Genomic DNA, 112121 nt, shown 5'->3' with positions numbered 1-112121 from the left:
CAGCGCCGCGCTGCTGGCCTGCCTGCTGGTGGCGCACGGCGTCGGCTTCGCCGCGCTGCGCGCGACGGGTGCGCCGTTCCAGCGCGCGCGGCAGCTGGTCGGGCCGCGCGGCGCCTGGCCTTCGGTGGCGTTGACCTCGGTCACGGTGGCGGTGCCACCGCTGCTGGCCGGCTCCCAACTGCCGCTGGCCGGCCGCGCCGCGCCGCTGGGCGTGCTGGCCTGGCTGGTGCCCGCGCTGCTGCTGGGCCTGCTGGTGCTCACCGCGGCCCAACTCCGCCACTGGCGCCACTGATCCGCGCCCCGCGCGTCCGCCGCGCCCCGCGCGTCCGCCGCGCCCCGCGCACGTCCCGCACCGGCGGAACCGCCACCACCACTCCCACCGGCACCACCAGCACCCGTTTCCAGGGCTCGACGCGTGGTCGGGCCGACGACCGCAGGAGAGAAGGTCCCAGGCCATGACGTCCACACCGCAGGGCGGAACGCGACCGCCCCGCCCCGAAGCCCCGGCAGGCCGGGGCAGCGTCTTCGCCCGCGTCGCCGCGTTCTCGTTCCGCCACCGGGCCGCCGCCGTCGGGCTGTGGCTGCTGGTGCTGGTCGGGGTCTGGGTGCTGGCCTCGGCGGTGGGAGACGACTACCGCGAGGACTACTCGCTGCCGGGCACCGACTCGCAGCGGGCGGTGGAGCTGCTGGAGGCGCACGGCTCCGACCAGGGCGGGGACACCGTCGAGATCGTGCTCCACGACGCGGACGGGATCGAGCGGGCCGAGGTCAGGGACCGGGTCGAGCCGATGCTGGCCGAGGTCGGCGCGCTGCCGCAGGTCACCGGCGTCGCCAGCGTCTACGAGCAGCCGGGCGCGGTCGCCGGGGACGGCACCGTCGGCTACGCGACGGTCGGCCTGGCCGAGGCGTCGGAGCAGATCGCGGCCGAGGACGTCGAGGAGATCGTGGAGACCGCGCGGGGCGCGGCCGGCGACGGGCTGCGGGTCGAGGTCGGCGGGGACGCCACCCGCAAGCTGGCCGAGGGGGAGGGCGGCGCCGCCGAGGGCGTCGGCATCCTGGCCGCGCTGGTGATCCTCGTCTTCATGTTCGGTTCGGTCCTCGCGGCCGGGCTGCCGGTGATCACCGCGCTGTTCGCGGTCGGTTCGACGCTGGGCGCGATCGTGCTGGCCTCCCACCTGTTCACGATCGCCGACTACACCGTCTACGTGATGATGCTCGTCGGCCTCGGCGTGGGCATCGACTACGCCCTGTTGATCTTCACGCGGTACCGCGCCGAGCTGGTCGCCGGGTCCTCGCCGGAACGGGCGACGGTCTCCGCGCTGGACGCGGCGGGGCGCACGGTGTTCTTCGCCGGCTGCACGGTGATCGTGGCGCTGCTGGGGCTGGTGGCGCTGGGGCTCGGCTCGCTCCAGGGCATCGCGTTCTCCGTCGCGTTGACGGTGCTGGCCACCATGCTGGCGTCGTTGACGCTGCTGCCGGCGCTGCTGGGGTTGTTCGGGAAGCGCTTCGCACGGCACTTCACGGCGCGCGCCGCGAAGCGCGCCGCGCGCGGCCGGCCCGCGCCCGGCGCCGCCTGGCGGCGGCTGGGCGCCGCGGTGCAGCGGCGGCCGCTGGCGGCGCTGGCGGTGGCGGTGGTCGCGCTGGGCGCGCTGGCCGCGCCGGCGCTCAACCTCAGGATGGGCATGGCCGACGCGGGCAACGACCCGGTGGGTTCGACCAGCCGGGAGGCGTACGACCTGCTGTCGGACGGCTTCGGTCCCGGCTTCAACGGCCCGCTGATCGTGATCACCGACGGCGGTGAGCAGGGCGCCGAGGCGGCGGCCGGCGTGGCCGCCGAGCGGCTGGCCGACGTCGAGGGCGTGGCGGGGGTGACCCCGCCGGCGCCGACGGGGGACGGCGCGGTCGCGACCCTGGTGCTCTTCCCGGAGACGTCGCCGCAGGACGAGGCGACCTCCGACCTCGTCCACGAGCTGCGCGAGGACGTGCTGCCCGGTATCGAGGGCGAGACCGGGGCGGAGTACCTGGTGGGCGGCGCGACCGCCGCCACCCAGGACTACTCGGAGAAGGTCGCCGAGCGGATGCCGCTCTTCGTGGCGATCGTCGTCGGTGTCTCGGTGCTGCTGCTGATGGCGGTCTTCCGTTCGGTGTGGATCCCGCTGAAGGCGGCGCTGCTGAACCTGCTGAGCATCGGCGCCGCGCTGGGCGCGATGACCCTGGTCTTCCAGGAGGGGTGGTTCGGCGTCGAGCCGGGGCCGATCGAGGCGTTCCTGCCGGTGATGATCTTCGCGATCGTCTTCGGGCTCTCCATGGACTACGAGATCTTCCTGGTCGCGCGGATGCACGAGGAGTGGGAACGCCACGGGGACCACCGGCTCGCCGTCCGCGAGGGGTTGGCCCACACGGGAGCGGTGATCAGCGCGGCCGGGGCGATCATGGTGGCCGTCTTCGGCGCGTTCATTCTCAGCCCCGACCGGATGCTCCAGCAGATGGGCTTCGGGATGGCGGTGGCGATCCTGGTGGACGCCGTGGTCATCCGCTGCCTGATCGTTCCCGCGGCGATGCAGTTGCTCGGGCGGCACGCCTGGTGGCTGCCGGCGCCGCTCGCCCGGCTGCTGCCGAGGGTGGAGCTGGAGCGGCACGACGCGCCTTCGCCGGCTCCGGCTTCGCCCGAGGGGGAGCGGGCGGCATCGGGGTACCCGCGCTGAACGCGGCGTAGACGCCCTCGACGACCCCGGGGCTGGGCACTCTGCCCAGCCCCAGGGGTCGTTCCGCCCTGTGCAGCGCCCGCGAGACCATCGTGCCGGCCGTCGCCAGCCGCTCGGCGAGCTGCCCGGCGGGCGCCTCGCGGACGGCGACGGCCTGCCGGATCACGTCGGTGAAGACCGACTGCACCCGTTTGTAGGCGAGATAGCGCGGCAGGTCGCGGGGGAGGCCCTCGGCGGCGCCCGGGAGTCGTTCCTCCACGGCGCCGGCCCAACGCAGCGTCATCGCCTGCTGCTGCCGCTCCGGGTAGTCCATGAGGTGGAGGTGGGTCGCCAGGTCGTACAGGGGGTCGCCGACCATCGCCAACTCCCAGTCGATGGTCCAGAGTTGACCGTCCTGTTCGGCGACGATCAGATTGTCCCTGTGCAGGTCGCCGTGGAGCAGGCAGAACGGTCGGTTGGTCATTCGCGCCGCCTCCCGGGTCAGGGGGCTGGTCACGCTGAGTACGTCGGGATCGACGCCGAGGGTCTGAAACAGGCCGGCCAGCGGCCGCCCGTGACGTGCGTAGACCCGCCGCCGGGTGAACGCCACGAGCCCGCGCAGGAAGTCGCGGCTGGTGCGCGGCCGGCCGGGGACGGGGCAGCGGTGGACGAGGGCCATGGCGACCGGGGGTATCCGGGCCAGTTCGCCGAAGAGGGCGGTCAGTTGGTCGAGTTCGCCGCCGGTGAGCGGCGATCCGGGAGGGCGGAGCGCGGAGAGCGGGACGCCCTCGATGAATCCGTGCACCCTGGTGCCGTCGGGCCCCAGGCGGTACACGGGCGCGATGCGCTCCACGCCCAGTAAGGCGAGTTCGATCAGGACGTCCTCCTCGTCGAGGAAGCAGCGCGGGTCGAACCTGGTGACGCCGGGGCGGCTGCGCCCGGCCTTGATCCGTCCGGATATGTGGTCGCGGCCCTCGGCGGGGAGCACCTGCCAGTCGCGGTGGTGCCCGCGGAGCAGATGCCCGGACAACGGTTGGCTCATGATGGTGGCTTTCCGGCAGTGGGATCGTTACGGGTAGCGATACCGTACGCCGGGAGGAGTCCACTGTTGATGGCTCAAAAGGGTGCATCTGCACGCCCGGGGCCCTGACCGAGGGCGGCCAGTACCCACTGGAGGGAGCGCACCACGTGCCGCGCGCCGGCCGCGCGAAACGCGTCCTCCCCGGCGTCGTCGAGCGCGTACCCGAGAAACGGCACGCCGGCGGCCGTGGCCGCCGCGTGGTCCGCGAGGCTGTCGCCGATCATCAGCGAACGCGCCGGTTCGGCCCCGGTGCCGGCCAACGCGCGCAGCACCGAGTCCGGGTGCGGCTTCAGCAGCGCCAGGTCCCCGGTGCGTCCGTAGACCCGGCCGCCGACATAGCCGGTGAGCCGCAGCCGCTCCAGGTAACGCCCGGCGGCCAGGGGCGAGTTGTTGGTGGCGATGGCGACCTGACGGCCCCGCGAGGCGAGCGCCGCGATCAGCGTGGCGGCGTAGGGCGTGGGGCGGGCGGAGGCGGCGGCGCTGACCTCCTCCTGGGTGAGCGCCGCCTCCAGCCTGCTCAGCACGGCCGCCGAGGGCCCGTTGCCGGCTATGCCCCGCAGCACCCGGTGGGGGTCCCGGGACGTCCGCAGCTCGTCGGTCAGCAGCGCGGAGGCCGCCAACTCGTCGGTGAGCGAACGGAGTCTGACGGCCACCGACTCGGCGGAGCGCACCGCGAAGAGCCGGCAGACGGGACCGTCGAAGTCGAAGAGAACACAGTGTGCGTTACTTACGAGTCCCCTCATCTAACCGAGTGTGAGCGGTTGTGCCAGCGTTGACCAGAGGGACGTGAACCACTGGTGTGACTCTTCAACAAACGCCGTGTCCTCGGCGGAACGGAAGACCTTCGAGTTGAGCCCGAGCACGTCGTAGATCTCCATCTGCTGCTGCTCGTACTCGACCACCCGGGAGACCACCTGGTAGTAGGCGGTCAGCACCTCGGTGCCGTTGAGGAGGTAGACCTTCTGCACGGGGGTGATCGGCACCTCCCTGATCTCGACCGTCACCTGCGGCACCAGCCGCATCTCGGCGAGGGAGGTCAGCTGGTGGCGCAGCGAGGTGGAGAAGGTCCGCGTCAGTTGGCGCAGCCGGGCGCGGGGGCGCTGGTCGGCCGGGTCGGAGACCAGTCTCGGGTAGGCGTGCGGCGCGTCGGGGCTCGGCAGCAGCACCCGCACCGTGATCGAGCGGGGCGTCAACTCGCCCGCCGAGATGGCGATCATGGGCCCGGCGAGCGCGGAGTTGAGCGTCTCTGTGGTGAGGCAGAACGCGTCGATCGAGATGTCCTTGGACTGGAACGCCACCGCGATCCGGTCCGCCACCTCGACGCCGGCCGGCCGGGGGCTGTCCTGCCCCGGCAGCGCCACCACGGCGGGCGCGCCCCGGCCCCGCGCGGCGATGTACCCCTCCCGCTCCAGCGCGGCCAGGGCCTGTCTGACGGTGGTCCGGTTGACCCGGAACTCCTCCACGAGGGCCCGTTGCGTGGGCAGCTTGGCGCGCGGTGGCAGCTCTCCGGACCGTATGCGGTCGCGCAGCACACCGGCGATGTGGTCGGGAGAGAGCGGATCGCCGAACGGATCGGTTAGCTCGCTCTCCGGGACGATCTCCTGACTCACGCCGTCACCATACAACTTTCGGCCAGATGCGGAAGGTTGATATGAGGACGTTTCCAAGACCGAGCCAACTGGGGAAAACATTCATATAGTTGGCGAACAACTTGGCCAACTTCTCGGAGTTCCCGAGAGTTCACTAGAAGTTGACGTGATGTAGGAGGGGTCATGCTCGTTTCCACCATCATCGTGGCTGCCTTCGGCATCGCGACGGAGCAGGCGGTGGAGGTCCAGTACGGACTGCCGGGACTGATCGGACTGTTGATACTGCGCACGGGTCTGCGGAAGCGGAACTTCACCTGTGCGTGTGTGGGAACCACTGTGCTGGTCACGCTGGCGGTCGGCTCCCTGTAGGGGGAACCGACCGACCGGTGCGGGGGGTTCGGCGAACGACGCGGCGTGCGACGTCCGGATGATCCCGGGGCCCGGCTACGCAGGGGCCGGACCCGGGGCGGGATCAGAAGATGTCAGGGCACCAGGGGCGACGGCCCGTGTGGAAGAGCAGGTCCGCACGGGTCGTCGCCCCGTTCTTCTCCTCCGACAGCAGCCCGCCGGCCGCCAGCAGCGCCGCCGACTCCTCCCCCAGATACAGCCGGCTCAACGTCGCGACGTCCAGGCCGATGTCCGCGCTCCTGGTGGTCGGGGCGCAGGTCGCGCCGCCCTCGCCGGCCGTCAGCAGGAAACGCCCCCCGGCCAGGCCCATCGCGTCCTCGACCTCCAGCACCAACTCCCCCTCGACCGGATAGCTCCGCGCGGTCAGCATCGCCGGCACGTCCAACGGCCGCAGCCACAGGAAGTCCGCGACCTCCGCCACCGTCGCGGCCCTGCGGTCCCCCAGCATCATCGGCAGCGTCGAGTCCGGCCGCGCCGCCCCCGTGTCCACCACGCTCACCCAGTCCAACGACAACAGCAGCCGGTACAGCGCCCGTTCCGCCACGTCGTCCTCCGCGTAGAGGAACTGCACGCGCGCGATCCCGTCGGCCAGCCCCTGCTCCCACTTCTTCTCGACGGTGAAGCACACCAGGCCCCTGACCACGCCCGACGCGTCCCGGTACACCGCGTTCAGCCCGGCGGTCCTGGGCGGGGAGGTCTCGACCACGCCGGTGATCCGGTCCCAGTGGAAGTCACCGCGGTCCACCGCGCCCGGCGTCCGCGCGCGGAAGCGGCGGTGCAGCTCGGGCAGCGCCTCCCGCGCCTCCGCGTCCTCCACCATCGTCAGCTCGCCGTCCACGTCCGCCGGCGACCAGCGCGGATCGAGCGCGGCGCGGCGGGTCAGCACCCGCCAGTTGACGAACGAGGTCGCCGGGCCGAAGCCCCAGCGCCCGTAGATCCGGTACTCGGCCGCGATCAGCGATGCCACCGCGTCGCCGCGCTCCCGCGCGTCCCGCAGGTCGCGCTCCATCAGCCGGGACAGCAGGCCCCGGCGCCGATGTGTGCCGGTCACCGTCACGGCGGAGACCGCGTTGGCCGCCAACTCGGCGCCGCCGACCGTGGTCAACCGCTGGTCGAAGCTGTTGAACGTCGCCACACAGCGGTCCTTGTCGAAGAAGCCCCGCGCCCGGCCCATCGGCTGGTTGCCGATCCGGACGTCGATCTCCTCCTGGGACACGTCGGCTCCCCGGTCCAGGAAGCCCGTGAAGACAGCGCGTACCCACGCGCCGGAGGCGTCCCGGTCCCCGGCGACGTCGCGCAACTCAAGCTCGGCCATGTGGCCGACCCTAAGCAGCGCTTTCACGTCGCGGCCAACGGTTTAATCTCGGCCGGATCGACCGCGGGCAACAGACACCACGGAAGGCCGAAGACGACCGGCTCGCCTCAGAACGCGGCCCGCACCTCACCCACCGGCTCCCCGCCACCCAGCACCGGCGTCCCCGGCAGCCCCGACGCGTCGACCCCCAGCACCGCCAGCACCCGGGCGACCAGCGCCGCCCCCGCCCGCGCCGAACCGTCCTCGACCTTGAAGGCGAACGCCCGCCCGTCCGGCAGCGCCACCGCCTGCACCCCCTCGGCGCCGCCCTTGGCCAGCGCCCCGGGAACGGCCCGCATCAGCACCGTGTCCAGCCGCCCCTCGCCGCCCACGTACTCCGGGTGCGCCCGCATCGCGTCCGCCACCCGCCGCAGCGGATCGTCCGCCGGCGCCGAGACCGCCGCGCGGAACGCCCCCGCCAACCCGGTCAGCGACAGCGCCGACAGCGGCGCCCCGCAGCCGTCCACCCCGACCGCCGTCTCCGGCTCGCCCGAGTACGCCACGATCGTCTCGCGCGCCAACCGCTGCATCGGGTGCTCCGGGTCCAGATAGCCCTCGACCGGCCAGCCGTTGACCACGCTCGCCGCCAGCCAGGACGCGTGCTTGCCCGAGCAGTTCATCGCCAGCCGGCCACGCGGCCCCGGCGCGGCGCCGAAGTCGGGCGTCGCCTCGGGGCAGGCCAGCGCCCCCTCGTCGAGCCCGTGGTCGGCCAGGATCCGCGCGGCCAGCCGCCGGTGGATCTCCGCCCCGACATGGCTCGCCGCCGCCAGCGCCAGCCGCTCGCCCTCCCACGGCAGCCCGGCCCGCAGCACCGCGGCTGCCTGCATCGGCTTGTTGCTCGAACGCGGGAAGAACGGCTCGGCGACCTCGCCCAGCGCCCACTCCACCCGGCCCTCGGCGTCCAGCACCACCAGCGCGCCGCGGTGGCGGCTCTCCACCACACCCGACCTGACGACCTCGGCCAACACCGGCGAGCCGGGACCCGGGGGAGCGTGGAAGGTGCCGGGGGCGACGGTCATCGGACGGGTCCTCTCACGCGGGTTCACTCAGCGGTGAGGCGTTCAACACAGCAGGTCGTCGACCTGCGCCTCGCCCTCACGGTACCTGCGGGCCACCTCGGCCCCGCAGCCGTCCGCCGTCCGGTGCAGCTCCTGCCGGCGCCGGGAGACCCGCTCCTCGTACTGCGCCAGCCTGGCCAGCGCCGTCGTCAGCTCCGCGTCGTCCAACGCGCTCAGGTCCGACAGCGCCACCTCGGACAGCACCTCCTCCGCCAGCCGCCGGTAACGCTCGCTCGCCGGGGTGGCCAGCGTGACGTGCCGGGCGGAGGAACGGTGCCGCGACGGCCCGTCGGCCAGGATGAGCGGGAGCTGGTCCAGCAGCCCCGCGTCCTGCCCGCCCCGGCGTCTCGCCTCGGCCTGGAGGATGTCGATCCGCCCCTGCAACAGCCGCCGCACGAAGCTGAGATCGGCCTCCTCGCGCCGGGCCGCGCTCCGCAGCGCGCGGAGCTGCGCGAGGCTCAGCTCCGCGAGCCCCCCGGCGGTCACCTCTCCCGGGAGCACCAGCCCCTCGCCCGGCTCCCGGTGTGGCGCCCTCGCGCTCGGTACGGTGACGGGCTGCGAGCCAGGTCCCGGTGTGATCATGCGCAATTGTCCCCTCGTCCCCATTTCGGTGCCGTGGTGCGGTACGTACCCCCTGCACGCATCGTGTCACTGTGTACCCACCGCGTGCAGCGTGTTGGCACCCATCCGGCGCTGTCCGTTCGATGCCGGAACGTTCCGCCACCACCGAAAACGCTCGCTCGGCGCGGTGTTGCATGATGGCCCCATGCGAGCGGTGGTACAGCGCGTGGACGGCGCCTCGGTGACGGTGGACGGCGAGACGGTCGGCGAGATCGAGGGCGAGGGACTGTGCGTGCTGGTCGGGGTGACCCACGAGGACACCCCGGAGACCGCCGTCCGGCTGGCCCGCAAGCTGTGGTCGCTGCGCGTCCTGGAGGGCGAACGCTCCTGCTCCGAGGCCGGCGCCCCGCTGCTGCTGGTCTCGCAGTTCACCCTCTACGGTGACGCCCGCAAGGGCCGCCGCCCCACCTGGGCCAAGGCCGCCCCGGGCGAGGTGGCGGAACCGCTGGTCGACGCCGTCGCCGACGCGCTGCGCGCGCTCGGCGCGACCGTCGCCACCGGGAGGTTCGGCGCCCGGATGCGGGTCGGGCTGACCAACGACGGCCCGTTCACCGTGCTGCTGGAGATCTGACCGCCGGGCAGCCGGCCGGCCGCCCCCGGCGTCAGGGGGCGACGACCACTTCCTGGGCCGCCGGCGTCGCGTCGGCCAGCAGCGGGGCGTCGCCCGGCACGTTCCGCTTGATCACGGCGAGCGCGATCGGGCCCAGCTCGTGGTGGCGCGCCGAGGTGGTGACCCGCCCCAGCTCCCGGCCCTCCGGCCCGTCCGCCGCCAGCCGCACCGGGGCGCCAGGCTCGGGCAGCGTCACCTCGCTGCCGTCCAGGTGCAGAAAGACGAGCCGACGCGGCGGCCGGCCCAGGTTCTGCACCCGGGCGACGGTCTCCTGGCCCCGGTAGCAGCCCTTCTGCAGATGGACCGCGGTATCCAGCCAGCCAAGCTCGTGCGGGATGGTCCGGTGGTCGGTCTCAAGACCCAGCCGCGGCCGGTGCCCCTCCACGCGCAGCGCCTCGTACGCCAGCACCCCGATCGCGGGGCCGTTCGCCTCGGCGAACGCGGGCAGCTCGCCGCGCGGCAGGAAGACGTCGCGCCCGTGCGGCGTCTCGCGCACCGGCGCCCCGGCGGGCGCCTCCGCGATCGACCCGGCCGGCAGGTGCACGACGGCGAACTCGGCCGTCCGGTCGGCGACTTCCACCCGGTAGAAGAACTTCATGCTCTCCAGATACGCGAGCAGCGCGGCGGCGGCGCCGGGCTCGGTGTGCGCCCAGGTCGTCTCGCCGTCGTCCACGAGATAGAGCACGTGCTCGATGTGGCCCTTGGCGGAGAGGATCAACGCCTCGGTCGCCTGGCCCGGCGCGAGCCGTTCCACGTGCTGGGTGAGCAGCAGATGCAGCCAGCTCAGCCGGTCGGGCCCGGTGACCGAGACCACCTCGCGGTGCGAGAGGTCGACCAGCCCCTCGCCTTTCGCCAGCGCGCGCTGTTCACGGAAGAGATCGCCGTAGTGGGCGGCGACCCCGAGATCCGGCTCCCGCGCGGCGACGGCGCCGGGCAGCTCCAACAGGGGACTGGCGTACGACGACATGCGTCCACAGTACGCTGCCGCTCGGCTTGACCGGGGCGACCACGGAAGCGGCCCCTTCCGCCCGTTGTCGGGTGCGGCCCGGTGTGTGGTTGCTCGCGCAGTTCCCCGCGCCCCTTGATGGGGCTGGCGTGGTCGGTCAGGTGCCGGCAGGTGCCCCGTCAGGGGCGCGGGGAACTGCGCGGTGCATCCGTGGCGGGCCGCAGGCGACTACGGTCCTGGCCGACCAGGTGGGCTGTCGTCCGCGGCGCCAGCGTCAGCGTCGACGCCGGCGCAGCGACCGCAGCGGCCGAAGATGGCGAAGTGGCGGAGGTCCGTCTCGAAGCCGAACCGCTCGCGGAGCGCGTCGGCGAACGGCTCGGCCAGCCCCAGCTCGGCCTCGATGACCCGCTCGCAGTCCCGGCACATCAGATGCAGGTGGTCGTGGCGCTCCGCCAGGTGGTACGTCGGGGCGCCGTGCCCGATGTGCGCGTGGGAGACGAGGCCCAGCTCCTCCAGCAGCTCCAACGTCCGGTAGACCGTCGAGATGTTGACCCCGCCGGCGGTCTTGCGGACCTCGGCCAGGATGTCCTCGGGCGTGGAGTGGTCCAGCCTGTCGACGGCCTCCAGCACCAGCTGACGCTGGGGCGTCAGCCGGTAGCCGCGGCTGCGGAGATCGTCCTGCCAGTCGGTGCTCACCACGTGGCCCAGTGTAGAAGGGGAGAACGGGCGCGCGGCGCCCGCGAGGGGGGCACGGACCCCGTGCGAGGGGAAACGACGGGGTCCGTGCGAGGAGGCATGACCCATCCTGCTCCCACCGACGTCAAACCGCCGTAAGGAACGCCGCCCGGGAAGGGCATAGTGGTGCGCCACGACGAGATGCCCGCGACGACAGGGGATGGTGTGCGATGGATCTGGGACTGAGCGACCGCGTCTACGTGGTGACCGGCGGCACCAGGGGGCTGGGCCGGGCGACGGCCGAGGCGCTGGTCGCCGAGGGCGCCCGCGTGGTCGTGGCCTCGCGCGGCGCGGAGGCCGTGGCCGGCGCGGTGGCCGGGCTGGGGGAGGAGAACGCCGCGGGACTGGCCGCCGACCTCGCCGCCCCCGAGACCCCCGAGCGGCTGCTGGCGCTGGCCGGCGAGCGCTTCGGCCGCTGCGACGGGGCGCTGATCTCCGTCGGCGGTCCGCCGCCGGGGACGGCCGCCGCCGTCACCGACGCGCAGTGGCGGTCCGCGTTCGAGAGCGTCTTTCTCGGGGCGGTGCGCGCGGCGCGCACCTTCGCGGGCGCGCTGGCCGAGGGGGAGGGCGGGGCGTTGGGCCTGGTGCTCTCCAGCTCGGCCCGTTCGCCGATCAACGGTCTCGGCATCTCCAACGGGTTGCGCCCCGGGCTCGCCATGGTCGCCAAGGACATGTCCGACGAGTTCGGGCCGCGCGGGGTGCGGGTGCTGGGTCTGCTGCCGGGGCGGATCGCGACGGACCGCACCCGCGAGCTGGACGCCGCCGCCGACCCGGAGGCGCGGCGGCGCACCAAGGGGGCCATCCCGTTGGGCCGCTACGGGGAGCCGGCGGAGTTCGGTCGGGTCGCCGCGTTCCTGCTGTCGCCGGCCGCCGGCTATGTGACCGGCACCACGGTCCCGGTGGACGGCGGCGCGCTGCGCACGCCCTGAGCCGCGTCGGGCCCCGGAAGGGGCCCGCGCCCGCTCACTCGAAGAACCCGCTCACCCGAAGCTCGAAGAACCCGCTCACTTGAAGAAGGCGATCCCGTCGTCCGGGAGGTCCTTCAGGTCGCCGATCCACTCCCGTGGGTCGACCGCCTTCTTCAACTGGGCCGACATGTAGGGGCGGAGCGGCACCTCGGGGGTGGCCTTCTCGCCGACCCACATCAGGTCGCCGTTGACGTACCCGTAGAGCCGTTTGCCGCCGGCGTAGGGCGGGCTGGCCTGGGTGCGGGCGATGGCGTCCGTGGCCAGGTCGATCTGCGGCTTGCCGTCGGCCAGTTCGCCGTACCAGACCTCGACGACGCCCTGGTCGCGCACCAGCACCGCCTCGATCCTGCGCTCGGCGTCGATCCGCCAGAAACCGTGCTCGGTCTCCAGCGGCGCCTTGCGCTCGCCGGCCTCGTCGAGCCGCCAGGAGCGCGCGGTGTACTCCAGGAAGTCACGGCCGTCGTGGCTGAACGTGACCTGCTGCCCGAAGTTGCTCGCCTCGTCGCCCGGGAAGTCGGCGACGCCGGCGCCCTGCCAGGTGCCGAGGAGGAAGGCGAGCGGGACCAGTGACGGGTTGAGATCGGAGGGGATCTCGATCATGGTCAGCGCTGTCCCTGGTAGAGCTTCACCACGACCAGCCCGGTGAACGCGGTGGTGCCGACGGCCACTAGGACCATCAGGGTGATGAAGAATGCCTCAAGCACGGGGAGCTCCTTGCGCTCGGCGCCGGATGTGAAGAACGTTCCCGGCCGAGTCTAGTGGCCACGCTCCTGGGCAGCTTCGGGAGGTGGGCCGCTTGAGGCGCACGGTGAGGCGCGCGGTGAGACGCACGCGCCCGGGGACGTCTTGACCGTTTTGTGATCACCGCGACTGAACGTGTTTGGCCATTCTCGCGTCTAAGCGCGTGGAAAGGATGTGATCATGAGTTGTCCAAATTGTGGCGGGACCATGTATCAGGGTCCGCAGGGAGACTGGGTCTGCGCTACCTGCGGCACGACTCGCTAGCCCCGGGACCCGCCCGGCTACGGTGGTCCCATGGCTCAGAAGCTGGTGGTGAAGGTGACGGCGGGGGCGGACGCCCCCGAGCGTTGCTCGCAGGCGTTCACGGTGGCCGCGGTGGCCGCGGCCAGCGGGGTGGAGGTCTCGCTGTGGCTGACCGGGGAGTCGGCCTGGTTCGCGCTGCCCGACCGGGCCGCGGAGTTCCAGCTGCCGCACGCGGCTCCGCTGCCTGAGTTGATCGAGACCGTCCAGGCCGGTGGCCGCGTGACCCTGTGCACGCAGTGCGCGGCGCGCAGGGGAATCACGGAGGACGACGTGATGGAGGGGGTACGCATTGCCGGAGCACAGGTCTTCGTGAGCGAGATCATGCCCGAAGGCGTACGGGCCCTGGTCTACTGACCGGCCCGAGCCGCAGGACAAGGAACGCCGGCGACCGAGCACGGGGCAACATCCAACGGGGAGACGAAGAGGCCGCGCCCGACAACGGGGCGCGGCCTCGGTGTGTCCGCGGGACGCCTGTCCGCCGGACGGCGGGTCCGCTCAGACGGCGATGCTGACCTCCGTCAGGCCGCCCTGCCGGGCGACGACGCTGCGGTCGGCGGTGCCGCCGGGCACCAGCGCCCGGACGGTCCAGGTGCCCTCGGCCGCGTAGAACCGGAACTGTCCGGTCGCCGAGGTCGGCACCTCGGCGGTGAACTCCCCGGTGGCGTCCAGCAGTCGGACATACCCGGTGACCGGCTCGCCGTCCCTGGTCACCGAGCCCTGGATGGTGGTCTCACCGGCCTTGACGCCGCTGGCGTCCGGGCCGCCGGCCTTCGCTCCGCACATGGCTGTTCCCCTCTTCCCTCACGTTCCCTGTCGGACGCGGCCGGTCACTTGGCCGGGCCGGTCTCCACCGGGACGCCGACGAGTGAGCCGTACTCGGTCCAGGAGCCGTCGTAGTTCTTCACATTGGGCTGGCCGAGAAGCTCGTGCAGCACGAACCAGGTGTGCGCGGAGCGCTCGCCGATGCGGCAGTAGGCGATGGTGTCCTTGGCCGGGTCCACGCCCTCGCCCTGGTACAGCTCCGTCAGCTCCTCGTCGGAACGGAACGTGCCGTCGTCGTTGGCCGACTTGGACCAGGGAACGTTGCGGGCGCTCGGGATGTGCCCGCCCACCTGGGACTGCTCCTGCGGCAGGTGCGCCGGGGCGAGCAGCTTGCCGCTGAACTCGTCGGGGGAGCGCACGTCGACGAGGTTCTGCACGCCGATGGCGGCGACGACCTCGTCGCGGAACGCGCGGATCGAGGTGTCCTGCGGCTGCGCCCGGTACTCGGTGGCGGCGCGGGTCGGCACCTCGGCGACCAGGTCGCGCGAGTCCAGCTCCCACTTCTTGCGGCCGCCGTCCAGCAGGCGGACGTCCGCGTGGCCGTAGAGCTTGAAGTACCAGTAGGCGTAGGCGGCGAACCAGTTGTTGTTGCCGCCGTAGAGGACCACGGTGTCGTCGTTGGCGACGCCCTTGGCGGAGAGCAGCTTCTCGAAGCCCTCCTGGTCGACGAAGTCGCGGCGGACCGGGTCCTGGAGCTCCTGCTTCCAGTCGATCCGGATCGCGTTCCTGATGTGGTTCTTCTCGTAGGCCGAGGTGTCCTCGTCGACTTCCACGAGCACGACCTTCGGGTCGTCGAGGTGGGCCTGGACCCAGTCGGCGTCCACCAGGACGTCACTGCGGCTCATGCGGTTCTCCTTGGGCGAATGAGGCGGAAAAGGGCTGCCGCAGGGGCGCACGCGCGCGTCGAAGGGCGCGGGGCGCACGGGTGAGCGTGTGCGCGGGCGCGGCGGAGAGGGGGCGTGGGATCAGCCGGGGCGACGACAGAGCATGGCCGAGACGCGGCAGAGATCCACCGCGCGCCGCTTGGTGAGCCCCCCGGCGGGGGTGCCCGTCGCCTGCCGCATCATGCCCGCGATCGTACGGAGCGTCCGGGGGCCGTGTCACCGGCCTTCCGCATGTTGAGACAGCACTGTCTGCCATGCGGACGCCCAGCCCCAGACCCTCCGGGCGGGCTGCCGGCTGTGGCTGGGCGGCGGGCCCCCCGCGTCGGCCTCGGGGGCGCGGGGAACTGCGCGAATGCTGAGTGGCGGGCCGAGGACGACCACCCGCCGCCACCACCCCCCACCGCTGTCGCCAAGCGCCAAGCGGCGCAGCGCCAAGCGCCGCCGCGAGCTACCCGCTCACGCGCACGTTCTCGCCGTCCACCACGACCCGCACGCCCTCCTCCGTGGGCTCCAGGCTGGTCAGGGAGAGCCCCTCCGGCAGGCCGGCGATGGTCCGCTCCTGGTTGATCTGCTCCTGCGCCGCCCGGCGCATGTCCTCGTCGGGGAGGTCGGGCAGCGCGTCCTCGTCGACCGTGAGGGAGACCTTGTCGCCCTCCAGGTTGACCTCGCCGGACACCTCGCCGACGTCCAGCGTCTGGCCGAGCGCGCTCGCCTGGAGCACCAGCAGCAGCCGCCCGTCGCCGGCGTACTCGAACTCCACGCCGAAGCCGTTGCCGCTCAACGCCAGCAACTCGCCGTAGGCGCGGGTCAGTTCGGTGTAGCTGATGATCCCCTCGCCGTGCGCGGTCGCCGCCGTCGCCTCGGTGAAGCCCCCGGTCAGCTCGACGTCGTCCAGTTCGACGTCCAGATTCTGGATGCTCAGCTCCTGGTCGTCGACCGTGGCGATGTACGACTTCACGCCCAGGTCCACGTGGCCCAGCTCGCTGTCGAAGACCTGGGTGAGAAACGGGATGCCCTTGATCGACACGCTCGGCTCGTGCTCCAGGTCGAGCCGGTCCTGGACGCGGGAGGCCACCTCGTTCTGGGTCACGTAGAGCGCGACCCGGTCGGCGATCGTGGCCAGCACGGCCAGGACCACGACCACGATCAGGCTTATTCGCAGTGCGCGCATCGGGTGGCGAACCCCCAGGAGAAGACGTGTCCGAAAAGCAGCGCGAGCCTAACCCGTAGCACCCTTACCAGACAGGGGCGCCCATTCCTTGCAGCACGCCCGTTACACGGTTCGCCAGGGACACGCCAGGGAGGTGACCGCCCGCCGGGGCGGCCCCCGGCGGGCCCGCGACCGGGTCAGAGCAGGGCGACGGCCAGCGGATAGACCGCCGGCGCCGCCGCCGTCAGCGGCAGCGCCACCCCGGCGGTGAAGTGGACGAACCGCGAGGGGAAGTCGTAGGAGGCGACCCGCAGCCCGAGCAGGGCGCACGCCCCGCCGGCCGCGCCCAGCGCGAGCGCCGGCGTGCCGATGTCCTGGCCGCTCGCCCACACCCCGACGCCGAAGCCGGCCGCCAGCGCCAGCGGCGACGTCAACGCCGGCGGCCCCGGCAGCGCCCGCACCACCGTCGCCGCCGCCACCCCGCCGGCCGCCACCGCGACCGCCGCGCCCGACACCTCGACGGCGGCCAGCAGCGCGCCCGCCACCACCGTCAGCAGCGTCGAGGCCGAGGTCGCGGTCAGTGAGTCCAGCCGCTCGTCGGACGAACCGCGGTGCCGCAGCTGGAGCACGATCACCAGCAGGAACCACACGCCCAGCACCCCGAGCAGCGCCCCCGGCACGTCGTCCTCGTCCACCGCCAGCACGGCGGCGTCGGCCGCCAGCCCGCCCGCGAACGCCAGCACGATGCCCTGCCGGGCCGGCCACATCCCGTTGAGCCGGAACCAGCCGGCCGCCGTCACCGCCTGGAGCAGCACCACCGCCGGCAGCGCCGCCCACTGCCCGAAGGACGCGCCCGCCGCCAGCAGGCCGGCCAGCACGGCGGTCAGCAGCGCCGGCTGCCACCCCGGGCTGATGATCGGGGAACGGGCCCGGTGCCGCGCCCTCGTCGGCCCCCGGCCGGCCGGCGCCTCGGCGTCCGCTCCCGGTGCGGTCCTCGCGTTCACACTCGCCCTCCTGGCCTGACCGTCCTCCGCGTGCGGACCGCTCATCTCGCACCCCCGGCGAACGGCGGCAGCACCTCGACGGTGCCCCCCTCCGTCAACGCGACCGAGGCGTGCTCCCGCCGGCCGACCTGCGCGCCGTCCACCAGGAAGGCGCAGCGCGCCAGCACCCGGTCGAACTCGGCGCTGTCGGCGTGCCGCCGCCGCGCCGCCGCGAGCGCCTCGGCCAGATCGGCCGCGTCATAGGGTTCCTCCGCCGTGCCGGCCGCCGCCTTGGCCGCCGCCCAGTACCGGATCGTGCCGCTCGCCATCTTCTCCGCTCTCCACCCGCCGCCCGGGAGTTTGTGGTGCCGCCCCATGATGGCCCCTGCCGCGCCCGGCGCACGCCTCCGGCCCACCGGCGGCCCCTCCCGCGCCCCGGCGTGAACGTCGTAACAACGGTGAAACGCGCGAGAAACCGAAGGAGGCCTTCGGGGAGACCAGTGTGATACATGCCCCTGCGCACCCGTCACCGCTTCGGCTATGCTGCTGGACCAGAGGGACCCGGGCGAAGACGCCGATACGGGTCCTTTCGCGCTTTCAGGGCAGAGCCGCTCGACCGTCCCCGCGCCAGGACTGAGGAAGGAAAGCCTTCGAGATGAGTTCGCTGCTACTCCTGACCAACGCGCTCCAGCCGTCCTCCCAGGTGCTCCCCGCGCTCGAACTCCTGCTCCACAACGTGCGGGTCGCCCCCGCCGAGGGCCCCGCGCTGGTGGACGCGCCCAGCTCCGACGTGATCCTCGTGGACGGCCGCAAGGACCTCCCGCAGGTGCGTTCCCTCTGCCAGCTGCTCCGCTCCACCGGCCCCGGCTGCCCGCTGATGCTGATCGTGACCGAGGGCGGCCTCGCCGCCGTCACGGCCGACTGGGGCGTCGACGATGTGCTCCTCGACACGGCGGGCCCCGCCGAGGTCGAGGCCAGGCTGCGGCTGGCCACCGGCCGCCAGCAGCTGACCGCCGACGACAGCCCGGCGGAGATCCGCAACGGCGACCTCTCCGTCGACGAGGCGACCTACAGCGCCAAGCTGAAGGGCCGGGTGCTCGACCTCACCTTCAAGGAGTTCGAGCTGCTGAAGTACCTGGCGCAGCACCCGGGGCGGGTCTTCACCCGCGCCCAGCTGCTCCAGGAGGTCTGGGGCTACGACTACTTCGGCGGCACCCGCACCGTGGACGTCCACGTGCGGCGGCTGCGCGCCAAGCTCGGCCCCGAACACGAGTCGCTGATCGGCACCGTGCGCAACGTCGGCTACCGCTTCGTCGTCCCCGAGAAGGAGAAGGCGGCCGAGAAGGAGCAGGCCCGCGCGGTCACCCGCGAGGCGGAGCAGGTCGTGAAGGAAGCCGCCGCGCGGCGCAACTGACCCTTCATGCACGGTGTTCGCACCGTACCCCGGAGTAACCGGGGTCGGTCGACGGCGGAACGTGATGATCCGTATCCCAAGGGGCGGTTGCGCGCGTAGACTTCCCCCGTGGCCAAGGTGACGCGGGACGATGTGGCGCGACTGGCGGGTACGTCCACCGCCGTCGTCAGCTATGTCATCAACAACGGCCCGCGCCCGGTGGCCGCGGGCACCAGGGAGCGGGTCCTCGCCGCGATCAAGGAGTTGGGGTACCGCCCCGACCGGGTCGCCCAGGCGATGGCCTCCCAACGCACGGACCTCATCGGGCTGATCGTGCCCGACGCGAGACAGCCGTTCTTCGCCGAGATGGCACACGCCGTGGAGCAGGCCGCCGCCGAGCGCGGGAAGATGGTCCTGGTGGGGAACTCGGACTATCTCGACGAGCGCGAGGTCCACTATCTGCGGGCGTTCCTCGGGATGCGGGTCTCGGGGCTGATCCTGATCAGCCAGGGCCCGAGCGAGCACGCCGCCACCGAGATCGACGCCTGGGACGCCCGCGTGGTGCTGCTGCACCGGCGGCCGGAGGCGATCGACGACGTGGCCGTCGTCCTGGACGACATCGGCGGCGCGGAGCGGCTGGTCCACCACCTGCTGGGGCACGGCCATCCGTATGTCGCCTGCCTCGGCGGCGTCGACTCGACGCCCGAGCTGGGCGACCCGGTCACCGACCATGTCACGGGCTGGCGGCGCGCGATGGAGGTCGCGGGGCTCTCCACGGAGGGGCGGCTCTTCAAGGCCCCGTACAACCGCTACGACGCCTACCGCATCGCCCTCGACCTGCTCGCCGGCCCCGACCGCCCGCCGGCGCTGGTCTGCGCCACGGACGACCAGGCGATCGGCGTGCTGCGCGCGGCGCGTGAGCTGCGGATCGACGTGCCGGGGGAGCTGGCGGTCGCCGGCTTCGACGACGTGAAGGAGGCGGGGCTCACGGACCCGCCGCTGACCACGGTCGGCTCCGACCGGGTGGCGATGGCGCGGGCCGCCGTGGATCTCGCGATAGGCGACCACCAGGGCGGCGCCCCGCCGGAGCGGCTGCGCCAGTTCCCCGTGACGCTGCGCCTGCGCGCGTCCTGCGGCTGCCCCGGCACGGACGCCTAGCACCGGCGGGGCGCGGCCGACGACGGTTCTTGCCGGCCTGGGTGGGTTGTCGTGCTCGGCCCGGTGGGTGGTTGCTCGCGCCGTTCCTCGCGCCCCTTTTCGGCCGGTGGGTGGTTTGGGGGTGCGGGGAACTGCGCGATTGCGGGGTGGCGGGGCGCGGTCGACTATGCACGTGCGTGGTTTGGGTGGGTGGTCGTGCTTGCCCCGGTGGTGGGTTGCTCGCGCCGTTCCCCGCGCCCCTTCGCTGTCGGTGGGCGGTTTGGGGGTGCGGGGAACTGCGCGATTGCGGGGTGGCGGGGCGCGGCCGACGACGGGCCTTGCCGGTCTGGGTGGGTCAGGTGCGGCAGCGCCCCCTCGGGGAGCCGTCTTCCAGGAGCCGGCGGGGGCCGCTGCCCTCGCGGGCACAGACGTCGTAGGGGTTGGCCAACATGCAGCTCTCCAGCGACAGGCACCCGCACCCGATGCACTCCGTGAGGTCGTCCCGCAGCCGCACCAGCTGGCCGATCCTCGCGTCCAGGTCGGCCCGCCAGGAGGCGGAGACCTCCGCCCAGTCCGACCGCGTCGGCGTCCGCCCCTCCGGGAGCCGCCCCAGCGCCTCGCGGATGGCGCCCAACGGCATCCCCACGTTCTGCGAGACCCGGATGAACGCCACCCGGCGCAGCGTCTCGCGGTGGTAGCGGCGCTGGTTGCCCGAGGTGCGGCGGCTGCTGATCAGCCCCTGCGTCTCGTAGAAGCGCAGCGCCGACGTCGCCACCCCGCTGCGTTCGGCGAGCTGGCCGATGGTGAGTTCCTTCGCGATCCGTGGCGGCGCGCTCTCGGTGGCCATGGCCGCCATGGTAATCCGCTCCCCCGGGCGGACCCGGGCGGTCCCCGGACGCCATCGGGTAGCGTGGACAACCGTGCGCTGAGGAGGGGGAGTTGCCGATGGGACGCCTGGTCGCCATCAGCGACCTCCACGTTCGGTACCCGGAGAACCGGGCGATCGTGGAGGAGCTGACGCCCGAGTCCGACGACGACTGGCTGCTGGTCGCCGGCGACATCGGCGAGGTGATGGCGGACATCGAGTGGACGTTGACGGTGCTCGCCGAGCGCTTCGCCCGGGTGATCTGGACGCCGGGGAACCACGAGCTGTGGACCCCCAAGGAGGACCCGGTCCAGCTGACCGGCGAGGCCCGCTACCAGCATCTGGTGGCGCTCTGCCGCCGGCTCGGCGTGCTCACGCCCGAGGACCCCTACCCGGTGTGGGAGGGGGAGGGCGGACCCGCGGTGATCGTGCCGCTGTTCCTGCACTACGACTACTCGTTCCGGCCCGCGGGCACCCGCACCAAGCAGCAGGCCATGGCGGTCGCCGAGGCCGCCGGCGTGATCTGCACGGACGAGTACATGATCACGCCGGACCCGTACCCGAACTCCGAGAGCTGGTGCGCCGCGCGCCTGGCCCACACCGAGCAGCGGCTGGCGAACGAGCTGCCCGAGGGGCTGCCGACCGTTCTCGTCAACCACTATCCGCTGGTCCGCGAGCCGACGCGGGTGCTGCGCTACCCGGAGTTCGCGCTGTGGTGCGGCACCGACCGCACCGAGGAGTGGCCGGTCCGCTACCGCGCGGCCTGCGTCGTCTACGGCCATCTGCACATCCCGCGGCTGATCAGGCACGCGGGCGTTCCGCACCAGGAGGTGTCCCTGGGGTACCCCAGGGAGTGGAAGCCGCGCGCCGCCGAGCCCGGCCGACTGGTACCGATCCTGCCGGGAGTGGGGGCCGCACGGTGATCGAGGAGTTGTTGCCACCGCCGCTCGCCGTCGTCGAGTCGTTCGGCGACCCGGAGCAGCCGCCCCCGCTCTTCCCCGAGGAGGAGCGCGCGATAGCGCGCGCGGTCGACGGCAGGCGCCGGGAGTTCACCACCGTGCGCCACTGCGCCCGGCAGGCGCTGGCCGCGCTCGGCGGTCCCGCCGTGCCGCTGCTGCCCGGCGAACGGGGCGCGCCCGGCTGGCCCGACGGCTTTCTCGGCAGCATGACGCACTGCCGTGGCTACCGGGCGGCGGCGGTCGCCCGCGTCGGCGAGGTCGTCGGCGTCGGCATCGACGCCGAGCCGGACGAGCCGCTGCGCGACCGCGAGGTGCTGCGGCTGATCGCGCTGCCCGAGGAGCGCGAGATGCTGGCCCGGCTGGACGCCACCCACCCCGGGGTCTCCTGGGAGCGGCTGCTGTTCAGCGCCAAGGAGAGCGTCTACAAGGTGTGGTTCCCGCTGACCCGCAAGTGGCTCGATTTCGAGGAGGCCCGGCTGGTCATCGACCCCGAGGGCCGCACCTTCGAGGCCGAGCTGCTGGTGCCGGGACCGGTGGTGGACGGCGCGAAGATCCAGAACTTCTCCGGACGCTGGACGTCCGGGAAGGGGCTTTTGGTCACCTCGATTTCACTGTTTCCTGGTTTGCCCGAGTGATACCGCCGCTAGCCTGCCGCTGACCGGTTCGGCGAGCGGAGGTGCCGCGGTGCGAGCACGAAGACTCGGAGTTCGGTGGTTCGGGGGAGCCGTGGCGGCGGCGTGCTGCGTCTGCCTCGCGGCCTGCCTCCCCGGGGACAAGGGGGGAGGCGGCGACGGCGGCGGCCCCACGGGCGAGCCGGCCCGCCCGGCCGCCGCCGGCGAGCTGGACGGCGTCTGGCTCACCGGTGAGGACGAGGACGACTCGATCCTCACGATCAACGACGACCAGGTCTACTTCACCGAGAACCAGAGCGGTGAGGGCGACACCTGCGAGGGCACCGTCGTCAACGGACTGATCCAGTTGGAGAGCTGCGAGCGCAACGGCGGGCGGGTCTTCACGGAGCGCAGCGCGCACGCGCTGCTCCAGGGGGACGACCTGCGCCTGACCTGGGTCTCGGGCGAGCAGGAGACCTACACCCCGATGCTGGACGTCGCCGGCCGGGAGTGACCCGCGGGCGCCGCCAGCGGTACCGGGCGCCGCGACCGTCCCGGGGCCGATCCGCCGCTGAGACGCCGCCGGGGCGCGGTCGGCGGGCACCGACCACGCCCCGGCGTGCTCAGACGGTGTTCACTCCACGACGGTGATCCGGTCGGCGGCCGGCGGGTCGAGCGGCGCCTCGGCCGAGGAGTGGGCGGTCAGGTACTCCGCGAGGGCGGTCATGTCGTCCTCGCCGACCAGCGGGTCGGTGCCCTCGGCCAGCGTGGGGAGCCCGTCGCCGCCGCCCGCGAGGAACGAGTTGACCGCGACCCGGTAGGTGGCAGAGGGGTCCAGCGGCTCGCCGCCCACCGTCACCGAGTCGGCGACGATCCGGTCCGCGCCCGAGGCGGTGAGGTCCAGCGTGTAGGAGAAGCCCTCGGAGGGCTGGAGGATCTTCGGCGACTCCTCGTTCTCCCCGGAGACCTGCTCGGTCAGCACGGTCAGCAGTTGCTCGCCGGTGAGGTCGAGCAGGTTGACCGTGTTGGCGAACGGCTGGACCGTGAATCCCTCGCCGTAGGTGACGACCCCGTCGCCCTCGTCGCCCGAGGCGGCGTAGGTGAGGTCGGCGCGCACCCCGCCCGGGTTCATCAGGGCCAGGTCGGTCGACTCGTCGAGACTCCGCGCGTGCGCCAGTTGCGCGTCGGCGATCAGGTCGCCGGCGGGGAACTCGGGGGTGCCGGCGCCGCGGCCTGGGATGTCGGCGGAGATCCAGCCGATCGGCTCGTTGGCGATCGGGTCGGCCAGCTCGCGCCAGAAGTCGAGCAGTTCGGTCATCTCGTTGACCGGCTCACGTTCCCGGTCGACCGCCACGTTGCTTCCGGTGACCGAGGTGCGCACGATGTCGCCCGAACGACGGTCGTAGGACATCGACAGCTCGGTGAAGAGCCGCCCGTTGGAGGCGGCGGAGGTCACCAGCCGGTCGTTGCCCTCGGGGTCGGGGACGGCGCAGACGTAGGGCTGGTGGGTGTGGCCGGTGATCAGCGCGTCGACGCCGGCGTGCGTCCGCTCGGCGATCTCCACGATGGGGCCCGAGAGGTCGCCGCCGTCGACGTCGCACTCGGCGTTGTACGCCTCGGCGGCCGGGTAGCCGCCCTCGTGGACCAGCGCGATCACCGCGTGGACGCCCTGGCGCTCCAGCACCTCGGTGTAGTGGTTGATCGTCTCGACCTCGTCGAGGAACTCCAGGCCCTCGATGCCCTCCTGGGTGACGATGTCGGCGGTGCCCTCCAGCGTCACGCCGATGAAGCCGACCTTGACGCCCCTGAGGTTCTCCACCGCGTAGGGGGCCATGACCGGCTCGCCGGTGTCCTCGTCGACGACGTTGGCCGCGAGATAGGGGAAGTCGGAGCCCTCGAACGTACGGTCCTCCGTGTAGCAGCCGTCCTCCGGGTGGCAGCCGCCCTCCTGGAGGCGCGTCAACTCGTCGTAGCCCTCGTCGAACTCGTGGTTGCCGACCCCGGCGTAGTCCAGTCCCAGTCCGTTGAGCGCCTCGATGGTCGGCTCGTCGTGGAAGAGACCGGAGAGCAGCGGGGTCGCGCCGACCATGTCGCCGGCCGCCACGGTGACGGAGCGGCGCTCACCCTCCCGCGCCTCGGCCAGCGCGCCGGCCAGGTACTCGACGCCGCCGGCCTCGATGGTCTCGGTGGTGCCGTCCTCGTGCTGGTGCAGCAGCTCCCCGTCCGAACCGCCGGGCGGCTCCAGGGCGCCGTGCAGGTCGTTGAGGGCGAGCACCTGGAGATCGACGGTGGGTCCGCCCCCGTGGTGCGGTCCGCCGCCGCGCTCCTCGGAGTCGGCGTGCGCGCCGGGCGCGGTGAGCGCCAACGCGCCGGCGGCCGCGACCGCGAGCGCGCTCCCGGCGATTCTGTACCTGTGACGTGACTGCATGGTGGACGAGGTCCCTCTCGACGATGGTGCGACGAAGGTGGGGGTGGGATCCAGCGCACCCTAGCCGTTACGCGCGTAGCGCGTCAGCGCCTCGGGCGTAACGACGAAGTGAAGGGAAATCCGCCTCGCGGGGCATAGAGTCGCTGGCATGACCGAAGTCGTGGTGCGGGACGAGGTGTCGGGGAACGAACTGGCCCTGGTGGAACGGCTGATCGAGGAGGCGGCCCGGCGCGACGGGCAGCCGGCGGTCTCCGAGCAGGGCCGGCTGCTGCTGCGCGGCGGCGCGCGGGAGGGCGTGCGCCATCTGCTGCTGCGCGAGGGCGACGAGCTGCTCGGCTACGCGCAGTTGGACGGGACGGACACGGTGGAGCCGCCCTCCAGCGAGCTGGTCGTCGACCCGGCGCGCCGGGGGCGGCGGCTCGGGATGACGCTGGGGCAGGCGCTGTTGCGGGAGTCGGGGCACCGGCTGCGGCTCTGGGCGCACGGTGCGCACCCGCCCGCGCGCCGGCTCGCGCGCCGGCTCGGGCTCACGGAGTTCCGCGAACTCCGCCAGCTGCGTCGGCCGTTGGCCGACCTCGACCTGCCGGACCCGGTGCTGCCCGAGGGCGTGACGGTCCGCGCGTTCGTCCCCGGCGTGGACGACGGCGCCTGGCTGGCGCTCAACGCGGCGGCGTTCTCCCACCACCCCGAGCAGGGCTCGCTGACCCAACGCGACCTGGACGCGCGGAAGTCCGAGGAGTGGTTCGACCCGGCGGGGTTCTTCCTCGCCGAACGGGACGGGGCGCTGCTCGGCTTCCACTGGACCAAGGTGCACGCCGCCGAACGGCTCGGCGAGGTCTATGTGCTCGGCGTCGCCCCCGAGGCCCAGGGCTCCGGCCTCGGCCGCGCGCTGACCACGGTCGGGCTGCGCCACCTGGCGGCGGACCGGGGGCTGCCGACGGCGATGCTCTACGTCGACGCGGACAACGCGGCGGCGGTCCGCGTGTACGAGTCCCTGGGGTTCCGCACGCACGAGACGGACGTGATGTACCGCACGGAGACCTAACCGGTCGGGCTTTCCGGAGCGACCACCCGTCGTGTCCGTCGGGCCCGGGGTCCTCCGTGGCCCGTTACTCGGCATTCGCGCAGTTCCCCGCCCCCCCGGGGCCACCCATGGGCGTGGTCCTCCGGGGGTGGAGCAACCGTTCTCCGGGGTACTGTCCGAATATGAGTGGTGGTGGCAGGCGGGAGGGTTACCTCTCGGAGGCGGACCGGCGGCGGCTGGCGCGAGCTGTGGTGCTCAAGGGCTGGTCGCTGCGGCGCGCCGCCGCCAAGTACGGGGTCTCGCCCCGCACGGTGAAGCGCTGGGCCGAGCACTACCGCCCCGAGCTGGACGGCGGCGCGGGTTCGACCCCCGCGAGTAACCCGGGCGTCGTGTCCCGTTCGCCCGGATGGCGGGAGAATGGCGACATGACCTCCACCGCGCACAACGGGCGCACCGCCGTGGAAGCCGAGCGCACGCCATCCGGCGCGAGCCCCCGCTCCCCGCTGCCCGACCAGCGGCTTCCCGACACCCCCGTGAGCCCCGGGGAACACGCCGAGCTTCTCGCGCTGGGAGAGCTCGGCGAGCTGGCCGACGGTGAGTCCCCCTCCGTGCTCGACGCGGAGCTGGTCGGCCGCGCCACCACCGCCGCCGCCGAGCCCCACGACGACCCGGACGGCGCGCTGCCCCCGCTCCCGAAGGACCGGTTCCTCGACCGCGAGCGCAGCTGGCTGGCGTTCAACGAGCGGGTCCTGGAGCTGGCCGAGGACCCGAGCACCCCGCTGCTGGAGCGGGCCAACTTCCTGTCGATCTTCGCGAGCAACCTCGACGAGTTCTTCATGGTGCGCGTCGCCGGGCTCAAGCGGCGGATCGCGACCGGCGTCGCCACCCGTTCCCTCACCGGCCGCACCCCCCGCGAGGTGCTGGAGGACATCTGGGGCGTCGCCAGGGAGCAGCTGGCCCGGCAGGCCACCTGCTACCAGCGGGAGGTCAACCCGCTCCTCGCCGAGCAGGGCATCCACCTGCTGCGCTGGCCCGATCTGGCCGAGCACGAGCAGACCGCGCTGTTCTCGCTCTTCCGCAAACGGATCTTCCCCGTGCTGACCCCGCTGGCGGTCGACCCGGCGCACCCGTTCCCCTACATATCCGGGCTCTCCCTCAACCTCGCCGTCGTGGTGCGCAACCCGGCCACCGGTCACCGGCACTTCGCCCGCGTGAAGGTCCCGCCGCTGCTCTCCCGCTTCCTTGAGATCTCCCCGCAGCGCTACGTCCCCGTCGAGGACGTCATCGCCGCCCACCTGGAGGAACTCTTCCCCGGAATGGAGGTCCTCGCCCACCACGTCTTCCGGGTCACCCGCAACGAGGACCTGGAGGTCGAGGAGGACGACGCGGAGAACCTGCTCCAGGCGTTGGAGAAGGAACTGCTGCGCCGCCGCTTCGGGCCGCCCGTGCGCCTGGAGGTGGAGGAGTCCATCGACTCCGAGGTGCTCGACCTGCTGGTGCGGGAGCTGAAGATCCGCCGCGAGGAGGTCATCGCCGTCCCCGGGCCGCTGGACCTGACCGGGCTCGGCTCGATCGCCCGGCTCGACCGGCCGGAGCTGAAGTACCCCAAGTTCGTCGCCGGCACCCACCGCGACCTCGCCGAGGTGGAGTCCGCCTCGGCCCCCGACGTCTTCGCCGCGCTGCGCGAGCGTGACGTGCTGCTGCACCACCCGTACGACTCGTTCTCCACCTCGGTCCAGCGCTTCCTCGAACAGGCGGCGGCCGACCCCGACGTGCTGGCCATCAAGCAGACGCTCTACCGCACCTCGGGGGACTCGCCCATCGTCGACGCGCTGATCGACGCCGCCGAGTCCGGCAAGCAGGTGCTGGTGCTGGTCGAGATCAAGGCCCGCTTCGACGAGCACGCCAACATCAAGTGGGCCCGCAAGCTGGAGGAGGCCGGCTGCCACGTGGTGTGGGGGCTCGTCGGCCTGAAGACGCACTGCAAGCTCTCCCTGGTCGTGCGCCAGGAGGGCGAGGAGCTGCGCCGCTACGCCCACGTCGGCACGGGGAACTACCACCCCAAGACGGCCAGGGTCTACGAGGACCTCGGGCTGCTCACCGCCGACCCGGACGTGGGCGCGGACCTCTCCGACCTGTTCAACCGGCTCTCCGGCTACTCCCGCAGGGACAACTACCGCCGGCTGCTGGTCGCGCCGCGCTCGCTGCGCGAGGGGCTGGTCTCCCGGATCGGCCGCGAGATCGAGAACCACCGCGAGGGCCGCCCGGCCTGGGTGCGCTTCAAGTCCAACTCGATCGTCGACGAGGCCGTGATCGACGCCCTCTACCGCGCTTCCCAGGCCGGCGTCCCGGTCGACATCTGGGTGCGCGGCATCTGCGCGCTGCGCCCCGGTGTCCCCGGCCTCTCGGAGCACATCCGGGTCCGCAGCGTGCTGGGCCGCTTCCTGGAGCACTCGCGGGTCTACTCGTTCGCCAACGGCGGCGACCCCGAGGTGTGGCTGGGCAGCGCCGACCTGATGCACCGCAACCTGGACCGGCGGATCGAGGTGCTGGTGCGGGTCGCGGACCCGGCGCACCGTTCGACGCTGACCCGGCTGCTGGCCACCGGCACGTCCGACCGGACCGAGTCCTGGCACCTGCACTCGGACGGCCACTGGGAGCGGCACGCGACCGACTCGGTCGGGCAGCCGCTGCGCCGGGTGCAGGAGACCCTGATCGACGCGCGGAGGAAGCGGCGTGCCACGGGAAGCTGACGGCGCCCTCGGGGCGCCGGTGATCCTGGCCGCCGGCTGCGTGCTGTGGCGGGCGGCGGCCGACGGCGGGGTCGAGGTCGCGCTGGTGCACCGGCCGCGCTACGACGACTGGTCGCATCCCAAGGGCAAGCTCGACCCGGGCGAGACGGCCGCGGCGGCGGCCCGCCGCGAGGTGCTGGAGGAGACGGGGATGCGCTGCGAGCTGGGGCGCACGTTGAGCACCCAGCGCTATTCCCTGCCCGGGGGGCTTCTGAAGCGGGTCGACTACTGGCTGGCGCGGGTGACGGGTGGCCGCTTCCTGCCCAACGAGGAGGTGGACGCGCTGCGTTGGCTCCCGGCCCCGGAGGCGGGGGACCACCTGACCTATCCCCAGGACCGCGCGCTGCTGGTCGAGGCGGCGGGAGCCCTCCGCGGGGGCGGGGCGTAGCCCCGGCGGGCCGCGGTCGACGACTCACGTGCGTGGCTTGGGCGGGTTGTCGTCGTGTCCTCGGTGGTGGGTTGCTCGCGCAGTTCCTCGCGCCCCTTTTCGTGCCGGTGGGCGGTTTGGGGGTGCGGGGAACTGCGCGAGTGCTGGGTGGCGGGGTGGGGTCGACGACTCACGTGCGTGGCTTGGGCGGGTTGTCGTCGTGTCCTCGGTGGTGGGTTGCTCGCGCAGTTCCTCGCGCCCCTTTTCGTGCCGGTGGGCGGTTTGGGGGCGCGGGGAACTGCGCGAGTGCTGGGTGGCGGGGTGGGGTCGACGACTCACGTGCGTGGCTTGGGCGGGTGGTCGCCCCGGTCAGCCCGCCGCAGGCGCCAGCGCGGGCCACGCGACCGTCACCTCGCCCTGGCGCCAGCGCCGTGGCCCGTCCGTCAGCGGCCAGTCCGCGCGCAGCGCGCCGACGGCGCGCAGCCAGCGCTGGCGCACGCCCAGCGGCGCGTACGCCGCGGCGGAGGCCCACGCCCGGTCGAAGTCGCGCAGGAAGGCGTGCACCGGCTCACCCGGCACGTTCCGGTGGATCAACGCCTTCGGCAACCGTTCCGCCAGGTCGGACGGCGCGCCCAGGGACGCGAGCCGGGCCGCGAAGGTCACCGTGCGGGGCCCCTCGGGGCCCAGCGCCACCCACACGTGGCGGCGGCCGATCTCGTCGCAGGTGCCCTCGACCAGCAGCCCGTCCGGCGCCAGCCGGGAGCACAGCGAGGCCCACGCCCCGGCGACCCGTTCCTCGTCGTACTGGCGCAGCACGTTCGCCGCCCTGACCAGCGTGGGCCGTTCGCCGCCCGGCAGTGCCAGCTCGAAGCCGCCGTGCGCGAACGTGAGCCCCGGCTCTGCCCACGGGCCGGCGGCGGCGACCCGTTCGCGGTCGATCTCCACGCCGACCACCCGCACGTCGCGGCGGACCGCGCGCAGCCGGCGCAGCAGCTCGACCGCGGTCCAGGGCGCGGCGCCGAACCCCAGGTCGACGGCGAGCGGCCGGGCCGCCCCGCGCAGCGCGCCGCCGTGGGTGGCGGCGATCCAGCGGTCCATCCGCCGCAGCCTGTTCGGGTGCGTCGTCCCCCTGGTCACCTGCCCCTCCGCCATGCGAGGGAGCGTAACCCGCGCGCGGGAACAGCCGCGCACGTCGCACGGTTGTACCGGGGAGGTCCGCCGCCACCTTCGTTCGAGGAGCCCCTGTGCCGCACATCCGCCGGGTAGCGATGTTCAGTGTGCACACGTCACCGCTCCACCAGCCGGGCACCGGTGACGCGGGCGGGATGAACGTCTACATCGTCGAGTTGGCCCGCCAGCTTGCCGCGCTCGGTACCGAGGTCGAGGTCTTCACGCGGGCCACCGAGGGCGGCCTCGACCCCTGCGTCGAGCTGGCCCCCGGCGTCCTGGTGCGGCACATCGACGCCGGCCCCTACGAAGGGCTGAGCAAGGAGGAGCTGCCGGCGCAGCTCTGCGCGTTCACCCACGGGGTGACCCAGGTCTGGGCGGCGAGGGCGCCCGGCTACTTCGACCTGGTGCACTCGCACTACTGGCTCTCCGGGCACGTCGGCTGGCTGGCCGCCGAGCGCTGGGGCGTCCCGCTGGTGCACGCCATGCACACCATGGCCAAGGTGAAGAACGCGGCGCTGGCCACCGGCGACACCCCCGAGCCGGCCGCCAGGGAGATCGGCGAGACCCAGGTCGTGCGCGCCGCCGACCGGCTGATCGCCAACACGGCGGAGGAGGCCGGCCAGTTGGTGCGCCACTACGACGCCGACCCGGCGCGCACCAGCGTCGTCCACCCGGGGGTCAACCTGGAGGTGTTCCGTCCCGCCGACGGCCGGGCGGCCGCCCGCCGCCGGCTGGGGCTGCCGGAGGACGCCGTGGTGCTGCTCTTCGCGGGGCGCATCCAGCCGTTGAAGGGGCCCGACATCCTGCTGCACGCCGTGCGCGAACTGGTCGACGCCGATCCGGGGCTGCGCGAACGGCTGGTGGTGCCGATCGTGGGCGGGCCCAGCGGCACGGGCCTGGCCCGCCCGGAACGCCTGCGGAAGCTCGCGGTGCGGCTCGGCATCGCCGACCTGGTGCGGTTCCGGCCGCCGGTCGCCCAGGACCGGCTCGCCGACTGGTACCGGGCGGCCAGCGCGCTGGTGATGCCGTCCTACAGCGAGTCGTTCGGGCTGGTCGCGGCCGAGGCGCAGGCGTGCGGCACGCCGGTGGTGGCGGCGGCCGTCGGCGGGCTGCCGGTGATCGTGGGGGAGGGGGAGACGGGGTTCCTGATCGACGGCCACGACCCGGCGGAGTTCGCCGGCGCGCTGCGCCGCTTCTGCGACCACCCCGGGCTCGCCGACCGGCTCGGCGAGGCGGCGCAGCGGCGCGCGGAGCGGTTCGGCTGGGGCACGGCGGCGCGGGAGACCCTGGAGGTGTACGGGGCCGCGCGTGAGGAGCGGCGCTTCGCCGCGTCCGGCCTACGATCGGCGCATGGCTGACGCAGACCCCGCGACGACCCAGGACGCGACCCAGGACCCGGCCCGCGCGATCGAGGAGGCGCTGCGTGAAGCCGGCGCGGACTGGGAGAGCCCGGACCCCGGCCACTACGTGGTCTCGCTGCCCGGCACCCGCAAGCTCACCACCACCTGCTCCCTGGTGGTCGGGCAACACGCGCTGTCCGTCAACGCGTTCGTGGTGCGTCGCCCCGACGAGAACCACGAGGCGGTCTACCGCTGGCTGCTGGAGCGCAACACCCGTCTCTACGGCGTGGCCTACGCCGTCGACCGGCTCGGCGACGTCTATCTGACGGGGCGGCTGCCGCTGGCGTCGATCACACCGGCGGAGGTCGACCGGCTGCTGGGGGTGGTGCTGGAGAACGCGGACGGCTCGTTCAACACGCTGCTGGAGCTGGGGTTCGCGTCCGCGATCCGCCGCGAGCACGCGTGGCGGGTGGCGCGCGGCGAGTCCACCCGCAACCTGGACGCCTTCCGCCACCTGACCGAGGGCCGGTAGCGGCACCCCACCCGGACGGTGCGGCTCCGAGGCCGTCCTCGCCCCGGTCACCGGGGTGCGGTCGACAACCCACCCTGACCGACCGCCACCGCCGTCGCTTCACCCCGAAGCCGCCGGAGGCACCCGCTGTTCGGCCCAGATGACCTTGCCCTCCCTGCCGTGCCGCGTCCCCCACCGGTGCGCGTAGTGGGAGACCAGGAAGAGCCCCCGCCCGCCCTCGTCCGTCATCGCCGCGTTGCGGACGTGCGGTGAGGTGCCGCTGCGGTCCGACACCTCGCAGATCAGCGACCGGTCGCGCAGCAGCCGCACCCGGATCGGTCCTACGCCGTGCCGCAGCGCGTTCGTCACCAGCTCCGTGACGATCAGCGCCGTACCGAACGCGGCCGAGTCCAGTCCCCAGCCGGCCATCGCCTCCGCGACCCTGACCCGGCTGGCCGGGACCGCCGAGGAGTCCTCCGGGACCTCCCACTCGGCGACACGGTCCGGCGCGAGCCTGCGCGTCCTGGCGATCAGCAGCGCCACGTCGTCCGTGGGATGCGCGGGCAGCATCGCGGCCAGCACCGCCTCGCAGGCCGGTGCCGGTGCCGCGGGGGCGTCGGCCAGGACGCGGCCGAGCCGCGCCAGCCCCTCGTCGATGTCACGGTCCCGCGACTCCACCAGCCCGTCCGTGTAGAGCCCGATCCTGGTGCCCTCCGGCAGTTCGAGCGTGACGGTCTCGAACGGCATCCCCACACCCACGCCCAGCGGCGGGTGGGCCGGCAGGTCGGGGAGTTCCACGGTGCCGTCCGGGTAGGCCAGCACCGGCGGCAGATGCCCGGCGCGGCCCAGCACGCAGCGGCCGTCCACCGGGTCGTAGATCGCGTACAGGCAGGTGGCGCCGGTGATCGGGCCGGTCGGGTCGAGGCCGCCGTTCTCCTCGCTGCGCTCGGCCAGCTCGTCGAGCCGCCCCAGCAGGTCCTCGGCCGTCAGGTCCAGCGCCGCGAAGTTGTGCACCGCCCCGCGCAGCAGTCCCATCGTGACGGCCGCGTGCAGGCCGTGGCCGACGATGTCGCCGACGACGAGCGCGACCCGCGCCCCCGACAGCGGGATCACGTCGAAGAAGTCCCCGCCGACGCCCGCCTGCGCCGGCAGGTACCGGGAGGCGGCGACGACGGCCGACTGCGGCGGCACATCCGTGGGCAGCAGGCTGCGCTGGAGCGCCTCCGTCATGTCGTGTTCCCTGGTGTACCGGCGCGCGTTCTCCACGCAGACGGCGGTCCGCGCGGCCAGCTCCTCGGCCAGCGACAGGTCGTCCATGTCGAACGGTTCCGGCCGGTCGGGGCCGCGCCAGAAGCCGGCGAGGCCGACGACCACGCCCCGCGAGACCAGCGGCGCGGTGATCAACGAGTGCAGCCCGGCGTCCAGCGTCCGCCGCGCGAAGGCGCCGTCGCCGCAGCGCCACCACTCCTCGGCCGCCAGGTCGGCGGTCAGCACGGGCCGGCCGGACAGCAGCTCCGCGACCTGCGGCGCGTCGCCCTCCAGCCGGAAGGGCGTGCCCGCCGGGTGCAGCGGCGCGGCCGAGCCAGGGGGGCCGACGGCGGCTCGCCGGACCCGTTCCTCCGCGCCGACGGCCTCCTCGCCGCGCAGCACCGCCTGGGCGAGGTCCACGCTGACGAGGTCGGCGAAGTCGGGCACCGCCACCTCGGTCAGCTCCTCGGCGGTCCGCCGCACGTCCAGCGTGGTGCCGATGGCGACGCTGGCGCGGTAGAGCAGCGCCAGCCTGCGCTGGGCGGCCTCGGCCTGCCCGCTGAGCACCCGCATCTCGGTGGTGTCCCGCAGCGTGGTGACCGTGCCCGGACGGTCGCCGCCGTCGTGGATCAGCCGGTGGTTGACGGTGATCAGCCGGTCGCCCCAGAGGTGCACCTCGTCGGTCGCCTCCCGGTCGGAGGCCAGCAGCCGCACCGTCCTGCGGTCCAGGCCCAGCTCGTCCACGCGCCTCCCGGTCGCGTCCCGCCCGAGCTGGAGGAGCCGTTCCGCCTCCTCGTTCACCAGCGTCAGCCGCTGCTCGGTGTCGAGGATCAGCACGCCCTCGCGCACCGCGTGCAGCACCGCGTCGTGGTGCTCGTACATGCGGGTGATCTCGGCCGGGCCCAGGCCCCTGGTCTGCCGCAGCAGGCGCCGGCTGACCAGCGCGGTCCCGCCGGTGACCAGCGCGACGGCCACCAGCGCCGAGCCGACGGCCAGCGGCAGCTCGTCGGAGATCAGCAGGTTCACGGTCCGGACGGTGACGCCGGCGCTGACCATCCCGACGGTCTCGCCGTTCTCGTCCTCCACGGGAACGGTCGCCTGGTGCAGCGGGCCGAGCGTGCCCTCCAGCGACTCGGTGACGGTCTCCCCGGCGCGCACGGGGTCGAGGCTGCCGACGAACTTCTTGCCGATCCGGTCGGTCTTCGGGTGGGTGTAGCGGACGCCCTCGTAGTCGAGCACCACGATGAAGTCGACGTCGGAGCCCTTCCTCGCGGCCTCGGCGCGCGGCTGGAGCAGCCGGGTGGGGTCCTCGGACTCCAGCGCCTCGACCAGGCCGGGCCCGTTGGCGAACGCCTCGGCCGCGCTGAGGCTGCGCTGGATCGCGGCGTGCGTCTTGTCGCTGCGGGACTGGAGGATCAGCGCGGTCACGGCGGACGCGGCCAGCAGCAGGACGATGACCAGCTGGATGATGAACATCTGGCCGACCACGCTGCGCCCGCTGAGCACCGACCCGAAGGCCCGCCCGCGCATCCGGCGGAGCCCGTCGAGGACGGAACGGAGGATTGCCCGCATTTTTCCACTCTGCACCAAGCGGCGTCCGGGGGCCGGGTTTCCGCCTCCGGACGCTCGTCTACGCTCGGCACATGGCCGACGCACCGTACAAGCTGATCCTGCTCCGCCATGGCGAGAGCGACTGGAACGCGAAGAACCTCTTCACCGGGTGGGTGGACGTCAACCTCACCGAGAAGGGCGAGAAGGAGGCCGTTCGCGGCGGTGAGCTGCTGAAGGACGCCGGGCTGCTGCCCGACGTGCTGCACACCTCGCTGCTCAAGCGGGCCATCCGCACCGCCAACCTGGCGCTGGACGCCGCCGACCGCGCCTGGCTGCCGGTCCACCGCTCCTGGCGGCTGAACGAGCGCCACTACGGCGCGCTCCAGGGCAAGGACAAGGCGGCCACCCTCGCCGAGTTCGGCGAGGAGCAGTTCATGAAGTGGCGCCGCTCCTACGACACCCCGCCGCCCGAGCTGGCCGACGGCGCCGAGTGGTCGCAGAGCGACGACCCGCGCTACGGCGGCATCCCCAGCGAGCTGCGTCCGCGCACCGAGTGCCTCAAGGACGTCGTCGAGCGGATGCTGCCCTACTGGTACGACACGATCGTCCCCGACCTCGACGCCGGCCGCACCGTCCTCGTCGCCGCCCACGGCAACAGCCTGCGCGCGCTGGTCAAGCACCTCGACGGCGTCTCCGACGAGGCCATCGTCGGGCTGAACATCCCCACCGGCATCCCGCTCCTCTACGAGCTGGACGCCGACTACCGCCCCCTGACCCCCGGCGGTCGCTACCTCGACCCCGAGGCGGCCAAGGACGCCATCGCCGCCGTGGCCAACCAGGGCAAGAAGTAGCCGGGCCCCGACACGGACGAGCCCCTGTCGTCGCCCGCGCGCGGGCGACGACAGGGGCTCGCGCGCGTCAGCCGCAGTTGCCTCCGCACTGGCAGGAGGAGCCCGACTGGCAGCCGCAGCTACAGCCGGAGCCGCAGCCACAGGCGCCCGGTGGGGTCGGAGAGACGGCCATGGGTGAGTCCCCTCTTCGGCGGTGTGTCCCCCTCATTGGATGTCCGCACCACCCGGGAGCGTCAACGGCGCAGCGGCAGCGCGCGGGCGTGCGCCCCCGCGCGAACCCGACGGCGCGCGAGACTCAGGCACCCGCCTCCGGCTCCGGCGTGAACTCGTCCGCGTGCTCCCCCGTGACCAGGAACACCACCCGCCGCGCGATCGACACCGCGTGGTCGGCGAACCGCTCGTAGTAACGCCCCAGCAGCGTCACGTCCACGGCGGTCTCGATGCCGTGGTTCCACCGGTCGTCCAGCAGATGGCTGAAGAGCGTCCGGTGCAACGAGTCCATCTCGTCGTCGTCCTGCTCCAACTGCATCGCCAGCTCGACGTCCTTGGTCAGCAGCACCTCCGTGGCCTTGGCCATCAGCCGCTGCGCCAACTGCCCCATCTCCAGGATGGTCGCCGACAGGTCGCGCGGCACGGCCGAGTCGGGGAAGCGCAGCCGCGCCACCTTCGCCACGTGCTGCGCCAGGTCGCCACAGCGCTCCAGGTCGGCGCTCATCCGCAGGCTGGTCACCACGATCCGCAGATCGGTGGCGACCGGCTGCTGCCGCGCCAGCAGCGCGATCGCCGCGTTCTCCAGGTCGCGGTGCATCTCGTCGACCTTGTCGTCGGCCTCGATCACGTTCTCGGCCAGCCGCAGGTCGGCGTCCAGCATCGCGGTCGTGGCCCGCCCTATCGCGGAGCCGACGAACCGCGCCATCTCGACCAGGCTGTCGCTGATCGCATCCAGTTCCTCGTGGTACGCGTCACGCATGACTGTCCTTCCTCACCCGACACATCCCGAACACATAGCTTGCCGCGTCTCACGCTCTGTCCGGAAAGCAGCCGTTTCCGCCCCGTCAAGTGAACCATCGCTGTCACCAAGGTGAACTCTCCCAGGCGTCCGGACGAGCATCTTCGGTCAGCCCTGTGGCACCGGGCCCGCGCGGCATAACCTGAGGATATGGACGTGAACGCGGCGGTCGCCGCAGTGGCGGCGATCGCCGGTCTGTGCACCGGCGTGGTCGCCATGCTGGCGTTCCGGCTCAGCGAGCGCGAACGGCGCGGACGTCCCCCGCGCGGCGCGCAACCGCCGGAGCCCACGCTCCCGCCCGGCGTCGACACCGTCCTCTCCGTGCTCCGCTCCTCCGCGGTCGTGCTGGACGAGTGCGACGCCGTGCTCAAGGCCAGCTCGGCCGCCTACGCGCTGGGTCTGGTCAGGGGCGGCCGGCTGGCCGTCGAGCCGATGCTCAAGATGGCCAGGGACACCCGCAGGGACGGCGAGATCCGGCAGCTGGAGCTTGACCTCCCGCGCCGCGACCGTCCAGGCCGCGCCGACCTGCTCGCCGTCTCCGCACGCTCCGCCCCGCTCGGCGCCCGCCTGGTGCTGCTGCTGGTCGAGGACCTCACCGAGGCCCGCAGGATCGAGGCGGTCCGCAGGGACTTCGTCGCCAACGTCAGCCACGAGCTGAAGACCCCGGCCGGCGCGCTCTCCCTTCTCTCCGAGGCGGTGCTCGACGCGGCGGACGACCCGGAGGCCGTCACCCGCTTCGCCGGCCGGATGCAGAACGAGGCGACCCGGCTGACCAACCTGATCCAGGAGCTGATCGACCTCTCCCGGGTCCAGGACAACGACATGCTCAGCCAGGCGGAGCTGGTCTCCGTCGAGGAGCTGGTGACCGAGGCGATCGACCGCTGCCGGCAGCAGGCCGACGGCAAGGGGATCACCATCGCCTCCGGAGGCACCGCCGACCTCTCCGTCTGGGGCAACCGCGGCCAGCTCGCCGCCGCCCTGGGCAACCTGGTGGAGAACGCGGTCAACTACAGCCCCCCGCACACCCGGGTCGCCATCGCCGGCTCCCTGGTGGCCTCGGCCGGCGGGGAGCAGGTCGAGATCGCCGTCACCGACCAGGGCATCGGCATCCCCGAGACCGACCGGCAGCGGATCTTCGAACGCTTCTACCGCGTCGACCCCGCGCGCTCCCGCGCCACCGGCGGCACCGGACTCGGCCTGGCCATCGTCAAGCACGTGGCCGCCTCGCACGGCGGGGAGGTCCTCGTCTGGAGCGCCGAGGGCCAGGGCTCCACCTTCACCCTGCGCCTGCCGGAACCCGGCAGCGCCCGAGAACGCCATCTGGCCGTCCGCCGGGACCGGGACGGCCTCGGCGGCACCCTGCACGAACCCGCCGAGTTCCCCGAACAGGCCGAGCTCGCCCCCGAGGCCGACGGCCAGGCGGACACCCAGTCCACCCGCACCAACGAAACCGCCCGGGAGGCCCTCCCGTGACCCGAGTGCTCGTCGTCGAGGACGAGGAGTCGTTCAGCGACGCGCTGTCGTACATGCTCCGCAAGGAGGGCTTCGAGGTCGCCACGGCGGCCACGGGGCCCGAGGGGCTGGACGAGTTCGAGCGCAACGGCGCCGACCTGGTGCTGCTCGACCTCATGTTGCCCGGGCTTCCCGGCACCGAGGTCTGCCGCCAGCTGCGTGGCCGTTCCAACGTCCCGGTCATCATGGTGACCGCGAAGGACAGTGAGATCGACAAGGTCGTCGGCCTGGAGATAGGAGCCGACGACTACGTGACCAAACCCTTCTCGTCCCGCGAACTGGTGGCCCGCATCCGTGCGGTGCTGCGTCGCAGGGGGGAGTCGGAGGAGGAGAGCCCGATCGCCCTGGAGGCCGGGCCCGTCCGGATGGACGTCGACCGCCATGTGGTCACCGTCGCCGGACGGAAGGTCGACCTGCCGCTCAAGGAGTTCGACCTGCTGGCGATGCTGCTGCGCAACGCCGGCCGCGTGCTGACCAGGATGCAGCTGATCGACCGCGTCTGGGGCGCCGACTACGTCGGCGACACCAAGACCCTGGACGTCCATGTGAAGCGGCTGCGCGCCAAGATCGAACCGGACCCCGGCGCCCCCCGCTACCTGGTCACGGTGCGCGGCCTCGGCTACAAGTTCGAGCCCTGACGGCCCCTTCCCCGCGCTCCCCGACGCCCCCGGGCCGACGAGGGGCGCGGGGGCCGACCCCCGCCACGCGATCGCCGGGCCCCGGACGGCTGCCGTCCGTGACCCGGCGATGAAGCGAACCGCGATCCGCGGTCAGCGCGGTCAGTCCTGCGCGTCCACACCGTCGGCGGCGGCGCCGTCACCCTGGGCGTCGGCGTCCGCCTCCTCCTCGGTGCCGGCGCCGGCGTCGTCCCCGGCGCCCTCCGCACCTTCGGTGCCTTCGGTGCCCTCAGCGCCCTCGTCGGCGGCATCGCCTTCGGCGTCCCCGGCACCCTCGGTGCCCTCGGCGCCTTCCTCGTCCTCGGTGCCCTCAGCGCCCTCGGTGCCGTCCTCGGTGCCCGGCTCCTCCTCCACGGGGATCTCCTCGGCCGGCGGCGCCCACGCCTCGTAGTAGGCGAACGCGCCGGAGGCCGGCACCACCCGCGCCGAGAGGTCGATCTCGCCGGTCTCGCTCAGCAGGAAGACGAGCTGCTGCGCGTTGCCCAGCCGCACCTCCGCCGCCTCGGTGTCGGCGACGACGGCCGTCGCGTTGCCCTCGCCGCCCAGCGCGACGGAGCCGCCGGCCGGCACGGTGACGCTGGTCTCACCCTCGGCGGGGGTCAGCTCCAGCCGTTGGCCCGAGTCGCCGAGGCCGATGGCCTCCAGGGTCTGGTCCTCGGTGCCGTTGTTGATGAGCCGGGCGCTCAGCCCGGCGCGGTCCTCGCCCTCCGGCAGGATGACGTTGACGCTCTGCACCTTGATGTCGTCGACATGGGCGGACGCGTTGTCCGGTCGGACGTTGTTGGTCTCCGCGTCGACTCCGGCCCCGCAGGCCGTCGCCGCGAACAGCGGGAACGCGAAGAATGCGGCGGCCACGCCGCGTCGAAGGCTGCTGCTCACGGCGGCGGCATCTCCTCGGACGGTCTGGATGATCTACTTCGGCCGCCTCAGGGTACCGAGTCACTCGGACGGTCCTGCACCCGGGCCGGTCTCCGGCGAAGTGAAATGGCGATCAAGAGGCTTTCCGTTGATCAATTCTTCGGGTTCCGGGACACACCGAGCACGGCCATTCTGTCAACCGTGACAAAACGGACAGCTTTCCATCTTCGGGGGAACTTCTTTCCCTTGTCTCCGGCCGTCCGGCCAGAACTTCCAGGTTTGGCAAACCGGGCCCCCACCTGCGGATACCCGCCGCCGAGGCGCGCCCGAAGCACGTCACTGGCGCCCTTGTCAACCCCCGAGATGCGGCCTGACCTGCGGAAACGTCATTCAAAGGCGCGTTCCGCCGTGTTAGGATGGAGAGCCACGGAAGGGGTACCTGTCACATGACGTTCAAGGTTGGCGACACCGTGGTCTATCCCCATCACGGCGCCGCGCTGATCGAGGCCATTGAAACTCGCCAGATTAAAGGCGTGGACAAGACTTACCTGGTGCTCAAGGTCGCTCAGGGCGACCTTGAAGTGCGTGTGCCGGCGGAAAACGCCGAACTCGTCGGTGTGCGCGACGTGGTTGGTCAGGACGGACTGGACCGGGTCTTCGAGGTGCTGCGCGCCCCGTACGCGGAGGAGCCGACGAACTGGTCGCGCCGTTACAAGGCCAATCTTGAGAAGCTCGCCTCCGGCGATGTCATCAAGGTCGCCGAGGTCGTCCGCGACCTGTGGCGTCGCGAGCGTGAGCGCGGCCTCTCCGCAGGTGAGAAGCGTATGCTCGCCAAGGCCCGGCAGATTCTGGTCAGCGAGCTGGCCCTGGCCGAGTCCACCAACGAGGACAAGGCCGAGTCGCTGCTGGACGAGGTTCTCGCTTCCTGAGAAGTGCCGTACGGCACGCGCCTCTTCGTTTTCCGGCTTTCTCTCGCCGGCGTCATGAACGTATGACGACATCACGTGCCACAGCGCCCGCAGGTATGCCCCATACCGTCACGGGCGCTGTGGCACGTGCGGACCTGGGAGCATTCCCACGTGTCCGAAGAGCGAAGGCCGAAGACCGCCCGGCCCTCACGTGCCGCCGGCTCACGCCCTCGTACGGTCCCATCTCGTCGCCGGCTGTCGCGGTCGACCCTGCTGATCGGTGCCAGAAGTGTGCCGGGCTGGTGAAGCTTCGCTACGACCGGTTGTCACGGAAGGGACCAGTCGTGTGAGCCCGGCACGCTCAGGCCATACCCATTCCCGCCCTGAGAGCAAACCTGCACCGGTCATCAATGTCAGATGTCACCCCGTTCATCGAAGAGTTCACCGCGGAGCCGCCCCCCGAGGGGACGCCGCCCGCGCCCGCCGCGGCCGTGATCCCGGCGGCCGGGCTCGGCCTGCGGCTCGGCCCCGGGGCGCCCAAGGCGCTCCGCCCGCTCGGCGGCACGCCCATGTTGGTCCACGCGGTGCGCGCCATGGCCAGGGGCCGGACGATCGCGCTGGTCGTCGTGGTCGCCCCGGCCGAACAGGTCGCGCTGGTCCGCTCGTTGCTCGACGAGCACCCGCCGCCGCCCGGCGTCGAGCAGGCGGTGGTCGCCGGCGGCGCCACCCGCCAGGAGTCGGTGCGGCTGGGCCTCGCCGCGCTGCCCGAGTCCGTGGGGGTGGTGTTGGTGCATGACGCGGCGCGGCCGCTCGTCCCGGTGGAGACCGTGGACGCGGTCACCGCGGCGGTGCGCGCCGGCGCCCCCGCCGTGGTCCCCGCGCTGCCCGTGACCGACACGGTCAAGGCGATCGCCCACCCCGGCGCCCCCGGCGAGCCGGAGCCCGTGGTCGCCACCCCGGAACGCGCCCTGCTCCGTGCCGTGCAGACGCCCCAGGGCTTCGACCGCGCGACGCTGCTCGCCGCGCACGAGGCCGCCACCTCCGACCTGGCGACCGACGACGCCGGCCTCGTCGAACGGATGGGCGTGGAGGTCGTGCTGGTGCCGGGCCACGAGGAGGCGTTCAAGGTCACCAGGCCGCTGGACCTGCTGCTTGCCGAGGCCGTGCTGGCCCGGCGGAGGATCAACGATGGCTACTGAGCCGCACCTTCACGCGCTGCCCCTGCCCAGGACCGGGATCGGCACCGACGTGCACGCCTTCGAGGCCGGGCGCCCGCTGTGGTGCGCCGGGCTGCACTGGCCGGACGCCCGCTTCGGGCTGGCCGGGCACTCGGACGGGGACGTGGCCGCGCACGCCGCGTGCGACGCGCTGTTCTCCGCAGCGGGGCTCGGCGACCTCGGCGCGCACTTCGGCACGGACCGGCCCGAGTGGGCCGGCGCCTCGGGAACGGCGCTGCTGGGCGAGGCCGCCCGGATCGTCGGCGCCGCCGGTTTCACGATCGGCAACGTGGCGATCCAGGTGATCGGCGTCCGCCCGAAGATCGGCACCCGGCGCGCGGAGGCGCAGCGCGCGCTCTCCGAGGCGGCGGGCGCGCCGGTCTCCGTCTCCGGTACCACGACCGACGGTCTGGGGCTGACCGGCCGTGCCGAGGGGCTGGCCGCCGTGGCGACCGCGCTGGTGCTCCCGCCGCCCGCCGGCTGAGGCCCCTGGCCCCGCGCCCGGGGGGCGCGGGGCGGCCCGGCCGCCTACTACTCTTGAGGCGTGACCATTCGCCTGTATGACACCAGCAGCCGGCAGATCCGTGACTTCAGCCCGCTTCGGCCCGGCTGCGTCTCGATCTACCTCTGTGGCGCCACGGTGCAGGCACCCCCGCACATCGGTCACATCAGGTCGGGACTGAACTTCGACATCATGCGCCGGTGGTTCGCCTACCGGGGGTACGACGTCACCTTCGTCCGCAACGTCACCGACATCGACGACAAGATCATCGCGAAGAGCGCCGAGCAGGGCCGCCCCTGGTGGGCGATCGGCTACGAGAACGAGCGGGCCTTCGGTGCCGCCTACGACGTTCTCGGCTGCCTGCCGCCCGACTACGAGCCGCGGGCGACCGGCCATGTGCCGGAGATGATCGAGATGATGCGCGCGTTGATCGGCAGCGGTCACGCCTATCCGGCGGACGGCAACGTCTACTTCGACGTGCGGAGCTACCCCGGCTATCTCCAGCTCTCCAACCAGGAGTTGGACCAACTGCTCCAGCCGGCCGGCGAGGGCGAGACGGGCAAGCGCGACCCGCGCGACTTCGCGCTGTGGAAGGCGACCAGGCCGGGCGAGCCCAGCTGGGAGACCCCCTGGGGCCCCGGCCGCCCCGGCTGGCACCTGGAGTGCTCGGCCATGGTGCACAAGTACCTCGGCCCGGCGTTCGACATCCACGGCGGCGGGATCGACCTGGTCTTCCCGCACCACGAGAACGAGATCGCCCAGTCCAAGGCGTACGGCGACCCGTTCGCGAGCTACTGGGTGCACAACGCCTGGCTCACCATCGGCGGCGAGAAGATGAGCAAGTCGCTGGGGAACTCGGTGCTGGTCTCCGAGATGGTCAGGCGCTGGCGTCCCATCGTGCTCCGCTACTACCTGGGCACCCCGCACTACCGCTCCGCCATCGACTACAGCGAGGGAGCGCTGGCCGAGGCGGAGACCGCCTTCGCCAGGATCGAGGGCTTCCTCCAGCGCGGCACCGAGCAGGCGGGCGAGGTCCCGCCGGCCGGGGAGGTGCCCGAGGACTTCGCCGCCGCGATGGACGAGGACTTCGGCGTCCCCCAGGCCCTGGCCGCCGTGCACACCACCGTGCGCCAGGGCAACGCCGCCCTGGCCGAGGGCGACAAGGAGTCGCTGACCGCCCTGATCGCCCAGGTCAGGGCGATGCTCGGGGTGCTCGGCCTGGACCCGCTCGACCCGGCCTGGACCGGCGGCGGCACGCGGGGCGCCGAGCTGACCGGGGTGGTGGACACGCTGGTGGCGCTCGTCCTCGACCAGCGGCAGGCCGCGCGCGCCCGCAAGGACTACGGCACCGCCGACGCCATCAGGGACCAGCTGAAGTCGGCCGGACTGGTCATCGAGGACACCCCCAACGGCCCCCGCTGGGAGCTCGGCTGACCGCCGAGCCCCGACGCCCACACAGAACACGAGACTTCCATGCCAGGCAATCCCAACCGTCGCACCAGCAACAAGAAGGGCCCCCAGATCGGGAGCGGCGGACAGCGCCGCCGCGGTCTGCGGGGCAAGGGGCCCACGCCGCCCGCCGAGATGCGCACCGGCCACGCCAAGAAGCGCGCCGCCGAGGTCAAGGCGCGTCAGCAGGCGTCCCGCCAGGGCGCCAGGCGCGGCCAGAAGTCGGCGAACGAGCTGGTCGTTGGGCGCAACCCGGTGCTGGAGGCGCTGCGCGCCGGGGTGCCGGCGAACGCGCTGTACGTCCAGCAGTTCCTGGAGAGCGACGACCGGGTCACCGACGCGGTCAAGCTCGCCGTGGCCAGGCCGGACCTGCACCTCGTCGAGGCGCCCAAGCCCGAGCTGGACCGGCTCACCGCCGGCCTCAACCACCAGGGGCTCGCGCTCCAGGTCCCGCCGTACGACTACGCCCACCCGGACGACCTGCTGGGGGCTGCGGCCGACTCGGGCCGCGACCCGTTGATCATGGTGCTGGACGGGGTCACCGACCCGCGGAACCTGGGCGCCGTGGTCCGTTCGACGGCCGCCTTCGGCGGGCACGGGGTCGTGGTGCCCGAGCGCAGGGCGGCGGGGATGACGGCGTCCGCGTGGAAGACCTCGGCCGGGACGGCGGCGACCACTCCGGTGGCCAGGGCCACCAACCTCACGCGCGCGCTCCAGGCGTACCAGCGGGCGGGGGTCTTCGTGGTGGGCCTCGCGGCCGACGGCGAGGCCGAGTTGACGGACCTCGACGCGTTGGACGGTCCGGTGGCGATCGTCGTGGGCAGCGAGGGCAAGGGGCTCTCCCGACTGGTGGGGGAGACCTGCGACCTGCGTGTCCGCATTCCGATGCCCGGCGGCGCCGAGTCGCTGAACGCCGGTGTCGCGGCCGGCATCGCGCTCTACGCGGCGGCTGCCCGGCGCGCGTGAGCGGAGCCGCGCGCCGGGCGTGAGACGTCGCGCGACACGCCGCGTGAGGGGGCGCGCGTTGGGGAACGGGGACCGCCGAAGCAGCGGGCGGCGCACGTGAGATGACGTGCGCCGGCCCGCCAACCCGCGCGCCCGCGCGGCTTTGACGGGTCGCGGACAGACTTTGTCGTGGCGAGGCAGTGTCTTAACGCGGTGTCACTCGGTTAGATGAGTGTGGACACCAGAACACTCCGCGGCCGACCGATGGACGAGCCGGTGCTGAGCATGGTCAAGGTGCCATGCGACCCGGCGCAGGTCATCGTGAACCACGCCAGTTTCCGGGTGCGGCTGGCCACCCCGCCGCCGGTGAGCATCGTCGTGCCCGAAGCGGTCGGTGGTTCGGGGCCGGTGCCCGCGGGGGTGTCGCCGGCCAGGCGTCGGCCCCTGGTGTGGAGCGGGCAGAGCGCGCCGGGGGACCGCGCCGCCGGCTCGCTGCTCCAGGCGGTGCGCGAGGCGGGCGGACCAGGGGCCCCGGGTGAGGGCCTGGCCACCGAGGTGCTGCCCCGGGTCCCGGCCGGGGCCAGGCCCGTGCGGCGGACCGGCACCGTCGTCGCCCCCCGCGCCCCGCACCTCGGTGAGACCACCACGCCGCTGCCCCCGGTGCCGGACGTGCCGGCCGACGAGGGCGTTCCCGGCGGGCCCGTGGTCCCCGGGGGGCGTGTCCCACCGCGCGGCCGGAGGCCGCTGGAGCCGGACGAGACCGGCGAGTGGGACACCGGCGAGTGGGAGACCGGCGAGTTCGAGACCGTTCCGGAGGGCGAGCCGGCGCCGCGCGTCGCGCGGGGCCGCGGGCGCGGTCGGCGCGCCAGGGCGTTCCACAGCGATCGCCGGATGAGCCTGGGGCTGGTGCTGCTGCCGCTGCGGCTGCTGCTCGGCTTCATGGCGATCTACGCCGGGATGGGCAAGCTCACCGACCCGGTCTACTTCGACGGCGGCGACCGCGGTTCGCTCCGCACCTGGCTCGCCTCGATGGAGCCGTGGGCGGTGGCCGCCCCGCTGCACGACTGGGCGGTGGCGCATCCGGTGGGCGCCGGGCTGACCGTGGCGTTCTGCCAGATCGTGGTCGGCGTGCTCACCCTCTTCGGGCTGTGGCAGCGGGCCGCCGCGCTGCTCGGCGCCGCGCTCTCGCTGGCACTGCTGACGACGGTCAGCTGGCAGCACGGCCCGGCCTACGACACCCCCGAGATCGTTCTCTTCGCCGCCTGGACCCCCCTGGTCATCGCCGGCGCGCCCGTGCACTCCCTGGACGCGCGGCTCGCCGGCGAGGCGTGGCGCAGGCTCGGGCCGCGGGCGCCGCTGAGCGCGCTGCGCCGGCGGGTGCTGCGGCGCGGCGCGCTGCTGGCGTCGCTGCTGCTCGGGGTGGCGCTGCTGGTCGGTTCGCTGCTGGGCAGCGCGGTGCGTTCCGCGCAGTTCGCCACCGTGCCCGAGCCCGGCGAGCCGCCGCGCAACCACCTTCCCGGTGAGTCGCTCATCGACGAGGAGGAGGAGGCCCGCCTGGAGCGCGAGCGCGAGGCGGCGGCCGAGGCGGAGCGGCGCGAGGAGGCCGAGCGGGAGGCGGCCGACGCCGAGCGGGAGGCCGCCGAGGCGGAGGAGCGCGAGGAGAGCGCGCCCGGCGGCACCGCGCCGAGCGAGCCGGCGCCGGACGCGGGCTCCCGGGCGCCGGAGTCCGAGGCGCCGTCCGAGGCGCCGCAGGACTCGGCGCCGGCCGCGCCGCCGGCCAGCCCGGAGGACGGCACCGGCGATCCCGGCACGGGCGGCGGCGCGGAGGAGCCGGCGCCGGACCCCGGCGACGGCCAGGACGACGGGGGTGATCAGGGCAGCCCCGACCCCCTCGGCGGGCTGCTCGGTTAGGTGGGGTTCTAGGAGAGTGAGCCGAATAGCGGCTGCCGCCGCGGCTGGTCACGGGCGTGGCCGGGGTGGCTTGCCGGCCGTCAGCCCGCTGGGTGGTTGCTCGCGGGGTTCCCGTGCCCCCGTTCCGCCGTGCCCCGTTCCGCCGGTGGGCGGTTGCCGTGCGGTCGCCGGAAAAGCGGTCGGCGGGCGGGGAGTTCCCCGGGCAGACTGGGGCCGTGTCCGAGGACTCCGCCATGCGGCGGGCGCTGCGCCACGTCGCCGGGCTGGCCGTCGGCGGTCCGCTCGATCCGGCGCTGCCGCTGACGCTCAACTTCCACCCCGACCGGCTCGCCGGGGGGCTGCCGATCCTGCGCCGGATGGCCGAGGACGGCGTCTATCTCTCCCAGTTCGCCACCGGGACCAGCAACGGCGGACTCACCGCCCGTCCCGGCGGGGACCGTTGGCGTTGGGAGAGTCGCATCTTCGGCGCCGCCTACGACTCCGCCCCCGCCCGGGTACGTCCGGTCTACGGCGCGTTGAACCACCGTCTCCGCGCGGTGGGCGCCGCGCCGCGCTTCGGGTCGGCGCACTTTCGGCTGGTGCCCGAGGTGTTGGCGCGCAGCACCTTCTGCTATCCGGACAGCTCGGCCGGGCCGACCGCGTTCGGCGTGGCGGCCCGCTGCGACCTGGTGGCGCGGGCGTCGGCCGACGCGCTCGCTGGGCACGCCTCGGCGCTCGACGGATATGTCGAGGCGCATGTTCACGGTCCGGTCGAGTGGGGGCGCGATGTCGCCGCGCTGGTGCTCGACCCGAGCCACCGGGGAACGCCGGTGGCCGAGGCCGCCGCCGCGCTGCGCTGCCCGGTGGAGTGGCATCCGGGGTTCCGGCTGGCGCTCGAAGTGCTGGAGGAGAACGCGGAGTTCCGCGGGCCGGCGGCGGTGGCGCTCGGCCGGCGGCTGGCGGAGGACGGGATGCTCGACCCGCGGATGATCGGCGACGCCGCGCGCTCGGGGGCCCACGACGCACAGGAGTTGAAGTGGCTCTGGCACTGCCTCGTCCACTTCGGCTCCCCCGCGGGGCCGTAGGGAGCGGTCAGCCGCCGAGCTCCCTGGCCGCCTCGGTCAGGTCCTTCGCGGTGTCGATGGCCCGCCAGTAGGCGCCCTGGGAGAGCGGGAAGCCGGCCAGCCGGCGTGACCTGGCCAGGCGGGGGAAGGTGTGACGCTCGTGGTCGCCCCGGTCGGGCAGCAGCGCGGTGAACTCGGCGGCGAAGACGTAGACGCCGGCGTTGATCAGATACGGCGAGGGCGGGGCCTCGATGAAGTCCAGCACATGGCCGAACTCGTCGGTCTCCACCGCGCCCCAGGGGATGCGGGGGCGGGCCAGCGCCAGGGTGGCCAACGCGTCGCGCTCGTCGTGGAACTCGGCCATCTCGCGTAGCGAGAAGCGCGTCCAGATGTCGCCGTTGGTGGCGAACCAGGGCTCGTCGGGGCGGGGGAGCGCGGCGGCGGCGTACTTGAGGCCGCCGCCGCGCCCCAACGGCTCCTGCTCGACGACCGTCTTGACCCGCAGCGGCAGCTCGTTCGACGCGAGCCAGCTCTGGAGCACCTCGGCCAGATGTCCGCAGGAGATCACCGCGTCCGTCACGCCCTCGGAGGCCAGCCAGCGCAGCTGGTGCCCGATGATCGGCTCGCCGGTGCCGGGGATCTCCACCATCGGCTTGGGCCGGTCGTCGGTGTAGGGGCGGAGCCGGGAGCCCTGCCCGCCGGCCAGGACCACGGCCTGGCTGGGGTGTGTGACGGCGTCGGATGCGGCGTTGCTCATGGCCGCAGCCTATGCGGGGTCAGTCGACCTGAGCCACGCCGGCCGCGAAGGAGGTGTCACAGACGGGACGGGAGAAGCGCTGGGCGCGCTGCGCGCTGCCGTACTTCTCGACGGCGGCCTGGCCGAGAGCCTGGGCGATCTCGGCGCAGTGCGGGGCGAGGGAGGGGTCCTCGTCGACCGCGGTCTGCAGGCCGGTGAGCGCCACCGACGGGTCCTGCTGCCGCAGCGTCGTCAACAGGCTGTCGCGCAGCAGGTCCTGCGGCGCGTGCGCCTCCTGCTCGGCGGCGGCCGTGAGCATCTGCACCTCGGAGGGAGGGGAGGCCCAGGGCACGCGCGTGACGGCGAGTGTGCCGGAGAGCACCAGCACGGCTGGCAGGGCGACGGCGAGACTTCTGCCGATGTGGCGGAGTGCCTGGTTCACGGTGTCTTCCTCGCGCTTCCTCGCGAAACGGTGACGCGAAACGGTGGGTGGGAGGCGTGCGTTGGTGGCGCGGCGCGGGGGCACCCGGCCACGGGGCCAAGCCGGGCCCCGAGTAGGGGCCTTGTGGATGGCACGAGCCGAATCGTAGCGAGGTGTGGTGGGTTGATGGCATTCCGTCACCCGCACGAGTGACGCCGTGCGGGAATTTCTCCGAGGGGCGTTGACGCGGGCGTTGACCTCCGTGGGTTCTTGTCGCCCGCTGCGCGGGGGAGCGACGCCCGAGGAGCGCCGAGGGCACGGCGATACCGAGGGGCGTGCCGCCGAAGGGCACGTGGAAACGCCGAGGGGCGGGTGGAGACGCCGAAGGGCGCGTGGAAACGCCGAGGGGCGGGTGGGAACGCCGAGGGGCGGGTGGGTACGCCGGAAGAGCACGTGGGAACGCCGAAGGGCCGCGCCCCACCCGCTCTGGGTGGGAACGCGGCCCCGGTGGCGCGCTTCGGGTCAGTCGCTGAGGCGCTCGCCCGAGCCGGCGGCGAAGACGTGGGTCTCGCCGGGCTTGGGCTCGATGTTCAGCTTGCTGCCCTTCTCCGGGACGTGGCGGCTGTCGACGCGGATGACCAGGTCCTTGACCTCGCCGTTGAACTCGGCGGTGCCGAAGACGTAGGCGTCGGCGCCCGTCTCCTCGACGACGTTGACCGTGACGGCGAGGCCCGCGCTGGCGCCCTCGTCGGCCTTGGCCAGGGCGCTCTCGGACTCGCCGTCGACCACGCGGAAGTGCTCGGGACGGCAGCCGACGACCACGTTGCTGTCGCCCTTGTTCTGGGCCTCGGTGAGCGTGGCGCGCTCGATCGGGACGACGCTGTTGCCGAACTTCACGCCGCCGTCGGTGATCGGGACCTCGACCAGGTTCATGGCCGGGGAGCCGATGAAGCCGGCGACGAAGAGGTTGGCGGGCTTGTCGTACATGTTGCGCGGGCTGTCGACCTGCTGGAGCAGACCGTCCTTGAGCACCGCGACCCGGTCGCCCATCGTCATGGCCTCGACCTGGTCGTGGGTGACGTAGACGGTGGTGACGCCCAGGCGGCGCTGGAGGCCGGCGATCTGGGTACGGGTCTGGACACGGAGCTTGGCGTCCAGGTTGGAGAGCGGCTCGTCCATGAGGAAGACCTGCGGCTCACGGACGATGGCGCGGCCCATCGCGACACGCTGGCGCTGACCACCGGAGAGCGCCTTCGGCTTGCGGTCCAGGTACTCGGTGAGGTCGAGGATCTTGGCGGCCTCCTCGACCTTCGCCCGGATGTCCGTCTTGTTGACGCCGGCGATCTTGAGCGCGAAGCCCATGTTCTGGGCGACGGTCATGTGCGGGTACAGCGCGTAGTTCTGGAACACCATCGCGATGTCCCGGTCCTTCGGGGGAAGGTGGGTGACATCCCGGTCACCGATGTGGATCGAGCCGCCGTTCACGTCCTCCAGGCCGGCGAGCATCCGCAGGGAGGTGGACTTCCCACAGCCGGAGGGGCCGACGAGAACCAGGAACTCGCCGTCCTCGATCTGGATGTCGAGCTGGTCGACGGCGGGGGTGTCGGCGCCCGGGTAGACCCGGGTGGCCTTGTCATAGGTGACCGTAGCCATGTCGTGTTGTCTCCTTCTACCGGCAGGAACGTGCCGGACGATCCGAGTAGGAAGGTGTAACGACCATGTGAATGGACGCACGGTGAACCTAACTCGAAAGCAATATAAAAGTCAGTACCTACCGGCAAAAAATTCCTCGTCCCTCCCACCGGCCGACACCCGTCACCTGCGGGCGTGTAGGCTGGTCCGGCCTTGAGGGCGCCAGGACGCACGGGCACTCGCCGCCTTAGCTCAGTTGGCCAGAGCAGCTGTCTTGTAAACAGCAGGTCGTCGGTTCGAATCCGACAGGCGGCTCACGCCGTCCCTCTCCGGCCTTCTTCGCGGTCCGCGGTTCTCCGGCTCGGCCGCGGCGACCAGGGCGCGCCACTCGTTCGACCACGCGTACCCCCTGCTTCGGCGTGCTCTGACGCGGAGGGGGCGGTTTCTCCGGTGCTGACCGGTTTCCGCTGTTCCGGGCGCCCGCCCGAGTGTCCGCCCAGCCTCTTCGGCGTGGAGACTGGGCGGACGCCGTCTAGGCGAGGTTCCACTCGCAGCCGCCGGAGGCCTCCAGGTACTCACCGTCGTTGATGGTCACGCGGCCGGGGCCCTGGAGGTTCTCGTTGGCGATGATCGCCTCGAACTCGCCGCTGGAATCGCTGTTGCGGGACCAGTAGCACATTGGCCACACGTCGTCCGGGTCCGGGCCGTCGGTGGTGTACTCGCCTGGCGCGATGTCCTCGCCCGCGAGGTGGACGCCGTCGGAGAATGCCTCGGCCGGCCCTTGCGGCTCCGGCTCGGGCTCCGGTTCGGGTTCGGCTTCCGGTTCCGGTTCCGCGTCGTCGGCGGGAGCGGGGTCCGCCGCCCGCTGCTCGGCGAGGGCCTCCTCACCCGCCGACACGGACAGGGACGGCTCCGCGCTGGCGTCGGTGTCCTCCTCGGTGTCGCCCGCCGCGCCGATGCCGACCCCGACCAGGAGGCAGACGATGCCGACCGCCCCGTGGGTGAGGAGCGTCTTGCGCTGGCTGCGGGGTGGGGCGGGGGGCATGGGGTGAGCGCCGGGAACCCCGGCGTGCGGTGGCGTATCGCCGGGGCCCCTTCCCTGCGGCCAGCCGGGTTGATCGGTCATGGTTCCCCCTCCGGGTCGTGCGAGCGGTGTTGTGGGGGGTGCGCTGATGATGTCGTCCGGTGGGGCCGGGGGGTCGCGGTATCGGCGCACCGTGATGTTTTTGTGACCGAGCGTCAGTGGCTGACGGGGGGTGCGGAGGCGGCTTCCGCGACTCCTGGAGCCGGTGCCGTCCCGGTGCCCGCCGGGCGGGGGCGAGAGGGCGAAGCCTGTGGCGCGGGCGCCCTGTTGACCGGCCGGGGCGGGCGAACATAGAAATAACCGCGCACGTCTCAACATGAGCGAACAAGGGATCGCCGATGCACGATGGGTCGTACCTCAACTTCCGCGCGGCCGGCACCGCGCTGGTGCTCGACTGCACCGGGGACGGCCTGCCCCGGGTCGTGCACTGGGGCGCCGACCTGGGCGAGCTGACCGGGGAGACCATGGCGGCCATGGCCCGCGCCGCGGTCCCGCAGGTCGCCTGGAACAACGTGGACGTCGTGGTGCCGCTGGCCCTCCTCCCCGAGCACTCGGCCGGCTGGCAGGGCACACCGGGGCTCACCGGGCACCGCGCCGGCACCGACTTCTCCACGGCCTTCGCCGTCACCTCCCGGCGCGTCGAGGGCCGTGCGCTGACGGTGGTCGCCGAGGACCCGGTCGCCGCTCTCGAACTGCGGCTGGAGATCGAGCTGACCGACAGCGGCCTGGTGCGCCAGCGGGCCGGGCTCACCAGCCTCGCCGGGGAGGACGCCGCCCCGTTCACCCTGGACGGGCTGCTGCTGGCCCTCCCGCTGCCGGAACGCGCCACGGAACTCCTCGACATGACCGGCCGCCACCTGCGCGAACGCACCCCGCAGCGGCACGCGTTCACCCTTGGCACCCATCTGCGGGACGGTCGCAAGGGCCGCACCGGGACGGACGCGGTGACCGTGCATCTCGCGGGCGAGGCGGGCTTCGGCTTCCGCACCGGTGAGGTCTGGGGGCTGCACGTCGGCTGGAGCGGCAACCACCGTTCCCTCGCCGAGCGCACCCACACCGGCGTCTCCCTGCTGGCCGGCGGCGAGCTGCCGCTGCCCGGCGAGATCATCCTCGGTCCGGGGGAGAGCTACACCTCTCCGTGGGTCTTCGGCAGCTACGGGCGGCACGGCCTCGACGAGCTGGCCGGCCGCTTCCACGGGTATCTGCGCGCCAGGCCGCACCACCCGTCCGGTCCGCGCCCGGTCACCCTCAACGTCTGGGAGGCCGTCTACTTCCGCCACGAGCTGCCCAAGCTCAAGGAGCTGGCGGACGCCGCCGCCGAGGTCGGCGCCGAGCGCTTCGTGCTGGACGACGGCTGGTTCCGGGGCCGGCGGAACGACCGGGCCGGGCTCGGCGACTGGTACGTGGACGAGACCGTGTGGCCCGAGGGGCTGCATCCGTTGGCCGAGTACGTCCGGGGCCTGGGGTTGGAGTTCGGCCTGTGGGTCGAGCCGGAGATGGTCAGCCCCGACTCCGACCTGGCCCGCGCCCACCCCGAGTGGATCATGGCGACCGGCGGCCGGCTGCCCCCGGAGTCCCGGAACCAGCAGGTGCTGGACCTCGGCAACCCGGAGGCGTACGCCTATCTGCTGGAACGGCTGGACGCGCTGGTCGGCGAGTACGCGCTGACCTATCTGAAGTGGGACCACAACCGGGACCTGGTGGAGGCCGGCCATGGCCCCACCGGCCGGGCGGGGGTGCACGCGCAGACCCGCGCGGTCTACCGGCTCCTGGACGAACTGCGCCGACGCCACCCGGAGTTGGAGATCGAGTCCTGCTCCTCCGGCGGCGGCCGGGTCGACCTCGGCATCCTGGAGCGCACCGACCGGGTGTGGACCAGCGACTGCATCGACGCCCTGGAGCGGCAGCGCATCCAGCGCTGGACCGGCGTGCTGCTGCCCCCCGAGCTGATGGGGGCGCACGTCGGCGCGCCGACGGCGCACACCACGGGACGCACCCACGGCCTGGAGTTCCGCGCCGGCACCGCGCTCTTCGGCCACTTCGGGATCGAGTGGGACCTGACCAGCGCCTCGCCCGAGGACCGGGCCGCGCTCGCCGAGTGGATCGCCCTCCACAAGCGGCTCCGGCCGCTGCTGCACACCGGCCGCGTGGTGCGCGAGGACCACGCGGACCCGGCGCTGTGGGTGCACGGCGTGGTCGCGGAGGACGGCGGGCACGCGGTCTTCGCGCTCGCACAGGTCGCCACCGGCGTGCGGGTCCCGTCCGGGAACGTGCGGCTGCCGGGCCTGGTGCCCGACGCGCTGTACCGCGTCGCGCCGCTGCCGCCGGCCGACCGGTCGCGCGGGCCTGCGCTGACCCCGCTGGCCTGGTGGGGCGAGGGCGTCACGCTGCCCGGCCGGGTGCTCGCCGAGGCCGGCGTGCGCGCGCCGATCCAGCACCCGGAGCGGCTGGTGCTGCTGGAGGCGCACCGCGTGGAGGGGTGAACGGAGGCGGCCGGTGCGGGACGCGCGCCCCTCGTGCGCGTCCCGCACCCCCCCGCTCCGCGCCCCCGCCCCCCGGCCCGGGGGCGCGGGTTCAGGGGAGGAGGACCACCTTGCCCGTGGTGGCCCTGCCCTCCAGGGCGCGGTGCGCGGCGGCCGCCTCGGCCAGCGGGAACCGCCGGGTCAACGGCGCGAGGACGCCGTCCGCCAGCAGCGTGAGCGCCTCCTCCTCCAGCACCCGCAGGTTCTCCGCGCCGCCGATCCGCTCGAAGAGCGCGGGGCCGAGCGCGACCCGCGAGGTGATGCCCAGCGCGGAACGCTCCTCCGGGGACGCGGTGGTCGGCTCGGCGCCGTCCAGGCCCGACGAGGCCGTGCCGTAGGCGACATGGCCGCCGCCCCTGCCGAGCAGCCCGAGGGCCGCGCGGGCCCGGTCCCCGCCCACGCCCTCGAAGAGATGCCGCACCGGTCGCTCGCCGAAGGCGGAACGAACGACATCGGTCCACTCCGGTCGGTCGTAGTCGACCGCGAGGTCCGCGCCCAGCGCCCGCACGGTCGCGACCTTCTCCGGTCCGCCGGCCGCCCCGATCACCGTGGCCCCGCGATGCCGCGCGTACTGCGTCAGCAGCGAACCGATCCCGCCGGCCGCCGCCAGCACCAGCACGGTGTCGCCCGGTTCGACCGCGGCGAACCGCAGCAGCCCCATCGTCATCCGGCCGGTGCCCAGGACGGCGACGGCGTCGGTCTCCGGCACCCCCTCGGGCAGCCGGTGCGCCCTGGCGGCGTCCGTGACGGCGAGTTCCGCGTAGCCGCCGGGCGCCATGCCGAGGTGGGCGGAGACCCGCTGGCCGACCCAGGAGGTGTCGACGCCCTCGCCCACCGCGTCGACGGTGCCGGCGACCTCGCGGCCCGGGACGGTGGGCAGTGCGACCCGCGGCCAGACGCCGCCGGGCTCGACGCCCCGGCGCAGCGCCGCGTCGACCAGGTGCACCCCGGCGGCGGCGACGGCTATCCGCAGCTGCCCGGGGCCGGGGGCGGGGTCCTCGACGGTCTCGTAGGTCAGGTTCTCGGGGGGACCGAAGGCGTGCAGGCGGATGGCGCGCATGGGCTTCCTCGTGGCGTTCGGGGTTCGTGCGGAGACGGCCCCAGCCTGCTTCTTCAAGTCGACTTGAGGTCAACACCCTCCGGGCCGCCGCCGGACCGGCCCGACCCGCGACTGTCAGTGGCGCCCGGCAGGATGGCGGCATGGTGAGCGGAACGGGCAGCGGAACGGGCAGGGGTCAGAACGGGAAGCGCGCGACCGGGAGCGGCGGGGCGGTGCCGGAGCCCCGGCGGCCGCGGCTCGCGCTGCCCCGGGAGCCGGAGGTGTTCGACGCGTCGGAGAGCCTCGCGGCCGAGGAGGACTACGACGGGTTCGAGTTCGTCTCCAGCGACCTGAGCGGGGCCCTCGCGCCCGGGGCGACGTTTCTCGACTGCGCGCTGCGGGGCTGTGTGCTGGACCGGGCGGTGCTGCGGGGCGCGCGGCTGCTGGACAGCCTGCTGACCGAGGTGCGGGGCGTCGGGGTCGAGCTGCTCGACGCGGAGCTGCGGGACGTGGAGATCAGCGACGCCCGGCTGGGCGGGGTGCAGTGCGGCGGCGCCAGGCTCACCCGGGTGCTGGTGCGCGGCGGCAAGATCGACTATCTGAACCTGCGGCAGTCCCGGCTGGTCGACGTCACCTTCGAGGGCTGCGTGCTGGTCGAGCCCGACTTCGGCGGCGCCACCCTGGAGCGGGTCTCCTTCGACGACTGCGAGCTGCGTTCCCCGGACCTCACGGGCGCCACGCTGCGGGACGTGGACCTGCGCGGCCTCTCCTCGTTCGAGCCGGGGCGCGGCATCGACCGGCTGGCGGGCGCGGTGATCAGCCCGGGGCAGCTGGTGGAGCTGGCGCCGCTGCTGGCCGCCCGGTTGGGGGTGCGGGTGCTGCCGACGGCGTAGGACGACCGAGGGCGGGAGAGGGCGGTCGCGGGTACCGCACCCGGGCGGTACCCGCGGGAAGTCGACGGCGGTGTCGGCCGTCAGTGCCCGCCGGGGCGCGGCCGTTCGCCGAGCGTGAGGGTCTGCTCGTCGTGCGCGGCGACCCGGTCGTCGGCCGGTCCGGGGGTGTGGGGGACGGCGGGGCCGGGAGCCGGCTCCGGTCGGACGGCGTGGCGTCCCGACCCGGCGCGGCCGGTCGTCGCCCGCTCGGGCCCCAGCCACCTGCGGAAGACCACGGAGGTCGGCCGGACGAGGGCCGGGCCGAGCAGCAGCAGCGTCGCGGCGGCGACCGCGGTGCCCAGCGTGGCGCCGGCCACCACGTCGTGCGGGTAGTGCACCCCGACGGCGACGCGCAGCAGCGCGCCGAGCGCGGCGAGCGGCAGCGCCACGGCGGCCAGTCGCGGCAGCAGGATCGCCAGCCCGACGCCGAGGGAGACGGCCAGCGTCGAGTGGTTGCTCGGGAAGGACCAGTCGCCCGCCGGCGGGCACTCGGCCAGCGCCAGGGCGTCGGGGACCGCGCGGCACGGCCGCTCCTCCTCGATCACGACCTTCAGCGCCTCGCTGATCCCGTAGGCCGCCAGCATTCCCACGCCCACGGCCATCGCCCCGGCGACGCGGCCGGCGTCGCCCGCGCGCAGACCGGCGAACCAGATCCACACCAGTACGAGGCCGAGCACGATCAACGTGCCCTCGGTGGCGATCTCCAGCGCGTGCCCGAACCACGAGGGGGTGCCGTCGACCCACTCCGTGATCGACCGGTAGACGTCGACCGAGGTGCCGTCGACCACCCACACCGGCCCGTCCTCGCCGATGCCTCCGGGCCACAGCCAGAGCAGGACCGCCGCGCCCGCGAGGAGCGACGCCACCGCCACCACCAGTCGGCGGCCGGGTCCGCCGAATTCAGGATCTGTTTCCATGGCAGCAGAACGTAAGCCATGTGGGCGTCATGCTCCCATGCGGGCGGGCGGCGAGCGGTCCCGGACTTCGACCTGGTGGGTGCTGACTGGCCCTCGGATGTCCGAATTCGTCCGCGCGGCGGGGGTGTTGACGGCCCGTAGGTGTGAGAACTCTCACCGTATCCGGCCGCAGGTCGACGCGGCCTCCCGGCGCCCTTCTCACCAACCGTGATCCGCCGTTGACTTGGAGTGCGCTCGCACTCCTACCGTGTGCGCCATGACTGCGACGACGACACCACAGCGGAAGATCGACTCGGGTTTCGGCGCCCGCACCACCGCCGCGGAGGTGCTGCGCGGGATCGACCTCACGGGCACCCTGGCGCTGGTCACCGGCGGCTACTCCGGACTCGGGCTGGAGACCACCCGCGCGCTGGTCGGCGCCGGCGCCCGTGTCCTGGTGGCCGGGCGGCGGCCGGAGGAAGCGCGGCGGGTGCTCGGCGGGCTGGACCGCGTCGAGATCGCCGAGCTGGACCTCGCCGACCTGGACAGCGTGGCCCGCTTCGCCGACACCTTCCTGGCCTCGGGCCGCGCGCTGCCCCTGGTCATCAACAACGCGGGGATCATGGCCGCCCCCGAGACCCGCGTCGGGCCGGGCTGGGAGGCCCAGTTCGCCACCAACCACCTGGGGCACTTCGCCCTGGTCAACCGGATCTGGCCGGCCATCGCGCGGGCCGGGGGCGCCCGCGTGGTCTCCGTCTCCTCGGTGGGGCACCACCACTCGCCGATCCGTTGGCACGACCCCCACTTCGCCGAGGGCTACGACAAGTGGAAGGCGTACGGCCAGGCCAAGACCGCCAACGTGCTCTTCGCCGGGTGGCTGGACCGGCTGGGCCGCGCGTCGGGGGTGCGGGCGTTCTCGCTGCATCCCGGGGGCATCCTCACGCCGCTGCAACGGCACATGGAACTGGCGGAGATGGTGGAGTACGGCTGGGTGGACGCCGAGGGGAACGCGCTGAACCCGGACTTCAAGTCGCCCGAGCAGGGCGCCGCCACGCAGGTGTGGGCGGCGACCTCGCCGGCGCTCGACGGGCTGGGCGGCGCCTACTGCGAGGACTGCGACATCGCGGACGCCGAACAGGTGCGGGAGTACGCGCTGGACCCGGAGCAGGCGGAGCGGCTGTGGTCGCTCTCGGCCGAGCTGACGGGGGTGAACGCGTTCGCCGCCCGCTGACCGGGCGCCGGGGCTTCGGGCCGGGCCGCCGGCCCGAAGCCGGGGCCGGGACGGGTCAGCCGGCGAGCACGGGGCCGACCAGCGGCAGCCCGCCGAGCAACTGGCGGGTGCTGGCGCCCTCGCTGAGCTGGTCGGTCAGCAGGCCGGTGGAGACGGGCTGGAAGTCGGCGACCTGGGTGCCCACGGTGTTGCTCAGCGGGTCGGTGCCGGTCTCGGCCAGCGGGTAGAGCCGGAGGTCCAGGACCGGGTCGACCGCGCTCTGGAGGGAGCCGCCGGTGACCTCGGCCGTGGTGCCGAGGGCGTTGGCCGGGTCGCTGGGCAGCACCTCGGCGGAGGCGGTGCCGGCGCCGACGGCGAGCACGGCGCCCGTCGCGGTGGCGGTGAGGGAGGCCAGGCGCAGCGTTCGGGCCGCGCGGGGAAACTGAGTCATGCACGCACCGTAGTTGGCCGGTGGCGGAAGTCTCGCCCCGCTGCCCGGGGATGTCCCCCGAACGAGTAAGCCGGGCGCCCCGGGGACAATGGCCGGGTGACACGTGCCTCGCTGGAGAAGCAACCGAAGGACGTCGCCGCCATGTTCGACGCGGTGGCGGCCCGTTACGACCTCACCAACGACGTCCTCGCGATGGGACAGAACCGCCGCTGGCGCGGCGCGGTGGTGCGGGCGGTCGATCCGCGCCCGGGGGAGTGCGTCCTGGACCTGGCCGCCGGCACCGGCACCTCGTCCGAGCCGTTCGCGGCGGCGGGCGCGTTCACCGTGCCGTGTGACTTCAGCCAGGGCATGTTGACGACGGGCAAGCGCCGTCAGCCGTGGCTGCCGTTCACCGCGGGGGACGCGACCCGACTGCCGTTCGCCGACGCCTCGTTCGACGCGGTGACGATCTCCTTCGGGCTGCGGAACGTCAGCGACCCGGACGCCGCGCTGCGCGAGCTGCTGCGGGTGACCAGGCCCGGCGGGCGGCTGGTGGTCTGCGAGTTCAGCCATCCGACGTGGGCGCCGTTCCGCACGGTCTACACGGAGTACCTGATGCGGGCGCTGCCCGCCGTCGCCTCCCGGGTCTCCAGCAGCCCGGACGCCTACGTCTATCTCGCGGAGTCGATCCGCGCCTGGCCCGACCAGCCGGCGCTGGCCGAGCGGGTGCGGGCGGCCGGCTGGGAACGGCCGGCCTGGCGCGATCTGACGGGCGGCGTGGTCGCGTTGCACCGGGGGTTCAAACCGGGCGGTGAGTGAGCCCGCGCGCGCCGCGGGCGGAGGGGGGATCGCGGAGATGGCGTGCGAAGCCGGGGAAAGCCCCCCGGGTCGCCCTCGACCGCGCCCGCCCGGCGAATAGACTCCGACCAGTCTGCCTCTACCGCCGATGGGAGAGCCGAACGTGGCTGAGACCGCCGAGAAGACCCCCTCAGAACACAGCGCCGATGTGATTGTCGTGGGGGCCGGGCCGGCTGGCTCGGCAACCGCGTTCCACCTCGCCCAGGCCGGACTCGACGTGCTGCTGCTGGAGAAGACCGCCTTCCCCCGGGAGAAGGTCTGCGGCGACGGGCTCACCCCGCGCGCCACCAAGCAGCTGATCTCGATGGGTATCGACGTCTCCGAGGAGGCGGGCTGGCTGCGGAACAAGGGCCTGCGCATCATCAGCGGCGGGCAGCGCATCCAGCTGGACTGGCCCGAGTTGGCGGCCTACCCGGACTACGGGCTGGTGCGCAAGCGCGACGACTTCGACGAGCAGCTGGCCAACGCCGCCGAGAAGGCCGGTGCCAGGCTCTACCAGCGCGCCAACGTCTCGGGCCCGATCCGCGACGAGCGCACCGGTCGGATCGTGGGCGTCGAGGCGAAGTTGGGCGCCGAGAAGCGCCAGGTCAGCTTCCGCGCCCCCGTGGTGGTGGCCGCCGACGGGAACTCCTCCCGGCTCTCGCTGGCGATGGACCGCCACCGGGACGACCGCCGCCCGATGGGCGTCGCGGTGCGGACGTACTTCACCAGCCCCCGCCACGACGACGACTACCTGGAGTCCTGGCTGGAGCTGTGGGACCGGCGCGGCGGCAAGGAGCGGCTGCTGCCCGGGTACGGCTGGGTCTTCGGCATGGGCGACGGCACCTCCAACGTCGGCCTCGGCGTGCTCAACAGCTCGCCGGCCTTCCGCGACCTGGACTGGCGCGAGGTGCTGCGCGCCTGGTGCGCGGGGATGCCGGAGGACTGGCAGTTCACCCCCGAGCACATGACAGGCCCGATCCGGGGCGCGGCGCTGCCGATGGCGTTCAACCGCAAGCCGCACTACGGGCGCGGCCTGATGCTGGTGGGCGACGCCGGCGGGCTCGTGAACCCGTTCAACGGCGAGGGCATCGCCTACGCCATGGAGTCCGGCCACATCGCCGCCGAGGTGATCAGCCAGGCGCTGGCCCGCGCGACCCCGCACCAGCGGGAGTTGGCGCTGCTCGGCTACCCGAAGGTGCTGCGGGAGACCTACGGCGGCTACTACACGCTGGGCCGCGCCTTCGTGAAGATCATCGGCAACCCCCGGGTGATGAAGATCGCCGCGGAGCGCGGGCTGAGCCACCCGATGCTGATGCGTTTCCTGCTGAAGCTGCTGGCCAACCTGACGGACCCGCAGGGGGGCGACGCGACCGACCGCGTCATCAACGGCCTGACCAAGCTCACGCCCCGCGCCTGAACGCACGGCGGGGTCGCGCGCGACGGCCCGGCAGGACCCCTCGGGTGTCCTGCCGGGCCGTCGCGCGTTCCGCCGTGGCCGGCGTCAGAGGACGCGCACGGCGCCGGCGGGGGAGTCGTAGCCGAGGTCTCGCTCCACGACGCCCGTCGACGGGTTCTGGGCGCCGATGAACGTGCCGTTACCGGTGTAGACGGCCACGTGGTAGGCGCTGCCCGCGCTCGACCCCCACCAGAGGATGTCGCCCGGCTGGAGGGCGTCGAGGGAGACGGGGGTGCCGGCGGTCGCCTGGGCGCCGGAGACGCGCGGCAACGAGACGCCGGCGTTCTGGAAAGCGGCCTGCATCAGGCCCGAGCAGTCCCAGCTGTCGGGGCCGGTGCCGCCCATGACGTAGCTGTCGCCTATCTGGGCGCGGACGAAGTCCAGTACGGCCCCGGCGCCGCCCGAGGGCGCGGGCGCGGAGAGCGTGCCGACCTCCGCCTCGGCCGCCGGTTCGGCGGACGCGGCCTCCTCGGCCGCCGCTGCCGCCTCCTCGGCTCGGGCGCGTTCCGCGGCCTCGCGCGCCGCGGCCTCGGCCGCCGCGCGCTCCTCCGCCTCCTCGCGCTGCTCGGCGGCGGCGCGTTGGGCGGCGACGATGGCGCGCTCCTGCGCCGAGTCGACGGCGCGGCGCTGCGCGGTGTGGGTGGCCAGGTCCTCGGTCGCCTGCGCGGCGAGGGTGCTGCTGCCGGCCAGGGACGAACGGACGACGGGGAGTTCGCCGCTGGACTCGGCGGGTCGCTCGTTCGCGGAGGCGGGGGTGGCGGCGCCGGTCACCGCGACGGTGCCGACCACGCCGGTGAGGACGCCGCCGCGAATCAGGCGCAGGCCGCTGATGCGGGAGGGCCGGGGCTTGCGGTGCCGACCTCGGTAACGGATTGGGGACATGTCCCAACGGGTATCAGTCGGCGGCCTTTTCCCTCAATCACTGTTGTTTCGGCCACACTCGGCGTGTACGCGTCGAGTTGGGAGGGCATATGCCCGAAGTGTCGGTTCGCCGGGAAGTTGATCTTTCCGGCCAATTGGCCGCGCTGTCCTGCTGATTGTCGGTTTTTCGAAGAACCGTCACCCGGCTAGCACGGGCGCGCGCCCGGATCAATGTTGCCCACTCGTTACCGATTCGCGCTGTGGTGGAGCTCACGCTCGTGGTACGCGAGGGTGTCAGCTCCACCACTGGTCGTAGGCGAGCCGCGCCACCAACGCCGTGACGACGACCAGCAGTACGCCCCGGACGAAGCCGCTGCCCCGGCGCAGCGCCATGTGGGCGCCGGCCCAGGCGCCCGCCATGTTGAACAGGGCCATGGCGGGGGCGAGTTGCCACAGCACGCTGCCGTTTCCCGCGAAGACCGCCAGCGCGCCGAGGTTCGTTCCGACGTTCACGACCTTCGCGGTGGCCGTCGCGCGCAGCATCGACATGCCCAGCAGCCCGACCAGCGCGATCACCAGGAAGGTGCCGGTGCCGGGGCCGATCAGCCCGTCGTAGAAGGCGATGACCACGCCGACCACCAGCAGCGCGACCGCCCTTCTCGCGCGCGTGGGCGCGGGCGCAGCCCCCTCCTCCCCGAGCCCGAAGCGCGGTCGGAGGACGACGAAGCCGGCCACGCCCAACAGCACCACCATGATCAGCGGTTGCAGCGCCTCCTTGCTGACCGCCGAGGCGAAGAGCGCGCCGCCCGCCGCGGAGAGCGTCGCGAGCCCGGCGAGCCGCCAGGCCAACGACCGGTCGAGCGGGGCTTTTCTGGCGTAGGTGACGGCGGCGAGGGAGGTTCCGGTGACGGCGACGGCCTTGTTGGTGCCGAGTGCGTGGGTGGGGGAGCTGTCCGGGAGGCCGAGCAGCAACGCGGGGAGCAGCAGCAGTCCGCCACCCCCGACGACCGCGTCCACCCAGCCGGCGAGCGCGGCGACCACGCACAGCGCGACGGCCGTGGTGAGGGTTATGTCTGACACGTGGGATCACCCTATGTCTGCCGACGGAATGTCTGCCGACGGCGGGGCGGACGACGGCGGGGCGGACGACGGCGGGGCGGGGTGGTTGCGGTGGGTCGTCGTCCTCGCCCCGGTGGGTGGTTGCTCGCGCAGTTCCCCGCGCCCCTGGATGGGGCTGGCGTGGTGGGTCGGGTGCGGGTTCACCTGTGGTCGGTGACGGCCTGCCTGGGGGCGAGGGCGACTGCTCACGTGCGTGGCTTGGGTGGGTTGTCGGCGTGAGCCCGGTGGGTGGTTGCTCGCGCAGTTCCCCGCGCCCCTGGATGGGGCTGGCGTGGTGGGTCGGGTGCGGGTTCACCTGTGGTCGGTGACGGCCTGCCTGGGGGCGAGGGCGACTGCTCACGTGCGTGGCTTGGGTGGGTTGTCGGCGTGAGCCCGGTGGTGGGTTGCTCGCGCGGTTCCCCGCGCCCCTGGATGGGGCTGGCGTGGTGGGTCTGCATGGGTGGCGGGGCGAGGGCGACTGCGGTGCCGCGCCGGCCCGGTGGGGCGTCGTCCTCGGCCCGGTGGATGGGTGGCCGGCCCGGTGACCAGCCACTTAGCACCGCGTCGCCCCCTTCGCGAATTTGCTTGGCCGCTACACCAAGTGATAGGCGACCGCCCTCGGCACCGCCCTCCACGTCGTCGGATACCCCGAACAATCAGCACATGGTCGCTGTGCGACGACGTTGAGTGAAACGTCCGCCCGTGGGGCTCGTTGACGGAAATGGGCGGGTGGGAGAGATCACAAACTTCATGGGTGACCCCGTGTCGAAGGTCACAGGGGTCCGGGCATAGGATGCTCCACAGCCTTGTGAACTGACTCACATAGCGATGATCTTCGTGGTAGCGCAGTCGCCGACGACTGGAAGGAGCGAGGTGGCGTGAACGCCTATGTGCCGATCCTCGTACTTGGGGCCCTAGCAGCGGGATTCGCCGTCTTCTCCGTGGTCACCGCCGCGCTGGTCGGCCCCCGGCGGTACAACCGCGCCAAGTTGGCCGCGTACGAGTGCGGCATCGAGCCCACCCCGCAGCCGGCCGGTGGCGGCCGTTTCCCCGTCAAGTACTACCTGACGGCGATGCTGTTCATCATCTTCGACATCGAGATCGTCTTCCTCTATCCGTGGGCCGTGCACTTCGACGCCCTGGGGATGTTCGGCCTCGTCCAGATGCTGATCTTCGTCGGCCTGATCGGCGTCGCCTACGCCTACGACTGGCGACGGGGAGGACTGGAGTGGGACTGAGCACCCCCCGACGACGACCACGACGCGAGCGACGCGAGGAAGGGCACTGAGACATGGGCCTCGAAGAGAAGATCCCGAGCGGGTTCCTGCTCAGCACGGTGGAGCAGATGGCCGGCCTGGCCAGGAAGTCCTCCATCTTTCCCGCCACGTTCGGGCTGGCCTGCTGCGCCATCGAGATGATGACCACCGGCGCCGGCCGCTACGACCTGGCGCGCTTCGGCATGGAGGTCTTCCGCGGCTCGCCCCGCCAGGCCGACCTGATGATCGTCGCCGGCCGCGTCAGCCAGAAGATGGCACCGGTGCTCCGCCAGGTCTACGACCAGATGGCCAACCCGAAGTGGGTCATCTCGATGGGGGTCTGCGCCTCCTCCGGCGGGATGTTCAACAACTACGCCATCGTCCAGGGCGTCGACCACGTCGTCCCCGTGGACATCTACCTCCCCGGCTGCCCGCCGCGCCCCGAGATGCTGATGGACGCGATCATCAAGCTGCACGCGAAGATCCGCGAGGAGAAGCTCGGCGTCAACCGCGAGGAGGCCGCGCGCGAGGCCGAGGAGGCCGCGCTCAACGCCCTGCCCACCATCGAGATGAAGGGCCTGCTGCGGTGAGCGACGACGGCCACGTGAACGAGAACACGAGCACAAACGGCCTCCCCGCCACCCAGGGCGACAGCGGCGAGCCCATCGCCCGCCGCCGCGGCATGTTCGGCGCCAACAACGGCGGCGACACCAGCGGTTACGGCGGCCTCGACCGCACCGTCCGGATGCCGGGCGCCAGCCAGCGCCCCTACGGCGGCTACTTCGACGAGGTGGCCGACGAGCTGGAGGGCGCGCTGGAGGAGCAGGGCGTCGACCCGGCCGAGGCCATCGAGCGCACCGTGGTCGACCGGGACGAGGTCACGTTCCACATCGCCCGCGAGCACCTGCCGGTGGTCTGCCGCACCCTCCGCGACGACCCGGCGCTGCGCTTCGAGATGTGCACCGGCGTGAGCGCCGTGCACAACCCGAGCGACGCGGGCCGCGAGCTGCACGCGGTCTACCACCTGCGGTCGCTGACCCACGGGAGGCTGATCCGGCTGGAGGTCAGCGTGCCCGACAGCGACCCCCATCTGCCGTCGGTCGTGGAGACCTACCCGACCAACGACTGGCACGAGCGCGAGGCCTACGACTTCTTCGGGCTCATCTTCGACGGACACCCCGCGCTCACCCGGATCATGATGCCCGACGACTGGCAGGGCTTCCCGCAGCGCAAGGACTACCCGCTCGGCGGCATCCCCGTCGAGTACAAGGGCGCCCAGATCCCGGCACCCGACCAGCGGAGGTCGTACAGCTGATGACCACACACGCCACCCGGCCCGCCGAGGCCAGGGAGACCACGGAAGGCCCGGTCTACACCGTCACCGGCGGCGACTGGGACGAGTTCGCCGCCGCGGTCGAGTCCGCCGACGACGAGCGCATCGTCGTCAACATGGGCCCCCAACACCCCTCCACGCACGGGGTGCTGCGGCTGATCCTGGAGATCGACGGCGAGACGGTCACCGAGGCGCGAGCCGGCATCGGCTACCTGCACACCGGGATCGAGAAGAACCTGGAGTACCGCACCTGGTCCCAGGGCCCGACGTTCGTCACGCGCATGGACTACCTGACGCCGTTCTTCAACGAGGCGGCGTACTGCCTGGGCGTGGAGAAGCTGCTCGGCATCACCGACGAGGTGCCGGACCGGGCCAGCGTCATCCGGGTGCTCCTGATGGAGCTCAACCGCCTCTCCTCGCACTTCGTCGCCATCGCCACCGGCGGCATGGAGCTGGGCGCCACCACGGTGATGATCTTCGGCTTCCGCGACCGCGAGTACTGTCTTGACGTCTTCGAGCTGATCACCGGTCTGCGGATGAACCACGCGTTCATCCGGCCCGGCGGACTCGCCCAGGACCTGCCGCCCGGCGCGATCGACGCGCTGCGCGAGTTCGTGAAGACCATGCGCAAGAACCTCCCGGAGTACGACAAGCTCTGCTCGGGCAACCCGGTCTTCAAGGCCAGGCTGGAGGACGTCGGCTATCTCGACCTCGCCGGCGCCCTGGCGCTCGGCGCCACCGGGCCGATCCTGCGCTCCGCCGGGCTCCCGCACGACCTGCGCAAGTCGGACCCGTACTGCGGCTACGAGACCTACGACTTCGAGGTGCCGACCACCGACACCTGCGACTCCTACGGCCGGTTCCTGCTGCGCCTGGAGGAGATGCGCCAGTCGCTGCGGATCATCGAGCAGTGCATCGAGCGGCTGGAGCCGGGCCCCGTCATGGTCGGCGACAAGAAGATCGCCTGGCCCGCCCAACTGGCCGTCGGCCCCGACGGCATGGGCAACTCGCTCGACCACATCAGGAACATCATGGGCACCTCCATGGAGGCCCTGATCCACCACTTCAAGCTCGTCACCGAGGGCTTCCGGGTCCCGGCCGGGCAGGTGTACACGGCGGTCGAGTCCGCCAAGGGCGAGCTGGGCGTGCACATGGTCAGCGACGGCGGCACCCGCCCGTACCGCGTGCACTTCCGCGACCCGTCCTTCACCAACCTCCAGTCCATGGCGGCGATGTGCGAGGGCGGCATGGTCGCCGACGTCATCGTCGCGGTGGCGTCCATCGACCCCGTGATGGGAGGCGTTGACCGATGACCGCCACCGCTGAGGGCCACGGGGTATCCCTGGGGATGCCCCAACTCCCCGCGCCGCCCTACCCGGACGACGTCCGGGCCCGGCTGGAGGCCGACGCCGCCGAGGTCGTCGCCCGCTACCCGGACAGCCGCTCCGCGCTGCTGCCGCTGCTGCACCTGGTGCAGTCGGAGGAGGGCTACGTCACCGCGACCGGTATGCGGTTCTGCGCCGACGTGCTCGGGCTGACCACCGCCGAGGTCACGGCCGTCGCCACGTTCTACTCGATGTACCGGCGCCGCCCCTCCGGCGACTACCAGGTCGGCGTCTGCACCAACACGCTCTGCGCCGTGCTCGGCGGCGACGCCATCTTCGAGGCGCTCCAGGAGCACCTCGGCGTCGGCAACGGCGAGACCACCGAGGACGGCAAGGTCACGCTGGAGCACATCGAGTGCAACGCGGCCTGCGACTTCGCGCCCGTGCTGATGGTCAACTGGGAGTTCTTCGACAACCAGACCGTCGAGTCCGCCAAGCGCCTCGTCGACCAGCTGCGCGCCGGCGAGGAGGTCGCCCCCACCCGGGGCGCCCCGCTCTGCGACTTCAAGCGGACCGCCCGCGTCCTCGCCGGCTTCCCCGACGAGCGGCCGGGCGCGGTCGCCGCCGGCGGCAGCGCCGGCGAGCCCTCGCTCGCCGGCCTCCGGCTGGCCAAGGGCGAGGAGGGCGCGCGCGTGGTCGTCGCCCCCCGGGACCCGGACGTGCCGGACTCCGAGGAGCCGGCCCGGCACCCGAGCTCCCATGACGCCCCCCAGCAGACTTCGGCCTCGGACCCGGAAAACCCCGCCGGGCCCACCGCCGAGGAGGGTGAGTGATGACCGTGACCACCGACGACGTCAAGCAGAAGACCCCGCAGGAGCTGCTGGCCCCGGTGCTCTCCGCGTTCTGGGACGAGCCCGAGTCCTGGACCCTCGACGTCTACCGCCGCCACGGCGGCTACCGCGGCCTGGCCAAGGCGCTGGAGATGGCCCCCGACGACGTCATCGCCTACGTCAAGGAGTCAGGCCTCCGCGGCCGGGGCGGCGCCGGCTTCCCCACCGGGATGAAGTGGCAGTTCATCCCGCAGGGTGACGGCAAGCCGCACTACCTGGTCGTCAACGCGGACGAGTCGGAGCCCGGGACCTGCAAGGACATCCCGCTGCTCTACGCCAACCCGCACTCCCTCATCGAGGGCATCATCATCGCCTGCCACGCGATCCGCTCGAACCACGCCTTCATCTATCTGCGCGGCGAGGTCGTGCCCGTGCTGCGGCGGCTGCACGCGGCCGTCGCCGAGGCACACGCCGCCGGCTACCTGGGCAAGGGCGCCCTCGGCGACGGCGGCGACCTGGAGATCACCGTGCACGCCGGCGCCGGCGCCTACATCTGCGGCGAGGAGACCGCGCTGCTGGACTCCCTGGAGGGACGACGCGGCCAGCCCAGGCTGCGCCCGCCCTTCCCCGCCGTGGCCGGGCTCTACGCCTGCCCCACCGTGGTGAACAACGTCGAGTCCATCGCGTCGGTTCCCGCCATCATGGCCGAGGGCAAGGACTGGTTCCGCTCGATGGGCAGCGAGAAGTCCCCCGGCTTCACGCTGTACTCCCTCTCCGGACACGTCGCCAGGCCCGGCCAGTACGAGGCGCCGCTCGGCATCACCCTGCGCGAACTGCTCGACCTCAGCGGCGGGATGCGCCCCGGCCACCGGCTGAAGTTCTGGACGCCGGGCGGCTCCTCGACGCCGCTGCTGACCGACGAGCACCTCGACGTCCCGCTGGACTACGAGGGCGTCGGCGCCGCCGGCTCGATGCTCGGCACCAAGGCGCTCCAGTGCTTCGACGAGACCACCTGCGTGGTCCGCGCCGTCACCCGCTGGACCGAGTTCTACGCCCACGAGTCCTGCGGCAAGTGCACCCCCTGCCGCGAGGGCACCTACTGGCTGGTCCAGCTGATGCGCGACATCGAGGCCGGCAAGGCCCTGCTCAGCGACCTCGACAAGATCGCCGACATCGCGGACAACATCAACGGCAAGTCGTTCTGCGCCCTCGGCGACGGTGCGGCGAGCCCGATCTTCTCCTCGCTCAAGTACTTCCGCGCCGAGTACGAGCAGCACATCACCGAGCGCGGCTGCCCCTTCGACCCCGCCAAGTCCACCGCCTGGTCGGACAGCGCAACCCACCAGGAGGTGAACGCATGACGGTCACCACCGACGCCAAGAACGGTGGTGGGCAGGCCAAGCCGCCCCAGACCGATCTGGTCACCCTGACCATCGACGGCATCGAGATCTCCGTGCCCAAGGGCACCCTGGTGATCCGGGCCGCCGAGCAACTCGGCATCGAGATCCCCCGGTTCTGCGACCACCCGCTGCTCGACCCGGCGGGCGCCTGCCGGCAGTGCATCGTCGAGGTCGAGGGCCAGCGCAAGCCGATGGCCTCGTGCACCATCACCTGCACCGAGGGCATGGTCGTCCGCACCCAGCTCACCTCGGGGACGGCCGAGAAGGCCCAGCGCGGCGTCATGGAGCTGCTGCTGATCAACCACCCGCTGGACTGCCCGGTCTGCGACAAGGGCGGCGAGTGCCCCCTCCAGAACCAGGCGATGTCCACCGGCGACGCCGAGACCCGCTTCGAGGGCGTCAAGCGCACCTTCCCCAAGCCGGTGCCGATCTCCGCCCAGGTGCTGCTCGACCGCGAGCGCTGCGTGCTCTGCGCGCGCTGCACCCGCTTCTCGAACCAGGTCGCCGGCGACCCGATGATCGAGCTGCTGGAACGCGGCGCGCTCCAGCAGGTCGGCACCGGGGAGGGCGACCCGCTGGAGTCCTACTTCTCCGGCAACACCATCCAGATCTGCCCGGTCGGCGCCCTCACCTCGGCCGCCTACCGCTTCCGCGCCCGCCCGTTCGACCTGGTCTCCTCACCCAGCGTCTGCGAGCACTGCGCCGGCGGCTGCGCCACCCGCACCGACCACCGCCGCGGCAAGGTCATGCGGCGGCTCGCCGCCGACGACCCGCAGGTCAACGAGGAGTGGATGTGCGACAAGGGCCGCTTCGCGTTCCGCTACGCGCAGCGCCCCGACCGGCTCACCACCCCGCTGGTGCGGAACGCCGAGACCGGTGAACTCACCCCCGCCAGCTGGCCGGAGGCGCTCCGCGCCGCCGCCGAGGGGCTGACCGGCGCCCGCGGCCGGGCCGCGGTGCTGACCGGCGGCCGGCTGACGGTCGAGGACGCCTACGCCTACGCCAAGTTCGCCCGGGTCGCCCTCGGCACCAACGACATCGACTTCCGCGCCCGCGTGCACAGCGCCGAGGAGGCCGCGTTCCTGGCCAGCCACGTCGCCGGCCACGGCGTCGACCTCGACGGCGCCGGCACCGACTACGCCGCGCTGGAGGCCGCGCCGGCCGTGCTGCTGGTCGGCTTCGAGTCCGAGGAGGAGGCGCCCGGTGTCTTCCTGCGGCTGCGCAAGGCGAACCGCAAGCACGGTCAGCGGATCTTCTCCGTCGCCAGCCACATCACCCGCGGCCTGGCCAAGACCAACGGCACGCTGCTGCCCGCCGCGCCCGGCACCGAGCCCGACTGGCTGGACGCGCTGGCCGGTTCCGACCCGGCGCTCGGCGCCGAGGGCCGGGGAGCCGCCGAGGCGCTGCGCGAGTCCGGCGCGCTGATCGTCGTCGGCGAGCGGCTGGCCGGCGTCTCCGGCGGCTTCACCGCCGCCGTCGCCGCCGCGGCCGCCACCGGCGCCCGGCTGGTGTGGATCCCGCGCCGCGCCGGCGAGCGCGGCGCCATCGAGGCGGGCGCGCTGCCCGGCCTGCTGCCAGGCGGCAGGCCCGAGTCGGACGCCGACGCCAGGGCCGAGATCGCCGCCGCCTGGGGCCTGCGGGCGCTGCCCGAGGCCGGCGGCCGTGACACCGACGGCATCGTGCGCGCCGCGCGGGACGGCGAGTTGGCCGCCCTGGTGGTGGGAGGCGTCGAGGTCGCCGACCTGCCGGACCCGGCCGGGGCCCGTGCCGCGCTGGACGCGGTCGCCGCCGACGGCTTCCTGCTCAGCCTGGAGCAGCGCCCCTCCGAGGTCACCGACCGCGCCCACGTGGTGCTGCCGGTCTCCGCGGTCGTGGAGAAGGAGGGCACCTTCCTCAACTGGGAGGGCCGCGCCCGGCCGTTCGACGCCGCGATCAAGCCGGACCAGATGACCAGGCGCCAGACCGTTCCCGACGCCCGCGCGCTCCAGATGCTGGCCGACGCGCTCGACGCGCACCTGGGCCTGCCCGACCTGCCCACGCTGCGCGCCGAGTTGGACGGCCTGGGCGAGTGGCGCGGCGCGCTGCCCCTCGGGCCCACCGCGACGCCGGCCGAGCTGCCGAGGCCGGAGGCCGGCGAGGCCGTGCTGGCCGGCCACCGGCTGCTGCTCGACCAGGGCGTGATGCAGCACGGCGACGACGCGCTCAAGGCCACCCGGCACGCCGCCGAGGCCAGGCTCTCCCCGGCCACCGCCGAGGAGACCGGCGTCGCGACCGGCGACCACCTCACCGTCACCGGCCCCGCCGGCACCGTGACCTTGCCGCTGCGGGTCACCGACGAGCTGCCCGACCGCGTGGTCTGGCTGCCGCTCAACTCCGTTGGCAACGGCGCCTACCAGGACCTGGGGGCCCGCCCCGGCGAGCTGGTCCGGGTCGCCGCCCAGACCGCGGCCGCTTCCCCGGCCACCGAGGAGGTGAACGCGTGATGCCCGCAGGCACCCTGGCCCAGGGCCTGGCCGAGGAGTCGGACCTGTCGATGTTCGGCCAGGACCCGTTCTGGCTGATCCTGATCAAGGCCGTCTTCTGCTTCGCGTTCCTGCTGGGCACGGTGCTCATCAGCATCGTGATGGAGCGCAAGGTGCTCGGCTGGATGCAGCTGCGCATCGGCCCCAACCGCGCCGGCCCCTGGGGGATGCTCCAGTCGCTGGCCGACGGCGTGAAGCTGATGCTGAAGGAGGACATCATCGTCAAGGGCGCCGACAAGGTGCTCTACGTCCTCGCGCCGATGCTCGCCACCATCCCGGCGCTGATGGCCATCGCGGTGATCCCCTTCGGCCCGGCCGACGACCCGGTGAGCATCTTCGGCACCCAGACGGTGCTCCAGCTCACCGACCTCCCGGTCGCCCTGCTCTACGTGCTGGCCACGGCGGCCATCGCGGTCTACGGCACCGTGCTCGCCGGCTGGTCGTCGAACTCGACCTACCCGCTGCTCGGCGGCGTGCGGGCGACGGCGCAGATCATCTCCTACGAGGTCGCCATGGGCCTCAGCTTCGCCGCCGTCTTCCTCTACTCCGGCTCCATGTCCACCTCGGGCATCGTCGCCGCGCAGGAGGACCGCTGGTTCATGGTGCTGCTGCCGGTGTCGTTCCTGATCTACATGATCGCGATGGTCGGCGAGGCGCACCGCCCGCCGTTCGACATGCCGGAGTCCGAGGGCGACCTGGTCGGCGGGTACCTCACCGAGTACTCGTCCATCAAGTTCGCCTTCTTCATGATGTCCGAGTACATCCACACGGTCACCGTCTCCGCCCTGATGGTCACCCTCTTCCTCGGCGGCTGGCGGGCACCCGCGCCGCTGAGCTTCTGGGAGGGCGCCAACTCCGGTTGGTGGCCGATGCTCTGGTTCACGCTCAAGCTCGTCGCGGTGATCTTCTTCTTCATCTGGATCCGCGCCTCGCTGCCGCGCGTGCGCTACGACCAGTTCATGGTGCTCGGCTGGAAGGTCCTCATCCCCATCGCGCTGGTCTGGCTGATGCTGGTCGCCACCGTGCGCGCGATGCAGAACGAGGACTACGACTTCCAGGACATCGTGCTGTGGGTCGCCGGCGGCGTGCTGACGCTGCTGCTGGTCTCGCTGGTCATCGACTTCCTGCGGGACCGCTCCGAACGGCGCGGCGACGCCGGGAAGGCCGCCGAGGCCGAGGAGCCGTTCGACCCGATGGCCGGCGGCTACCCCGTGCCACCGCTGCCGGGCCAGACCCTGCCACCGGTGCCCCGCCGCCCCTCGCGCGCGGAGCGCGGTGAGACCGCCGAGGAGAAGGCGGCCATCACGACCGAAGGAAAGGAGGGCGACGATGCCTGAGTTCCACAACCCGGTGGCCGGCTTCGGCGTGACGTTTAAGTCGATGTTCAAGAAGCGGCTGACGGAGCAGTACCCGGAGGAGAAGAAGCCGACCGCGCCCCGTTTCCACGGCCGCCACCAGCTCAACCGCCACCCGGACGGGCTGGAGAAGTGCATCGGCTGCGAGCTGTGCGCCTGGGCCTGTCCCGCCGACGCGATCTACGTGGAGGGCGCGGACAACACCGAGGAGGAGCGCTACTCCCCGGGCGAGCGCTACGGCCGCGTCTACCAGATCAACTACCTGCGCTGCATCCTGTGCGGGCTGTGTGTGGAGGCCTGCCCCACGCGCGCGTTGACCATGACCAACGAGTACGAGCTGGCCGACCGCACCCGCGCCTCCCTGATCTACACCAAGGAGGAGCTGCTGGCCGGCCTCACGGACGGCATGGTCGAGGCCCCGCACGCGATGTACCCGGGCACGGACGAGCAGTCCTACTACCGGGGCGAGGTCACGGAGGCCGCGCAGGGCACCGTCCGCCAGGTCGCCTACTCCAAGGGCGAGACGCCCGAGGACGACCGCGAGGCGGACGACGCGCTGGCGGCGGCCTCCCGGCTGACCGACCCGGCCGCCGGCGAGGGCCCCTCGGAGGTGCGGGCATGAGCACCCTCGCCTCCCTGGCCGCCGAGACCTCCACCTCCTCCGGAGAGGCGGCGCAGTTCTGGGTCCTGGGCCCGATCGCGCTGCTCGGCGGCCTCGGCACCGTGCTGATGAGGCGCGCGGTCTACTCCGCGCTCTGCCTCGCCGGCACGATGGTCATCCTGGCGCTGTTCTATCTGGCCAACGGCGCCTACTTCCTCGGCATGGTGCAGATCGTCGTCTACACCGGCGCCGTGATGATGCTCTTCCTCTTCGTGCTGATGCTCGTCGGCGTCTCGTCGACGGACTCGCTCAAGGAGACGCTCAAGGGACAGCGCTGGCTCGCCGCCGGCTGCGCGCTCGGACTCGGGCTGCTGCTGGTCGCCGGCATCGGGCAGGCCTCGACCGGCTCGTTCACCGGGCTGGCGCAGGCCAACTCCGAGGGCAACGTGCAGGGCCTGGCCTCGCTGCTGTTCACCCGCTACGTGGTGGCCTTCGAGGTCACCGGCGTGCTGCTGACCATCGCCGCCGTGGGCGCCACCCTGATGACCCACCGGGAGCGGCTGGAGCGCGCCAAGTCGCAGCGCGAGCAGGCCGAGGCCCGCGTCCGCGAGAACAAGCACGTGCCGCCGCTGCCGGCGCCCGGCGTCTACGCCCGCCACAACGCGGTCGACCTGCCGGGCCTGCTGCCCGACGGCACCCCGTCCGAGCTGACCGTCAACCCGACGCTCCGCGCGCGCGGCCAGGTGCGCGAGGTGCACCAGGAGGCGCTCGCCGCCGTCCGCGCGCTGGAGCAGCGCACCAACCGTCACCACGGCCGCGCCGAGGCCCCGGGCGAGCCAGGCGGCAACGGCGGCGCCCACGGTGCGAACGGTGCGAACGGCGTCAACGGCAAGGGCGTCGGGGCGGGTTCCGCCGCCGACGACGAGGGCGCGGTCACGGACGCCGAGGAGGCCAGGAAGTGAGCCCCGAGAACTACCTCTATCTTTCGGCCCTGCTCTTCACCCTGGGCGCCGCCGGTGTGCTGCTCCGGCGGAACGCGATCGTGGTGTTCATGTGCGTGGAGCTGATGCTCAACGCGGCCAACCTGGCGCTGGTCACCTTCTCCCGGATGCACGGCAACCTCGACGGCCAGATCCTCGCCTTCTTCGTGATGGTGGTCGCGGCGGCCGAGGTCGTCGTCGGGCTGGCGATCATCGTCACGGTCTACCGCTCCCGTCACTCGGCCTCGGTTGACGACGCCAGTCTGATGAAGCTGTAAGGGGACAGGTACCAGTGGAGTCAATGATCGGACTGCTCGTCGGCGCGCCGCTGCTCGGCGCCGCCGTGCTGCTGGTGGGCGGGCGTTACCTGGAGAGGGTCGGCCACTGGGTGGCGACGGCGCTGGCCGCCGTCTCCCTGGTGCTGGCCGCCACGCTCTTCTTCGACATGCTGGGCCGCGACGGCGAGGACCGCGCCCTGCACCAGCACCTCTTCAGCTGGATCCCGGTGGCCGACTTCCAGGCGGACGTCGCGTTCCGGCTGGACCAGCTGTCGATGACCTTCGTGTTGCTGATCACGAGCGTGGGCACGCTGATCCACCTCTACTCGATCGGCTACATGGAGCACGACCCGAGGCGGCGGCGGTTCTTCGCCTATCTGAACCTCTTCCTCGCGGCGATGCTGCTGCTGGTGCTGGCGGACAACTACCTCCTGCTCTACGTGGGCTGGGAGGGCGTGGGCCTCGCCTCGTTCCTGCTGATCGGCTTCTGGCAGCACAAGCCGAGCGCCGCCACGGCGGCGAAGAAGGCGTTCGTGGTCAACCGGGTCGGTGACGTCGGCCTGGCCATCGCGGTGATGCTGATGTTCACCACGTTCGGCAGCTTCGCCTTCGAGCCGGTGCTGGCCGGCGCCAACGAGACGAGCGAGGGCACGCTCACCGCGATCGGCCTGATGCTGCTGCTCGCCGCGTGCGGCAAGTCGGCGCAGGTGCCGCTCCAGTCCTGGCTGGGCGACGCGATGGAGGGCCCGACCCCGGTCTCGGCCCTGATCCACGCGGCCACCATGGTGACCGCCGGCGTGTACCTGATCACCCGCTCGGGCGCGATCTTCAACGGGGCGCCGGACGCGCAGACCGTGGTGATCGTGGTCGGCGCGGTGACGCTGCTCTTCGGTGCGATCGTCGGTTGCGCGAAGGACGACATCAAGAAGGCGCTGGCCGGCTCGACGATGTCGCAGATCGGCTACATGATGCTGGCCACCGGGCTCGGCCCGGTCGGCTACGTCTTCGCGATCATGCACCTGGTCACCCACGGCTTCTTCAAGGCGGGGCTCTTCCTCGGCGCCGGCTCGGTGATGCACGGCATGAACGACGAGGTGGACATGCGCCGCTACGGCGGCCTGCGGAAGTACATGCCGATCACGTTCGTCACGTTCGGCCTCGCCTACCTGGCGATCATCGGCTTCCCCTACCTCTCCGGCTACTTCTCGAAGGACGAGATCATCTACGCCGGGTTCAGCAAGGGCGGCGCCGAGGGCTGGCTCCTCGGCGGCGTGATGCTGCTCGGCGCGGCGCTCACCGCGTACTACATGACGCGGATCATGCTGCTGACGTTCTTCGGCGAGAAGCGCTGGCAGCCGGACGCGCAGGGCCACGAGCCGCACCCGCACGAGTCCCCGCTGTCCATGACCATCCCGATGATGGTGCTGGCGGTGGGCTCGGTGGGCGCCGGGTTCTTCTTCGACCAGGGCGAGACGTTCGTCCACTGGCTGGAGCCCGTCACCGGCCTCGGCCACGGCGACTCGCCGGTCAGCCACGGCATGGTCGCGCTGGCCGCGACCGGCGTGATGCTGCTGGGCGTCGCGGGCGCGTGGTGGCAGTACGGTCGCCGGCCGGTCGAGGCGGTGGCGCCGAGCGGGCGCTGGATCACCCGCGCGGCCCGACGCGACCTGCTCCAGGACGACTTCAACCACGCGGTGCTGGTGCGTCCCGGCAACTACCTCACCCGCGGCCTGGTCTACCTCGACCACAAGCTGGTGGACGGCGTGGTGAACGGCACGGCCGCCTCCTTCGGCGGCCTGTCCGGCCGGCTGCGGCGGGTGCAGAACGGGTTCGCCCGCACCTACGCGGTCTCGATGTTCGGCGGTGCGGCTGTGCTGGTCGCCGCGACCCTGCTGATGAGGGCGGTCTGACATGTCATTTCCCCTGCTGACGGCCACGGCCCTGACGCCCGCGGTCGGAGCCGTGGTCACGGCCGCGGTGCCGGCGGCGCGACGTACCGCGGCCAAGTGGCTGGCGCTGCTCTTCTCGTTGGCGACGGTCGTCCTCGCCGCGGCGGTGCTGCTGCGCTTCGACACCGGCGAGGGAGCCGACCGCTTCCAGCTGACGGAGTCCAGGGCGTGGATCGCGGACTTCGGGGTCCGCTACGAGCTGGGCGTCGACGGCATCGGCGTGGCGATGATCGCGCTGACCGCGCTGCTGATCCCGTTCCTGATCGGCGCCGGCTGGAACGACGCCGACCCTCCCTCCTCGCCCGCCAACGGGCAGGAGGGGCCCAAGGACGACGAGGCGCCGGCGACCCGGCGGTGGCGGCCGACCCAGGGCTTCTTCGCGCTGATCCTGATGGTCGAGGCGATGGTGATCCTGTCGTTCGCCGCGACCGACATCTTCCTCTTCTACATCTTCTTCGAAGCGATGCTGATCCCGATGTACTTCCTCATCGGGGGCTTCGGGGACCGCGCGGGGGAGCAGGACAGCGAGGAGGGGCAGGCCAGGCAGCGTTCCTACGCGGCCGTCAAGTTCCTGCTGTACAACCTGGTGGGCGGCCTGGTCATGCTGGCCGCCGTGATCGGCCTCTATGTCGCCACGGCCGACCAACTGCCCGAGGGCACCTTCTCGTTGCAGGCCATCCTGGACGCGCGGGCCGCCGGCGAGCTGGACTTCGGGACCGGCACCGAGCGCTGGCTGTTCCTTGGCTTCTTCGTCGCGTTCGCCATCAAGGCGCCGCTGTGGCCGCTGCACACCTGGCTGCCCAACGCGATGGGCGAGTCCACGGCGCCGGTCGCCGTGCTGATCACCGCGGTGGTCGACAAGGTCGGCACCTTCGCCATGCTCCGCTTCTGCCTGGGTCTCTTCCCCGAGGCCAGCGACTGGGCCACCCCCGTGGTGATCACCCTGGCGCTGGTCAGCATCATCTACGGGGCGCTGCTGGCGCTGGGCCAGCGGGACATGAAGCGGCTGATCGCCTACGCGTCCATCAGCCACTTCGGCTTCATCGTGCTGGGCATCTTCGCGATGACCAGCCAGGGCCAGGGCGGCGCGACGCTCTACATGATCAACCACGGCGTGGCCACGGCCGCGCTGATGCTGGTCGCCGGGTTCCTGATCGCCCGCCGCGGCTCGCGTCTGATCAGCGACTACGGCGGGGTGCAGAAGACGGCCCCGGTGCTGGCCGGCACCTTCCTGATCGGTGGCCTCGCCACCCTGTCGCTGCCGGGGCTCGGCCCGTTCGTGAGCGAGTTCCTGGTGCTGGTCGGCACGTTCAGCCGCTACAAGGCGGCCGGGATCGTGGCCTGCGCCGGCATCGTGCTGGCCGCGCTCTACGTGCTGATCCTCTACCAGCGCACCATGACCGGGCCGCTCAAGCCGGGCCTGGAGAAGCTGCCCGACCTGAAGGTCAGGGAGCTGACGGTGGTCGTCCCGCTGATCGCGCTGCTGATCTTCCTGGGCGTCTACCCGAAGCCGCTCACCGACATCGTCGACCCGGCCGTCGAGCACACGCTCTCCGACGTGCAGAAGACGGACCCAGAACCTGAGACGCCCGCAGTGGAGGCCGCACCGTGAATGACTTGCAGGCCCCGGACATCGAATGGGTCGCGCTCTCGCCGAGCCTGATCGTGTTCGGCGCCGCCATCCTTGGCGTGCTGATCGAGGCGTTCCTGCCGCGCAAGCAGCGGTACTACGCCGAAGTGGCCGTCTCCACGCTGGCCCTGGCGGGCGCGTTCGCCGCCGTGGTCGGGCTGGCCGCCTCCGGGCACGGCACCGACGACGCGCAGGTCGCCGGCATGGGGGCGTTGGCGGTCGACGGACCGGCGCTCTTCCTCCAGGGCGTGCTCTGCCTGGTGGGGCTCGTCTCCGTTCTCCTCTTCGCCGAACGGCGGTTGGAGCCGGCGCTGCACGGCGCCTCGGTCGACTCGTTCGCGGCGGCCCCGGCCGCCGTGCCGGGCGGCCCGGCGGAGCGCGAGGCGGAGAAGGCGGGCTGGACGACGACGGAGATCTTCCCGCTGCTGCTCTTCGCGGTCGGCGGGATGCTGCTCTTCCCCGCGGCCAACGACCTGCTGGTGCTCTTCATCGCCCTTGAGGTGCTGTCGCTCCCGCTGTACCTGCTGTGCGCGCTGGCCCGCAGGCGGCGGCTGCTCTCCCAGGAGGCGGCCGTCAAGTACTTCCTGCTGGGCGCGTTCGCCTCGGCGTTCCTGCTCTTCGGCGTGGCGCTGCTCTACGGCTACGCGGGCACCGTCTCCTACGCCGGCATCGCCGACGTGGTCAGCGGCGAGCCTGGCGCCATCGAGCCGGGCCTCGCCGGCACCATGGGCAACGACGCGCTGCTGCTGATCGGTGGCGCCATGCTGGTCATGGGGCTGCTCTTCAAGGTCGGCGCCGTGCCGTTCCACATGTGGACGCCCGACGTCTACCAGGGCGCCCCGACCCCGGTCACCGGTTTCATGGCGGCGGCCACCAAGGTCGCCGCGTTCGGCGCGCTGCTGCGGCTGCTGTACGTGGTGCTGCCGGGCCTGCGGTGGGACTGGGAGCCGGTGCTGTGGGGCGTGACCATCGCCTCCATGGTGGGCGGCGCGGTCGTCGCCATCACCCAGACCGACGTGAAGCGGCTGCTGGCCTACTCCTCCATCGCGCACGCCGGCTTCATCCTGGCCGGTGTGGTGGCGGTGACGGAGGACGGTGTCTCCTCGGTCCTCTTCTACCTGGGGGCCTACTCGTTCGTCACGCTGGGCGCGTTCGCCGTGGTCACGCTGGTGCGGGACTCCGGCGGCGAGGCCACCCACCTCTCCAAGTGGGCGGGGCTCGGCCGGCGTTCGCCGCTGCTGGCGTCCGTGTTCGCGCTCTTCCTGCTGGCCTTCGCCGGCATTCCGCTGACGTCCGGCTTCGCCGGCAAGTTCGCGGTCTTCCGGGCGGCGGCCGACTCGGGTGCGATGGGCCTGGTGGTGGTCGGCGTGCTGGCGTCGGCGATCGCCGCGTTCTTCTACATCCGGGTGATCGTGCTGATGTTCTTCAGCGAGCCGAAGGCCGACGGTCCGTCGGTGGTGATCCCCAGCCCGTTGACCAGCACGGTGGTCGGGCTGGCCGCGGTGGTCACGATCGTGCTGGGCGTGGCGCCGCAGTTCTTCCTCGACCTGGCGGGTCAGGCCGGGGTGTTCGTGCACTGAGCGCTGCTCGCTGCTCGCTGCCGCGTGGTTCGGGGGCGGCGACTACCCACCTGGCTGGCTGAGACGGTCGTCGTCCGCGGCTCGCCACGGATGCACCGCGCAGTTCCCCGCGCCCCCGAACCGCCCACCGGCCCGGAGGGGCGCGGGGGGCTGCGCGAGTAACCCCCCGCCGTGGCGCGGGCGACTACTGGCCTGGTCTGGTGGGACGGTTGTCGTTTCCGCTTCGTTGCGGGGTGGTGCCGTGCGCCTGAACCGCCCACGGGCGTGGGAGGGGCGCGGGGAACTGCGCGAGTAACCCCCCGCCGCGGCGCGGGCGACTACTGGCCTGGTCTGGTGGGACGGTTGTCGTTTCCGCTTCGCTGCGGGGTGGTGCCGCGCGCCCGAACCGCCCACGGGCGTGGGAGGGGCGCGGGGAACTGCGCGAGTAACCCCCCACCGTGGCGCGCCCGACTACTGGCCTGGTCTGGTGGGACGGTTGTCGTTCCCGCTCCGCCGCGGAGCGTTCGCGCGGACGCCCCCGCGACCGCCGGCACGGAGGTGCTCCGTGCGGGTCGGGCGCGGGGGCGTCGCGGTGGTGCCGAGGCTGCCTCCGGGGCCGCGTCGCGGCGGTCCGGCCTCGGCGAACGCGCGGGACACGCGTCACGCGCGACGCGCGCGACGCGGGAGGCCCCGGCTCAGTAGCCGAGGTCCTCCAGCTCCTGCTGCATGTCCTCCAGCTCGGCGAGGTCCCCTTCCAGGTCCTCCATGCCGGGCATGTCCTCCAGGTTCGGCATGTCCTCCATCCCCGGCATACTGCTGAGGGACTGGTAGGTCTGGGTGGTACCCGAGGCCCAGCTGACGTTCAGCTCCTCGCCGTTGAGCGCCAGGGTGGCCTCGCTCCAGTCGGTGCCGCTGTCGCACTCCAGCGAGATCGAGTCCCCGGAGAGGGTGCCGAAGCAGGCGGCGCCGCCCGTCGACATGTCGGTGGACTCCGCGAAGGTGACGGTGCTGGAGCTGAAGGTCAGGACCGACTCGTCGTCGCCGAGCCCGGTGGCCCAGGCGCCCTCCAACTGCTCGGCCGTCGGCGCCTCGCCGCCGCCGTCGCCGCCGGAGTCGCTGCCCTCGCCGCCGGACTCCTCCTCGGCGTTGGCGCCCTCCTCCTGCTCCCCGGCGCCCAGGGAGCCGCCGGTGTCCCCGCCGTCCTCGTCGTCGTCGCCACCACAGGCGCTCAGCGCCAGCATGGCCGCGGCCGCGGCCGCCGGGATGGCGAGACGTATGGACCTACGCATGTGTTTCCCCTCGAAGTCGAGCGTGTTCCCGGGAACCCTAGCGCTCCTTAAGAGGGGAATTGACCGCTGTTACGGTCCTATTTCACGGGCGGCGCGTTGCTGCAATCTTGTGCACGGATCGCGCACAAACCGGCCGCGCCCGCTCCGTGAAAAGCTCTTGAAACGGTCGGAAAGCGTGCCGACGCGACTCTTCCGTGCGCCGCCGCTCGTTCTGACGGCTCAGGCCCCCTCGGGGGCCGGCTGCACCGTGCCGCTCACCTCGCCGAGCCCGACCCGCCCGCCGTCCGGCCCCGGCGCCCAGGCGGTGAGCGTGACCCGGTCCCCGTCGGCGAGGAACGCGCGCTCCCCGTCCGCCAGACGCAGCGGACGCTCGCCGTTCCATGTCAGTTCGAGCAGGCTGCCGCGCTCGCCCTCCTCCGGGCCCGAGACGGTCCCCGAGGCGAAGAGGTCCCCGGTCCTCAGGTGCGCGCCGTTGACCGTCAGGTGCGCCAACTGCTGCGCGGGCGTCCAGTACATGGTGGCGAACGGCGGGCGGGCCACCGGCTCGCCGTTGAGCAGCACGGTCAGCCGCAGGTCGAGCCCGCCCGGCGCCCCGGCCGCGTCGTCGAGGTACGGCAGCGGCGGCACGTCGCGCGCCGGCGGTGCGGTCCAGGCCGCGTCCAGGGCGTCAAGTGGCGTGATCCAGGCGGAGACGGAGGTCGCGAACGACTTCCCGAGGAACGGGCCGAGCGGCACGTACTCCCACGCCTGGATGTCGCGGGCCGACCAGTCGTTGAGCAGGCAGACCCCGAAGACGTGCTCGCGCAGCGCGGTCAGCGGCACCGGCCGGCCGGGCGTCGACGGCGTGCCCACCACGAAGCCGACCTCGGCCTCGATGTCCAGCCGCACCGAGGGCCCGAAGGCTGGCGTCGCCGCGCCCTCCGCCGGCCGGCGCTGCCCCAGCGGGCGCACCACGGGCGCGCCGGAGACCCGCACCGAGCCGGCCCGGCCGTGGTAACCGATCGGCATGTGCTTCCAGTTGGGCGTCAGCGCGTCGCCGCCTGGGCGGAAGATCTCGCCGACGTTCCGCGCGTGGTGCTCGCTGGAGTAGAAGTCGACGTAGTCGGCGACGGTGAACGGCAGATGGGGCGTCACCTCGTCCAACGGGTGGAGCAGCGGCGCCACGGCCGCCCGGTGCGCCTCGTCGCCGAGCCAGGACCGCGCCTCGGCGCGCACCGCCGCCCAGACCGGCCGGCCGGCGGCCAGCAGCGGGTCGAGGGAGGTCGCCGTCCACAGCGCGACATGCGCCGAGCCGAGGGCGCGCGCGGCGGCCCCGGCGTCCAGCACCCGGTCGCCGAGGCGCACCCCGATCCGCCGGGATCCGGGCTCGTCGCGGGGGCTGAAAACGCCGTAGGGAAGGTTGTCGATACCAAACAACACCGGGTCGGACGACATGGCCTCATTTTAGGGGTGTCGCCGGCGCGCACCAGCGGTACGTCCTGGAAGTGATCGACTTGCGACCGGATACGCTGCCTGGAACAACCCATCGAAAGATCAGGGGAGAGCGCTCGTGACCGTCATGGGGCCCTTCGGGGTGAGCGTGCGGGACCCGGCTCTGGAGGCCGAGGTCCAGGCGGGGCTTTCCGCCGTGGAGGCGGGGCTGGTCGAAGCGACCAAGAGCGACGTCCCCTTGATAACGGAAGCCGCCCAGCACCTCGTTCGGGCCGGGGGGAAGCGGTTCCGGCCGCTGTTGCTGCTGTTGGCCGCGCGGTTCGGGGACGCCCACGCCCCCGGCGTCGTGCCCTCGGCCGTGGTGGTGGAGTTGACCCATCTGGCCACGCTCTACCACGACGACATCATGGACGAGGCCGAGGTCAGGCGTGGGGTGCCGAGCGTCAACGCCCGCTGGGACAACTCGGTGGCGGTGCTCACCGGTGACTTCCTCTTCTCCCGCGCCTCGACGATAGTCGCCGAACTGGGCGCGCCCGCGGTGCGGGTGCAGGCCGAGGCGTTCGAGCGGCTGGTCACCGGGCAGATCCAGGAGACCCAGGGGCCGCGCGCGGGGGAGGACCCGATCGCCCACCACCTGGAGGTGGTGGCGGGCAAGACCGGTTCGTTGATCGCGGTCGCCGGGCGCATGGGGGCGCTGATGGCGGGCGCGCCCGAGGCGACGATCGAGGTGCTGGCGCGGTACGGGGAGCTGATCGGGGTCGCGTTCCAGCTGGCCGACGACGTGCTGGACATCGCCAGTGACGGTACGGAGTCGGGCAAGACCCCGGGGACGGACCTGCGGGAGGGCGTGGCGACGCTGCCGGTGCTGCGCCTGCGGGAGCTGGCCGAACGGGACGGGGCGGCGGCCGACCGCGAGCTGGTCGCGCTGCTGGAGGGGGACCTGACGGACGACGGGCGGCTGGCGGAGGCGCTGGCCGGGCTGCGCGGTCACCGGGCGCTCGACCTGGCGAGGGCGGACGCCCGGGACTTCGCCGACCGCGCGGGGCGGGCGCTGGAGCCGCTGCCCGAGGTGCCGGCCAAGGCCGCGCTGCTCGACCTGTGCGTCTCGGTCTCCGACCGTACGCGTTGACGCACGCGGGGTAGCCGCCGCCCTTTCCGGCGCGGCCGGCCGGGAAACCCGCCCCGAGACCGGCGTCTGAGGCCGGCACCGAGCCCGACCCCTGAGACCGACCCCTGAGATCCGGTCGTTCTTCCCCTAGGGAAGGGGCGGACCGCAGGCCGGTTCGGTCGTCCTCTGGTCGTACACGGGATGCCGCCCACGGGCGGATGCCCCGGCGCCGCCGAGCTGTTGCAATGGAGACAGCCAGGAAGGGCGAGTGGAGGGGCATCCGATGGCCATGCAGGAGAACATCAGGAAGGCGGGGCTTCCCGTCGCCGTCCTGGCCGGGGTCGCGGCGATCGGCGTGGGCGTCTGGCCCGCGCTCGCCAGCGACGGCAGCCCGGATCTGCCGGAGATGACCGCCGAGGAGCTGGTGGTGCTGGTCGCCGAGTCCGACACGGCGCAGCTCTCCGGCACGGTGCGGGTGGAGAGCGACCTGGGCGTCCCGGACATGGGCGGGCTCGCCGAGGGCGTGCTGGGCAGCCTGGACGGCCCGGCCGGCCGGCTGGCCTCGCTGGCCGCGGGCGAGAGCACCCTGCGGGTCGCGATGGACGGCCCCGACCGGCAGCGGCTGGCCCTGGTGGACGGCTCCGACGAGTTCGCGGTGATCCACAACGGCGACCAGCTCTGGGCGTACGACAGCACGGAGAACGTGGTGTTCCGCGCCGACCTCGCCGAGGTCGGCGGGCAGGCCCCCGACGAGGGCGAGACCGAGGCGTGGATGGGCGATCTCACCCCGCAGGAGGCGGCCGAGCGGCTGCTGACCGAGGCGGACAGGGACGCGGAGATCGCGATGGACGGCACCGGCAGGGTCGCCGGCCGTGACGTGTACCAGCTGTCGATCGACCCGAGGGACGAGAGCCTCCCGCTGGCCTCGGCGCGGATCTCGGTGGACGCGGAGACCGGGGTGCCGCTCGCGGCGCGCGCCGAGTCGACCGGCGGGCAGACCGTCGATGTCGCGTTCTCCCAGGTCGACTTCGCGGCTCCGGCGGGCGGTGCCTTCGAGTTCTCGCCGCCGGACGGCGCCGAGGTGCTGGAGGCCGACCCGAACGAGCCGTTCGGCGGGCTGCTGGAGGAGCTGCTGCCCGGCGCGGCGCCCGGCGACATGCCGGAGTTCGACCCGGAGGAGCTGCGGGACGAGCTTCCCGAGGAGCTGCTGAACGAGCTGCCGCGTGAGGAGTTGGCGGAGACCAGGGACGAGGTCTCCGGCGAGATGCCGGAGTTGGCCGAGCTGATCGACGCGCTGCTGCGCTGACGCCCGGGGTGCCGACGCGTCGGGGGACGCGTCCGGGGGGACGGGGGCGGGTGGACCGTGGGGGCGGTCGGCCCGCCCCCACGGTGTTCTCCGGGGAGGAGAGGCGGCCCTGGCCGGTCGCCGGCGGCCCGCCGGGTGACGGGTGATGTACTTCCGGTATGAGGATTCCACTGGCGCTCGCCGCTCTGGGCGTGCTGCTGGGGTCCGTGGTCCTGATCTGTTTCGCGTTCTGGCGCCTTCTGCGCCGGGCCGGGATACCCGCCTGGTTCACGGCGGTGTTTCTGGTGGCCGGCGCGGTGATGGTGCTGGTGTCGGTCGGGCTGTGGGTGAGCGCGCATCCGGTGCTCTTTCCCGAGACGTCTCCGTGCTGGCCCTCGATGGAGCCGGAGACGCGCTGGTTCCCGCCCGACTCCCACTGCCGGCACGCCGACGGCGAGCTGAGATCGGTCAACGGGGCGCGCGGCAAGGCGGTGTTCTGGATCGCGTTCGGCGTCGTGACCGGCACCCTCGGCGTCGCGGCGGCTCGCCGCGTGCGCCGCTGACGTGTGCCACGCCGCCGACGTGCGCCGCTGACGTGAGCGGTCAGCGGCGGTCGGAGTCGGTCGCGTCCGGTCGGGGCGAGGGGGAGTCGTCGAACGGGGCGGCGGGCCGTTCCCTGGGTCGCCGGCCGTAACGGTTGACCCGGTCGGTCTCCGCCTTCAGGGCCCGCAGCCAGGGCACCCAGGGCCCCGGCCTGGCCCGGTTCGCCAGCCACAGGCCCCAGACGGTCACCACGCCCAGGGCGACGAGGGCCAGCAACCCGTCGTCCATGGACATCATCCTCGGGTGCAGCCAGTCGTTCCCCAACTGGAGCGCGCAGGCGCCCAGCAGGCCGAGCGAGCCGCCGACGAGATGACCGCGCCACACCGGGCCGCGCCGCCCGCGCGGCGGCAGGCCCACGTTCCGCTCCACCATCGCGAAGGTGAGCAGGGCGAGGATGGCCACCACCAGCACGCCGGCGCCCCAGTCGGTCCAGTTGGGCGGCTGGACCTCGTTGACCGACTCCTCCAGCATGTTCAACGCGATCGCGAACGGCACAAGCCCCCACAGCAGCCCCGAGGTCCCCGCCAACCACACCCGCCAGGAGGGGACTCGCGCGTCCCGCTCGGGCATTCTCCGCTCAGCCATCACGCCTCCTCGAAGCTTCACGATCGCACACCGCGCGTCGCGCGATCACCGGGGCGGGTCGGCCCGCCCGCGCGGCGCCCGTTCCGAGGCCCTAGCCGGCTCGCCCGGTGCTCTCCGGCCTACCGGCGGGCCCCTGGTCGGTTTCGAGCTGGTCGACCGGCACCTCGGCCGGGTCGGCCGGCACCTCGGCCGGGGTGTGGCGGGCGATCGTCCGATGGCGGCGGCGCGCCTGCCGCAACGCGTCCCAGGTCAACAGCGACAGTGCCGTCCACACCAGCCCGAAGCCGACCCACCGCTCCGGCGGCATCTCCTCGTGGAAGACGAGGAGTCCGAGGACGAACATCGTGGTCGGGGTGATGTACTGCAACAGCCCGATGGTCGACAGCGGCAGCCGCACGGCGGCGGCGCCGAAGAAGATCAGCGGCAGCGCGGTGGCCAGCCCGCTGACCACCAGCAGCGCCGCCTGGCTCGGCCCGCCGGTGGTGAACGTGCCCTCGCCGTTGGCCGCCACCACCATCAGGAAGACGAAGGCCGGCAGGAACTGGAAGACGGTGTCGGCGCTGAAGCCCTCAAGGCCGTTCAGCGCGAGCCGCTTCTTCACCAGGCCGTAGGTGCCGAAGCTGACGGACAGGGTCAGCGAGAGCCAGGGCACCTGCCCGTAGGCGACGCTCATCACGACGACGGCGGTGCCGCCGATGCCGACGGCGACCCACTGAAGGGTCCGCAGCCGCTCGCCGAGCAGCAGCACGCCGAGGGCGATGCTGAAGAGCGGGTTGATGAAGTAGCCCAGCGACGCCTCAAGCACCCGGTCGTTGGCGACGCACCAGATGTAGACGGACCAGTTGACGGCGATCAGCGTGGCCGAGAGCAGCGAGAGCGCCAGCTTCCTCGGCTGCCGTGCCAACGGGCGTATCCAGGACCAGTTGCGGACGAACAGCAGCAGCAACAGGGCGGTGGGCAGTGACCAGACGATCCGGTGGGCGAGCAACTGCGCGGGGGCGATGCCGTTCAGCAGCTCCCAGTAGAGCGGCATCAGTCCCCAGACCCCGAACGACGAGAGCCCGAACGCCAACCCCGACCTGCTGGTCGTCGCCGTTGCCATTACCGACCGCCTTCGAGAGAGTCCAGACCAAAGCCACCACCGACAGTAGCGTCGATGAGCGGCGCGGTCATTCCCGTCCCGGGGGATGAGCCGAGGGCGAGGCGACCCAGGCCCTAAGCGGGCAGCGTGAGGTCGATGTCGAGCGGGAAGGGCACCGTGAGCTTGAGCTGCTCGCGGTGGATGCCGGTCGGGACATAGACGCCGGTCGCCGGCTCCAGCTCGTGGACGAAGACGACGGGCCGGTCGTTCTCCGGCTCCACCCGCCAGAAGTGCGGAATCCCGGCCGCCGCGTACTTGCGCGGCTTGGTCTCCCGGTCCCGCGCCCGCGACTCGGCGGAGACCACCTCGACGGCGAGCACGACGTGCTCGGGGGCGAACGACGTCTGGCTGAGCCCGGAGACCCCCTCGGCACGCACCACCATCACGTCCGGCTCGGGCCGGTCCTTGGTGCCCAGCGTGACCGTCATCTCCCGCAGGACACGCAGCCCATCGGGCGTCGCGCGCGTCAGTTGGCCGGTCAGCAGCTCGACCGTCAGCAGGTGGAAGAGGGTCTGCGGACTCACGATTACCAGGCTCCCGTCGATCAGCTCCGTGTGGGGAGGCAGATTCGGCAGCCGGTCCAGATCATCCGCGACGTAGCCGTCCTGAGGAGGGCGTGGCCACTGGTAGGTGGGGTGGGGCTCAACACTCATCACTGCTCCCATGGCCAGATCCTCGCAGGGCATTTCAGGCTACTCGCCTCATACGACGATCCCCCACTCGAACGAGAGAGCGGGGGATCGGCGTGTTGACGAAGAGGCGGAACGCGCTGGTCAGCCCGCCACGGTCCAGGTGTCGCCGCCGGCCAGGAGCGCGGCGAGGTCGCCCTTGCCGCGGCGCTCCACGGCGTGCTCCAGCTGGTCGGCCATCTGGTCCTCGTAGGTCGGCCGGGGAACGCTGCGCAGCACACCGATCGGGGTGCGGTGCAGCGTCTGCGGGTCGGCCAGCCGGGACAGGGCGAACGCCGTCGTCGGCGTCGCCGCGTGGGCGTTGTGGACGAGGACGTCGTCGGTGCCCTCGGTGGCCACGTCGATCACCCGCAGCTCGCCGGACTCCCGGTCGCGGACCACGCCCTTCTCGCCCAGGCCGTCCTCGGCCGGCAGGCCGAAGCGGATCGGCTCGCCGTGTTCGAGACGGATCACGGCCTCCTGCGCCTGCTTCTTGTCCTTCAGCACCTCGAAGGCGCCGTCGTTGAAGATGTTGCAGTTCTGGTAGATCTCCACCAGCGCCGAGCCGTGGTGCTCCGCCGCCGCGCGCAGCACGCTCGTGAGGTGCTTGCGGTCCGAGTCGACCGTGCGGGCCACGAAGGAAGCCTCCGCGCCGAGCGCCAGCGAGACCGGATTGAACGGGGTGTCCAGCGAGCCCATCGGCGTCGACTTGGTGATCTTCCCGGTCTCCGACGTCGGCGAGTACTGGCCCTTGGTGAGCCCGTAGATCCGGTTGTTGAAGAGCAGGATTTTCAGGTTCACGTTGCGGCGCAGCGCGTGGATCAGGTGGTTGCCGCCGATGGAGAGCGCGTCGCCGTCGCCGGTCACCACCCACACCGACAGGTCGCGGCGGGCCGCCGCCAGGCCGGTGGCGATCGCCGGGGCGCGGCCGTGGATCGAGTGCATCCCGTAGGTGTTCATGTAGTACGGGAACCGCGACGAGCAGCCGATGCCGGAGACGAACGTGATGTTCTCCCTGGCCAGGCCCAGCTCGGGGAGGAAGCCCTGGACGGCCGCCAGCACGGCGTAGTCACCGCAGCCCGGGCACCAGCGGACCTCCTGGTCGGACTTGAAGTCCTTGGCGGTCTGCGGCTTGTCGGCGGTGGGGATGAGGGCCAACGGGGTGCGGGGCTGGAAGGGCGCCTCAGTGGACATCGTCCAGTGCCTCCTTGAAAGCGGACGCGAGCTGCTCGGCCTTGAACGGCAGTCCGGTCACCTGCGTCAGGGACCGCACGTCGACCAGGTACCTGGCGCGCAGCATGGTGGCCAACTGGCCGAGGTTCATCTCGGGGAGCAGCACCCGGTCGTAGGAGCGCAGCACCTCACCGAGGTTGGCGGGCAGCGGGTTCAGGCTGCGCACATGGGTCTGCGCCACCTTGCCGCCGTCCCGGCGGACCCGCCGGACGGCGGCCGTGATCGGGCCGTAGGTGGATCCCCAGCCGAGGACCAGGACCCGGGCCTCGCCGCTCGGGTCGTCCACCTCGACGTCGGGCACGGTGACGCCGTCGACCTTGGCCTGCCGCACGCGCACCATGTGCTCGTGGTTGGCCGGGTCGTAGGAGATGTTGCCCGTGCCGTCCTGCTTCTCGATGCCGCCGATGCGGTGCTCCAGGCCGGGGGTGCCGGGCACCGCCCAGGGACGGGCCAGCGTCTCCTCGTCCCGCTTGTACGGCCAGAACACCTCGCTGCCGTCGGGCAGCGTGTGGTTGGGCGCGGTGGTGAACCGCGTCCGCAGGTCGGGGAGTTCCGACGTCTCGGGGACCCGCCACGGCTCCGAGCCGTTGGCCAGGTACCCGTCGGAGAGCAGGAAGACGGGCGTGCGGTAGGTCAGCGCGATGCGCGCCGCCTCCAGCGTCGCGGAGAAGCACTCGCCGGGCGTGGCCGGCGCCACGATCGGCACCGGGGCCTCGCCGTTGCGCCCGTACATCGCCTGGAGCAGGTCGGCCTGCTCGGTCTTGGTCGGCAGGCCCGTGGAGGGCCCCCCGCGCTGGATGTCGATGATCAGCAGCGGCAGTTCGAGGGAGACGGCCAGGCCGATGGTCTCCGACTTGAGCGCGACACCGGGGCCCGAGGTCGTCGTCACGCCGAGCGCGCCGCCGAACGCCGCGCCCAGCGCCGCGCCGATGCCGGCGATCTCGTCCTCCGCCTGGAAGGTCCGCACCCCGAAGTTCTTGTGCTTGGACAGCTCGTGCAGCACGTCCGAGGCCGGGGTGATCGGGTAGGAGCCGAGGAAGAGCGGCAGGTCGGACAGCTGACCGGCGGCGACGAGGCCGTAGGCCAGCGCCAGGTTCCCCGAGATGTTCCGGTAGGTGCCGGCGGGGAACGCGGAGACCGCGGGCGCCACCTCGTAGGAGACGGCGAAGTCCTCCGTGGTCTCGCCGAAGTTCCAACCGGCGCGGAACGCCGTGATGTTGGCCTCGGCGATCTCCGGGCGCTTGGCGAACTTGGCCCGCAGGAACGCCTCGGTGTTCTCCGTCGGGCGGTGGTACATCCAGGAGAGCAGGCCGAGCGCGAACATGTTCTTCGAGCGGCCGGCCTCCTTCCTGGTGAGGTCGTACGCCTTCAGCGCCTCGACGGTGAGCGTCGTCAGCGGCACCCGATGGACCCGGTAGCCGTCGAGGCTGTCGTTCTCCAGCGGGTTCTCCGCGTAGCCGACCTTGGCCAGCGCGCGGGAGGAGAACTCGTCCGTGTTGACGATGATCTCGGCACCGCGCGGCAGGTCGGCCACGTTGGCCTTGAGCGCCGCCGGGTTCATCGCCACCAGCACGTTGGGCGCGTCACCCGGCGTGAGGATGTCGTGGTCGGCGAAGTGGACCTGGAAGGAGGAGACGCCCGGCAGGGTGCCGGCGGGCGCGCGGATCTCGGCGGGGAAGTTGGGCAGGGTGGAGAGATCGTTCCCCAGCGACGCGGTCTCCGACGTGAATCGGTCGCCCGTCAGCTGCATTCCGTCCCCGGAGTCCCCCGCGAACCGGATGATCACCCGGTCCAGACGCTGCACGTCCTTGTGGTCCCGGCTCCCCTGGTTGACCTCGGTGGTCACTGCTGTAGCCCTCCTTCGAGGCGGCTCTTGTCGGCCATGGTACGGGGAGTAAGGGTTGCCTTCCCATCCAGCTCACATAGCGGCCGCACGCGCTCGCCACCGGTGAGCACGCGCGGTGCTCGCGCCCGGTTCCCCCGTTGCCCCACGCGCCCCGCCCGGTGGGCCGACTTCCGGTGCGGCGCCGGTCGTTCGCCCCTCCTCAAGCGTGTCAGCGGGCTAGGAGTTGAGATAGGTGAGGACCGCCAGAACCCGGCGGTGATCTGTGTCACTCTGCGCCAAACCGAGCTTGATGAAGATGTTGCTGACATGCTTCTCCACCGCCCCGTGGCTCACCACGAGTTGCTGCGCCACCGCCGAGTTGGTGCGGCCCTCGGCCATCAGCGCCAGCACCTCGCGCTCCCGGGGGGTGAGCCCGGCCAGCACGTCCTGCTTGCGGCTGCGGCCGAGCAACTGCGCGACCACCTCGGGGTCCAGCGCGGTGCCGCCCTCGGCGACCCTGGTGACCGCGGCGACGAACTCGCTCACGTCCGCCACCCGGTCCTTCAGCAGATAGCCGACGCCCCGCGAGGAACCGGCGATCAGCTCCGTCGCGTACTGCTCCTCCACGTACTGCGAGAGCACCAGCACGCCCAGCGCGGGGAACCGCTGCCGCAGCCGCACCGCGGCCCGCACGCCCTCGTCCGTGTGGGTCGGCGGCATCCGCACGTCCGCCACCACCACGTCCGGCGGGCTTCCCGTCGCGGCGAGCCGCTCGACGGCGGTGACCAGCGCCTCCGCGTCGCCCACGCCCGCCACCACCTCGTGGCCCCGGTCGTGCAGCAGCCGGGTCAGTCCCTCCCGCAGCAGCACCGAGTCCTCAGCGATGACTACCCGCACCAGCCCACTCCCCGTGTCGAACCAACAGCTCTCAGCATCTCACCCCGGGCCGCCCGCCCGCCCCCGCTCACCGGGGGCGCACACCGCCACTGGTCCCGTCGCGGTCGCGCCAGGGGAGTTCGGCGGTGATGGTGGTGGGGCCGCCGTGGGGTGAGTCGATGGCGAGGAGGCCGTCGACGGCGGTGAGGCGTTCGGCGAGGCCGGCGAGTCCGCTGCCGGGGGTGGGGGTGGCGCCGCCTTGGCCGTCGTCGGTGACTTGGAGCATGAGGCGGTGGTGTGTGCGCCAGATGTCGATGGTGGCGTGGTGGGCTTGGCTGTGTTTGCTGATGTTCTGGAGGAGTTCGCTGGTGGTGAAGTAGGCGATGCCTTCGATGGCGGGTGCGGGGCGGGTGGTGAGGTCGATGTCGATGGTGACGGGGACGGTGCAGCGGGTGGCGACGGAGGAGAGTGCGGGGCCGAGTCCTCGGTCGGTGAGGACGGCGGGGTGGATGCCTCGGGCGAGGTCGCGGAGTTCCTGGAGGGCGAGTTTGACCTCGCCGTGGGCTTCGTCGACCATGCGGGCGGCGGTTTCGGGGTCCTGGGTGAGTTTCTCCTTGGCCAGGCCGAGGTCCATCGCGAGGGCGACGAGTCGTGCCTGGGCGCCGTCGTGCAGGTCCCGCTCGATCCGCCGCAGATCGGCGGCCGAGGTGTCCACCACGACGGAACGGTCCTCCTCCAGCTGCCACACCCGGGCGGCAGCCGAGGACGGGCCGAGCAGCGCGGAGACCATCGCCCGGTCCACGGCGCTCGTCGCCCGGATCAGGACGGCCCCCGCGACCAGCGTCAGCACCCCGACGGTCACCACGAACAGCAGGTCCAGCGGGCCGTCCCAGACCCAGCCGCCGCCCTCGCCGTCGACGCTGATGCCCGGCTTGTCGTCCAGCGCCCAGAACCACAGCGGGTAGCTGACCGAGCCCCAGCCGAGGCCCCAGACCACCGAGACCGCGGTGAACGTCACCAGCGCCCACGGCAGATGGACGATCGCGTAGGCCGTCGCCCGCCAGGAGGCGTTGTTGCGCAGCACCGCGCCGATCCACGCCAGCAGCCCCCGCTTGCCCTCCCGGGTCCGCAGCGGGTCGGGCGCCGGCACGTCCACGCCGAGCAGCAGCCGCGCCCGGCCGCGCTCCAGGGTGCCGAGCCCACGCAGCAGCAGCAGCACCCCGGCCATCAGCGGCAGGCCGACGAACGTGACCAGCAGGCCGCCGCTCATGGCCAGGCCGCTGACCGCGAGGGCGAAACCGATCAACGCCATCGGCAGGTTCAGCAGCCCGTACAGGCCCTCCCGCCAGGTGCGGGCGCCGAGGGTCAGACGCAGGACGCTCATCGGGGGTTCACTTCCTCAGATCCTTCGGATGGTGGCGCGGCCGGTCCCGGCCTGCCTTCGTGCCGGTTCCCGTCGCGGTCGCGCCAGGGGAGTTCGGCGGTGATGGTGGTGGGGCCGCCGTGGGGTGAGTCGATGGCGAGGAGGCCGTCGACGGCGGTGAGGCGTTCGGCGAGGCCGGCGAGTCCGCTGCCGGGGGTGGGGGTGGCGCCGCCTTGGCCGTCGTCGGTGACTTGGAGCATGAGGCGGTGGTGGGTGCGCCAGATGTCGATGGTGGCGTGGTGGGCGTGGCTGTGTTTGCTGATGTTCTGGAGGAGTTCGCTGGTGGTGAAGTAGGCGATGCCTTCGATGGCGGGTGCGGGGCGGGTGGTGAGGTCGATGTCGATGGTGACGGGGACGGTGCAGCGGGTGGCGACGGAGGAGAGTGCGGGGCCGAGTCCTCGGTCGGTGAGGACGGCGGGGTGGATGCCTCGGGCGAGGTCGCGGAGTTCCTGGAGGGCGAGTTTGACCTCGCCGTGGGCTTCGTCGACCATGCGGGCGGCGGTTTCGGGGTCCTGGGTGAGTTTCTCCTTGGCCAGGCCGAGGTCCATCGCGAGGGCGACGAGTCGTGCCTGGGCGCCGTCGTGCAGGTCCCGCTCGATCCGCCGCAGATCGGCGCTGGCCGTGTCGGTGACGACCATCCGGTCCGACTCCAGATCGGCGATCCGCCGCTCCAGCTCGTCCGACGGCGACAGCAGCACCCGCACCAGCGCCCGGTCCACCTGGCTCAGCCCCCGGGCCAGCCACGGAAGCACCGGCCAGGCGACGAAGAACGCCGGCAGCGTGATCGCCAGCGTCACCAGCGCCCACGGCAGCCGCACCACGACGAAGAGCGCGGAACGCCAGCCCACCGGGTCCCTCAGCAGCGCCCACAGCCAGCTGAGCAGACCGGGGCGGCGCAGCGCCCGCGCCGGGCTCGGCTCGTCCACCTCGACCGCGAGCAGCGCCCGCGCCCTGGCGCGTTCCAGCCGCCCGATCAGCCGGCAGCCCAGCAGGCCGAACGCCAGCACCGGCACGCCCACCAGGGTCACCGAGAGCAGCACCCCGGCGCCGAACCAGACCAGTACATAGGCGAACGCGACCAGCCCGAGCAGCCAGCTGGAGAGCAGGTAGGCGCACTCGCGCCAGGTCGCCGCCGGCAGCGGCGACCTCGGCGGGGGCAACGGCTCACCCACCCGCCCGCGCGAGCCTTCCCGGGTGTCTCGGCTGATCATGAGGACAAGACTGCCGGGTCGGCGGGAGCGGCACCATGGGGTGTGTCGGTGATCCACGGTGGGGCTACCCCCACCCCCGCGTCCGGCGGCCACCGGGCGCCCGCCATGGTCACAACGCGCCCACGACCGCCTAGACTCCCGTGCGTCAGCCCTCCCCGCCGTCGCCGGAGGCCCCAACGTGCCCGACTACTTCCACGGCTACACCGTCGTCGGTCTGGTCGCGGTGGTCGGCGTGCTCTTCGTCGCGTTCGCCTTCCTCGCCGGCCGGCTGCTGCGCCCCTCCGTGCCCACGCCCGAGAAGCTGATGGTCTACGAGTGCGGCGTCGACCCCGTGGGCGAGGGCTGGGCGCACACCCAGGTGCGCTACTACATCTACGCCTTCCTGTACGTGATCTTCGCGGTGGACGCCGTCTTCCTCTTCCCGTGGGCCACGGTCTTCGCCGCCGACGGCTTCGGCGCGGCGACCCTGGTGGAGATGTTCGTCTTCCTGGGCTTCCTGTCCGTCGGACTTCTCTACGCCTGGAGGAAGGGCGTGCTCACATGGACCTGAGACCGGCGCGAAGCGGCCTGGGGCCGCTGGCGCGGCTGGCGCCCGAGCCCATGAAGGTGATCCTCAACTGGGGCCGCCGCTACAGCCTGTGGGTCTTCAACTTCGGGCTGGCCTGCTGCGCCATCGAGTTCATCGCGGCCTCGATGTCCCGCCACGACTTCATCCGTCTCGGCGTCATCCCGTTCGCCCCCGGCCCCCGGCAGGCGGACCTGATGGTGGTCTCCGGCACCGTCACCGACAAGATGGCCCCGGCCATCAGGCGGCTGTACGAGCAGATGCCGGAGCCCAAGTACGTGATCTCGTTCGGCGCCTGCTCCAACTGCGGCGGGCCGTACTGGGACTCGTACTCCGTGACCAAGGGCGTCGACCAGATCATCCCGGTCGACGTCTACGTCCCCGGCTGCCCGCCCCGGCCGGAGGCGCTGCTCCAGGGCATCCTCAAGCTCCAGGAGAAGATCGCCGAGGAGTCGGTCGCGGAACGGTACGCGCCGCGCCCCTCGACCGCCGCCCTCACCAGCGACCTGGTGCGGAAGGACGCCCCGTGACCGACGGATGGCTGCCGCGCGCGGCGGCGGAGGTCTTCGGGGAGGGCGCGGTCGCCGAGGAGGCGTACGGGGTGCTGACGGTCGACGTGCCCGCCGGGGACGCCTGGCCGGCGGCGCTGGAGACCGCCCGCGCCGAGCTGGGCTGCGACTTCTTCGACTGGCTGAGCGCCGTGGACGAGCCGGGCGTGGGCTTGCGCGTCTGCGCTCATGTGGTGGCCCTCGGCACGCCGCCGCGCCGGCTGCTGCTGCGCACCACGGTCCCGCACGAGGCGCCGTCGCTGCCGACGGCGACCGGGGTCTTCGCGGGGGCGGCGTGGCACGAGCGGGAGACCCACGAGATGTTCGGGGTCGACTTCCCCGGCCATCCGGGGCTGGAGCCGCTGCTGCTGCCCGACGGCTTCGAGGGGCACCCGCTGCGCAAGGACTTCGTGCTGGCCGCCCGGGTGGCCAAGCAGTGGCCGGGCGCCAAGGAGCCGGGCGGGGAGACCCCGCGCCGCCGCCAGCCGCTGCCGCCCGGCGTGCCGGATCCGAACGAGTGGGGCCCGCTCAAGGGCCGCGCCCCCGCGCCGCCCGCCGGCGCCCGCGCCGCCGGCGCCGCCGGCGCCGCCGAGGGCCGCCCGGCCCGGCCGCGCCGGGCGCGCGCCGCGGGCGAGGGCTCGGCTTCGCAGCGGGCGGCGGCGGGCGAGGGGCGGCCGGCGCGGCCGCGTCGCTCCCGTTCGGCGAGCGAGGGCTCGGCCTCCCAGCGGGCCGCGCCCCGCGAGGCACCGACGGGCGGGAACGTGCCGCCGGACGACGCCCCGGACGGGTCCGCGACCGTCGACGCGCCGACCGTCGACGGGCCGACCGTCGACGGTCAGACCGCCGCCGAGGGGAACGCCGCCGACGGTCAGACCGCCGCCGAGGGGAACGCCGCCGAGGGGAACGGGGAGGGCTGAGTGGACTGGCTCGATGTCGCCGTGCGGGTGCTCGCCGTCCTGGTGGCGTTCCTGGTGCTGCCGCTGCTGGTCGGGCAGTTGGAGCACAAGGCGATGGCCCACATGCAGGGCAGGGTCGGGCCGATGCACGCCGGCGGGTTCCACGGCTGGGCGCAACTGGTCGCCGACGGCGTCAAGTTCGCCCAGAAGGAGGACACCATCCCGGACGGCGCCGACCGGCTGATCTTCCGGTTGGCGCCCGGCGTCGCGCTGGTGCCCTATCTGGTGGTGCTGATCGCCATCCCGCTCGGTCCCGACGGCATGGTCGGCCAGGCAGTCGACGCGGGGATCTTCTTCGTGCTGGCGGCGCTCGGCGTCGGCGTGCTGGGCTCGCTGATCGCCGGCTGGGCGTCGGCCAACAAGTACGCGCTGCTCGGCGGGTTGCGCACGGCCGCCCAGCTGATGGCGTACGAGCTGCCGCTGCTGCTGGCCGCCGCCTCGGTGGCGATGGCCGCCGGCACGCTGAGCCTGCCGGGGATACTCGACGCGTTCGAGTGGTGGTGGGTGCCCTGGCAGCTGGTGGGCGCCTTCGTCTTCTTCACCGCCGGCCTCGCCGAGCTGCAACGGCCGCCGTTCGACGCGCCGATCGCGCCGGAGGAGATCATCTTCGGCGCGTACACCGAGTACTCGGGGCTGCGCTTCGCGCTCTTCCTGCTCGCCGAGTACGCGGGGATCGTGGTCGTCTCGGCGCTGACCGCGGTGCTCTTCCTCGGCGGCTGGCACGGTCCCTGGTCGGACCAGCTCGGCTGGCTGTGGACCCTGCTGAAGACCGGCGTGCTCTGCTTCGTGGTGATCTGGGCGCGCGTCGCCTGGCCACGGCTGCGCGCCGACCAGATCCAGAAGTTCGCCTGGACCGTGCTGGTGCCGCTCGCGCTGGCCCAGATCGCGTTCACCGGAGTGATCAAGGTGGTGACTGGATGAGCCTGGGATCGGGGCTGGCCAAGGGGTTGGCGATCACGTTGCGCACGATGACCCGGCGCGCGGTCACCGCCCAGTACCCCGAGTCGCAGCCCGAACTGCCGCCGCGCAGCCGGGGCGTGATCGGGCTGTTCGAGGAGAACTGCACCGTCTGTATGCTCTGCGCGCGCGAGTGCCCCGACTGGTGCATCTACATCGACTCGCACAAGGAGACGCTGCCGGCGACCACGCCCGGCGGCCGGGACCGCAGCAGGAACGTGCTGGACCGGTTCGCGATCGACTTCTCGCTGTGCATGTACTGCGGCATCTGCGTCGAGGTCTGCCCGTTCGACGCCCTGTTCTGGTCGCCGGAGTTCGAGTACGCGACCACGGACATCTCAGAACTGACCCACGAGCGGGAGAAGCTGCGCGCCTGGATGTGGACGGTGCCCGAGCCGCCGCCGCTCGACCCCGCCGCGGAGGAGCCGAAGGAGATCGCCGCGGCGCGCAAGGCCGCGGAGAAGGCCGCCGAGAAGGCCGCCAGGGCCGCGGAGTCCGGGGCGGCCGGGCCGGACGCGGGGGAGGGGAGCGGATGACCGAGCGGGAACTCCTCTCGACCTCGGGCCAGGAGATCGTCTTCGTCCTCGTCGGCCTGATGGTCCTCGGCGCGGCCGTGCTCTGCGTGACCACCCGGCAACTGGTGCACGCCGCCCTCTGGCTGGTCGTGGCGCTCGGCGGGCTGGCCGTCGAGTACCTGCTGCTGACGGCCGAGTTCGTGGCCTGGGTGCAGGTGCTGATCTATCTCGGCTCGGTCGTGGTGCTGCTCCTCTTCGGGCTGATGCTCACCCGCGCCCCCATCGGCCCCTCGCCCGACGCCGACTCGGGCAACCGCCCGGTGGCGCTCGCCGTCGCGCTGGCCTCGGCGGCCTGCCTGGTGACGCTCGTGGTCGACGCGTTCCGCACCACCTGGATCGACCTGGACGAACCCCACGGCCGGTCCGACGCCTTGGGCGACAGCCTCTTCCGCACCTGGGTGCTGCCGTTCGAGGCGCTGTCGGTGCTGCTGCTGGCCGCGCTGGTCGGCGCCATCGCCCTCTCCCGCGCGCGCCGGGCGCGCGCCGGCACACCGGCGGACGGGGGCGGGCGCTGATGCACCTGGTCTATCCGGCGGTGCTCTCCTCGCTGCTCTTCTGCGTCGGGGTCTACGGCGTGCTGGCCCGCCGCAACGCCATCCTGGTCCTGATGTCGGTCGAGCTGATGCTCGCCGCCGTCAGCCTCAACCTGGTCGCCTTCGACGTGTGGCTCGGGGACGAGGTCCACTCCGGCCAGGTCCTCACCCTCTTCCTCATCGCGCTGGCCGCCGCCGAGATCGGCGTCGGCCTCGCCATCGTGCTGCTCGTCCACCGCGAACGCGGCAGCTCCGCCGTCGACCGGCTGCGCGCGCTGGCCGACCGCGACGGGAACGAACCCGACCGCGCCGGTCCCGAACCCGGACCCGAGGGCGCGGCGAGCCGGGAGACCACCACCACGTGAACACCACGACCGCCGCCGTCCTCGTCCCGCTGCTGCCCGCGCTGGCCGCCGCCGTCATCCTGCTGACCGGGCGCCGCGCGCCGGGCTACGTCCAGCCGCTGGCCGTGGTGCCGACGCTGGCCTCCGCCGCGCTCGCCGTGTTCGTCGCCGTGCGGCAGAGCGGCCGGGAGCCGCTGCTCGCCTCCACCGAGCTGACGCCCACCGGCAACCCCACCCTCCCGGTCGAACTGGCCGTCCGGCTCGACGGGTTCGCCGTCCTGGTGGCCGTGCTGGTCGCCGTCGTCGCCGGCTGCGTGCAGCTGTACTCCACCGGCTATCTGCGCGGCGACCCCCGCTACGCCTCGTACGCGGCCCTGGTCTCCCTCTTCACCTCGGCGATGCTGCTGGTCGTCTACACCGACGACCTGGTGGTGCTGCTCGTCGGCTGGGAGGTCATGGGCATCTGCTCGTACTTCCTCGTCGGCCACTACTGGGAGACCGCCACCGCGCGCTCCGCCTCGCTCAAGGCGTTTCTCGTCACCAAGCTGGGCGACGTGCCGTTCGTGATCGGCATCCTCGCGCTCGCCTCGGACGCGGGCAGCTTCCGGATCAGCGACATCGTCGCGCGGCTCTCCTCCTCCCTCTCCGGCTTCGAGCTGTCGCACCCCACGCTGGTGGCGCTGCTGCTGCTCGCCGGTGTCGCCGGCAAGTCGGCGCAACTGCCGCTGCACACCTGGCTGCCCGACGCCATGGCCGGCCCGACGCCGGTCTCCGCGCTGATCCACGCCGCCACCATGGTCGCCGCCGGCGTCTACTTCGTCGCCCGGCTGCTGCCGGTCTTCGCCGCCTCGGCCGCCGCCCTGGTGGTGCTGGCGGCGCTGGCCGCGCTCACCATGGTCGGGTCGGCGCTGGCCGCGCTCGCCCAGGACGACATCAAACGGGTGCTGGCCTACTCGACCATCGGCCAGCTCGGCTTCATGGCCGGCGCCCTGGCCGTCGCCGACCGGGAGGCCGCGGTCTTCCACCTGCTCACCCACGGGGCGTTCAAGGCGCTGCTCTTCCTGGCCGCCGGCGTGCTGATCCAGACCGCCGGCACCGGCTCGCTGGCCGCCATGTCCCGGATGCGGGAGCTGCGGCGCCGGGCGCCCGACGCGTTCTGGGCGACGACGGTCGGCCTGCTGGCGCTGGCCGCGGTCCCGCCGTTCGCCGGGTTCTTCTCCAAGGAGGCGGTCATCGGCGCCGCCGAGCACGCCGCCCTCGACAACGAGCACGGCGTCTCCTCCAGCCTCGCCGCGCCCGCCGCCGCCGGCTGGATCGTGCTGGTCGCCGGCCTGGCGACGGCGCTGCTTACCGCCGCCTACGCCACCCGGCTGTGGCTGCTCGCCTTCCACGACCCGGTCGACGCCCGCGTCGAGTCACTGCCGCCCGGCGAACGCGCCTCCTCCGCCATGACCGGCGTGCTCTGGGTGCTGATGGTCCCCTCGCTGCTGCTGGGGCTGGCCTACGGCAAGCTGTCCGACTGGCTCGACGGCGGCTCGCTCGCCCCGACCCTGACCACGTCCGTGCTGGCCACCGGCGCCGCCGTCCTCGGCGGCACCGCCGTCTACGCCACCTGGCGCCGCGCCTACGAGAGCGCCCAGGCCGAGGACCCGGCGCCCGCGCTGCTCGGGCCGCTGGCCCGGCACGCCGAGGCCGGCTTCCACCTGGACGCGGTCTACGCCGCCGTCGTGGTCCGGCCGGTCGACGCGGCGGCCGGGCTGGTCCGTCACCTGGACCGCGCGGTGATCGACACCTATGTGCGGGGCGCGGCCGGCGCCCCCGGCCTGCTGGGCACGCTGGCCCGCCGCGCGGGAACCGGCAACGTCCAGACGTATCTGAGCGCGCTGGTCGCCGGGGCCCTGGTCCTCGGCGTCGCCGCCGTGCTCGTCGCGGTGGGGGACTGACCTGTGATCACGCTCTCGGGGACCGCCCAACAGGCTCTGCTGCTGGCCGCGTTGGGGCTGCCGCTGGTCGGCGCCCTCGCCGCGCTGCTGCCCGCGCCCCCGGGGCTGCGCGGGCCGGGCGGGCCCGAACGCGACGTGCTGCGGCACGGGGTGACCGTCACCGGCGCGGTGCTGGCGATGACCGTCGTCCTGGCGTTCGCCTTCGACCACGCCCGCGCCGGCGCGGTGCAGGCCGAGACCGACGTGGCCTGGGTGCCGGCCTGGAACGTCCGGCTGCACCTGGGCGTCGACGGGATCTCGCTGCCGCTGCTGGTGATGACGGCGCTGCTGACGTTCCTCGCCGCGCTGCACGCCTACTTCCGGCCGCCGACCGGCCCCGGCACGCCGGGGCCGCGCGCGTTCGTCGCGCTGCTGCTGCTCCTGGAGACCGGGATGCTGGCCACCTTCGCGGTGCTGGACCTGGTGCTCTTCTTCCTCGCCTTCGAGACCGTGCTGATCCCGATGTACTTCCTGATCGCACGGTGGGGCAACGGGCCGGAACGGGCGGCGGCGGCCCGGAAGTTCGTGCTCTACACCGTGCTCGGCTCCGTGCTGATGCTGCTCGGCCTGCTGCTGGTCGGGCTGCGGGCCGGCACGTTCGACATGCTCTCGCTCGCCCAGGCCCAGGGCTCGGGGCTGACCAGGACGACCCAGATCCTCGCGGTGCTGGCGATCGGCCTCGGGCTCGCCGTGAAGGCCCCGATGTGGCCGCTGCACAGCTGGCTGCCGGCCGCGCACACCGCCGCGCCCACCGTCGGCTCGGTGCTGCTGGCCGGCGTGCTGCTGAAGATGGGCGCCTACGGGCTGGTGCGCATCGCGCTGCCGGTGGCACCCGAGGGGATGCGGGTCCTCGCGCCCTACCTCGGCGCGTTCGCCGTCGTCGGCATCGTCTACGGGTCGCTCGCCTGCCTGTCCCTGGTGCGCACCGGCGGCGACCTCAAGCGGCTGATCGCGTACTCCTCCGTCGGCCACATGGGCTTCGTGCTGCTCGGCGTCGCCACCATGACCCACAGCGGGGTCAACGGCGCGCTCTTCGCCGGCGTCGCCCACGGGCTGATCACCGGGCTGCTGTTCTTCCTCGTCGGCGCGCTGAAGGAACGCACCGGCTCCACCGACATCGGCGCCCTCGCCGGCGAGGCCGGCGCCGCGCTCTACGGCCGCGCACCGCGCTTCGGCGGGCTGCTGGCCTTCGCCGCGGTCGCCTCGCTCGGGCTGCCCGGGCTCGCCGGGTTCTGGGGCGAACTCCTCGCCATGCTCGGCGCGTTCCACCCGGGCGACGAACTCAGCAGGCCCGCGTTCTGGACCTACCTCGCGGTGGCCGCCCTCGGCACCCTGCTCACCGCCGCCTATCTGCTGCTCGTGGTGCGGCGCGTCTGCATGGGGCCGACGCCGGCCGGGGGCGTCAAGCCGCTGCCCGACCTGGCCGGGCACGAGTACGCGGTCTACACGCCGCTGGTCGCGCTCACCGTGCTGGCCGGGCTCTGGCCGGCCGTGCTGGTCAACCTCACCGATCCCGCCGTGCAGCTCCTTCTGCCGGGAGTCGTCCGATGAACCTGATCCAGAACGTGGACTGGGCCGCCCTCGCGCCCCCGCTGGTCGTCGCGGTCACCGCCGTGGCGGTGCTGGTCGCCGACCTGTTCCTGCCGGCGTCCCGCCGGAACCTGCTCGCCTGGCTCGCGATGGGCGGCCTGGCGCTGGCGCTGCTGGCGCTGCTGCCGCTGTGGGACGACGACCGCGCCACGTTCTGCCTCGCCGACGACCCCGGGCTCTGCTCCTACACGGCGGACCGCTTCGCGCTGGTCGTCCAACTGCTGGTACTGGGCGGCGCGCTGCTCTCGGCGCTGCTGACCGTCCCCGAGCTGGGCTCGACGGATGAGGGCGACGGGGAAAGGGAGGGGCTGCCGGGCGGCGAGTTCTGGTTCCTGCTGCTCGCCTCGGCCTCCGGCGCGGCGCTGCTGCCGGCGGCGCGCGACCTGGCGACCCTGGTGCTCGCCCTTGAGGTGACCACGCTGCCGGCATACGCGCTGGTCGGGCTGCGGCGCGGCGGGGACGGGGCGGAGGCGGCCCTGAAGTTCTTCCTCTCCTCGGTGACCGCCACCGCCGTGGGCCTGCTGGGCGTCAGCTTCGTCTACGCGGGCGCCGGCAGCCTCTTCCTCGGCGAGATCGCCACCGCGCTGCCCGACGCCGACCCCAGGCTGGCGACCCTCGCGAAGGCGGGCGTCGCGCTGACCCTGGTCGGCTTCGTCTTCAAGATCGCCGCCGTGCCGTTCCACTTCTGGGTCCCCGAGACCTACCGGGGGGCGCCGCTGCCGGTCGCCGGCTATCTCTCCGTCGTCGGCAAGGCGGCCGGGCTCGCCGGCCTCGCCCTGGTCACCACCGTCGCCTTCCCGGCCCACGCCGACACCTGGGGCCCGCCGCTGGCGGTGCTCGCGGGACTGACCATGACCGTCGGCAACGTCGTCGCGCTGCGCACGGCGGTCGCCGGCGCGCACAGCGCGGTGCGGCTGCTGGCCTGGTCCTCGGTCGGGCAGGCCGGCTATCTGCTGGTGCCGCTGGCCGCCGCCGGCTACGTCGAGGGCGCCGCGGGGCGGGGCGACGCGGTCGGCGCCGCGCTGGCCTATGCGCTGATGTACGGCGCGGTGAACCTGGGGGCGTTCGCCGTGCTCGCACTCGTCGTTCAGGACGCGCGCGCCACGGGAAGCGGGGACGGCCGCCGCGTCGCTGACTTTCGGGGCCTTTTCGCCCGGCGTCCGCTGGCCGCGCTGGCGATGGCGTTCTTCCTGCTCTGCCTCGCGGGGCTGCCGCCCGGCGTGATCGGGCTCTTCGCCAAGGTGGCGGTCTTCCGCGCGACGGTCGACGCGGGGCTCGGGGTGCTGGCGGTGGTGCTGGCGGTGAACGTGGTCGTCGCGCTCTCCTACTACCTGCGCTGGACGGCGCTGCTCTTCCAGCCGGCGGACGAGGCCGGGACGGGCCCCGCCGCGACCGACCTCGCCGTGACCGTGCCCGCGAACGCGACCGACCCCGCCGCGACCGGCCCCGCCGCGTCCGTGCCCGTGACCGGCGGGGGCGCCGCCACGGCCGCCCCGTCGCGCGTCCCCGGCCGGCGGGCGCTCGCCCCCGGCGTCGCGATCGCGCTCGCCGCCGGCGTCGCGCTGGCCCTCTCCGTCGTGCCGCAGCTGGTCCTGACCCTGACGAACGGCGGGCTGTAGCCGGGCGTGCCGGCGGGGCGCGGGCGGGGCGTCGCCGGCACGCCCGGGGCCCGCCGCCCGGGGCGCTCGGGAACGCATCCCCTTCGTGTGGCGTTGTGCACTTCGGGAGTGTCCACTGAGAGTGGAGATACCCGCCATCCGGGATGATCCGGGCACCCCCACGCGCGCGATCTGGAGGGCACACCGTGCACCGCCGGCACAACGGACTGAGGACGGCCGCACTGCTGGGCGGCATGTCCGCACTGATCCTGGTCATCGGCAGCCTCTTCGGCCGCACCGGGCTGCTCATCGCCCTGGTGGTCGCGTTGGCCACCAACGGCTACGCCTACTGGAACAGCGACAAGCTCGCGCTGCGCTCCATGCGCGCCCGCCCGGTCGGCGAGTTCGAGGCGCCCGGCCTCTACCGGATGGTCCGCGAGCTGGCCGGCCAGGCCCGCCAGCCGATGCCCCGGCTGTACATCTCGCCCACCGAGGCGCCCAACGCGTTCGCCACCGGAAGGAACCCGAGGAACGCCGCCGTCTGCTGCACGGAGGGCATCCTCCGCCTGCTCGACGAGCGCGAGCTGCGCGGGGTGATCGGACACGAGCTGAGCCATGTCTACAACCGCGACATCCTGATCTCCTCGGTGGCCGGGGCGATGGCCTCCGTGATCATGTTCCTGGTCAACTTCGCCTGGTTTCTTCCGCTCGGCCGCGACGACGAGGAGGGGCCAGGACTGGTGGGGATGCTGCTGGTGATGATCCTCGGGCCGATCGCCGCCTCGCTGATCAGGCTCGCGGTCAGCCGCTCCCGCGAGTACGAGGCGGACGCGGCCGGCGCCCGGCTCACCGGCGACCCGCTCGCCCTGGCCAGCGCGCTGCGGAAGCTGGACGCCGGTACCCAGCGGCTGCCGTTGCGCCCCGAGCCGCAGTTGGAGACGGCGAGCCACCTGATGATCGCCAACCCGTTCCGCAGGGGCGAGGGCATGGCGCGGATGTTCGCGACCCACCCGCCGATGACCGAACGGATCGCCCGGCTGGAAAGGATGGCGGGCGGCGGGCGTTGACGCCATGCTGTCTGGGTGCGAACCCTTCTGAACGTTATCTGGCTCATCTTTTCCGGCCTCTGGATGGCACTCGGTTACGCGATCGCGGGCGCGATCTGCTGCGTGCTGGTGGTCACCATCCCGTTCGGCCTGGCCTGCTTCCGCATCGCCCGCTACGCCCTCTGGCCGTTCGGCTACCGCGTCACCGACCGGCACGACGCCGGGGTGGCCTCCGGAGTGGGCAACGTGATCTGGCTGATCGTGGCGGGCATCTGGATCACCCTCGGCCACATCGCCGCCGGTGTCGCGTTCTGCGTGACCGTGATCGGAATCCCCTTTGGCATCGCTCACTTCAAGATGATTCCGGTCTCCCTGATGCCGCTCGGGCGCGAGATCGTGCCCGTCTGACGGCGTTCCCCGATCACCGCGTTCGTCTGACACAGCCCGACACAGCCCGACACAGCCCCGGGGCCCCGCCCTGCCCACCGGTGGTGGCCCGTGCCACCGGCGGCCCGCGTGTGTCGGGACGCCGGAACGCGCCGAGGGCCCGGGAGATCCTCCTTCTCCCGGGCCCTCGGCGCGCGTCCCCGTCTCGGGCTCACTGCCGCTTGGCGGCCTCCTCGGCGCGCGCGCCGGCGGCTTCCTCCTCCTCGCGCGCCCCCTCGCCCTTCTTCGCGGTCACATAGCGCTCCCGCAGATAGCGGATCCCCTCGTGGAGCAGCGTGATCCCCAGCGCCAGACCGAGCCCGAGCATCACGCCGCGCAGCGGCTCCTCCTCGAAGGCGTGACCGCCTATGTAGCCGATGGCCGTCGAGTACACCGCCCAGGAGATCGCGGCGACCGTGTCGTAGAGCGTGAACGAACGCAGCGGGTAGCCCGTGGCCCCCGTGGTCAGCGTCGCCGCCGTCCGCCCGCCCGGGATGTAGCGGGCGACCACCAGCACCAGGCCGCCGCGCTTCTCCAGCATCCTGGCCACCGCGTCGTACGCCTTGCGGGTGCGCGAGCCCGGTTTGAGCTTGGCGTAGATCCGCGCGCCGGACTTCCGCCCTATGTAGTACGAGATGTGATCCCCCGTGAACGCGCCCAGCGCGGCCACCACGATGATCAGCACCACATTGGGCTCACCGTTCGCGGCAGCGAAGACCGCCAGGGTGATGACCAGCGTCTCGCTGGGCACCACGGGGAAGAATCCGTCGAGCATGGCGATGGCGTACAACGCCAGATACACCCAGGGGGTGGCGACGAAGTCCTCGACCGCCTGGAGGATGGCATCGTTCATGTCCGCAAGGCTAAGGAATGGAAGCCCTCAGCGCTGCTGTTGATCCGTAACGGCCATGTCCGGCTTTCGTGCCGCCACCCCCGTCCGCCGCCGCCGCGACCACCGGGCACCCCCCTGAGCGCGTGCCGGAGGTCGCGACCAGCGCACGTCCCGGCTCGACAGCGTGTGCGAGATCACACCCGGGGGCGCGGTCGGTTCCCCGGCGGGTTCGGGCCGGTCGGCGACCCGACACCCCGTCGGCGCACCGCCCGGAGCGCGCCTCCGGCCTCGCGCCCGGGGCGCGCACCGCGGCGCACCGCCTCGGGGCACGCGCCGGTTCTCGGCGCCACGCGACCCGTCGCGTTCGCGAACCAGTCGCCCGTTCCCGCCGTGCGCTCCCGTCGCGCGTCGCCCCGCGCCCGCTCCCGTCACGCGTCGCCCCGCGCCCGCGCCCGCGCCGGGCGTGCGCGCCCCGCGCCCGTTCCCCGGCGCCCTCGCTCGCGGCTCAGAGCCAGCCGTTCCGCCGAAACCCCCGGTGGATCAGCCAGCTGGCCGTCGCGATGACCGTGAGCACCAGCGGGTAGCCGAACCGCCAGCCCAGCTCCGGCATGTGCTTGAAGTTCATCCCGTAGACCCCGCAGACCATCGTCGGCACGGCGATGATCGCCGCCCACGCCGTGATCTTGCGCATGTCCTCGTTCTGCGTCGCCTGCACCTGCGCCAGGTTCGCCTGGAGGATCGAGTCGATCAGGGCGTCATACCCGTTGACCTGGTCGGAGACCCGGCTCAGATGGTCCGCGACGTCCCGGAAGTAGCTGCGGATCTCCGGGTGGACCACCCCGATCGGCGTCTCCGACAGCTGCTGGAGTGGCCGGTCAAGCGGCGTGACCGCCCGCTTCAGCTCCAGCAGTTCGCGCTTGAGCTGGTAGATCCGTCCCACCTGCGAGGCGTCGCCCCTGGTGTCGGCGAAGACGGCCGACTCGACCTCGTCGATGTCCTTCCTGACGTCGGCCGCCACGTCCAGATAGTGGTCGACCACCTGGTCGGCGATCGCGTGCAGCACCGACGCCGGGCCCTTCGCCAACTGCTCCGGGTCCTCCTCCAGCCGCCGCCGCAGCGCGCCCAGCGCGCCGTGGGCGCCGTGCCGCACCGTGATCACGAAGTCGGCGCCGACGAAGACCATGATCTCGCCGGTCTCCACCACCTCGCTGGTCGAGGTCAGTTCACCGTGGCTGACATAGCGCACCGTCTTGAGCACCATGAACAAGGTCTCGTCGTAACGCTCCAGCTTGGGCCGCTGGTGGGCATGGACGGCGTCCTCGACGGCCAACGGGTGCAGGCCGAACTGCTCGGCCACACCCGCCAGTTCGCTCTCCGTCGGCTCGAAGAGGCCGATCCACACGAACATCCCGCGCGCGCCCCGGCGCCGCACCCGCGCGATGGCGGCGGCGGGATCGCGCGGGCCGGGGTGGCGCACCCCATCGCGGTAGACCGCGCAGTCGACGACGGCGTCGCCCGTGGGGCCGCCGCCGTCGTCGACCGCGGCCACCGGCTCGGCCGCGCGCGGCCGCCAGGCCGCCTCGAACGCCGCGCGCAGCGGACGGATCACGCTCATGCCACCTCCTGATCGCCCCCTGACGCCGCGCCCACCGGCCCCGAGGTCACCGGTAGTTGACGAACTGCACCGCGAAGTCGAAGTCCGCCTCCTTCACCAGGCGCTGCACCTCCTGGAGGGAGTCCCTGCTCTTGGAACTGACCCGCAGCTCGTCGCCCTGCACCTGGGCCTTGACGCCCTTGGGGCCCTCGTCCCTGATCAGCTTGGCGACCTTCTTGGCGTCGTCGGTGGAGATGCCCTCCTTGACGGTGGAGACCAGCCGGTACTCCTTCCCCGACGCCTGCGGCTCCCCGGAGTCCAGCGCCTTCAACGAGATGCCGCGCTTGATCAGCTTTGACTGGAAGATGTCCAGAATGGCCTTCGCCCGCTCTTCGGCGTTGGCCCGAATCTCGATCGCCTCCCCCGACCAGCCGATGGAGGCGCCGACCCCGCGGAAGTCGTAGCGCTGGGAGATCTCCTTGGCGGCCTGGTTGAGGGCGTTGTCGACCTCCTGCCGATCAACCTTGGAGACGATGTCGAAACTGGAGTCGGCCATGGTGGTGTGGGCTCCTCACACATCCGGATCGGACACGGTCGCCGACAGCCTAGCCACCGCCGCCCCCGTTCGACCCGGCGTAACCGAGTGGCGAACCACCCCCACCCATCGGGTATGGTTTAACCGCAGCAAGGCGGTGTGCCCGAGCGGCCAAAGGGAGCAGACTGTAAATCTGCCGGCTCAGCCTTCCCAGGTTCGAATCCTGGCGCCGCCACAGTGCGATTAAGGCCCTCTGACCAGCGACTACGGCTGGGCGGGGGGTCTTTTTGCTGGGCTGGGAGTGTTCGAACGGGCGAGAGTCGAAAAGCCCTCTATGTGCCGTTTCGCCCCGAGGGTATCTCGGTGCGTGTCAGCCCGTGTCCCCCATGCGTCCCCCAGACGTCCTTCGCGTTCGGGGTGCTTCCGTGCCTACCGCTGCGACGCGTCCCATTCCCTCATGGCGGTCTCGATGCGGTGGTTGGAGCGTTCCTCGCTCTGGGCGCGGACCTTTGCGTAGACGCGGAAGTGCACGGCGAGGCTGTGCCCGGCGCGGCGGGCACACTCGGCGGGGTCGACGCCGGAGCTGAGCCAGAACGAGACGCCCGCGTGCCGCAGGTCGTAGGGGCGGCGGGCGAGTCGTGTGGCCGCCTCCTCCTCGGTCAGAGCCGCTTCGCGCGCGCGGGCCCAGACCTCGCCGTAGCCGCTCTCCTGGAGGACACCCTCGCGGCCGGTGCGGAAGAGCCGTCGCGGCGGGAATTGGCGGGGATCGTCTCCCGCTCGCGGTCGACAAAGGCGCGGGTGTGGTCATACCAGGTGACCGCGCCCCTCAGAGCCCGCAGTTCGGAAGCCGGCAGCCCGGTGTTCGTGTCGTAGCGCTCGCCGCGGCGGAGCGCCCCCTCGGCTCGGACCGGCGGCCGTCGGCCTGGGGTTTCAGGGGGAAGCTCCTGGAGTGCTGCCGGTTCCCGACCCCGATGGAAGGCGGCTCGGGCGATGTCCAGTTCGGTCAGTACGTCGGTGAGCCTCAGGTGGGGCTCGCGGGAAGAAGCATGGCTGATCGGCTCCGTGGGGGAAGGGCAGGAGAAATGAAGGGCCACGCTTCCGGAAAGCCACCGCACGAAGTGGCTTTCCGGCGACGCCGGACGGGAAAGAGCGCTCAGAGGTGTTACGGCTGGTGGACGGTTTCCGTGTCCGGGTGACGTGCGGCGAACCGGGCCGGCACGCGTCAACGTGCCTGATCGCCTCCGGCTCCGCGCCTGTCGCGCACGGTGCGCTGGACGCGCCGCGGACGGGACGGGGCGGAACGAGCCCGGTGGTCGCGCGCACCTCGGCGAAGCGCCCAGCGCCCTGTCCGCTCGGCCACGTGCCTTCCACGTGCGGCGGCAGCGCGTCGGTGCTCGCTTCGGCGTAGGCGTCGCGTGCCGCAGCGACCTCGTCTACGGCCCGCTGGACGCCCGCAGTTGAGCGAGGGTGTCGTCGGGCTCCGCACGCGCCCCGGGCTGCCGGCTGCCGCGCGCGCTGCCAACTCGCCCTTGAAGAGGTCACGCACGTCGCGCTCGGTCTGCCCGATCAACCGGGCGATCGCGGCCCGACGCCCTCGCCCCGGCACGGGCGGACTCCGCTCCACCCCACGCCCTGCGTGCGGCCCGCGCCCGCTGCTCCTCGCTCAGCGGGTCGACGTGGGCGTCGGCCACTAGGCTGTTGCGACACGCCCCGCGCGCCGGGAGCTCGTCGCGCAGACGGTGGCATCGTTCCTTGGCGGCCCGGCGCTTGGCGATCCGTTTGCGTCAGTCATGAAAACCCACCGCAGAGACCCGGCTGCTCACCTTCATCGTCCGAATGCCGGGCAACGGGCGCGCTCGTTCGGGTGGGTCGCATGTTGTGCCCGGGAGAAGCTGGAGGCGCGGGCCGATGGGAATCACCGCGCTCCGCGCTGCCCGGGACACCCCCGCTCGCGCGGGGAGGACCTCGCCCCACCCCTCCTCGTCGTCAGTCGTGACGGGACACCCCCGCTCGCGCGGGGAGGACAGGTCCTCGCAGCGGGGGCAGCCGGCCACCCGCGGGACACCCCCGCTCGCGCGGGGAGGACCCTTTTTGACCTGCGGCGTTAGGAGGGGTTTGCCACTCCTTTGCCTTCTGTGAGTGAAAGAGAAGCTGGCTGTGTCTCAGATGCGCGGGTCATGGCGGGGCCTTGTCGTGGGTCATGGGGGAACCGTTCGTCCGAGGTTAGCGCTGCCCGCTGACATGGGAGGGCGGAACGCTCCTGAGGAGCCGACGCTCGAACGGCACGCGACATCGCAACAGATCCGATGCGGCAACTTCCGATGCCGGTCGGCGCGTACCGGCCGTTGGCAGCAGCAGCAGCAGCAGCAGCAGCAGCAGGCACGGCACGCCCCGACGTTCACTTCAGCGGCTGCGCGCAGAGTCGGGTGAGGCGGGCGCCGGCTACCAGTGTCGCCTCGATCACGGAACGGGCGGATGACGGCGCGTCCGTCTTCCGCTGCCACCCCGCGCTGGGGGCCGACCGCGTTGAGGAGTACGCCGACAGCCGGCCGGTCGTCGACTTCCGGATGCCGTGCCTACTGGGCTCGCCCGACGCCTCGGACGCCTCGGCCGGGATCGGGACCCGTGGGCAGATGGGCCGCACGGAGCTGCGCTGGAAGGACGGCGACTGGCGGGTGGGGGAGCTGAGCCGTGGCCCGTTCGACGTGCCCGTCGAGCTGGGCGCCCCGGGTGGCCCGGTGACCGCTCTCTCACCCGCCTGAGCCTGCTCGGGCACGCCTGGCGCGTGCTGGGCCGGAAGAACGAGCAGGGGCGCGGGGAGTACGGGCGGCCGAGTGCGTCGTGGTGCCCGTGCGGTTCGCTCGCGGCGGCGGCACGGCCGTCAACCTGCTCGACCGCGCATCTTCACGGTCTCCGAGTGCTGGGGGCGTCGGGCGGGTCGGCCGGGGCCGGTTGCTGCTGATGGTCGCGGACCCGCCGAGGGTCCGTCGTCACCCTCGACCCGCGGGAACTGGTTCCCGGGCAGCAGTCGTTGCGCTGGTCACCGAATCACGTGGTGCGGCCGGCACCCTCACCGCGGAGCTGCGTGGCCGGGCCTTTGTCGCCGGCACCTGGGTGCCGGTCTCCGTTGGCCAGGACGAGGCGCCGCCCACTACCGGCACATGGCCGACACCTGTGCCTGCACATGGCTGTCCTGCCTCCTGCACGCCGCCGCCCTCGACGGCGCCCCGCTGCGGGACGTGCCGCGCTGGGCGAAATGCCCCGAGGAACTCGCGCCCCGGCAGGTCCTCCACCACCACCCGGGCACGGGACCGCACTGGGCGGAGGACCTGCTCGTCGTCACCACCGCCTCGCCACCACCCTTCGCCCCAACCTCCGCCCGCGTCACCGGAGCTGGCGCTTTGCCGAGGAGACCGCCCCTCCCAGAAGGATGGATTGGGCATCGCCGCACAGGGTGTCAGAGACAGGCGCATCACGGTGACGAACGATTGATACGGTCATAGCAATTACCTAATATTTCGTCACAACGCGTGCGTAGACCGGGGGGTTGAGTGTCGTGGTGCGACCGTCTGACTGGACGCCGGTGGACATGGATCGCGACCCGACGCCTGGCGATCCCGATGAGGTGCGCGAACTCGCGGATGACTTGCAGGAGTTCGCCGATGACGTCGGCGAGGCTCTCGGCAAGATTCGCGGCATGGCGGGTGAGCGCGCCATGCTGGAGTGGGCGGGGCTGTCGGCGGACGCGTTCCGCCGTGAGTTCGACGGTGTCCCGGACAACCTGACGAAGCTGGAGGATTCGTATTCCCTCTGCGCGCAGGCGCTGCATACCTACTGGCCGAAGTTGCAGACCGCGCAGGGCATGGCCGATCGGGCGTTGGACCGCGCGATCACCGCGCAAGCGGATCTGGCCTCCGCGCAGTCCGCGCTCGGCGACGCCACCGACTGGGTGGGCCGCGCCGGCGACGAGGC

General features: G+C 72.7%; 103 protein-coding genes, 2 tRNA genes and 3 pseudogenes (1 of these 108 running past the window's edge). 64 read left to right on the top strand and 44 right to left on the bottom strand.

Annotated features, from left to right (window positions below; all coding sequences use genetic code 11):
• Together CRP51_RS22920 and CRP51_RS22915 are read left to right on the top strand one after the other, a co-directional pair.
• A protein-coding gene (locus tag CRP51_RS22920) for a cytochrome d ubiquinol oxidase subunit II (RefSeq protein ID WP_097233207.1) crosses the window boundary here: on the top strand, positions 1-292 show its final stretch. The gene continues 443 nt to the left of window position 1, outside the view; the window shows 292 of its 735 coding nt (coding positions 444-735); the start codon falls outside the window, past its left edge; it ends in the stop codon at positions 290-292.
• A gap of 163 nt (positions 293-455) precedes the next feature.
• Positions 456-2705: an MMPL family transporter gene (locus tag CRP51_RS22915; RefSeq protein ID WP_097233206.1), complete on the top strand. Its 2250-nt coding sequence runs from the start codon at positions 456-458 to the stop codon at positions 2703-2705.
• Positions 2706-2985: 280 nt separating this feature from the next.
• Here the strand turns inward: CRP51_RS22915 and CRP51_RS29725 are convergent.
• From CRP51_RS29725 to CRP51_RS22900, 3 genes and pseudogenes are all read right to left on the bottom strand, one after another.
• Positions 2986-3726: pseudogene (locus CRP51_RS29725) on the bottom strand (phosphotransferase family protein); the annotation flags it as partial.
• 74 nt (positions 3727-3800) lie between these two features.
• Positions 3801-4508 carry an HAD family hydrolase gene (locus tag CRP51_RS22905; protein WP_097233204.1) on the bottom strand — a complete coding sequence of 236 codons (708 nt, stop codon included), beginning with the start codon at positions 4506-4508 and terminating at the stop codon, positions 3801-3803.
• Positions 4509-5375 carry a winged helix-turn-helix domain-containing protein gene (locus CRP51_RS22900; protein WP_170970642.1) on the bottom strand — a complete coding sequence of 289 codons (867 nt, stop codon included), beginning with the start codon at positions 5373-5375 and terminating at the stop codon, positions 4509-4511. It abuts the gene before it with no gap.
• A gap of 162 nt (positions 5376-5537) precedes the next feature.
• Here CRP51_RS22900 and CRP51_RS22895 point away from each other — a divergent pair, with 162 nt between their 5' ends.
• Positions 5538-5723 (top strand): hypothetical protein, encoded by a 186-nt coding sequence (locus CRP51_RS22895; RefSeq protein ID WP_097233202.1) that lies wholly within the window; start codon positions 5538-5540, stop codon positions 5721-5723.
• Positions 5724-5826: 103 nt separating this feature from the next.
• Here the strand turns inward: CRP51_RS22895 and CRP51_RS22890 are convergent, their stop codons facing one another.
• The 3 genes from CRP51_RS22890 to CRP51_RS22880 form a co-directional block, all read right to left on the bottom strand.
• Positions 5827-7077, bottom strand: a complete 1251-nt coding sequence (locus CRP51_RS22890) for a GNAT family N-acetyltransferase (RefSeq protein WP_097233201.1) — start codon at positions 7075-7077, stop codon at positions 5827-5829.
• A 107-nt stretch (positions 7078-7184) separates the two neighbouring features.
• Positions 7185-8135 carry an asparaginase gene (locus tag CRP51_RS22885; protein ID WP_097233200.1) on the bottom strand — a complete coding sequence of 317 codons (951 nt, stop codon included), beginning with the start codon at positions 8133-8135 and terminating at the stop codon, positions 7185-7187.
• Between the two features lie 42 nt (positions 8136-8177).
• On the bottom strand, positions 8178-8756 hold the full coding sequence (locus tag CRP51_RS22880) for an RsiG family protein (RefSeq protein ID WP_245880752.1): 579 nt from the start codon (positions 8754-8756) through the stop codon (positions 8178-8180).
• Positions 8757-8940: 184 nt separating this feature from the next.
• On the opposite strand from CRP51_RS22880, the gene dtd reads away from it, so the two are divergent.
• Entirely contained in the window at positions 8941-9366 is a 426-nt protein-coding gene (gene dtd / locus CRP51_RS22875) for a D-aminoacyl-tRNA deacylase (protein ID WP_097233199.1), read from the top strand.
• Positions 9367-9397: 31 nt separating this feature from the next.
• Here dtd and ygfZ read toward each other — a convergent pair whose 3' ends face one another.
• Together ygfZ and CRP51_RS22865 are read right to left on the bottom strand one after the other, a co-directional pair.
• Positions 9398-10372 carry a CAF17-like 4Fe-4S cluster assembly/insertion protein YgfZ gene (ygfZ, locus tag CRP51_RS22870; protein WP_097233198.1) on the bottom strand — a complete coding sequence of 325 codons (975 nt, stop codon included), beginning with the start codon at positions 10370-10372 and terminating at the stop codon, positions 9398-9400.
• Between the two features lie 207 nt (positions 10373-10579).
• Positions 10580-11050, bottom strand: coding sequence for a Fur family transcriptional regulator (locus tag CRP51_RS22865; protein ID WP_097233197.1), 471 nt, complete (start codon positions 11048-11050; stop codon positions 10580-10582).
• A 206-nt stretch (positions 11051-11256) separates the two neighbouring features.
• Here CRP51_RS22865 and CRP51_RS22860 point away from each other — a divergent pair, with 206 nt between their 5' ends.
• Entirely contained in the window at positions 11257-12015 is a 759-nt protein-coding gene (locus CRP51_RS22860) for an SDR family oxidoreductase (protein ID WP_097233196.1), read from the top strand.
• Between the two features lie 75 nt (positions 12016-12090).
• Here the strand turns inward: CRP51_RS22860 and CRP51_RS22855 are convergent, their stop codons facing one another.
• On the bottom strand, positions 12091-12654 hold the full coding sequence (locus tag CRP51_RS22855; RefSeq protein WP_097233195.1) for a heme-binding beta-barrel domain-containing protein: 564 nt from the start codon (positions 12652-12654) through the stop codon (positions 12091-12093).
• A gap of 435 nt (positions 12655-13089) precedes the next feature.
• Here CRP51_RS22855 and CRP51_RS22845 point away from each other — a divergent pair, with 435 nt between their 5' ends.
• Entirely contained in the window at positions 13090-13452 is a 363-nt protein-coding gene (locus CRP51_RS22845) for a DsrE family protein (protein WP_097233193.1), read from the top strand.
• Between the two features lie 141 nt (positions 13453-13593).
• Here CRP51_RS22845 and CRP51_RS22840 read toward each other — a convergent pair whose 3' ends face one another.
• The 6 genes from CRP51_RS22840 to CRP51_RS22820 all read right to left on the bottom strand — a co-directional run bounded on the left by CRP51_RS22840 (position 13594) and on the right by CRP51_RS22820 (position 17266).
• Positions 13594-13881 carry a DUF1416 domain-containing protein gene (locus CRP51_RS22840; RefSeq protein WP_097233192.1) on the bottom strand — a complete coding sequence of 96 codons (288 nt, stop codon included), beginning with the start codon at positions 13879-13881 and terminating at the stop codon, positions 13594-13596.
• A gap of 44 nt (positions 13882-13925) precedes the next feature.
• Positions 13926-14765, bottom strand: coding sequence for a sulfurtransferase (locus CRP51_RS22835; protein WP_097233191.1), 840 nt, complete (start codon positions 14763-14765; stop codon positions 13926-13928).
• Positions 14766-14885: 120 nt separating this feature from the next.
• The gene (locus CRP51_RS30110) at positions 14886-14987 is read right to left on the bottom strand and encodes a putative leader peptide (protein WP_319789588.1); all 102 of its coding nucleotides are present in this window, start codon (positions 14985-14987) and stop codon (positions 14886-14888) included.
• 265 nt (positions 14988-15252) lie between these two features.
• The gene (locus CRP51_RS22830) at positions 15253-15975 is read right to left on the bottom strand and encodes an LmeA family phospholipid-binding protein (protein WP_097233190.1); all 723 of its coding nucleotides are present in this window, start codon (positions 15973-15975) and stop codon (positions 15253-15255) included.
• 176 nt (positions 15976-16151) lie between these two features.
• Positions 16152-16958: a hypothetical protein gene (locus CRP51_RS22825; RefSeq protein WP_212615972.1), complete on the bottom strand. Its 807-nt coding sequence runs from the start codon at positions 16956-16958 to the stop codon at positions 16152-16154.
• A gap of 41 nt (positions 16959-16999) precedes the next feature.
• Positions 17000-17266 (bottom strand): MoaD/ThiS family protein, encoded by a 267-nt coding sequence (locus tag CRP51_RS22820; RefSeq protein WP_097233189.1) that lies wholly within the window; start codon positions 17264-17266, stop codon positions 17000-17002.
• Positions 17267-17592: 326 nt separating this feature from the next.
• Here CRP51_RS22820 and CRP51_RS22815 point away from each other — a divergent pair, with 326 nt between their 5' ends.
• Together CRP51_RS22815 and CRP51_RS22810 are read left to right on the top strand one after the other, a co-directional pair.
• Positions 17593-18351, top strand: coding sequence for a winged helix-turn-helix transcriptional regulator (locus tag CRP51_RS22815; protein ID WP_097233188.1), 759 nt, complete (start codon positions 17593-17595; stop codon positions 18349-18351).
• A 108-nt stretch (positions 18352-18459) separates the two neighbouring features.
• A complete protein-coding gene (locus CRP51_RS22810; protein WP_097233187.1) occupies positions 18460-19488 on the top strand; it encodes a LacI family DNA-binding transcriptional regulator in 1029 nt (342 codons plus the stop codon).
• A gap of 334 nt (positions 19489-19822) precedes the next feature.
• Here CRP51_RS22810 and soxR read toward each other — a convergent pair whose 3' ends face one another.
• On the bottom strand, positions 19823-20314 hold the full coding sequence (gene soxR / locus CRP51_RS22805) for a redox-sensitive transcriptional activator SoxR (protein WP_097233233.1): 492 nt from the start codon (positions 20312-20314) through the stop codon (positions 19823-19825).
• A 98-nt stretch (positions 20315-20412) separates the two neighbouring features.
• Here soxR and CRP51_RS22800 point away from each other — a divergent pair, with 98 nt between their 5' ends.
• The 3 genes from CRP51_RS22800 to CRP51_RS22790 are packed head-to-tail and all read left to right on the top strand — an operon-like array spanning position 20413 to position 22416.
• Complete coding sequence (locus CRP51_RS22800) at positions 20413-21255, top strand: metallophosphoesterase family protein (protein ID WP_097233186.1); 843 nt, start codon at positions 20413-20415, stop codon at positions 21253-21255.
• Complete coding sequence (locus tag CRP51_RS22795) at positions 21252-21926, top strand: 4'-phosphopantetheinyl transferase family protein (protein WP_097233185.1); 675 nt, start codon at positions 21252-21254, stop codon at positions 21924-21926. Before CRP51_RS22800 ends, CRP51_RS22795 begins: the two co-directional genes overlap by 4 nt.
• Positions 21927-21975: 49 nt before the next feature.
• Positions 21976-22416 carry a hypothetical protein gene (locus CRP51_RS22790; RefSeq protein WP_141514647.1) on the top strand — a complete coding sequence of 147 codons (441 nt, stop codon included), beginning with the start codon at positions 21976-21978 and terminating at the stop codon, positions 22414-22416.
• A gap of 120 nt (positions 22417-22536) precedes the next feature.
• Here the strand turns inward: CRP51_RS22790 and CRP51_RS22785 are convergent, their stop codons facing one another.
• Entirely contained in the window at positions 22537-24330 is a 1794-nt protein-coding gene (locus tag CRP51_RS22785; RefSeq protein ID WP_097233183.1) for a bifunctional metallophosphatase/5'-nucleotidase, read from the bottom strand.
• A gap of 148 nt (positions 24331-24478) precedes the next feature.
• On the opposite strand from CRP51_RS22785, the gene mshD reads away from it, so the two are divergent.
• From mshD to CRP51_RS22770, 3 genes are all read left to right on the top strand, one after another.
• Complete coding sequence (gene mshD / locus CRP51_RS22780; RefSeq protein WP_097233182.1) at positions 24479-25375, top strand: mycothiol synthase; 897 nt, start codon at positions 24479-24481, stop codon at positions 25373-25375.
• A gap of 161 nt (positions 25376-25536) precedes the next feature.
• A complete protein-coding gene (locus CRP51_RS22775; RefSeq protein WP_170970641.1) occupies positions 25537-28107 on the top strand; it encodes an RNA degradosome polyphosphate kinase in 2571 nt (856 codons plus the stop codon).
• Positions 28091-28534, top strand: coding sequence for an NUDIX hydrolase (locus CRP51_RS22770; protein ID WP_212615971.1), 444 nt, complete (start codon positions 28091-28093; stop codon positions 28532-28534). The genes CRP51_RS22775 and CRP51_RS22770 overlap by 17 nt, the downstream gene beginning before the upstream one ends.
• A gap of 348 nt (positions 28535-28882) precedes the next feature.
• Here the strand turns inward: CRP51_RS22770 and CRP51_RS22765 are convergent, their stop codons facing one another.
• Positions 28883-29665, bottom strand: coding sequence for an SAM-dependent methyltransferase (locus CRP51_RS22765; RefSeq protein ID WP_097233180.1), 783 nt, complete (start codon positions 29663-29665; stop codon positions 28883-28885).
• 23 nt (positions 29666-29688) lie between these two features.
• Here CRP51_RS22765 and mshA point away from each other — a divergent pair.
• Positions 29689-31041: pseudogene (gene mshA / locus CRP51_RS22760) on the top strand (D-inositol-3-phosphate glycosyltransferase); the annotation flags it as partial.
• The gene (locus CRP51_RS22755) at positions 31034-31555 is read left to right on the top strand and encodes a type III secretion system chaperone family protein (RefSeq protein WP_097233178.1); all 522 of its coding nucleotides are present in this window, start codon (positions 31034-31036) and stop codon (positions 31553-31555) included. The pseudogene mshA and the gene CRP51_RS22755, both read left to right, overlap by 8 nt.
• 99 nt (positions 31556-31654) lie before the next feature.
• Here CRP51_RS22755 and CRP51_RS22750 read toward each other — a convergent pair whose 3' ends face one another.
• Positions 31655-34354 carry a SpoIIE family protein phosphatase gene (locus tag CRP51_RS22750; protein ID WP_245880751.1) on the bottom strand — a complete coding sequence of 900 codons (2700 nt, stop codon included), beginning with the start codon at positions 34352-34354 and terminating at the stop codon, positions 31655-31657.
• A 71-nt stretch (positions 34355-34425) separates the two neighbouring features.
• Here CRP51_RS22750 and CRP51_RS22745 point away from each other — a divergent pair, with 71 nt between their 5' ends.
• Positions 34426-35184, top strand: coding sequence for a phosphoglyceromutase (locus CRP51_RS22745; RefSeq protein WP_097233177.1), 759 nt, complete (start codon positions 34426-34428; stop codon positions 35182-35184).
• Positions 35185-35479: 295 nt separating this feature from the next.
• Here CRP51_RS22745 and phoU read toward each other — a convergent pair whose 3' ends face one another.
• Complete coding sequence (gene phoU, locus CRP51_RS22740; RefSeq protein WP_097233176.1) at positions 35480-36154, bottom strand: phosphate signaling complex protein PhoU; 675 nt, start codon at positions 36152-36154, stop codon at positions 35480-35482.
• 189 nt (positions 36155-36343) lie between these two features.
• On the opposite strand from phoU, the gene phoR reads away from it, so the two are divergent.
• Together phoR and phoP are read left to right on the top strand one after the other, a co-directional pair.
• Entirely contained in the window at positions 36344-37666 is a 1323-nt protein-coding gene (gene phoR / locus CRP51_RS22735) for a two-component system sensor histidine kinase PhoR (protein WP_097233175.1), read from the top strand.
• A complete protein-coding gene (phoP, locus tag CRP51_RS22730; RefSeq protein WP_097233174.1) occupies positions 37663-38343 on the top strand; it encodes a two-component system response regulator PhoP in 681 nt (226 codons plus the stop codon). The genes phoR and phoP overlap by 4 nt, the downstream gene beginning before the upstream one ends.
• Before the next feature lie 141 nt (positions 38344-38484).
• On the opposite strand, the gene CRP51_RS22725 is transcribed toward phoP, so the two are convergent.
• Positions 38485-39261 (bottom strand): DUF461 domain-containing protein, encoded by a 777-nt coding sequence (locus CRP51_RS22725; protein ID WP_097233173.1) that lies wholly within the window; start codon positions 39259-39261, stop codon positions 38485-38487.
• A gap of 425 nt (positions 39262-39686) precedes the next feature.
• Between CRP51_RS22725 and CRP51_RS22715 the strand changes: the two genes are divergently transcribed.
• The 7 genes from CRP51_RS22715 to CRP51_RS22685 all read left to right on the top strand — a co-directional run bounded on the left by CRP51_RS22715 (position 39687) and on the right by CRP51_RS22685 (position 47236).
• The gene (locus CRP51_RS22715; RefSeq protein ID WP_097233172.1) at positions 39687-40169 is read left to right on the top strand and encodes a CarD family transcriptional regulator; all 483 of its coding nucleotides are present in this window, start codon (positions 39687-39689) and stop codon (positions 40167-40169) included.
• Positions 40170-40558: 389 nt separating this feature from the next.
• Complete coding sequence (ispD, locus tag CRP51_RS22710; protein WP_097233171.1) at positions 40559-41347, top strand: 2-C-methyl-D-erythritol 4-phosphate cytidylyltransferase; 789 nt, start codon at positions 40559-40561, stop codon at positions 41345-41347.
• The gene (ispF, locus tag CRP51_RS22705) at positions 41337-41849 is read left to right on the top strand and encodes a 2-C-methyl-D-erythritol 2,4-cyclodiphosphate synthase (RefSeq protein ID WP_097233170.1); all 513 of its coding nucleotides are present in this window, start codon (positions 41337-41339) and stop codon (positions 41847-41849) included. Before ispD ends, ispF begins: the two co-directional genes overlap by 11 nt.
• A 60-nt stretch (positions 41850-41909) precedes the next feature.
• Positions 41910-43301, top strand: coding sequence for a cysteine--tRNA ligase (cysS, locus tag CRP51_RS22700; protein WP_097233169.1), 1392 nt, complete (start codon positions 41910-41912; stop codon positions 43299-43301).
• 39 nt (positions 43302-43340) lie between these two features.
• The gene (rlmB, locus tag CRP51_RS22695; protein WP_097233168.1) at positions 43341-44282 is read left to right on the top strand and encodes a 23S rRNA (guanosine(2251)-2'-O)-methyltransferase RlmB; all 942 of its coding nucleotides are present in this window, start codon (positions 43341-43343) and stop codon (positions 44280-44282) included.
• A gap of 243 nt (positions 44283-44525) precedes the next feature.
• A complete protein-coding gene (locus tag CRP51_RS22690) occupies positions 44526-46172 on the top strand; it encodes a DoxX family membrane protein (RefSeq protein WP_245880750.1) in 1647 nt (548 codons plus the stop codon).
• A 233-nt stretch (positions 46173-46405) separates the two neighbouring features.
• The gene (locus CRP51_RS22685) at positions 46406-47236 is read left to right on the top strand and encodes a DUF3626 domain-containing protein (RefSeq protein WP_097233230.1); all 831 of its coding nucleotides are present in this window, start codon (positions 46406-46408) and stop codon (positions 47234-47236) included.
• A 7-nt stretch (positions 47237-47243) separates the two neighbouring features.
• Here the strand turns inward: CRP51_RS22685 and CRP51_RS22680 are convergent, their stop codons facing one another.
• The 3 genes from CRP51_RS22680 to CRP51_RS22670 form a co-directional block, all read right to left on the bottom strand.
• Positions 47244-47972, bottom strand: a complete 729-nt coding sequence (locus tag CRP51_RS22680) for a nucleotidyltransferase family protein (protein WP_097233166.1) — start codon at positions 47970-47972, stop codon at positions 47244-47246.
• Between the two features lie 19 nt (positions 47973-47991).
• Positions 47992-48393 carry a hypothetical protein gene (locus CRP51_RS22675; protein WP_097233165.1) on the bottom strand — a complete coding sequence of 134 codons (402 nt, stop codon included), beginning with the start codon at positions 48391-48393 and terminating at the stop codon, positions 47992-47994.
• Between the two features lie 501 nt (positions 48394-48894).
• A complete protein-coding gene (locus tag CRP51_RS22670; RefSeq protein WP_097233164.1) occupies positions 48895-50025 on the bottom strand; it encodes an ABC transporter ATP-binding protein in 1131 nt (376 codons plus the stop codon).
• Between the two features lie 220 nt (positions 50026-50245).
• On the opposite strand from CRP51_RS22670, the gene CRP51_RS22665 reads away from it, so the two are divergent.
• A tRNA-Thr gene (locus tag CRP51_RS22665) sits at positions 50246-50319 on the top strand.
• A 217-nt stretch (positions 50320-50536) separates the two neighbouring features.
• On the opposite strand, the gene CRP51_RS28955 is transcribed toward CRP51_RS22665, so the two are convergent.
• On the bottom strand, positions 50537-51049 hold the full coding sequence (locus CRP51_RS28955) for an Rv1352/Rv1906c domain-containing protein (RefSeq protein WP_097233163.1): 513 nt from the start codon (positions 51047-51049) through the stop codon (positions 50537-50539).
• Positions 51050-51426: 377 nt separating this feature from the next.
• On the opposite strand from CRP51_RS28955, the gene CRP51_RS22655 reads away from it, so the two are divergent.
• Positions 51427-53571 (top strand): alpha-galactosidase, encoded by a 2145-nt coding sequence (locus tag CRP51_RS22655; RefSeq protein WP_097233162.1) that lies wholly within the window; start codon positions 51427-51429, stop codon positions 53569-53571.
• A gap of 91 nt (positions 53572-53662) precedes the next feature.
• Here CRP51_RS22655 and CRP51_RS22650 read toward each other — a convergent pair whose 3' ends face one another.
• Positions 53663-54670 (bottom strand): zinc-binding dehydrogenase, encoded by a 1008-nt coding sequence (locus CRP51_RS22650; protein ID WP_097233161.1) that lies wholly within the window; start codon positions 54668-54670, stop codon positions 53663-53665.
• Positions 54671-54810: 140 nt separating this feature from the next.
• Between CRP51_RS22650 and CRP51_RS22645 the strand changes: the two genes are divergently transcribed.
• Positions 54811-55542, top strand: a complete 732-nt coding sequence (locus tag CRP51_RS22645; RefSeq protein WP_097233160.1) for a pentapeptide repeat-containing protein — start codon at positions 54811-54813, stop codon at positions 55540-55542.
• Between the two features lie 80 nt (positions 55543-55622).
• Here the strand turns inward: CRP51_RS22645 and CRP51_RS22640 are convergent, their stop codons facing one another.
• Complete coding sequence (locus tag CRP51_RS22640) at positions 55623-56498, bottom strand: phosphatase PAP2 family protein (protein WP_097233159.1); 876 nt, start codon at positions 56496-56498, stop codon at positions 55623-55625.
• A 256-nt stretch (positions 56499-56754) separates the two neighbouring features.
• Between CRP51_RS22640 and CRP51_RS22635 the strand changes: the two genes are divergently transcribed.
• On the top strand, positions 56755-57708 hold the full coding sequence (locus CRP51_RS22635) for an SDR family NAD(P)-dependent oxidoreductase (protein WP_097233158.1): 954 nt from the start codon (positions 56755-56757) through the stop codon (positions 57706-57708).
• 55 nt (positions 57709-57763) lie between these two features.
• On the opposite strand, the gene CRP51_RS22630 is transcribed toward CRP51_RS22635, so the two are convergent.
• Positions 57764-58138, bottom strand: coding sequence for a hypothetical protein (locus CRP51_RS22630; protein WP_097233157.1), 375 nt, complete (start codon positions 58136-58138; stop codon positions 57764-57766).
• Positions 58139-58234: 96 nt separating this feature from the next.
• On the opposite strand from CRP51_RS22630, the gene CRP51_RS22625 reads away from it, so the two are divergent.
• Both CRP51_RS22625 and CRP51_RS22620 read left to right on the top strand, forming a co-directional pair.
• Positions 58235-58936, top strand: a complete 702-nt coding sequence (locus tag CRP51_RS22625) for a demethylmenaquinone methyltransferase (protein ID WP_097233156.1) — start codon at positions 58235-58237, stop codon at positions 58934-58936.
• Positions 58937-59078: 142 nt separating this feature from the next.
• Complete coding sequence (locus CRP51_RS22620) at positions 59079-60374, top strand: geranylgeranyl reductase family protein (protein ID WP_245880749.1); 1296 nt, start codon at positions 59079-59081, stop codon at positions 60372-60374.
• Positions 60375-60458: 84 nt separating this feature from the next.
• Here CRP51_RS22620 and CRP51_RS22615 read toward each other — a convergent pair whose 3' ends face one another.
• Together CRP51_RS22615 and CRP51_RS22610 are read right to left on the bottom strand one after the other, a co-directional pair.
• Positions 60459-61295 carry a C40 family peptidase gene (locus CRP51_RS22615; RefSeq protein WP_097233154.1) on the bottom strand — a complete coding sequence of 279 codons (837 nt, stop codon included), beginning with the start codon at positions 61293-61295 and terminating at the stop codon, positions 60459-60461.
• A 273-nt stretch (positions 61296-61568) separates the two neighbouring features.
• A complete protein-coding gene (locus CRP51_RS22610) occupies positions 61569-62354 on the bottom strand; it encodes a sulfite exporter TauE/SafE family protein (RefSeq protein WP_097233153.1) in 786 nt (261 codons plus the stop codon).
• A gap of 896 nt (positions 62355-63250) precedes the next feature.
• Here CRP51_RS22610 and CRP51_RS22605 point away from each other — a divergent pair.
• Genes CRP51_RS22605 through nuoN form a run of 14 tightly spaced genes read left to right on the top strand, consistent with a single transcriptional unit; the run spans position 63251 to position 79411 of the window.
• Complete coding sequence (locus tag CRP51_RS22605; protein ID WP_097233152.1) at positions 63251-63610, top strand: NADH-quinone oxidoreductase subunit A; 360 nt, start codon at positions 63251-63253, stop codon at positions 63608-63610.
• A 53-nt stretch (positions 63611-63663) separates the two neighbouring features.
• Complete coding sequence (locus tag CRP51_RS22600; protein WP_097233151.1) at positions 63664-64218, top strand: NuoB/complex I 20 kDa subunit family protein; 555 nt, start codon at positions 63664-63666, stop codon at positions 64216-64218.
• The gene (locus tag CRP51_RS22595) at positions 64215-64943 is read left to right on the top strand and encodes an NADH-quinone oxidoreductase subunit C (protein ID WP_097233150.1); all 729 of its coding nucleotides are present in this window, start codon (positions 64215-64217) and stop codon (positions 64941-64943) included. The genes CRP51_RS22600 and CRP51_RS22595 overlap by 4 nt, the downstream gene beginning before the upstream one ends.
• Complete coding sequence (locus CRP51_RS22590) at positions 64940-66274, top strand: NADH-quinone oxidoreductase subunit D (protein ID WP_439333208.1); 1335 nt, start codon at positions 64940-64942, stop codon at positions 66272-66274. The genes CRP51_RS22595 and CRP51_RS22590 overlap by 4 nt, the downstream gene beginning before the upstream one ends.
• A complete protein-coding gene (nuoE, locus tag CRP51_RS22585) occupies positions 66271-67119 on the top strand; it encodes an NADH-quinone oxidoreductase subunit NuoE (RefSeq protein ID WP_097233148.1) in 849 nt (282 codons plus the stop codon). Before CRP51_RS22590 ends, nuoE begins: the two co-directional genes overlap by 4 nt.
• Positions 67119-68477, top strand: a complete 1359-nt coding sequence (gene nuoF, locus CRP51_RS22580; protein WP_097233147.1) for an NADH-quinone oxidoreductase subunit NuoF — start codon at positions 67119-67121, stop codon at positions 68475-68477. The genes nuoE and nuoF overlap by 1 nt, the downstream gene beginning before the upstream one ends.
• On the top strand, positions 68474-70999 hold the full coding sequence (locus tag CRP51_RS22575) for an NADH-quinone oxidoreductase subunit G (RefSeq protein ID WP_097233146.1): 2526 nt from the start codon (positions 68474-68476) through the stop codon (positions 70997-70999). Before nuoF ends, CRP51_RS22575 begins: the two co-directional genes overlap by 4 nt.
• Complete coding sequence (nuoH, locus tag CRP51_RS22570) at positions 70999-72375, top strand: NADH-quinone oxidoreductase subunit NuoH (protein ID WP_097233145.1); 1377 nt, start codon at positions 70999-71001, stop codon at positions 72373-72375. The genes CRP51_RS22575 and nuoH overlap by 1 nt, the downstream gene beginning before the upstream one ends.
• Positions 72368-73015 carry an NADH-quinone oxidoreductase subunit NuoI gene (gene nuoI / locus CRP51_RS22565; RefSeq protein ID WP_097233144.1) on the top strand — a complete coding sequence of 216 codons (648 nt, stop codon included), beginning with the start codon at positions 72368-72370 and terminating at the stop codon, positions 73013-73015. Before nuoH ends, nuoI begins: the two co-directional genes overlap by 8 nt.
• On the top strand, positions 73012-73956 hold the full coding sequence (locus CRP51_RS22560; protein WP_097233143.1) for an NADH-quinone oxidoreductase subunit J: 945 nt from the start codon (positions 73012-73014) through the stop codon (positions 73954-73956). The genes nuoI and CRP51_RS22560 overlap by 4 nt, the downstream gene beginning before the upstream one ends.
• Entirely contained in the window at positions 73953-74252 is a 300-nt protein-coding gene (nuoK, locus tag CRP51_RS22555) for an NADH-quinone oxidoreductase subunit NuoK (RefSeq protein WP_097233142.1), read from the top strand. The genes CRP51_RS22560 and nuoK (CRP51_RS22555) overlap by 4 nt, the downstream gene beginning before the upstream one ends.
• Positions 74253-74266: 14 nt before the next feature.
• Positions 74267-76162: an NADH-quinone oxidoreductase subunit L gene (gene nuoL, locus CRP51_RS22550; RefSeq protein WP_097233141.1), complete on the top strand. Its 1896-nt coding sequence runs from the start codon at positions 74267-74269 to the stop codon at positions 76160-76162.
• Between the two features lies 1 nt (position 76163).
• Entirely contained in the window at positions 76164-77813 is a 1650-nt protein-coding gene (locus tag CRP51_RS22545; protein WP_097233140.1) for an NADH-quinone oxidoreductase subunit M, read from the top strand.
• Positions 77810-79411, top strand: a complete 1602-nt coding sequence (gene nuoN / locus CRP51_RS22540; protein ID WP_097233139.1) for an NADH-quinone oxidoreductase subunit NuoN — start codon at positions 77810-77812, stop codon at positions 79409-79411. Before CRP51_RS22545 ends, nuoN begins: the two co-directional genes overlap by 4 nt.
• 674 nt (positions 79412-80085) lie before the next feature.
• Here the strand turns inward: nuoN and CRP51_RS22535 are convergent.
• Both CRP51_RS22535 and fahA read right to left on the bottom strand, forming a co-directional pair.
• Positions 80086-80679, bottom strand: coding sequence for a hypothetical protein (locus CRP51_RS22535; RefSeq protein WP_097233138.1), 594 nt, complete (start codon positions 80677-80679; stop codon positions 80086-80088).
• Positions 80680-80898: 219 nt separating this feature from the next.
• Positions 80899-82113 carry a fumarylacetoacetase gene (gene fahA, locus CRP51_RS22530; RefSeq protein WP_097233137.1) on the bottom strand — a complete coding sequence of 405 codons (1215 nt, stop codon included), beginning with the start codon at positions 82111-82113 and terminating at the stop codon, positions 80899-80901.
• A 115-nt stretch (positions 82114-82228) separates the two neighbouring features.
• On the opposite strand from fahA, the gene CRP51_RS22525 reads away from it, so the two are divergent.
• The 3 genes from CRP51_RS22525 (at position 82229) to CRP51_RS22515 (ending at position 85066) form a co-directional block, all read left to right on the top strand.
• Entirely contained in the window at positions 82229-83239 is a 1011-nt protein-coding gene (locus CRP51_RS22525) for a polyprenyl synthetase family protein (RefSeq protein ID WP_097233136.1), read from the top strand.
• A gap of 262 nt (positions 83240-83501) precedes the next feature.
• Positions 83502-84524 carry a LolA family protein gene (locus CRP51_RS22520; RefSeq protein ID WP_141514646.1) on the top strand — a complete coding sequence of 341 codons (1023 nt, stop codon included), beginning with the start codon at positions 83502-83504 and terminating at the stop codon, positions 84522-84524.
• Positions 84525-84682: 158 nt separating this feature from the next.
• Entirely contained in the window at positions 84683-85066 is a 384-nt protein-coding gene (locus CRP51_RS22515; RefSeq protein ID WP_097233134.1) for a hypothetical protein, read from the top strand.
• Positions 85067-85106: 40 nt separating this feature from the next.
• On the opposite strand, the gene CRP51_RS22510 is transcribed toward CRP51_RS22515, so the two are convergent.
• The 8 genes from CRP51_RS22510 to CRP51_RS22475 all read right to left on the bottom strand — a co-directional run bounded on the left by CRP51_RS22510 (position 85107) and on the right by CRP51_RS22475 (position 94068).
• A complete protein-coding gene (locus CRP51_RS22510; protein WP_141514645.1) occupies positions 85107-85691 on the bottom strand; it encodes a hypothetical protein in 585 nt (194 codons plus the stop codon).
• Between the two features lie 91 nt (positions 85692-85782).
• Positions 85783-86793 carry an EamA family transporter RarD gene (gene rarD / locus CRP51_RS22505; protein WP_097233132.1) on the bottom strand — a complete coding sequence of 337 codons (1011 nt, stop codon included), beginning with the start codon at positions 86791-86793 and terminating at the stop codon, positions 85783-85785.
• A gap of 113 nt (positions 86794-86906) precedes the next feature.
• Positions 86907-87485: a Uma2 family endonuclease gene (locus tag CRP51_RS22500; protein WP_097233131.1), complete on the bottom strand. Its 579-nt coding sequence runs from the start codon at positions 87483-87485 to the stop codon at positions 86907-86909.
• Between the two features lie 120 nt (positions 87486-87605).
• Positions 87606-88694, bottom strand: a complete 1089-nt coding sequence (locus tag CRP51_RS22495; protein ID WP_097233130.1) for a 2-oxoacid:ferredoxin oxidoreductase subunit beta — start codon at positions 88692-88694, stop codon at positions 87606-87608.
• Positions 88684-90579: a 2-oxoacid:acceptor oxidoreductase subunit alpha gene (locus CRP51_RS22490; protein ID WP_097233129.1), complete on the bottom strand. Its 1896-nt coding sequence runs from the start codon at positions 90577-90579 to the stop codon at positions 88684-88686. The genes CRP51_RS22495 and CRP51_RS22490 overlap by 11 nt, the downstream gene beginning before the upstream one ends.
• A 216-nt stretch (positions 90580-90795) precedes the next feature.
• Complete coding sequence (locus CRP51_RS22485) at positions 90796-91455, bottom strand: LuxR C-terminal-related transcriptional regulator (RefSeq protein WP_097233128.1); 660 nt, start codon at positions 91453-91455, stop codon at positions 90796-90798.
• 67 nt (positions 91456-91522) lie between these two features.
• Complete coding sequence (locus tag CRP51_RS22480; protein WP_097233127.1) at positions 91523-92818, bottom strand: sensor histidine kinase; 1296 nt, start codon at positions 92816-92818, stop codon at positions 91523-91525.
• Entirely contained in the window at positions 92815-94068 is a 1254-nt protein-coding gene (locus CRP51_RS22475) for a sensor histidine kinase (RefSeq protein WP_097233126.1), read from the bottom strand. Before CRP51_RS22475 ends, CRP51_RS22480 begins: the two co-directional genes overlap by 4 nt.
• Positions 94069-94246: 178 nt before the next feature.
• Between CRP51_RS22475 and CRP51_RS22470 the strand changes: the two genes are divergently transcribed.
• From CRP51_RS22470 to CRP51_RS22415, 12 genes are all read left to right on the top strand, one after another.
• On the top strand, positions 94247-94618 hold the full coding sequence (locus tag CRP51_RS22470; protein WP_097233125.1) for an NADH-quinone oxidoreductase subunit A: 372 nt from the start codon (positions 94247-94249) through the stop codon (positions 94616-94618).
• Entirely contained in the window at positions 94609-95163 is a 555-nt protein-coding gene (locus CRP51_RS22465; protein WP_097233124.1) for an NADH-quinone oxidoreductase subunit B, read from the top strand. Before CRP51_RS22470 ends, CRP51_RS22465 begins: the two co-directional genes overlap by 10 nt.
• Positions 95160-96098: an NADH-quinone oxidoreductase subunit C gene (locus CRP51_RS22460; protein WP_097233123.1), complete on the top strand. Its 939-nt coding sequence runs from the start codon at positions 95160-95162 to the stop codon at positions 96096-96098. The genes CRP51_RS22465 and CRP51_RS22460 overlap by 4 nt, the downstream gene beginning before the upstream one ends.
• The gene (locus CRP51_RS22455; protein WP_097233122.1) at positions 96099-97058 is read left to right on the top strand and encodes a complex I subunit 1/NuoH family protein; all 960 of its coding nucleotides are present in this window, start codon (positions 96099-96101) and stop codon (positions 97056-97058) included.
• Complete coding sequence (locus tag CRP51_RS22450) at positions 97055-97630, top strand: NuoI/complex I 23 kDa subunit family protein (RefSeq protein ID WP_097233121.1); 576 nt, start codon at positions 97055-97057, stop codon at positions 97628-97630. Before CRP51_RS22455 ends, CRP51_RS22450 begins: the two co-directional genes overlap by 4 nt.
• Positions 97627-98184 (top strand): NADH-quinone oxidoreductase subunit J family protein, encoded by a 558-nt coding sequence (locus CRP51_RS22445; protein WP_097233120.1) that lies wholly within the window; start codon positions 97627-97629, stop codon positions 98182-98184. Before CRP51_RS22450 ends, CRP51_RS22445 begins: the two co-directional genes overlap by 4 nt.
• The gene (nuoK, locus tag CRP51_RS22440) at positions 98184-98567 is read left to right on the top strand and encodes an NADH-quinone oxidoreductase subunit NuoK (RefSeq protein WP_097233119.1); all 384 of its coding nucleotides are present in this window, start codon (positions 98184-98186) and stop codon (positions 98565-98567) included. Before CRP51_RS22445 ends, nuoK (CRP51_RS22440) begins: the two co-directional genes overlap by 1 nt.
• A complete protein-coding gene (locus CRP51_RS22435; protein WP_097233118.1) occupies positions 98564-100489 on the top strand; it encodes an NADH-quinone oxidoreductase subunit 5 family protein in 1926 nt (641 codons plus the stop codon). Before nuoK (CRP51_RS22440) ends, CRP51_RS22435 begins: the two co-directional genes overlap by 4 nt.
• A 3-nt stretch (positions 100490-100492) precedes the next feature.
• Positions 100493-102079 (top strand): complex I subunit 4 family protein, encoded by a 1587-nt coding sequence (locus tag CRP51_RS22430; RefSeq protein WP_097233117.1) that lies wholly within the window; start codon positions 100493-100495, stop codon positions 102077-102079.
• Positions 102076-103737 carry an NADH-quinone oxidoreductase subunit N gene (locus CRP51_RS22425; RefSeq protein WP_097233116.1) on the top strand — a complete coding sequence of 554 codons (1662 nt, stop codon included), beginning with the start codon at positions 102076-102078 and terminating at the stop codon, positions 103735-103737. Before CRP51_RS22430 ends, CRP51_RS22425 begins: the two co-directional genes overlap by 4 nt.
• Before the next feature lie 185 nt (positions 103738-103922).
• Complete coding sequence (htpX, locus tag CRP51_RS22420) at positions 103923-104783, top strand: zinc metalloprotease HtpX (RefSeq protein ID WP_097233115.1); 861 nt, start codon at positions 103923-103925, stop codon at positions 104781-104783.
• 15 nt (positions 104784-104798) lie between these two features.
• A complete protein-coding gene (locus CRP51_RS22415) occupies positions 104799-105170 on the top strand; it encodes a YccF domain-containing protein (RefSeq protein ID WP_097233114.1) in 372 nt (123 codons plus the stop codon).
• Between the two features lie 190 nt (positions 105171-105360).
• Here the strand turns inward: CRP51_RS22415 and CRP51_RS22410 are convergent, their stop codons facing one another.
• The 3 genes from CRP51_RS22410 to CRP51_RS22400 all read right to left on the bottom strand — a co-directional run bounded on the left by CRP51_RS22410 (position 105361) and on the right by CRP51_RS22400 (position 108170).
• Entirely contained in the window at positions 105361-106041 is a 681-nt protein-coding gene (locus CRP51_RS22410; protein ID WP_097233113.1) for a DedA family protein, read from the bottom strand.
• 484 nt (positions 106042-106525) lie between these two features.
• The gene (gene corA, locus CRP51_RS22405) at positions 106526-107635 is read right to left on the bottom strand and encodes a magnesium/cobalt transporter CorA (protein WP_097233112.1); all 1110 of its coding nucleotides are present in this window, start codon (positions 107633-107635) and stop codon (positions 106526-106528) included.
• A gap of 46 nt (positions 107636-107681) precedes the next feature.
• Positions 107682-108170, bottom strand: coding sequence for a YajQ family cyclic di-GMP-binding protein (locus CRP51_RS22400; RefSeq protein WP_097233111.1), 489 nt, complete (start codon positions 108168-108170; stop codon positions 107682-107684).
• Between the two features lie 132 nt (positions 108171-108302).
• Between CRP51_RS22400 and CRP51_RS22395 the strand changes: the two genes are divergently transcribed.
• Positions 108303-108384 (top strand) — tRNA-Tyr (locus CRP51_RS22395).
• Between the two features lie 194 nt (positions 108385-108578).
• On the opposite strand, the pseudogene CRP51_RS30255 reads toward CRP51_RS22395, so the two are convergent.
• Positions 108579-108902: pseudogene (locus tag CRP51_RS30255) on the bottom strand (site-specific integrase); the annotation flags it as partial.
• A 1553-nt stretch (positions 108903-110455) separates the two neighbouring features.
• On the opposite strand from CRP51_RS30255, the gene CRP51_RS22385 reads away from it, so the two are divergent.
• Positions 110456-110911: a hypothetical protein gene (locus CRP51_RS22385; protein WP_141514644.1), complete on the top strand. Its 456-nt coding sequence runs from the start codon at positions 110456-110458 to the stop codon at positions 110909-110911.
• 794 nt (positions 110912-111705) lie between these two features.
• A partial coding sequence (locus CRP51_RS22375) for a WXG100 family type VII secretion target (RefSeq protein WP_342749097.1) occupies positions 111706-112121 on the top strand: 416 nt, incomplete at its 3' end.

The sequence above is a fragment of the Streptomyces zhaozhouensis genome, assembly GCF_900230195.1.
Taxonomy (GTDB): domain Bacteria; phylum Actinomycetota; class Actinomycetes; order Streptomycetales; family Streptomycetaceae; genus Streptomyces; species Streptomyces zhaozhouensis.
The sequence above is the reverse complement of the archived record's forward strand: the minus strand, read 5'-3'. Positions and strand labels throughout refer to the sequence as shown.

Excerpts from the sequence above, each read along its gene's own strand:
- CRP51_RS22915 (WP_097233206.1), top strand. The coding sequence starts at position 456 with ATGACGTCCACACCGCAGGGCGGAACGCGACCGCCCCGCCCCGAAGCC.
- CRP51_RS22905 (WP_097233204.1), bottom strand. The coding sequence starts at position 4,508 with ATGAGGGGACTCGTAAGTAACGCACACTGTGTTCTCTTCGACTTCGAC.
- CRP51_RS22895 (WP_097233202.1), top strand. The coding sequence starts at position 5,538 with ATGCTCGTTTCCACCATCATCGTGGCTGCCTTCGGCATCGCGACGGAG.
- CRP51_RS22890 (WP_097233201.1), bottom strand. The coding sequence starts at position 7,077 with ATGGCCGAGCTTGAGTTGCGCGACGTCGCCGGGGACCGGGACGCCTCC.
- CRP51_RS22885 (WP_097233200.1), bottom strand. The coding sequence starts at position 8,135 with ATGACCGTCGCCCCCGGCACCTTCCACGCTCCCCCGGGTCCCGGCTCG.
- CRP51_RS22880 (WP_245880752.1), bottom strand. The coding sequence starts at position 8,756 with ATGATCACACCGGGACCTGGCTCGCAGCCCGTCACCGTACCGAGCGCG.
- dtd (WP_097233199.1), top strand. The coding sequence starts at position 8,941 with ATGCGAGCGGTGGTACAGCGCGTGGACGGCGCCTCGGTGACGGTGGAC.
- ygfZ (WP_097233198.1), bottom strand. The coding sequence starts at position 10,372 with ATGTCGTCGTACGCCAGTCCCCTGTTGGAGCTGCCCGGCGCCGTCGCC.
- CRP51_RS22860 (WP_097233196.1), top strand. The coding sequence starts at position 11,257 with ATGGATCTGGGACTGAGCGACCGCGTCTACGTGGTGACCGGCGGCACC.
- CRP51_RS22855 (WP_097233195.1), bottom strand. The coding sequence starts at position 12,654 with ATGATCGAGATCCCCTCCGATCTCAACCCGTCACTGGTCCCGCTCGCC.
- CRP51_RS22845 (WP_097233193.1), top strand. The coding sequence starts at position 13,090 with ATGGCTCAGAAGCTGGTGGTGAAGGTGACGGCGGGGGCGGACGCCCCC.
- CRP51_RS22840 (WP_097233192.1), bottom strand. The coding sequence starts at position 13,881 with ATGTGCGGAGCGAAGGCCGGCGGCCCGGACGCCAGCGGCGTCAAGGCC.
- CRP51_RS22835 (WP_097233191.1), bottom strand. The coding sequence starts at position 14,765 with ATGAGCCGCAGTGACGTCCTGGTGGACGCCGACTGGGTCCAGGCCCAC.
- CRP51_RS30110 (WP_319789588.1), bottom strand. The coding sequence starts at position 14,987 with ATGATGCGGCAGGCGACGGGCACCCCCGCCGGGGGGCTCACCAAGCGG.
- CRP51_RS22830 (WP_097233190.1), bottom strand. The coding sequence starts at position 15,975 with ATGCGCGCACTGCGAATAAGCCTGATCGTGGTCGTGGTCCTGGCCGTG.
- CRP51_RS22820 (WP_097233189.1), bottom strand. The coding sequence starts at position 17,266 with ATGGCGAGCGGCACGATCCGGTACTGGGCGGCGGCCAAGGCGGCGGCC.
- CRP51_RS22815 (WP_097233188.1), top strand. The coding sequence starts at position 17,593 with ATGAGTTCGCTGCTACTCCTGACCAACGCGCTCCAGCCGTCCTCCCAG.
- soxR (WP_097233233.1), bottom strand. The coding sequence starts at position 20,314 with ATGGCCACCGAGAGCGCGCCGCCACGGATCGCGAAGGAACTCACCATC.
- CRP51_RS22800 (WP_097233186.1), top strand. The coding sequence starts at position 20,413 with ATGGGACGCCTGGTCGCCATCAGCGACCTCCACGTTCGGTACCCGGAG.
- CRP51_RS22785 (WP_097233183.1), bottom strand. The coding sequence starts at position 24,330 with ATGCAGTCACGTCACAGGTACAGAATCGCCGGGAGCGCGCTCGCGGTC.
- mshD (WP_097233182.1), top strand. The coding sequence starts at position 24,479 with ATGACCGAAGTCGTGGTGCGGGACGAGGTGTCGGGGAACGAACTGGCC.
- CRP51_RS22775 (WP_170970641.1), top strand. The coding sequence starts at position 25,537 with ATGAGTGGTGGTGGCAGGCGGGAGGGTTACCTCTCGGAGGCGGACCGG.
- CRP51_RS22765 (WP_097233180.1), bottom strand. The coding sequence starts at position 29,665 with ATGGCGGAGGGGCAGGTGACCAGGGGGACGACGCACCCGAACAGGCTG.
- CRP51_RS22755 (WP_097233178.1), top strand. The coding sequence starts at position 31,034 with ATGGCTGACGCAGACCCCGCGACGACCCAGGACGCGACCCAGGACCCG.
- CRP51_RS22750 (WP_245880751.1), bottom strand. The coding sequence starts at position 34,354 with ATGCGGGCAATCCTCCGTTCCGTCCTCGACGGGCTCCGCCGGATGCGC.
- CRP51_RS22745 (WP_097233177.1), top strand. The coding sequence starts at position 34,426 with ATGGCCGACGCACCGTACAAGCTGATCCTGCTCCGCCATGGCGAGAGC.
- phoU (WP_097233176.1), bottom strand. The coding sequence starts at position 36,154 with ATGCGTGACGCGTACCACGAGGAACTGGATGCGATCAGCGACAGCCTG.
- phoR (WP_097233175.1), top strand. The coding sequence starts at position 36,344 with ATGGACGTGAACGCGGCGGTCGCCGCAGTGGCGGCGATCGCCGGTCTG.
- CRP51_RS22715 (WP_097233172.1), top strand. The coding sequence starts at position 39,687 with ATGACGTTCAAGGTTGGCGACACCGTGGTCTATCCCCATCACGGCGCC.
- ispD (WP_097233171.1), top strand. The coding sequence starts at position 40,559 with ATGTCAGATGTCACCCCGTTCATCGAAGAGTTCACCGCGGAGCCGCCC.
- ispF (WP_097233170.1), top strand. The coding sequence starts at position 41,337 with ATGGCTACTGAGCCGCACCTTCACGCGCTGCCCCTGCCCAGGACCGGG.
- rlmB (WP_097233168.1), top strand. The coding sequence starts at position 43,341 with ATGCCAGGCAATCCCAACCGTCGCACCAGCAACAAGAAGGGCCCCCAG.
- CRP51_RS22690 (WP_245880750.1), top strand. The coding sequence starts at position 44,526 with ATGGACGAGCCGGTGCTGAGCATGGTCAAGGTGCCATGCGACCCGGCG.
- CRP51_RS22685 (WP_097233230.1), top strand. The coding sequence starts at position 46,406 with ATGCGGCGGGCGCTGCGCCACGTCGCCGGGCTGGCCGTCGGCGGTCCG.
- CRP51_RS22680 (WP_097233166.1), bottom strand. The coding sequence starts at position 47,972 with ATGAGCAACGCCGCATCCGACGCCGTCACACACCCCAGCCAGGCCGTG.
- CRP51_RS22670 (WP_097233164.1), bottom strand. The coding sequence starts at position 50,025 with ATGGCTACGGTCACCTATGACAAGGCCACCCGGGTCTACCCGGGCGCC.
- CRP51_RS28955 (WP_097233163.1), bottom strand. The coding sequence starts at position 51,049 with ATGCCCCCCGCCCCACCCCGCAGCCAGCGCAAGACGCTCCTCACCCAC.
- CRP51_RS22655 (WP_097233162.1), top strand. The coding sequence starts at position 51,427 with ATGCACGATGGGTCGTACCTCAACTTCCGCGCGGCCGGCACCGCGCTG.
- CRP51_RS22650 (WP_097233161.1), bottom strand. The coding sequence starts at position 54,670 with ATGCGCGCCATCCGCCTGCACGCCTTCGGTCCCCCCGAGAACCTGACC.
- CRP51_RS22645 (WP_097233160.1), top strand. The coding sequence starts at position 54,811 with ATGGTGAGCGGAACGGGCAGCGGAACGGGCAGGGGTCAGAACGGGAAG.
- CRP51_RS22640 (WP_097233159.1), bottom strand. The coding sequence starts at position 56,498 with ATGGAAACAGATCCTGAATTCGGCGGACCCGGCCGCCGACTGGTGGTG.
- CRP51_RS22635 (WP_097233158.1), top strand. The coding sequence starts at position 56,755 with ATGACTGCGACGACGACACCACAGCGGAAGATCGACTCGGGTTTCGGC.
- CRP51_RS22630 (WP_097233157.1), bottom strand. The coding sequence starts at position 58,138 with ATGACTCAGTTTCCCCGCGCGGCCCGAACGCTGCGCCTGGCCTCCCTC.
- CRP51_RS22615 (WP_097233154.1), bottom strand. The coding sequence starts at position 61,295 with ATGTCCCCAATCCGTTACCGAGGTCGGCACCGCAAGCCCCGGCCCTCC.
- CRP51_RS22600 (WP_097233151.1), top strand. The coding sequence starts at position 63,664 with ATGGGCCTCGAAGAGAAGATCCCGAGCGGGTTCCTGCTCAGCACGGTG.
- nuoE (WP_097233148.1), top strand. The coding sequence starts at position 66,271 with ATGACCGCCACCGCTGAGGGCCACGGGGTATCCCTGGGGATGCCCCAA.
- nuoF (WP_097233147.1), top strand. The coding sequence starts at position 67,119 with ATGACCGTGACCACCGACGACGTCAAGCAGAAGACCCCGCAGGAGCTG.
- CRP51_RS22575 (WP_097233146.1), top strand. The coding sequence starts at position 68,474 with ATGACGGTCACCACCGACGCCAAGAACGGTGGTGGGCAGGCCAAGCCG.
- nuoH (WP_097233145.1), top strand. The coding sequence starts at position 70,999 with ATGCCCGCAGGCACCCTGGCCCAGGGCCTGGCCGAGGAGTCGGACCTG.
- nuoI (WP_097233144.1), top strand. The coding sequence starts at position 72,368 with ATGCCTGAGTTCCACAACCCGGTGGCCGGCTTCGGCGTGACGTTTAAG.
- CRP51_RS22560 (WP_097233143.1), top strand. The coding sequence starts at position 73,012 with ATGAGCACCCTCGCCTCCCTGGCCGCCGAGACCTCCACCTCCTCCGGA.
- CRP51_RS22545 (WP_097233140.1), top strand. The coding sequence starts at position 76,164 with ATGTCATTTCCCCTGCTGACGGCCACGGCCCTGACGCCCGCGGTCGGA.
- CRP51_RS22535 (WP_097233138.1), bottom strand. The coding sequence starts at position 80,679 with ATGCGTAGGTCCATACGTCTCGCCATCCCGGCGGCCGCGGCCGCGGCC.
- fahA (WP_097233137.1), bottom strand. The coding sequence starts at position 82,113 with ATGTCGTCCGACCCGGTGTTGTTTGGTATCGACAACCTTCCCTACGGC.
- CRP51_RS22520 (WP_141514646.1), top strand. The coding sequence starts at position 83,502 with ATGGCCATGCAGGAGAACATCAGGAAGGCGGGGCTTCCCGTCGCCGTC.
- CRP51_RS22515 (WP_097233134.1), top strand. The coding sequence starts at position 84,683 with ATGAGGATTCCACTGGCGCTCGCCGCTCTGGGCGTGCTGCTGGGGTCC.
- CRP51_RS22510 (WP_141514645.1), bottom strand. The coding sequence starts at position 85,691 with ATGGCTGAGCGGAGAATGCCCGAGCGGGACGCGCGAGTCCCCTCCTGG.
- rarD (WP_097233132.1), bottom strand. The coding sequence starts at position 86,793 with ATGGCAACGGCGACGACCAGCAGGTCGGGGTTGGCGTTCGGGCTCTCG.
- CRP51_RS22500 (WP_097233131.1), bottom strand. The coding sequence starts at position 87,485 with ATGAGTGTTGAGCCCCACCCCACCTACCAGTGGCCACGCCCTCCTCAG.
- CRP51_RS22495 (WP_097233130.1), bottom strand. The coding sequence starts at position 88,694 with ATGTCCACTGAGGCGCCCTTCCAGCCCCGCACCCCGTTGGCCCTCATC.
- CRP51_RS22480 (WP_097233127.1), bottom strand. The coding sequence starts at position 92,818 with ATGAGCGTCCTGCGTCTGACCCTCGGCGCCCGCACCTGGCGGGAGGGC.
- CRP51_RS22475 (WP_097233126.1), bottom strand. The coding sequence starts at position 94,068 with ATGATCAGCCGAGACACCCGGGAAGGCTCGCGCGGGCGGGTGGGTGAG.
- CRP51_RS22465 (WP_097233124.1), top strand. The coding sequence starts at position 94,609 with ATGGACCTGAGACCGGCGCGAAGCGGCCTGGGGCCGCTGGCGCGGCTG.
- CRP51_RS22450 (WP_097233121.1), top strand. The coding sequence starts at position 97,055 with ATGAGCCTGGGATCGGGGCTGGCCAAGGGGTTGGCGATCACGTTGCGC.
- CRP51_RS22445 (WP_097233120.1), top strand. The coding sequence starts at position 97,627 with ATGACCGAGCGGGAACTCCTCTCGACCTCGGGCCAGGAGATCGTCTTC.
- nuoK (WP_097233119.1), top strand. The coding sequence starts at position 98,184 with ATGCACCTGGTCTATCCGGCGGTGCTCTCCTCGCTGCTCTTCTGCGTC.
- CRP51_RS22425 (WP_097233116.1), top strand. The coding sequence starts at position 102,076 with ATGAACCTGATCCAGAACGTGGACTGGGCCGCCCTCGCGCCCCCGCTG.
- CRP51_RS22410 (WP_097233113.1), bottom strand. The coding sequence starts at position 106,041 with ATGAACGATGCCATCCTCCAGGCGGTCGAGGACTTCGTCGCCACCCCC.
- corA (WP_097233112.1), bottom strand. The coding sequence starts at position 107,635 with ATGAGCGTGATCCGTCCGCTGCGCGCGGCGTTCGAGGCGGCCTGGCGG.
- CRP51_RS22400 (WP_097233111.1), bottom strand. The coding sequence starts at position 108,170 with ATGGCCGACTCCAGTTTCGACATCGTCTCCAAGGTTGATCGGCAGGAG.
- CRP51_RS22385 (WP_141514644.1), top strand. The coding sequence starts at position 110,456 with ATGCGGCAACTTCCGATGCCGGTCGGCGCGTACCGGCCGTTGGCAGCA.